This is a genomic window from Catenuloplanes japonicus, from assembly GCF_000717135.1.
Taxonomy (GTDB): domain Bacteria; phylum Actinomycetota; class Actinomycetes; order Mycobacteriales; family Micromonosporaceae; genus Catenuloplanes; species Catenuloplanes japonicus.
Window position 1 is genome coordinate 1 of record NZ_JNXY01000032.1, and the last position, 85,366, is coordinate 85,366.

An 85,366-nucleotide genomic window follows, 5' to 3' on the forward strand; every position below is an offset into this window, starting at 1 on the left:
CCAACCCCGCCACCACCTGACCCCACCCCACACCCCACCCGGCTCCGCCGGGCGCTGTCGCCTGCCCACTCACCTTTCGATTTTCGGGTCGGTTCCGCGATCCCCACGAACAACCCCGCGTCGGCTCACCACTCGGCGCTGGCCCGCGGACCGGGCGGTCCGCGGTGGGTCGGGGAGCGGGTGCTGTGCGTCGGCCCGCGGAACGGGCGCTGTGCGGTGGGGCGGGGAAGCGGGCGCTGTGCGGTGGGCTGGGGGAGCGGGCGCTGTGCGGTGGGCTGGGGGAGCGGGCGCTCCGCGCCCGAAATTTCGGCTTATCACGGTATATCGGCGCCGGATACAGGCTGTCAGGGCTTCCAATCGCCCACGGTGAGCACGTCGGCCTGCATGGGGAAGATCTTCTCGGTCAGCACGCGGTGGACCTCGGGGTCGCTGTCGAGGCAGGCGTCGGCGAGGACGGTCAGCGTGTAGTCGAGGTCGGCGGCCTGGCGGAGCGTGGACAGGACCACGCCGCTGGTGGCGATGCCGGTCAGGACCAGCTGCCGGATCCCCTGCGCGCGCAGCACCATGTCGAGGTCGCTGCCGGCGAACGCGGACACCCGCCGCTTCGTCACCACGATGTCGCCGTCGGCCGGCGTCACGTCCGCGTGGATCTCGGTGGCGTCGGACGCGGGCAGCGTGAGGCCGGCCAGGCGGCCGAACATCCTGTTGCCCGGGTCCACCTCCGGCGCGCCGGGACGGAAGCCGACGGACGGGTAGATGACGCGCACGCCGGCCGCGCGGGCCGCGTCGACGGCGGTCCGGAGGCGGGGCAGGTAGCCCGGGTCGGGGTAGCGGGCGACGACGGAGTTCTGCACGTCCATGACGAGCAGCGCGGTGGTGGTCATGGCGTCCAGTCTCCGCGTCTCGAGGCGCTGCGGGCAGAGACCGGTTGATGCTGGTACAGGTCGTACCACCCACCGGATGGCAGACTTGCCGGGTGACTCAGCGGGCGGATCTGGCCGCGTTCCTGCGGGCGCGGCGCGCGCGGCTGGAGCCCGGCGACGTGGGGCTGCCGGACGGCGCGCGGCGGCGCACGCCGGGGCTGCGGCGGCAGGAGGTCGCGCAGCTCGCCGGGATCTCCATCGACTACTACATCCGGCTGGAGCAGGGGCGCGGTTCGGCGCCGTCCCGGCAGATCCTGGCCGCGCTGGCCCGCGCACTGGTGCTGACCCGGGACGAACGCGACTACCTCTTCCGTACCGCCGGCATCAATCCGCCGAAGGCGGCCGCACCGTCGCGGGAGCTGGCCCCGGCGATCCGCTACCTGCTCGACGGGATGCCGCACGTGCCGGCCTACGTGGTCGACGCCCGCTACGACATCCTCGCCTGGAACCGGCTCGCCGGCCACCTGCTGGACTCGCTGCTGCGCGGCGACGAGCGCAACATGCTGCGCTGGCTGTTCGGCAACGTGATCGTCGACGGCGAGTGGAGCTCCGGGACCGCGGCCGCGTTCACCCGCGACACCGTGGCCGACCTGCGTGCCTCGTACGCGCAGAACCCCGGCGACCCCGGCCTGGCCGCGCTGGTCACCGAGCTGCTCGGCACGTCTCCCGCGTTCGCCGCGCTCTGGGCCGACCATGACGTGGCGGTCCGCCGCAGCGCCACGAAACGCGTGAGCCTGCCCGGTCTCGGCCCGCTGGAGTACGAGTACCAGGTCCTGCACGTCCCCGAGACCGGCCAGCGCCTGATCACCTGCTGCGCCGCCCCCGGCTCCCCGACCCACGAGGTCTTCCGCCGCCTCGCCACCGCCGACCTGCCCTAGCCGCGGCCGTCCCCCTACGGGTCGGGTCGGCCGAAAGTCGGAGCGGGAGCCTCCCGGGATCCGGTCCTTTGCCGGAGGCCGTGGCCGGTCCGTTCGTTGCACGCTGGAACAGGCGACGACGAGGAGGCGGTCATGACGGTGACGACGACGATCGGCGCGGTGGTGAAGGCACTGTCCGGCCTGGTGGACGCTTCGGCGAACCCGCCCGCGGACGCCCGCACGGTCCGGCGCCTGCTGGAGGCGCTGCGCGTGAACACCGGCGACGGCTCCCCGCCCGCGCTGTCCCGCGCGGTGACCCGCTTCCAGACCGCGACCGGCCTCCCCGCCGACGGCATAGCGGGCCCGCGCACCATCCACATGATGGTCACGACGCTCCGCCGCACCCGTCCCGCGACCTGACGCGATCGCACACACCGCTATTTCGTGAAATTTCGGGCACGGAGTGCACGTGGTTCTCGGGTGACCACCCACGGATCCGAGGCCGCGGGAGCTCGCGGACGGTGACCCTGCTGGAAGCGGGACATCACGACCTGGATCTTGGTTTTGGGTCTGGAAATGGTCCGGTCCTCCGGCACGGGACGGCGTGCGGGAGGACCGGGGCGGAGCGGGAGGCTAGGCGCGGGCGCGCCGCAGGCAGCACTTCTTGTACTTGTCGCCGGAGCCGCACCAGCAGGGGGCGTTGCGCTCCGGGGGCCAGGTGATCTGGCCGGCGCGGGTGGCGAGCTGGCGGGCGTAGCCGGCGCGGGTCTTGGCGTCGGTCGGGTCGCCGTCGGTGCCGGCGAAACCGGTCAGACCGGACACCGTGCCGGACGGGACGAACGCGGGGGAGACGCCCTCGCGGGTCAGCTCGCGCTCGAGGCGGGCGCGGTGCTCGTCCCAGGTCTTGCCGTAGGACTCGGACAGCGCGGGCCACTGCGCGATCAGCTTGTCGAACTGGGCCTGCGGCCAGAACAGCAGCTCGGCCGCGGTGGTGGTGGACGCGCCGGCGTTGGCCAGCTTCGTCTCCAGCCGGTCGGCGAGGTTGTCGTGGCCGTCGTGCGGCAGACCGAGCAGGTGGCGGATGCGGTGCCGCTGCTGGAGCAGGAAGAACAGCAGGCCGGCGTCCTCGGCGGAGGACGGCTCGGACGCGCGCTCGGCGAGCGCGGTCTGCACCGCCTCGGTCAGCCACTGCTCCGCGGTCTTGGCGTGGCCGCCGACGGCGAGGGCGGCGCTGATGTACGCGGCCGCGTCCGTGTGTTGCAGCAGCAGCGGGCGCAGCGGCTCGATCTCGGCGAGCGCCTCGTCCGCGTGGCCGGTCCGGAACAGGATGCGGGCGCGCAGGGCCCGTGCGGCGGCGACCGGGGAGTCGTCCCGCGTTCCGAACTCGTCGAGTGCCCGGTCCACGTAGCGCTGGGCCGCGTCGAGCTTGGAACGGCTCTCGGCGATCTCGGCGGCGAGGGTGAGGGCGACCCCGGCATCGGCCTTGTCGGCCAGGAGGCCGTTGTCCACGGCGCCGGCCAGCTCGGCGGCGACGCCGAGCGGATCGGGCGCGCCGAGGGCGGACTGCCGGAGGTCTTGAAGGTCTGCGCTGGTCAGGTTGGCTTTCATCGGCACCTTGCCACGGTACTGCCTGTCAGGCACCGACAGCCGTAGATCTAAGTCTCATTCCGGGGTACGTACGTCCGCCGCCACCCGATCGGGTGGCGGCGGACGCCCCCGTTACCTACTCCAGGCGCTGGGATCATTCAGCTGGTCGGAGATCTGGAGACCGCCGATGATCTGCAGCACCTCGTCCTGGGTGACCGCCGCGTTCTTCCGCAGGCTGATCGCGGTGAACATCATCTGTCGGTGCTTCATGTTCCAGGTGTCGCCGGACGGGTCCGGTACGACCTGGTAGGGGCCGGCGGTGAGCGTCCCGGGGTAGTCGCCGGCGGGGCCGGTCTGCACCTGGACCCGGAGCCGGCGCTGGCCCTCGTAGAGCGTGAAGCCGCCGCTGTAGAACAGGCCGGCCTCGTTCTCCGCGCGGAGCTCGACCCAGCAGTCCCGGACGACCATTCCGGCGGTCTCGCCGGTGGTCCGGAACGGCGTCGCGCACCGGCGGGTGTGGTCGAGCCGGACCTCCCCGATGTAGGAGAGGGCTCTGCCCTCGAAGGGCGTGTGCACCTCGGCCTGGGCCCAGAGTCCGTCCACCGGCTGCCATCGGTAGAGGTAGAGATTCTGGCCGGGCACGGCACCGGGCCAGCCGGTGACGGTGCGCAACGTCCCCGGGCGCCCGCCGACCTCGGTCTGGACAGGTTCGGGCAGCTCGGCGCCCTGTGCCATGTCCGACGTACGTGCCCCGGGTTGCTTCAATCGTGGCGTGACATTCGACCCGAACGACCCGCGCGTGCTGCGCGGCGGCCTGCTGACCCAGCGGGCGCAGGTCCATGCCGCCGAGGGCCGTGCGGATCTCGCACTCGAAGCGCACGAGGAGTCGGCGGTGCTGGTGCGCGCGCTGATCGCGGAGGACCCCGGTGAGCCGCGCTTCCGGCAGCAGCTCGCGGCCACGCTGTACGGGCTGGCGTCGTCGTACAGCGCGGTCGGCCGGCCGGGCGACGCGGTCACGGCGCTGAACGAGTGCGAGGAGGCGTACCGAGGGCTCAGCGGGTCGCTCGACGTGGCGCCGCTGCTGGCGGACGTGCAGGCGCGCCGCGGCCTGGCCCAGATGCAGCGCGGTTTCGTGGCCTCGGCCGTGCTCGAGTTGGACGAGGCGGTCTCGGCGTACGTGATCCTGACCGAGCGGGACGACACCCACAAGGCGGACCTGGCCCGGGTGCTGTCGCTGAACGCGCAGGTGCTGTCCGGTGGCGGCGGCGACCCGGACCTCGCGGTCCGGTCGGCGGACATGGCCGTGCGGCACTTCCTGCAGCTGGCCGACCGGATCAACGCCAGGCCGGACGCGCCGGTCTACGCCCGCTACCTGCGCGGGGCCGCGCGGCTGGCCGCCGAGATCCACGGCGGGCAGGGGGACCTGGAGATGGCGACGCAGGCCGCGGACATCGCGGTCACGGTCGCCCGCTCGCTGGCGCCGGCCGGCCTGCACGAGATCCGCGAGCTGATCGACGCGCTGGCCAGGTCCGCCGCGCACCTGCGCGCGGCCGGCCGGATCGGGGAGGCGGACGCGGCGCTGGCCGAAGCCCGGCTCACCGACCCGGACGCCGACGAGGCCTACGACGCGGACTGGACCCGGCTCACGCTCGCGGCCGCGCTGGAGGCGGCCGGGAACGCGCTCGGCCGGGAGCGGGTCGAGAGCCTGTCCGTGCTGGTCACGCCGCCGGAGGGGACGGCCCTGGTGATCCCGACCGGCCGCTGCCCGATGCAGCTCGCACCGGCGTACGCGGAGCAGCTGGCCGCGCTCGCCGTCGCGCTGCTGGACGCCGACCCGGAGACCGGGATCCGGCTGGCGATGGAGGCGCACTACCTGTTCGCGGGCGCGTCCTCGGCGCAGACGGTCCAGATGCGCTACCAGTTCGCGCACCCGGGCACCCAATGGGCGCGGCTGCTGCTGACGTTCTCCCGCTGGCTGGAGGCGGCCGGCGCGAGCCCGCTGGCGCTGGACCTGGCCGGCTGGCTCAGCGGCGTGGCTCAGCGTCTGATGCCGTTCGCGCTGCTCGACGCGGACCTGCGCGCGCTGGTGGCGGACAGCTTCGAGCATCACGGCAACCTGCTGATGGCGTCCGGCGACGCGGAGGCGGGCCTGGCGGCGATCAACGCGGCGGTACGACTGCGCTGAGAGGCTGCCACGACGTACCATCGCGTTCACGATCGTCGATCACGGACGGAGGGCGCGATGCCCGCACGACGAAGCGCGCAGTGGTACGCCGGCGACGTCCGCAACAGCTACATCCACCGCGCGTGGATGCGCCGTGGCCTGCCCGCGGACGCGTTCGACGGCCGTCCGCACATCGCGATCGCCAACACCGCCTCCGACCTCACGCCCTGCAACAGCCATCTGAACGAGGTCGCGCGCAGCGTCTCCGACGGCATCCACGCCGCCGGCGGCATCCCGCTGAACCTGCCGGTCGTCTCGCTCGGCGAGACGCTGGTCCGGCCGACCGCGATGCTGTGGCGCAACATGGCCGCGATGGCGACCGAGGAGATGCTGCGCGCCAACCCGATCGACGGCGTGGTCCTGCTCGGCGGCTGCGACAAGACCATCCCGGCGCTGCTGATGGCCGCCGCGTCGGTCGGGCTGCCGGCCGTGGTGGTGCCGGGCGGGCCGATGCTGACCGGCACGTTCCGCGGCGCCCCGCTGGGCTGCGGCACCGACGTGTTCAAGCTGAGCGAGGAGGTGCGCGCCGGCACGCTGTCCACGGCCGAGTTCCAGCGCTCCGAGTCGTCGATGATCAGAAGCAAGGGCCATTGCAACACGATGGGTACGGCGTCGACGATGGGCCTGCTCGCCGAGGTGCTGGGCATGACGCTGCCCGGCCTGGCGGGCACCCCGGCGCCGGACAGCCGGCTCCTCGAGGGCGCGCACGCGACCGGGCGCCTGATCATCGAGATGGTGGACGCCGGGCGTACCCCCGATGCGATCTTGACCCGGGGCTCCTTCCTCAACGCGATCGTGGCGCTGGCCGCGATCGGTGGATCCACGAACGCGGTCGTGCACCTGCTCGCGATCGCCGGCCGGCTCGGCGTGCACCTGACCCAGGACGATTTCGACACGGTCGGCGCCGGCGTGCCGCTGCTGGTCGACCTGCTGCCGGCCGGCCGGTTCCTGATGGACGACCTCTATCGCGCCGGCGGACTGCACGCGGTGCTGGCCGAGGTGCGTGACCTGCTCGACCCGGCCGCGCTGACCGTGACCGGCCGCCCGCTGGTGGAGTACCTGGACGACGCCCCGGTCTACGACCGCGAGGTGATCCGCCCCCGTGCGGAGCCGTTGCAGCCGCACGCGGGCATCGCCGTGCTGCGCGGCAACCTGGCGCCGGACGGCGCGGTCATCAAGCCGGCCGCGGCCTCCCCGGAGCTGCTGCGGCACCGCGGCCCCGCCGTCGTCTTCGACTCGATCGAGGATCTGCACGCCCGCCTGGACGACCCGGACCTGGACGTCACCGCCGACTCCGTGCTGGTGCTGCGCGGTTGCGGCCCGAAGGGTTACCCCGGCATGCCCGAGGTGTCGAACATGCCGCTGCCCGCGAAGCTGCTGGCCGCCGGCGTGCGCGACATGGTTCGCATCTGCGACGGGCGGATGAGCGGCACCGCGTACGGCACGGTCGTGCTGCACGTGACGCCGGAGGCCGCCGCCGGAGGCCCGCTCGCCAAGGTCCGCACCGGCGACATGATCATCCTCGACGTGGCGGCGCGCCGGCTCGACGTGGACATCCCCGCCGGCGAGCTGGAGGCCCGGGAACCGTCGCCGGAGACGGTCAAGGCGTTCGCGGCGCCGTCGCGCGGCTGGGAGCGGCTCTACGTCGATACGGTCGGCCAGGCGAACACCGGCGCGGACCTGGACTTTCTCCTCGGCGCCAGCGGCGATCGGGTATCACGCGAATCGCACTGAGCCGTTACGGCTCCACTGTGGATCTGGCACTCGGTGCCACCACGTCCCGGCCGGCCGTTGATGCGGCGCGCGGCACCCGACGTTCCGGCAGGCGATGAAGACCTGGTCACAGGGTGGTGAGGAGCTGGAGGCGGTCGGTGGAGGCGGGGGTGGGGCGGTAGACGACGAGGAGCTGACGGGACTCCGGCTGCTGGAACTTCTCGTAGTGCAGCTGGAGCGGCCCGACCAGCGGATGTGCGATCTCGGTGAGCCCGGTCGTGCGGCCACGGACGTCACGGCGGGCCCAGAGGGTACGGAAGCGGTCGCTGGCGACCGTCAGCTCACCGATCAGCTCCAGCAGCCCCGGTTCCGCGTCCCCGCCCAGCGCCAGCGTCGCACGCAGCCCGGACACGGCCTTGGCCGTCGTATCCGCCCAGTTCACATAGAAGCGCCGCATCTCCGGCTCGAGGAACACCGACCGCAGCGGCGTCTGCCCGACCGCGAAGAAGGGGCAGAGCGCGACCGCCGGCCGGTTCGCCGCGGTGACCCGGCCGGCGGCGTCCTGAACGTAGGCGGGCGTGGCGGGCCAGCTGTCCACCAGCGGTTGCAGGGACGGCGCGGGCGCGGACCGGCGGCGTCGTGCGGGCCGCGGCGCGGGGTGGGCGAGCCGATGCAGATACGCGACCGCGTCGTCGTCGAGTTGCAGCGCCGACGCCAGCGCGGTCAGGATCTGGTCGGACGGGTGCAGGTCACGGCCCTGTTCCAGCCGAAGGTAGTACTCGGCACTGATCCCGGCCAGCAGCGCCACCTCCTCGCGGCGCAGGCCGGGCACACGGCGGCGCGCGCCCGCGACCATGCCGACGTCCTCCGGGCGGATCAGCTCCCGCCGCGCCCGCAGGAAGTCCCCGAGTGTGTCCATCATGGACGCCCCCTTCAACGGGCCAGACGGAGCAGCGACTCCGCGGCGGCGATGACCGCCTCCTCGTTCGATCGCGGCGACCAGCCCAGTTCCTCCCGGATCCGGGAGTTGTCGGCGCGGCGGATCACGTTCAACTGTGGCACGACCTCGGTCAGCCGCGGGTTGAACCGGGCCATCGCGCGGATGAGCCAGGCCGGAGCCGCACGGGTGGGCGCCTTCGCGGCGGCCTCGCCGAACCGGGCGTGCAGCGTCCGGCCGATCTCCGCGAACGAGATCGTCCCGCCGGCCAGCGCCAGGTAGCGCCGCCCGGCCGCGGCCGGCGAGACCATGGCGCGCAGGTGCGCGTCCGCCACGTCGCGGACGTCCACGGCCTGCGTCCAGACCGGTGGTGCGACCGGCATGCCGCCGTCGAGCATCGAGGCGATGATCCCGATCGAGGAGGCGTAGTCCGGGCCGAGGACCGGGCCGAAGATGCCGACCGGGTTGATCACGGTCAGTTCCGGGCCGCCGCCCTCCGCCTCGACGAAGTCCCAGGCCGCGCGCTCGGCAAGAGCCTTGGACCTGACGTACGGGGTCACGCCCGGACCGTCCGTCCGAGTCCAGTCGCTCTCGGTGAAGACACGGCCGGTCCGGCCGTGGCCGTAGCCGACGGCGGCGAACGACGACGTCAGCACCACCCGTTTCACGCCGGCGTCCCGGGCCGCGCGCAGCACCCGCAGCGCGCCGTTCCGGGCCGGGACGATCAGGTCGTCCTCGTGGCGGGGCGCCGAGGCCGGGAACGGTGACGCGACGTGCAGCACGAAGTCGGTGCCGGTCACCGCGTCCGCCCAGCCGTCGTCGTGGTGCAGGTCGGCGCGGAAGAAGGAGACGGTGCCCGGCGCGGTGCGGAGCATCGTGTTCACGTCGTCCTGCCGGGACAGGTCGCGGAGCGTGGTGCGGACGGTGTGCCCGGCGTGCAGCAGCGCGGCGATGGTGTGCGCGCCGACGAATCCGGTTCCGCCGGTGACGAGTACGGTGGCCATGCATCGATCCTGCGGGTGCTGACCTGGGCGGAGAAGTTCCCGCTGACACTGGTCCCCGCGGGGACAGGCCGCGAGAGGCGGAGCTCCGGGTCGTCCCGGGTTTGGTGTTCGGGGGTGGCAGGCCGTAGACATGACCGCGCACGCTCAAGATCGGACCGGGGAGACGCGCGGCATGACGGTGGGACTCGTGGATCCGGTGCGGGATCGGGCGGCGGTGACCCTGGCCGGGCGCTGGCGGGCGAGGCTGTGGCGGCCGGTGACCGCGCTGGCCGGCGGGCTCGTCATGGACCTCGGGTTTCCGGGTCTGGGCTGGTGGCCGTTGACGCTGGTCGGCGTGGCCATGGTGCTGGCGGCCGTGGACGGGCTGCGGTTCTGGCGGGCGGCCGGCGTCGGCGCGATCGCGGGCCTGGCGTTCTACCTGGCGATCGCGTCGTGGAGCGGGCTGTATCTCGGGCCGGTGCCGTGGATCGCGCTGTCCGCGTCGCAGGCGATCGCGGTCGGGCTCGGGTGCGGGCTGATCGGGTTCGCGTCGCGGCTGATCCCGGCGCGCGGCGCCTACCTGCTCTATCCGCTGCTCACGGCCGGGCTGTGGGCGGCGCGGGAGGAGGTGGCGGCGCGCTGGCCGTACAACGGGTTCTCGTGGGGGCGGGTGGCGTTCTCGCACAGCGAGGGGGTGCTGGCGCCGCTGCTGTCCTGGGTCGGGGCGTCGGGGCTGACGTTCGTGCTGGTCGCGATCGCGGCGGCCGGCTATCGGATCGTGCGTGCGGTAGCCGACGACCAGGGCGCGCGTGCGTGGCAGGAATCGGCGAAGGCCGACCGCCGGCCCGCGCTGCGGAGTACCCTGACGGCAGCCGCCGCCTGGGCCACCGTCGCCGCCGCCCTCACGCTGGTCCCCGTCTGGCAGCTGCCCTCCGCCGGCACGATCACGGTCGGCGCGGTGCAGGGCAACGGCCCGGCCGGCTACTTCACCGCCCGAGAGCGCGGTGACCTGCTGGCCGCCTCCGAGCGTGCCACCGCCACGATCACCCCGGGCAGCGTCGACGTCGTCGTCTGGCCCGAGGACGGCAGCGACCTCGATCCGACCCGCTCGGCCGAGGCCCTGGACCGGATCATGCGCGTCGCCGACACCGTCGACGCCCCGCTGATCCTCGGTGCGATCACCAAGCGTGACGACCTGTACTACAACACCAGCCTGGCTTTTGAGCCCGGACTCAGCACCCCGACGGACTTCTACGACAAGAAGCGGCCGGTGCCGTTCGGTGAGTACGTGCCGGACCGCGCGTTCTGGTCGATGCTCGCGCCGGACCTGATCGGGCTGGTCGCGCGCGACTACGTGCCCGGCACCCGCGAGGGCGTGCTCGAGGTCGGCGGCCTGCGGCTCGGCTCCTCGATCTGCTTCGACATCACGTCAGACGACGTGATCAGCGACCTTCCGGCGCGCGGCGCGCAGCTGATCCTCGCGCAGTCCAACAACGGCGACTTCGGTACCACGGACGAGAGCGTGCAGCAGCTCGCGATCGCCCGCGTCCGCGCGCTCGAGACCGGCCGGGACGTTGTCAACATCTCCACGGTCGGGACCAGCGCGATCATCGACGGGTCAGGGCGCACGACGGCGGCGCTGCCCACGTTCGAGGCGGGCGTGATGGTGCAGGAGGTGACGTTGCGTGACGGTCTGACGCCGGCCACCCGGATGCGGGGTGTGCTGCCGCTCGCCATCGTGATCGTCTCGCTGCTGACCCTGGCCGGACTGGCGCTTCGAGGCTTGACCTCAACCGCGGTTGAGGCGGCATGATCCGTCCCCATGTCTGCCTTCACCGACGCCGAGATCGAGTATCTCCGCGGTCAGCAGCTCGGCCGGCTCGCCAGCGCGCAGCCCAACGGCACGATCCAGAACAATCCAGTGGGGTACGGGTACAACTCCGCGCTCGACACGATCGACATCGGCGGCCACAACATGTCGGCGAGCCGTAAGTTCCGCAACGTCGAGGCCGGGTCGGTGGTCGCGTTCGTGGTCGACGACATCGTGTCGGTCAGCCCGTGGCGGGTCCGCATGCTGGAGATCCGCGGCACGGCCGAGGCGCTGTCCGCGCCGGCCGACTCCGAGGCCCACATGCCCGGCCCGATCATCCGCATCCACCCGCGCCGCATCATCAGCTACAACATCGTGCCGGACGCCGGCGGCGGCGCCCGGAACGTGTGACGATCTCGATCTTCGGGCACTCCGTGCCCGAAATTTCGAGACATAGTGGCACGGTAGCGTCACCCTGACGCCGAGTCGTCGTACCGGCAGGCTGCCTCGACGAACGCGGTCAGTCCGGGCACGAGAAGCCGGCCCGCCTCCATCACGCGCTCCGGGGATCTCGGCGACGCCCGCGTGTGCCGCTGCGCGAGCGCGAGCAGCGCCGGAACGGGTTCCGGCTCCCCGTCCAGCCCGAAGACCGCCTCCAGCGGCGCGAGACCGCCGCCCAGCAGCCAGAGGTAGTCGCCGAGGTCCCGCGCGATGACGTCGATCCCGCCCTCCGAACTGAAGAACACGACGGGTTGCGACTCGACGGGCATCTCCGGCTCCCGCTCCCAGAACGCGACCAGCCCGCCGGTGCCGTCGCGCGCGAACACCCTGAACGGCGCGGCACCCGCCCCCGGATTGCCGGTCTGCTCGTGCCACCACCGCGTGGTCGTCGCCGCGCTCTCGAACTCGTCGTCCGGCTCGAAGTCGTACCACCGGCCGAACGCCGCCGGCCAGACGTCGTGCGCCTCCGCCAGCACCGCCGGCAGCCCCCGGTCCTCATCGGTCACGGAAGGAGCATAGGCATCCGCCGGACACTCCGGTTCTGTCCGGTGGGGGAGTCCGGCGGAGGGGCGGGGAGCAGGGCGGACGGGGTACGGGGTCCGATGTCGTCCGGGAACGGGGCGTACCGGCGATGGGGTGGGGTTTGCTCTTTCTGTCTGGGTTGTCGTTGCCGGCGGAGGAGAAGGATGATCATGCATGTCCGACCACGGCGGTTGCTCGCCGCGCTCGCTGCGGCGCTGTGCCTGACGGCCTGCGGCGGCGGAGGCGGTGACGGCGAGGGGGCCGGAGCGGCGACGCCGACCGCGTGGCCGACGCTCGCCGACGGGAAGCTGACCGAGGCGATGTGCGACGTGCTGACCGCGGACGACTTCCTGGACGTGGGCGTGGAGGCGCTGCGGTGGGAGGACCGCGGGCCGTCGCCGGACGTCAGCCCGAACGCGATCACCTGTCACGCGCTGGGCAGCCACTTCCTCGGGTTCAACCTGCAGCCGGACCCGGTGTCGGCGGAGCTGTACTTCCGGTACCTGCTGCAGAACAAGCCGCAGAGCAGCGCGGGGAACACGGTCGCGGGCGCGGACGAGGTGTGGATCACCACCGCCGGCGTGGACGACACGCAGCTCTACGCCCGGCAGGGGTCGCTGATCATCAGCCTGGGGCTGGGATTCGCGCACGCCGACCAGGACTACGACCAGGTGGCGGCCGCGACGACGCTGGCCGGCAAGGCGCTGGAGCGGTTGCCCGAGGTCGGCCGGACCACGACCGGGAGGCCGCACGAGATGGTGCTGACCGTGACCGGCACGAATACCCCGAACGCGGTCGTCGGCTACACCGACCCGACGCTCGTCCGGACCGAGCCGGAGACGGTCACGCTGCCCTGGACGAAGACGATCCAGTTCCCGTCCTACGGCATGTCCGTCCCGATCAACGTGAACGCCTCCGCGGCCACCGCGTCCTTCACCTCGCTCCCGACCGTCACATGCCTGGTCACGGTCGACGGCGTCAAGGAGGCGGAAGGCCGCCCCGGTCCCACGACCTTCTGCAGCGGCTCCTACCGCGAGGCCCGTTAGGCCGGCACACCTCCGCCGTCCACGATGGACAGGGTGCCGGTGACGTTGTCAGGTCACCCATGCTCCCGATTGGAACAGGCGCGAATTAGATTGACATATCCCGATCTGGCCGGTGGGGTGGCCGGGTGACGACGATCGAGATGACAGGGCAGCGACCGGCCACGGCACGGGCGGTCGGCGCGCTCGCCGCGATGGCGGCCGGGGCGTTCTGCTTCGTGGCGATGGAGTCGCTGCCGGTCGGGCTGCTGCCGATGATCGCGGCGCACTACCGGGTGTCGCTGCCGGACGCGGGCCTGCTCATCACCGGCTACGGGCTGACCGTGGCCGTGATGACGGTGCCGCTGGCCTGGGTCTTCCGGACCGTACCCCGGCGGCTCCTGCTCTCCGTCCTGCTGGCCGTCTTCGTCGTGGCGACGGTCGCGTCCGCGCTGGCACCGACCTACGGGCTGCTGCTCGGCGCGCGGGTCGTGGTCGCGCTCAGCCAGTCGGTGTTCTGGGCCGTGGTCGGTCCCGCGGCCACCGGGCTGTTCTCCGCCGAGGTCCGCGGCCGGGCCGCCGCGACCGTCTTCGGCGGCTCCGCGCTCGCCCCGATGCTCGGCGTCCCCGCGGGCGTCTGGCTGGGCCAGCAGGCCGGCTGGCAGGCCGCGTTCTACGCGCTCGCCGCGCTCGGCCTGGCCTCGTTCGCACTGGTGGCGGCGCTGATGCCGCCGAGCCCGGCCCGTACCGGCGCCGCCGCCGTCGGCCTGTCCCCGAGCGCGCCCCGCTACCGGACGCTCACCGCGATGACCGTGCTCCTGGTCGGCGGCCTGTTCGTCGCGTTCACGTTCACCACCCCGTTCCTGACCGACGTGGCCGGTTTCAGCGACGCCGCGGTCGGCCCGGTGCTGCTGCTGCGCGGCCTCACCGGCCTGGCCGGCGTGATCGTCTGCGGCGCGCTGGTCGACCGCCGCCCCGACCTGGTCATGATCGGATCCACCGTGCTCCAGGCGTCCGCGCAGCTCGGACTGGCGATACTGGCCTCCTCCCCGGTCGCCGTCATCCTGTGCACGGCGCTGTGCGGCTTCGCGTTCGGCGCACTCGGCCCCGCGCTGACCGCCCGCGTCCTGGAGGTCGCGCCCCGCGACGTCACCATGGCCGCCGCCACCAACTCCGCCGCCTTCAACCTCGGCATCGCCGGCGGCTCCCTCCTCGGCGGCCTCGTCCTGACGCTCGCCGGCCTGCGCGCGACCGCCCTGGTCGGCGGCCTGGTCATCACCGCCGCACTCGTCCTCGCCGTCGCCGACCCCCTCCTCGCCGCCGCCACCCGCACGCGCGCCACCCGCGTCACGGACTGACCGCCGACGGCCGCCGGTCCCTCCCTCGCAAAAGATCAAAATCAGGACCCAGAAGCAGATTTTCCCGCTTCCGGCGTGGTCGCGGTCCGCATGCTCCCGCGGGCAAACCTCGCCGTCCACCAAGACTCCGCTGGCAGTAAGTATTGGTGGTGGGTCCCGTGCCGGTCGGTCTGACTCGTCCGCTGGCTGACTGCGGGTCTTTGAGCGATCTGTCGGCTGTGCCGGCACGGGGCCCGTGGGGTGCACGTGCCGGTGTGGGCGGGTAGTGACTTTATAGGAGCCTGGCTAGAGGTCCCTTTACTGTCTTGTCCTGCCGTGCCCGGCTGGTGCGTGTCTGCCCTGTTTGCCCGGTGTGAGCGGACAGAGGGATGGACGGTTCAACGATGTCACAGTCGGGTGTGGTGGTCACGGGTGTCGAGGTGACGGGTGGTGTGGATACGCATCGTGACACTCATACCGTGGCGGCGGTCGATGGGGCGGGGCGGATGCTCGGGCATGCGCAGTTCGAGGCGTCGGCGGCCGGGTATGTGCTGCTGCTGGGGTGGCTGCGGGCGCGGGGGAGTGTGGTGCTGGTCGGGGTCGAGGGCACGGGTGCGTATGGGGCGGGTCTGGCCCGGTATCTGCGGGCGGAGGGTGTGCGGCTGGTCGAGGTCGACCGGCCGGACCGTAAGACCCGTCGTGGCCTGGGTAAGAGTGATCCGGTCGATGCGGAGGCTGCGGCGCGGGCGGCGTTGGCGCAGCGGCGGACGGGGGTCCCGAAGGAGCGGGACGGGCGGGTCGAGGCGTTACGGAATCTGCGGGTCGCCCGGCGTGGCGCGGTCGTCTGCCGGGCGGATGTGCAGCGGCAGATGAAGGCGCTGATCGTGACCGCGGCCGAGCCGGTCCGGCAGGCCTTGCGCGGGTTACGGGTCCCTGCGCTGGTCAAGGAGTGTGCTGCGGCGGTGCCGGATCGTGACCGGTGTGGTGAGCCGGGGGTGGCGGTGATGATCGCGTTGGGGAGTCTGGCCCGCCGGCATCAGCAGCTGAGTGCGGAGATCGCCGAGCTGGACGAGCTGATCACGCCGCTGGTCACCGCGATCAACCCCCGGCTGATCGCCGCGTTCGGTGTCGGGCCGGATGTCGCCGCGCAGCTGCTGATCACCGCCGGGGACAACCCCGGCCGGCTGCGCAGCGAGGCCGCGTTCGCGATGCTCTGCGGCGTCGCGCCCTTGCCGGCCTCGTCCGGGCGCACCCACCGTCACCGCCTCAACCGCGGTGGTGACCGCGACGCCAACAACGCGTTGTGGTGGATCGCGATCACCCGGATGGGCCGCGACCCGAGAACCCGCGCCTACGTCGAGAAACGCACCAAAGACGGCCTCAGCAAACCCGAAATCCTTCGATGCCTGAAACGCTACATAGCCCGCGACATCTACACCCTCCTCATGCCACCAAAAAATCTTGAAAACACCCCTGGACAAACATAGGAGCATCGCTCCGCTTGCCTCCCGCCGTCGGAGCCGGTCCCGCGCGACACCGGAAAGAGCACGCGAGTCCCGCCGTGCTCAGGTCATCCCGCCGCACGCGGTCGCGTGGGTCGGGAAGGGGCGCTGATCTTCGTTCGCGGGTCAACGGCAACGGTGTTGCGGTCCGCCGGGCCGGCTGGGAAGCGCGGGCGCGCTTCTCAGGCCGGGACCGGGCGCACCAGCAGCGTGACGGTCCGGTTCCGTGCCGTCTCCGGGTGCGGCCCCTGCGACTGGTCGGCCGTCGCCAGCGTGAACGCGGTCAGTGGCAGCCCGGACGCCTCGGACAGCAGGCCGGCCGCGACCTGCGCCCGCGCGTACGCGGTCGTGGTGCCGCCGCTGTTGCGCTCCCCGGCCACCGGCACCGAGTGCCCGACGACCGTGGCCGTCACCCGCAGGTCCGGCAGCCGGCGGCCTACGGCCGTGACCGTGGTGAACGCGCCCTCGGCCAGCCGCGTGTCGCCGGTGAAGAGCCCGAGGTCGAAGACCACCCGGACGTCGTCGTCGCGCGGCTCGGTGACCAGGCCGGGCATGGCCAGCGCGGCCGCGATCTCGGACAGCCGCTGCCGGTGGAGGGCGGCGGACGCGGCCAGTTCGTCCATCTGCTGCCGGACCCGCTGGACCTCCGGGTCGATCGTTGTGGGCGCGGCCGCCGGCACCGGCGCCTCAGGGGGAGCGGCCGCGGGCAGGGGCGCCTCCGCGGGAGCCGGTAGCCACACCACCCCGCCCGCCACCAGCGCGACCAGCACCAGCACCGCGGCCCCCGCCATCGCCGGCCGCCGGTACCGGTGTGCCGCGATCGCGGCCCGCCCTCGCCGCGCCGGTTCGTGCTGCGGGTCCAGCCGCTGCACCTGCGCCCAGCAGGCGTCCGCGCGGGCCAGGTCGCCGCGCTGGGCGTGGATCCGGGCGCGCAGATCCAGCACCGCGATCGTCGGCGCGATCGGGTCGAGCAGGCGGGCGGCCCGCTCCAGGTCGCCGTCCCGGGCCGCGGCCCAGGCACGGTCGAGGGTCAGGGCATAGTGCAGCGCGGTGCTCACGATGACCTCCTGAGGCCGATGACCTGGTCCTGCTGCTCGGCGGGCAGCAGCCGGACCAGGCGCTGGTTGACCGCGTCGAGCGCGCGGGCGTCCTGGTGCGCGATCGCCTGCCGTCCCTCGCGGATCAGCGGCTTCGCCGGGCCGTGGTCGCCGAGCACCTGGATCAGGCCGAAGAACAGCTTCACCGGCCACTCCGGGCTGCGGCGTTCCAGGTCCACGAGCACGCCGGTGACCTGGGTGATCAGGTCGGCGACGGTACGCAGGTCGGCGGCCTCGTCGGCCTGCCGGCGCAGGCGGGCCAGCTCCTGCCGGTCCGCGGCGGTGCCGGCGAGCAGGTCGGCCTCGTCGAGCAGGTCCCGCAGGCGCGCGGTCTCGGCCGGCAGCTTGGTCGCGTCCTCGATGTCGTCCAGGTCCGCCTGCAGGCCGCGCAGCCGTTCCTCCGCGGCCGCGGCCGCACCGGCGTCGATCGCGGCCGCGTCCACCTGGTCGCGGGCGGTGACGATCGCGTTCTCCGCGTCGAGCCGGCCGAGGCGGTCGCGGGCCTCGCCGGCCGGGGCGGTGCCGCGCAGCTCCGCCAGCCGCTGCTGCACCTCCTCCAGCTGTCCGCGGAGCTCGGCCGGCGGCGTGGTCCGCACCTCGTCGAGGTTGATCTCGGCCTCGAACTGGGTCTGCACCAGCGGTACGTCCGCGACCACGGTGACCAGGCTGTCCGCGTCCACCTCGAACGTCACCTCGACCTCGGTGCCGGCCGGCAGGTCGATGCGCACGTCGCGGGGCTGGATCTCCAGCACGCCGACCTGGCGGTTGCGGTCGCCGCGGGCGCGTTCGCCCTGCACGACCGGGATGCGCAGCAGCGCGTCCGTCGAGTCGCGGCGCATCGCGCTGGTGGTGTGGAAGACCTCGCGGGCGCGGGCCGGCAGCGTGGCGCCCTTCCGCAGCAGCGGCGCGAACACCCGGTCCGCGAGCTGGATGCCGAGCGAGTGCGCCAGCCGTACGCCGCCGAACTCCACGTCCCGGTGCGTGATCGAGAACGTGGCCGGGACCAGCGGCTGCGGCGCGCCGCCGGCGTCGGTGAGCGCGATGGTGAACCGGGAGGTGCGGTGCGGGTCGACGTCCACGTCCGTGGCGAAGCCTCCGGTGGCGTTCAGCCCGATCCGGGCGGACCGGAACGGCGGCCTGCCGTCGGGGTTGGCAAGGACGACGCCGTACCCGGTCCAGGCGCCCTGTGCCGTGCCGCCGACCCGCCCGCCGATCGTGGGCGTCGTGGTGGTCACGCTCGGCTCGTACGCCAGGTCGACCGTGAACGCGCCGGCGTCGGCCGCGGAGGCGGTCACCGGCCGCCGGACCGTGGAGGCGAAGATCGCCGCGCCGCGTGCCACCACCGTGCTCGGGTCCAGGCTGGTGTCGAGCGCGATCCCGATGCCGGTCGCCGGGTCGGCGAGGCGTTCGCGCAGGCCGGGCGCGAGCGTGACGCCGCCGACCAGCAGCACCCGGTCGATGTCCGACTCGCTCAGCGAGGCCTCGCGCAGCGACGCGCGGCAGAGGTTGATCGCGCGGGTGTAGTACGGCTCCGCGACCGCGTCCAGCTCGTCGCGGCGCAGCGTGTGCTCGAACCACTCGACCCGGCCCGGCCCGAGGCTCAGCTTGATCGTGACCGGCACCGACTCCCGGCGCGACAGCGCGATCTTCGCCGCCTCGGCCGCGGCCTTGAGCTGCGCGAACGCGGGCCGCCAGAGCAGGTTGTCCCGGCGGAACCCGTCCAGCCCGAGCTCCTTGGCCGCGGCCGGCGCCAGTACCCGCTCGACCACCGCCCAGTCGATGAGCTTGCCGCCCAGGTACGGATCACCGGCGTGGGTGAGCACGCGCAGGTCACCGTCGCGCTTGCTGACCACGGCCGCGTCGAACGTGCCGCCGCCGAAGTCGAACACCATCCAGTAGCCGCGGTCCTCCGCGTCCTGGAACCCGAACGCGAACGCGGCCGCGGTCGGCTCCTGCACCAGCGGGCAGCCCGCGTCGAACCCGGCGAGCTGCGCGGCCTCCACCGTGGCCTTGTTCTGGTTGAGCGTGAACGCGGCCGGCACGGTGATCACGGCGGCCCGCGGCGCCACGCCGAGCCGGTGCGCCGCGTCCCCGCGGATCGACTTGAGCACCTCGGCGGACAGCTGCGGCGGCGTCATCTCGCGCGACGCCCCCGGGAACGTGCGCCGCGCGTCGGCCAGGCCCATCTCCAGCTTGAACTCCGCGGCCGCGTTGTCCGGGTCCGTCTCGAGGCCGGGCCGCGCGCCGGTGCCCACGAACAGGCTGCCCGGCTTCGGCATCCACACCACGGACGGTGTCACGTCCTGGCCCTCGTTGCTCTTCACGATGACCGCCTCGCCGTTCTCGATCACGGCGAGCGCGCTGTTGGTGGTGCCGAGGTCGATGCCGACGTCGATCGTGTCGCTGTCCCACATGGTCACTCCGATCTCTCCGGGCCGGCGACGATGACCTGCCCCGTCTGGATGCGCCGATCGAGCAGGTAGACGGTCGGCCGCACGGTCTCGACGACCACCTCGCCGGTGCGGCCGGCCTCCGGGCGGAACGCGAGCATCTCCAGCGAGCGCCCCGGGTGGTACGCGTCGCCGTCGTGGTCCTGCACGACCAGGCCGGCGTCGGTCAGCGCCTCCCGGCAGACCAGCAGGTAGCGGCCGGTCTGGCGGTCGCGGGGCCCGTCGCCGTGCGCGAGCCGCCGCTGCGCGCGCCACAGGTTCGTGGCGGCGTCGGCCAGGAGTTTCTCGTCGAACGGCGATTCCGGCGGCGCGGGTTTCTCGAGCGCGGCCAGCAGCGCCTCCATCTCGTCGGCCGGCGCCGGCGGCGGCCCGATCCGGAACGCCTTCGGGTGGCGCCACTGGCGCAGCGCCGCACGGATCGGGCTCACATCAGCACCCCCCGACGCCACAGCAGCAGCGTGTCCAGGTGTCGTTCCCGCAGGCGCGGCGACAGGCTGACCGCCTCCTCCAGCAGGTCTGCCGCGATCAACAGCTTTCCGGGGGTACGGGAGAGCGCCTGCGCCTGCCGCAGCAACTCCTCCGCGTGCGCGCTCGGCGCCGGCCACACCGCGGGCCCGGCGGGCTGCTCCTCCCGCAGCCGGAGCGCCGTGGCCAGATCCCCGGCCTTCGCCGTCCGCCGCCACGGATCCACCTGCAGCGTGGCCATGACGATCCCGTCCAGCGCGGCGTCGACCGTCTCGTTGTAGCTGCTCGGCGGCAGCAGCGGACGCCGGAACCGGGCCAGCCGCAGCGGCGCGAACTCCCCGCCGTCGTCGAACGGCAGCCGCCCGGTGAGCATCAGGTACGCGATCACGCCCACCGACCACACGTCGCTGGCGCAGGAGTAGCCCATGTCGCGCAGCACCTCCGGCGCCATGAACGCGTAGGTGCCCTGCGCGCTGGCCAGCCCGGTGAACGGGTCCGCGTGCCTGACCAGCCCGAAGTCGCTGATCCGGATGCGCAGGCCGGCGCCGTCGTACCCGACCAGGATGTTGTCCATGGTCAGATCGCGGTGCAGGATCGGCGGGTCCTGGTCGTGCGCCACCGCGAGACCGGCCGCGATCTGCGCGGTCACCGCCGTGGCCAGCGCGGTCGGCAGCGCGGGCGTGTGCCCGGTGACGAACCGGTGCAGCGTGCCGCCGGGCACGTACTCCATGGTGAAGTAGCCGCGCAGGCCGCGTGCGGTGCGTACCGTGCCGGCGTCGAAGATCCTGATGATGTGCGGGTGGCCCAGCGTGGACAGCAGCCGGGCCTCGCCGAGCAGTGCATGCGTCTCCTCCGCGCTGGTCACCTGCTTGAACAGCTTCATGGCCTGCCGGCCGAGATAGGCATGGTCGACCCGGTACGCCTCCGCGAACGCGCCCTCGCCCAGCAGCCGGTCCACGACCAGCGCCTCCCCGATCCGGTCCCCGGCACTGAGCAGGCTCATCCGAACACCCCCGCCTCCGCGCACCGGTTCAGCACCCAGATGAGCAGGCCGGAGATGACCAGCCAGGCGAACAGCCGCCGGAAGACGCCGCGCTGCTCGCGGGCCACGCCCGGCGGGTGCCGCTTGCTCCAGTGGTCCGGGGCCGTTCTCCGGGACGGCACGACCGGACGGCGGCCCGGGAACGCGTAGGGGAGCGCGACCATCATGTCCAGCGCGGCCCGGTTCTGCGCGATCCGCTCCAGCGTGTCCGGCTCGGAGGCCATCGCGCGCGCGGTGTCCAGCCAGCCGCGCGCGTCCGGGTCCGCGTGCGCGCCCGCGCTGTCGATCAGTCGCACCGCGCAGTTGTTGAACAGCGTCGCCACGTCGTTGCGCAGCCGGACCGTGGACCGGCTGTCCGGGATCAGCACGGCCATCCGGTCGAGCCGCGGCACGACCTCGCCGCCCAGCTCCCGCGCGATGGCGCGCGGATCGGTCAGGCCGTCGGACAGCGTGTTGATCCGGCGGCGGACCTCCTGGTAGATCGGCTCGGCCGTGCGCTCCAGCTGCGTCGCCACCAGGTCGCCGGTGCGCGGCCACTCGCGGGCCTGCCGGATCAGGTCGGCCTGCCGCCCGCCCTCCTGCGTGGCCAGCTGCAGCAGCGGCCGCACCAGCGTGACCGGCAGCTCCGCGCGCAGCGTGTCGATCACGGAGTCGTCGAGCTGCCGGTCGTCGAGCGCCTCGATCCGCCGGCGCACGTGGTTCCAGAACACGGCGCGCCGGATCAGCTGGTCCCACTGCTTGCCGGCCTTCTGCCACAGCAGGTCGAGGTGCCGCCGCTCGTTCGGGCTCGGGAACCTCGACGTCCGCTCGGTGTCGAGCGCCTTCCGGTGCGCGCGGACCGCCCGGTCGTGGTCGTGGTGCAGCGTGTCCGGGCAGCAGGTGGCGTCCGGGTCGTGCCACAGCCAGAACAGCTCGTGGACCAGGCGGCGGCGCGGATCGCCGAGGATCAGGTCGAACGCGGCCGCGACCTCCTGCGGATCGCCCTCCAGGCCGGCGTCCGCGCCCACCTCCAGCATGGTGACGACCTTCTGCCGCCGATGCCGTACGTCCCGCCGGTCCGCATGCACGGACACACCGGCGAGGCGGAAGGCGTTCCGCTGATACAGCGAGAGGCCCGCCACCTCCCGCATCGTCGCCACGGTCGGATCGGTCACCCGTGCAGGGGACCACGCTGCGCTACACGGCCCCTACACAGTCCTGTGTAGATCGTCGCGCAGGCGCGCGACCTCGGCCGCCTGCGCGGTGTCGCCGGCTCGGGTGAACAGCTCGCCGGCCTCGCCCAGCGCCGCCGCGGCCGCGTCGGGGTCCAGCCCGTCCAGCGCGCGGGCCAGCAGCGTCAGCGCCCTGGCCAGGAACAGCAGCCACCCGCGGGAACGCCACATCGCCACCGAGTCGCGCAGGTAGGCGACCGCCTCCGCCCGCTGGCCCTCACGCAACGCGATCTCGCCGAGGATGCCGAGCGAGTCGGCGACGTGGTGCGTCATCCGGTACTCGCGGGCCGTCTCCAGCGCGGCCTCGGCGGTCGGCCGGGCCTGCGCGTCGCCGCGGTCCAGGTGCAGCCGCGCCAGCGTGAGCATGGACAGCACCTCGGTGTACGCGTCGCCGTGCCGCCGCGAGATGTCCAGCGACTCGGCGAGGAACGCGTGGCTGGAGTCGAACAGCCCGGCCCGGCCGTGCGCCATGCCGAGGAACTGCAGCGCGGTCGCCTCCCAGCGCGGATTGCCGAGCTCCCGGGCGCGGTCCAGCGCCTGGTGCAGGTGCCCGACCGCGGCCTCCAGCCGGGACGACTCGCCCAGCGCCACCGCCATCGCCACGTGGGCACGGGCCTGGCCGCCCAGGTGCGCGCCCTCGACGGCCCAGGCCAGCGCGTCCGCGGCCGCGTCGACCGCCTCGTCCGGGCGGCCCATCGCGGTCAGCGACATCGAGCGCATCGCGGCCGCGTCGGCCATCCCGGCGGGCTCGCCGGCGGACCGGAACAGCTCCTGGAGTCGTACCGTCTCGTGGTGTGAGCGGGTCATCGCCTCCGTGGTGTGGTCGTTGGTGATCCAGGTGGTGACGTCGATCAGGCCGCGGCGGATCACGGCCTCGCCGCGCAGGTTGCCCGCGGTCACGCAGGCGGTGAGCGCGCGGCGGCTGTCCGCCTCCCACTCCGCGTACATGCCGCGCACGTCGAAGTACTTCTCCATGTGCTGGACCAGGTCGAACGCGGCCTCGTCCCGGCCGGTGGCGCAGGCCTGGCGGATCGCGGCGCGCAGGCTCACCTGCTCCGCGTCGAACCAGGTCAGCGGCTCCACCCCGGTCAGCGCGTGCCGCACGTCCGGCCGTGGCGCCCGGCCGGCGATCGGCGCGAAGCACGGGCCCGGCAGCCGCGGCTCGAAGTGTTCGGCCACGGCCAGCCATGCGCCGAGACCCTGGTCCAGCACGTCGTCGCGCGCGGCCGGGCTCTCCCGCGCCGCGGCCTGCTCGCGGGCGAACAGGCGCACCAGGTCGTGGAAGCGATAGCGCTGCTGCCCGGCCTGGTCCACGCCGGCCTCGGCCAGCATGTGCGCGTCCACCAGCAGGTCCAGGACGTCGGTCGCGTCCACGGCCAGCACCTCGGCCAGCCACTCCGGGAAGTCCGGCACGTCGAACAGGCTCAGCAGCCGGAACAGCCGCCGCGCGGGCGCGGCCAGGCCCTCGTAGCTCAGCGCCAGCGACGCCCGCACCTGCAGGTCGCCGACGTCGAGCCGGTCCAGCCGCCGCCGCTCGTCGCGCAGCAGCCCGGCCAGGTGCGCGAGCGTCCAGCCGGGCCGCGCGGTGAGGCGCGCGCCGGCCACGCGCACGGCCAGCGGCAGGCCGCCGCACATGCGCACCACGTCCGCCGCCTCCGCGGGCTCGGCCGCGACCCGGTCCTCCCCGGCGATCCGGCCCAGCAGCCGCGTGCCCTCGTCACCGGGCAGCTCGGTCAGCTCCGTCCAGCGCACGGCCTCCAGCCCGGACAGGCGCGCGCGGCTGGTCAGCAGCACCGCGCAGCTGGGCGCGCCCGGCAGCAGCGGCCGGACCTGGCGCTCGCCGGCCGCGTTGTCCAGCACGACCAGCACCCGGCGGCCGGACAGCATCGTGCGGTACAGCTCCGCGCGCTCGTCCGGGTCGACCGGCACGGCCGGGCCGGGTACGCCGAGCGCGCGCAGGAACCGGCCCAGCACGTCCGCGGAGGTGCCGGCCAGGTTCGCGTAGAGCTGACCGTCCGGGTACGCGTCCGCGACCGCGTGCGCCACGTGCACGGCCAGCGCGGTCTTGCCGATGCCGGCCATGCCGGTGATGCCCGCGACCGTGAGCCCGGACGGCGGCGCGTGCGGCGACATCAGCTTGGCCAGCTGCCGCCGCTCCTCCCGCCGCCCGGTGAAGTCCGCGACCGGGGCCGGCAGCATGGCCGGGACCACGGCGGCGCGCTCCGGGACCACCGTGGGCGCGGGCCCGTCGTCCAGGATCTCGCGGCGCAGCTCCCGCAGCTCCGGGCCGGGCTCGACGGCCAGCTCCGCCCGCAGCAGGTCACGCATCTCGTCGTAGGCGCTCAGCGCGCGGGCCCGGCCGCCGCTGCGGTGCAGCGCGCGCAGGTACTGCCCCCAGAGCCGCTCGCGCAGCGGGTGCTCCGCGGTCAGCACGGCCAGCTCCCCGGCCAGCTCCGCGTGGTCGCCGAGCGTGAGCCGCGCCTCCACCTGGTCCTCGACCGCGCGCAGCCGGGCCTCGCCGAGACGGACCACGTACGGCGTGAACCAGGCGACCTCGGCCAGATCCTCCAGCAGCGGGCCGCGCCACAGCCCGAGCGCGCGGGCCAGCCGTTCCGCGGCCTGCCGGGGCCGGTACTCGTCCAGCGCGCGCCGCCCGTCCGCGGCCAGCGCCTCGAACACGTCCAGATCCGTCTCGCCGGCCGCCACGTCCAGCCGGTAGCCGCCCACGGTCTTCTCCGGCCGCGGGCCGACGCCGTCCAGCGCCCGGCGCAGCAGCGAGACGTAGGTGTGCACGTTCGCCCGCACGGACTCGGGCGGGCTCGCCTCCCACAGCGCGTCGACGATCTCGTCGACGCGCACCACGGTGCCGGCGCGCAGCAGCAGCATGCCGAGCAGGGCCCGCTGTTTGCGCCGTCCCAGCGGCACGAGGACACCGCCCTGGCCTCGCACCTCCAGGCCGCCGAGCAGATGGAACACCGGCATCGAAACCTCCCGGATGTCCCGCCTATTCGACCACAGTGGTGCAACGGCCGCGAGTGTCTACAAACGTCTCCGGACCTCGGCCAGGAGATCGACCTGGGTGCGCCAGTCCGGGCCGGACAGGCCGGTGACCAGGTGGGTGGCGCCGTGTGCGGCGTACTCGGCGATCCGGGCCGCGGCCTCGTCCGGGCCGCCGGTGATCGGCAGCCGCGCGGCGTCCGGGGCGGCGTGCCGGTAGCCCGCGATGCCCGCGGCCAGCTCCGCGCGCGTGGGGGTGCCCGGGGCGACGCCCAGCGCGGTGAGCGCGCCGATCGCGATCGCCGGCGCGGGACGGCCGGCGGCCACCAGCCGTTCCCGGCCCGCGGCCAGCGCCTCCGGCGTGATCAGCGACGGGAACCAGCCGTCGCCGAGACGGGCCGCGCGGTCGATCGCCACCGCGGACGCGTTGCCCACCCACAGCGGCGGCACGGTCACCCCCGGGGCGAGCGTCACCTCGCCGCCCGGCAGGGCCACCGGCTCGCCGGCCAGCAGGTGGGGGAGCAGGCGCAGCGCGGTCTCGGTGCGCGGGCCGCGCTCCTCGAACGGGACGCCGGCGGCCGCCCACTGCGCGCGCCCGCCGCCCGAGCCGATGCCGAGCAGCAGGCGGCCGCCGGAGACCAGCTGGAGACTCGCGAGCAGCTTCGCGGCCCAGGCCAGCTGGCGGATGGCCGGGACGAAGACGCTCGCGCCGACCGCGATCCGGGTGGTCGCGGTCGCGGCGACCGCCAGCGCGATCGTGCACTCCACGGTGGGTGTGCCGGTCGCGAGGTGGTCGCCGTGCCACACGCTGTCCAGGCCCGCGTCCTCCGCGTGCCGGGCCGCGGCGGCCAGTCCGAGGCCGTCGCGGTGCTGGACCGCCGGCGACGGCAGGATCACGCCGATCCTCACGCGGGTTCCGCCGTTACCAGCACGACCTTGCCGCGGCCGTGGCCGGTCTCGACCTCGCGGTGCGCGTCCGCGGCCTGCGATATGGGATACGTGCGGCGGACCAGGAAGCGCAGCTCACCGCGGGCGTAGAGGCCGGCGAGCGCGGCCAGGCGGGCGGCGGAGCGCAGGTTCTCCGTGGTGCGGATGCCCAGCTCGGCGGCGCGACCGTGGTCGACCAGCGTGAGGATGCGGGAGCGGTCGGCGCACAGCTCCAGCGACAGGTCGAGGGCCTCGCCGCCGGCGCCGTCCAGGATCACGTCCGCACGGCCGCCGGGCAGCAGCGCCCGGAGCCGGCCGGCCAGGCCGGGGCCGTAGACCACCGGTTCCACGCCCAGGTCGCGCAGGTAGTCCTGGTTGGCGGCGCTCGCCGTACCCACGACGCGGCTCTGTGCTCCGAGAGCGAGCTGGGCGGCGACCGCGCCGACGTTTCCGGCGGCGCCGTGCATGACCACGGTCTCGCCGGGCGCGGGCCGGAGCAGCTCGATCGCGATGTGCGCGGTCTGCGCGGCGCCGCTGAAGCCGCCCGCGACCTCCCACGGCATCCCGGCCGGCTTGATCGTGACCTGTTCCCGCGGGACCACGACGTACTCGGCGGCAGATCGCCCGAAGCCGAAGCCGAGCACGTCCTGACCCGCGAGAACTCCCTGGTCGACGACGCCGGCGAACTCGTTGCCCGGGATGCCCGGCAGCGGCGTCCTCAGCCATGCGGGCGTGAGCCCGCCGCGCACCGCGCAGTCGACCGGCTGCACGCCGGACGCCCGGACCCGCACCCGGACCTCGCCGGGCCCGGCCTGCGGCGTCTCGATCTCGCCCCACTCGAGCACCTCGGGCCCGCCGGTCCGCCGGTACAGCGCTGCTCTCATCCGTCCTCCTTCGCGGTGGACCCGCAGTCTTCTGCCTCAACGTTTGTTGAGGTCAAGCCCGGGTGTGACCGGCGCCACACCCGGGCAACGTGGCCGGTGCGGGGTGTCGTCTCGGGGGTCGACGAGAGGGGACAGATGAGGCGCGGGGATCCACTGTGGGCACGTCTGCTGGTGATCACGGGTGTGCTGCTGACCGTGGTCAGCGCCGGCACGATGGCCGTGGCGCAGACGCTGATCAGCCAGGCGACCGGCTCGATCACCCAGACCGACCTGATCGGCGGCGACTCGGCCGAGGGCAACGACATCGACGGCGCGATCAACCTGCTGCTGGTCGGCATCGACGCGCGGCCGGACGACAAGGACTTCCGCGCCGACACCATCATCATCCTGCACGTGCCGGCCACGCACGATCAGGCCTACATGATCTCGATCCCGCGTGACTGGCTGGTCGACATCCCGGCCAGCAAGAAGCTCGACTTCGACGGCGCGACCGAGAAGATCAACGCGGCGTTCGCGTTCGGCTCGCGGCCGGAGGGCACCGATCTGGAGAAGCGGGCGCGCGGCATGGAGCTGCTGTCCGCCACGCTCAAGCAGGAGACCGGCATCCGGTTCAACGGCGGCGCGATCATCGACTTCAACGGCTTCCACAGCATCATCCACGCGCTCGGCGGCGTGGACATGTGCGTGGAGGCGGAGGCCACGTCGATCCACATCGGGGTCAACGCCGAGGGCCACAAGTACCAGGGCTACTACGACGACGCCAAGCAGCAGTTGGTGGGACTCCCGCCGGGCTACAAGCCGTTCGTGCACAAGGTCGGCTGCCGCCTGATGGACGCGACGGAGGCGCTCGACTACGCGCGCATCCGCAAGGGCAAGAACTTCGACAACGGCGACTACAGCCGGCAGCAGCACCAGCAGCAGCTGATCAAGGCGATGGCGAAGAAGGCCACCTCGTCCGGCACGCTGACCGACTTCGGCAAGCTGAAGAAGCTGATGGACGCGGCCGGCGGCGCGCTCACGCTGGACACGCGCGGCACCGACCTGACCGACTTCATCTTCACGCTCAAGGGCGTGGCGGCGAACGACCTGATGATGATCAAAACGAACGCCGGGGAGCTCAATCCGGTCGTCGGGCCGGGCAACTCCGAGGCCGAGGATCTGACGGACGAGTCGGTGGAGATGATCAAGGCGGCCAACGACGGCACGCTCGGCACGTTCCTGATCGAGCACCCGCAGTTCATCGCGCGCAACGGCTGACCGATGATCATGGGATGACCTCGCGCGCGTACGAGCTGGACCGGGCCCACGTCTTCCACTCCTGGTCCGCCCAGGAGACGCTGGATCCGATGGTGATCGCGGGCGCGCGAGGCTCCCGGGTCGTGGACTCGGCGGGCGCCGCATACCTCGACTTCTCGTCGCAGCTCGTCTTCACGAACCTCGGCCACGGCCACCCGCGGATCGTCCAGGCGATCAAGGACCAGGCCGAGCTCCTGTGCACGGTCGCGCCGCAGCACGCGGTTGCTCCGCGCTCCGAGGCGGCCCACCTCATCGCCTCGCTGGCGCCGGACGGCCTGAACCGCGTCTTCTTCACCAACGGCGGCGCGGACGCGAACGAGCACGCGGTCCGGATGGCCCGGCTGCACACCGGGCGGCCGAAAGTCATGTCAGCCTATCGGTCCTACCACGGCGGCACGTACACCGCGATCAACATGACCGGCGACGCCCGGCGCTGGCCCAGCGACACCGGGACCGCGGGCGTGGTCCGCTTCTTCGGCCCGTTCCTCTACCGCTCGGAGTTCCATGCCTCCGATGAAGCCGAGGAGTGTGTGCGGGCGCTGGCCCACCTCCGCCGCACGATCGAGGCCGAGGGCCCGGCGACCATCGCCGCGATCATCCTGGAGACCGTCCCCGGCACCGCCGGGATCATGCCGCCGCCGGACGGCTACCTGCCCGGCGTCCGCGAGCTGTGCGACCGCTACGGCATCATGCTCGTGCTCGACGAGGTCATGTCCGGATTCGGCCGGGCGGGGGAGTGGCTCGCGCTGGACCGCTACTCCGTGCGCCCGGACCTGATCACGTTCGCGAAGGGCGTCAACTCCGGTTACGTGCCGCTCGGCGGCGTGATCATCAGTGACGCGATCGCGGCGACGTTCGCGCACACGCCGTACCCCGGCGGCCTCACCTACTCCGGGCATCCGCTGGCCACGGCCGCGGCCGTCGCCACCATCAACACCATGAGCGACGAGGGTACGGTGGCGGCCGCGGCCCGCCTCGGCCGTGCCGTCCTGGGCCCGGGTCTGCGTGCGCTCGCTTCCTCGCATGCGGTGATCGGTGACGTGCGCGGAGTCGGCGCGTTCTGGGCCGTGGAGCTGGTCGCGGACCGGGCCACCCGCGAGCCGCTGCCGGTCGCGTCCACACTGGAGATCGTCGCCGAGTGCCGCCGCCTCGGCCTGCTGGTCTTCACCAGCGCGAACCGCATCCACGTCGTGCCCCCGTGCAATCTGTCCGATGAGGACGCGGCAATCGGCCTGTCGGTGCTGGACCGCGCGCTGGCCCGTGTCGGCACTGTTGCCAGCTGATTTCCGGCACGGTAGGTTTCCTGCATCGACAAGCCTCACTCGATCGAGGGGGTTCTGATGTCCGTGCAGATCAGCCGCCGTGCCGTCCTGACCGCAGGCTCAGGAGCGGTCGCCGGCCTCGCGCTTCCCGACGTTGCCGCCGCCTCCGCCGACCGGTCCGTGGGTTTCACCGTCGACGCTGAGGTGCTCGACGGCGGCGAGCAGGTCGTCTCGCTCACGCTCGGCGCCGCCCGCCTCGGCCGCATCGACCCGGCCAGCCTGACCCCGGCCACGTTCGCCGTGCACGTCACCGCGACCAGCCCGGTCGCGGGCGCGGCCGGCTACGACCTCGACCGCACGGTCACCGCGGTCAGCCTCGACCGGCGCGGCAACATCGTGATCGCGCTCGCGCACGGCGAGGGCGTCGCCGGCGCCGGCACGCTCGCCTGGCTGGGCAGCGGCGGCCGCAACGTGCGGCTCAACCTGGCCTACACCATCGTGCAGAACGCGCCGATCGTGGTGCGCGGACGCCCGGTCACGCTCCCCGGCTTCACCCAGGGGCGGCTGGCCAGCCCGGAGGTGGACGCGTTCACCCACCACGAGTCCGCGTCCGGCATGAAGTACCGGCTGTTCACGCCGTCGCGCACGGTCGGCCGGCGCCCGCTGATCGTCTGGCTGCACGGCGGCGGCGAGGGCGCATCCCTGCCGCACGGCTACTACGACAACGAGACCACGCTGCGCGCCAACCGGGGCGCGCTCGGCTTCGCCACCCCCGAGGCCCAGAAGATCTTCTCCGGGGCGTACGTGGTGGCGCCGCAGAGCACGTCGTTCTGGATGGAGGACGGGCCGCGCTTCGCCCCGCTCATCAACGAGATCATCGTCGACGTCGCCCGCCGGCACGCCGTGGACCGCTCCCGGATCTACGTGGCCGGATGCAGCAACGGCGGATACATGAGCCTGAAGATGACCACCACCTATCCCACGCTCTTCGCCGCGTCGATCCCGGTCTGCGGCGTGGTCATGCCGCTCGGCGGCGGCACCGTGCCGCTTGTCCCGGACGCGGACCTGGCCGCCATCACCACCCCCACCTGGCTGGTCACCTCGCTCGACGACACCACCGTCCCACCGCAGCCGAACACGGTCCATGCCGCGGAGCTGATCCCCGGCGCATCGGTCACGCTCTACGATCAGGTGGTCCGCAACGGCTACCGCTTCCCCGGCCACTGGTCCTGGATCTACCTGGCCCGCAACGACAAACCGTTCTGGCAGTGGATGTCCCGCCAGCGCCGCTAGGACGTGGCCCGGCTGCCGCCTGCCACGTCGGGCCGCGGTCGCAGGCCGCGCTCACGCCACGTGATCAGCGCGCACCAGCCACCGTGATCAGTGCAGGGCCGTCACCAGCGCCACCGGCGGCACACGGCCACGCCGCGATTAGCGGGCGCACCCGCGGCCGTGGTCAGGGCAGGGCCGTCACCAGCGCAACCGGTGGCAGGCAGCCACGCCGTGATCAGCGGGCGCACCCGCGGCCGTGGTCAGTGGACGGGCCGTCACCAGCGCAACCGGTGGCACGCGGCCACGCCGTGATCAGCGGGCGCACTGGCGGCCGTGGTCAGGGCAGGGCCGCCACTAGCGCAACCGGTGGCAGGCAGCCACGCCGTGATCTGTGATCGCACCCGCGGCCGTGGTCAGGGCGTCCCTCCTGTGGTGAGAACTGCATGAGGGACGCCCTGATCACCGCTCGGACAGCGGGGCGAGTGCGTCGTGGGCGTCGGCGAGGCCGCGCTCGTTCTCCGCGGGGTCACTGATGCCGGTCATGTCGTGGTGGGCGATGCGGCGCGCGAAGTAGTCCGCCTGCACCGCCCACCGGAACCGGACCATCACCGGCAGCGCGCGGTCCGCCTCGGCCCGGGGGAGCACGCCTTCGGCGAGATATGCGTCGACCAGCGCGCCGGCGTGGTGAGGGCCGCCGACGTACATGACGGCCGACGCCACGTCATACAGCAGCGGCCCGCGCATCGCGGTGCTCCAGTCGATCACGCCGCAGGTCTCCCGCCGCCGGAGCGCTTCCGGCGGCCCCGCCCGGAGCGCTTCCGGGGACTCGGTCCGGAGCGCCTCCCGCGACCCCGCCCGGAACGCTTCCTGCGGCTCCGCCCGGAACGCCTCCGGCGACGGGTCGGTGTGCAGCAGGCCCCACGACAGAGTCTCCGGGCCGAGCCGGTCGTAGGCCGCGACCGCCGCGGCGACGGCCGGGCGCACCCACGGACGGACGTCCAGGTGGCCGGCGTCCGGGTCGACCCAGTGGAACAGCTCCGGATCCGGGACCGGCACGTCGCGCAGGGCCCGGTGCACGCGGGCCAGCGTCGTGCCGATGAGTCTCTGATCGGGCACGGCCTCGCCCGGTACCCAGGTGAGCAGCGCCAGCGGGATGCCGTCGACGTCGGCGACCAGGTCCCCGTGGCGGGTGGCCACCGGCGCCCCGGCCGGGATCCCCGCCGCTTCGAGCGCGGAGGCGACCGCCAGGCCGCCGCTGAAGGAGCGGTGCGACGACGGTGCGACCGCCTTCGCCACCCAGCGCTCACCATGGTCGGTGACGAACCAGGTCGCGGAGTTCATTCCGCCGTTGTGCACCTCGACGGTCGCGGCCGCCAGACCCCACAGATCCGCCAGGCATTGACGAACGCGCAGATCGCCGATCATGGCTGGCAGTAAATCAGCTACCCCGGTCCACTAGGGTGGATTTTATGGGGACGGTCAGGCAGTTTCAGGTCACGTTCGACTGCAGGGAACCGGAGCGGGTCGCGCGCTTCTGGTGCGAGGTGCTGGGTTACGTGGTGCCGCCGGCACCGGAGGGCTTCGCCAGCTGGACCGACTACGACCGGTCGCTGCCGCCGGACCAGCAGGGCGCGGCGTTCGCGGCGAGCGACCCGACCGGTGTGGGCCCGCGGCTGTTCTTCCAGCGCGTCCCCGAGGGCAAGGTCGTCAAGAACCGGCTGCACCTCGACGTGCGGGTCGGTACCGGCATGGTCGGCGCGGAGCGCCTGGCCGCGCTGGAGGCCGAGTGCGCCCGCCTGCTCCCGCTCGGCGCGACCCGCGGACTGCTGCTGATCGCGGACGAGCACAACGAGTCGTGCCTCAACATGCAGGACGTCGAGGGCAACGAGTTCTGCCTGGACTGAGCACGGCCGTGCGGGTCATTCCGCCGTCTGGAGGGCAGGCAGCGTCGCCTGCCGCCGGACGCCGATGATCAGCAGGTAGCCGACCATCCAGATCTCGCCCGCGGACGCGGGATAGGTCAGCGCCTCCGCGACCACGTGCGCGCCCGGCGCGAGGTAGGCGATGAACGCGCTCACCACGTATCCGGCACCGCCGCCGACGAGCAGCCAGCCCAGCGCACGGGGCATCCAGCCGGAACGGAGCACGCACCAGCCCATCGGGACCAGCCACAGACCGAAGAAGAGCGCGCCCACGCCCCACAGGTTGTCGCTGACCAGGTAGAGCAGCTGCACGCTCGCCGCGTCGCCGGACAATCCGGCCGCGGTGGCCAGCAGCGCGGCGCTCATCAGCCCGACGACGGCGCTGACCAGGCCGAACGCGGCGATCCCGCTCGCGGTGACCGCGTCGACGGTGCGGAACAGGCGGTAGAACCAGACCGCGGCGAGCGTCTGCGTGACGACCATGCCCAGCTCCAGCGCGATGGCGACGCGGGCCAGCGACCCGTGCGCGGCCAGATTGGACAGTGTCGCCTGGGCGCTGTCCGGGTCGAAGAGCAGCGGCCGGATGACGATCAGCCCGGGTATGGCGGTGAGGGCGTTACCCAGGTAGAACAGCCCGGTCAGGCGGGCGGTACGACTCAGCGCGTGCATCGTGGCTCCCTGTCTGTGCGTCGTCTATGCGTCCGGGTAGGCGAAAACCTCGTCGAGTGGCACGCGGAACACCCGCGCGATCTGGAACGCGACCTCCAGCGACGGCGAATATCGCCCCTGCTCGATCGCGAGGATGGTCTGGCGGGTGACGCCGATGCGGTCGGCCAGCTCCGCCTGGGTCATCTCGCCGTGGGCGAAGCGGAGCGCCCGGATCGAGTTCGTCACCCGGGTCGGTTTGACCATGAACTACCAGCCTCGCCGGTACGCGACGATCTTCACGACCGACGAGGCCAGCGCGGCCAGCACGAACGCCAGGTAGAGCGCGTGCGCTATCCAGAACTGCTCGACCCGCGCCATCGCCATGACCAGCGGCACGATCGCGGCGATGCTCATGACGTAGAACCCCGCGAACTCCCCACGCCGGTTGATCTCACGGTCTCGCTCGTCGACCCGGTCCGGCTCCTTCGGCAGCACGGCCGCGGTCACGATCGCCAGCACGATGCCCGCGACGACGCCGGCGCCGATCGAGATGAGCATCGGCCACGCGTAGGCGATCGTCGCCACCTCCGCCCCCGATGCGGCGCGCGACATCACGAACGCCAGATAGATGATCGGCACCACGACGCCGACCAGGGCGGAGATCCAGGTGCGCTTCTCCTCGGAGGACATGCCGCGCTCCCATGTCTAGAAAACGTGACATGTCGAAGGTAAAACTTTCCCTACATCAAGTCAAGAATATTTGACACGCGGACTTCGATACCGTTCCGGCATGGTCACTACGTCACGACTGGCCGTCGTCTCCGGCGGCGCGACCGGCATCGGCCGCGAGATCGCCACCGCCTTCGCCGCCCAGGGCGACCGGGTGGTCATCATCGGGCGTCGTGCCGGGCTGCTGCATCAGGCCGGCCGGGACATCAACCGGGCGGCCGGGGCGGAGCTGGTGATCCCGGTCGGCGCCGACCTGACCGATCCGGCCCAGGTGCAGCGCGCCGCGGACCGCATCGCGGAGTTCGGCACGGTCGACGTGCTGGTCAACAACGCCGGTGCGATCATCACGCCACCGGCCGGTGACGGGCTCGACGCCCTGGCCGCGTCCTGGCGCCGGGACCTGGACATCAACCTCATCACCGCGGTGCTGCTCACGCACGCGTTACTGAGTCACCTGACCCGGCCCGGCGGCAGGCTGATCATGATCAGCTCGGCGGCCGCCCAGCGGGGCGGCGCAGGCACACACTCGGCCGGGTCGTACGCGGCGGCGAAGGCCGCGCTGCACGGGTGGGCCCTCGGGCTGGCCCGGCAGCTCGGCAGGGACGGCATCACGGTGAACGTCCTGGCCCCGGGCTACATCCAGGACACCGGCATCTTCCGCGGCCAGGACACGCCCGACTTCGTCGCCACCAAGATCGCCGACACCCTCGTCGGGCGGCCCGGCACACCGGCGGATGTCGCGGCGGCGGTCACCTACATCGCCTCCGCCGGCGCCGGATACCTCACCGGTCAGATCATCGGCCTCAACGGCGGCGCCGTACTCGGCCGGTAGCCGGTAGCGCCCGCGTGGAGATGCTCAGCCCGCCTGGGAGTCCAGGTGCAGCTTGCGTAGCGCCCGGATCGCCTCCAGCGCCCGCGGCCCGTCCAGCGCCTGCACCGCCAGGACCGTGACGATCTCGTTGGTGACCAGGTCGAGCGTGGCCCACGGGGCGCCGTGGCGGTAGCGGACCGCGCGGACGGCGGACCACGGGACGTCGAACTCGCGGACCAGGTTCTGCACGTGCACGCCGGACGCGTCGGCCTGGACGCGGACGCGCAGCGGCAGCAGCAGCGGCAGGGCCAGCAGCGGGCCGAGCGCGATCAGCGCCCAGGAGTCCGACTCGAACGTCTGGCCGCCGTTGGCGGTGACGGTGCCGGTCAGGTTGAGCCCGGAGACGACGATGGCCCAGCAGATCAGGGCCGCGATCACGACCGCGGCCACGCGCATGACGCGGGGGCGGAACGCGCGCAGCACGACGGGCGCGGGCGGGTCGGCGTGGGTCATCGGGGACGTTCCTCTCGTCGGTGCACCGGCTGACGATACTCGCGTCAACTGTTCCTTTACGCGGGCTGGCTACCGTCCGGTCCAACACACCGACGTACTGGAGTCACCGCATGAGCAGTCTGAGCCCTGGCACACACGCGTTCACCGCGCACGGCATCCGGCAGGTGTACCACGTCGCCGGCACCGGCCCGGTCATGATCACGCACTCCGGCGGCCCCGGCGTCGACTCCGCCTACCTGCGCTCGGCGCGCCTGGAGGAACGCTTCACGATGGTCTACCCGGAGCCGGCCGGCACCGGGGACTCCGGGCCGCTGCCCGAGGACGCGACCTATGTGGACACCTACGTCGACCTGCTGCACGCGCTCGCCGACCACCTGAACGTGGAGAAGATCTACATCCTCGGCCACTCGCACGGCGGGTTCGTGGCGCAGCGGTTCGCGATCCGGTTCCCGGAGCGGACGGCCGGGCTCGCGCTCTACAGCACGTCGCCGACCACGGACGAGGAGTTCTGGGCGGTCGAGAAGGCGGCCGCGGCGGCCTACCCGGACCGGCACCCGGACGTGCCGGAGGCCCGTGAGCTGCTCGAATACATCGGGAAGTTCGACGAGGTGACGACGGACGAGGCGAAGACCGCGTCGCTGTCGGCCGCGCTGCCGATCTACTTCGCCGACTTCTGGGGCCGCCGCGCCGAGTTCGAGCCGCTGCGCCAGGGCATCCGCGCCTGGATCGTCCACCTGCGCGACACCACGATCGACTACCGCCCGGACCTCGGGAGGATCACCGCCCGGACCGTGATCATCACCGGCCGGCACGACTTCATCTGCGGCCCGATGTGGTCCGAGCAGCTGCACGCGGGCATCGCCGGCTCCCGGCTGGTGATCGCGGAGAACAGCGGCCACTTCTCGCAGATCGAGGAGCCGGACGTGTTCCTGGAGGCCATGGCCTGGCTGCTGGAGCCGGACTTCGCGACCGAGATCCGGTCCGCGTTCCGCCGCGGCGACGACGACGAGGTGCTGCGGATGGCGCAGGCCGAGGTGGTGCGTGCCCGTGCGGCCGGCGAACCGGAGGGCGAGGTCGAGGCCGTCTACGCGATGTCCCGCCTCGCGCTGCGCGCCGGTGACCTGACCCGGGCCGCCGCGCTGGCGACCACGGCGCTGGAGGTGGCGGTCCGCTCCGGCCTGCGCCGCCTCGAGGAGCGTCCGCGGCACGTGCTGGCCGGGGTGACCCGCATGGCCGGCGACCACGAGAAGGCCCGCGAGCTCTATCGGGCCAGCATCGCGCTCAACGAGGAGCTGGGCAGGACGGACACCGTCACGTCGGAGCTGCACAACCTCGGCTTCGTCGAGCTGCACCTGGGCGATCGCGACCGGGCGCGCGAGCTGTTCGAGACCGTGCGCACCCGGGTGTTCCGGGACGGCTACCGCGCGTTCGTCCCCTATCTCGGCGTCGCCGCGACCGTGCTCGCCGCCACGGAGAAGGACCACGGGCACGCCGCCCGCATGATCGGCTTCACGGACGCCGCGTTCACCGCGCTCGGCCAGGTCCCGGACCCCGACGACGCGGAAGAGCTGGCCTCCGCCCGTACCGCCGCGATCTCCGCCCTCGGTCCGGACACGTTCTCCCGATTCCACGCCGCCGGTGCGTCGCTCGACGCCACCGCCGCCTTCGGCCTCGCCTGGCTCGACTGACAAAGATCAAAATCAGCCATCGAGGGTACGGCCGGAGCTTCCCACCGCCCGGCCGTGCCCTCGCCACGCGCCGTCAGCCCGCCGGCGGTCCCGCGGGTGCGGACGGGTAGCCGGGAGCCGGCGGATATCCGGCTGGTCCCGGCTGATACCCGGCAGGGCTCGGCGGCGCAGGCTGATACCCGGCCGAGCCCGGCGGCGCCGGGGGATAGCCGCCCGCCGAGAAGCCGTCCGCCGGGTAGCCGCCGCTCGCCGGGAAGCCGTCCGCCGCCGGTGGGACCAGGTCCGAGGCCTGCGGCTCCGTCGTGCGGACGGAGAGGCGGTCGAGGTAGAACCACTGCAGCGCGCCCAGGATCAGCGCGCACAGCACCACGGCCGCCACCGGCAGCGGCATCCGGGACGCCTCCTCCGCGAACGGCCGGCCACCGGACAGTTGCAGCGCTGCGGCCGGCGCGGGCAGCTCGCCGGGCTCGTAGACGGCGAGGATCTGCCAGAACGCGTCCTGCGTCTGGACCAGGTAGGTGATGCCGCCGGCCACCACGGCCATCGGCAGCGCGGGCAGCAGCGTCCGCGCCGGGCTGCCGGGGCGGCGCTCGGCCAGCCCGCGGAACAGCAGCGTGAAGACGACCAGCGACGGAATGCTCAGGTACGACGGCGGGAACAGCGCGAACGGCGTGCCGATCACGCCGAGGTCCTGCATCGTCGTGAACGTCACCACGCTGAACGGCCCGCTGCCGACGAACAGCCACGGCGCGAAGACGAACAGCAGCCATTCGCTGTGCCGGCCGAGCGGGCGCAGCGCGCCGATGCCGAACCCGGCCAGCGCGGCCAGCCCGACCCCGATCACGGTGGTGACCAGCGGCGGCGCCAGCGCGTTGAACGCGCTGCCCACGCCCGGAACCTCGCCGCCCAGGCCGGACAGCCAGGGCCAGATCCCGTAGCCGGCCGCGCCGAGCACGATCACCAGCAGCGCCAGCGCGCCGATCAGCGCGGGCACGCCGACCGGCCTCGCCCCGGCCTGCGGCGCGACCACGTCGGCCCGCACCCGGCCCAGCACCAGCACCGCGACCGCGGCCAGGCCGAGCACGCCGAGCAGTAGCGCCAGCACGGTGCCGGCGGCCGCGCCCGCGCCGAGGTCCGCGTACCGGAACGACAGGTTGTAGAGCGACATCATCGGCGTGCCGGTGGAGCCGCGCGGGCCGCCCTGGGTGAGCGCGAACGGGTAGGTCCAGGTCTGCATCGTGTACGCCACGACGGCCAGCCCGGCCGCCAGCCCGAGCGCGACCACGGCACCGACCGGCCGGCGCCCGTCCCCGCTGCGGCGCAGCGCGGCCAGGTAGACGGTCACGCCGGCGCCGACCAGCAGCCCGATGAGCGTCAGCCAGAAGACCTCGCCCACGTACAGCTGGGCCTGCAGCGGCTCGCCGGTGAGGTCGCGGCGCGCGCCGTGCCAGGCCAGCGCCAGGCCGACCGGCGTCACCGCGACCATCGGCAGCACCAGCGCCAGCCGGACGATCCGCCGGGCCGGCGTGCCGCCGCGGTGGGTCAGCCAGGCGAGCACCGGCGCGAGCACGCACGCGGCCAGCACCGGCAGTACCGCGATCAGCAGCACGTACCCGAGATCGCCGAAGAACTCCTGATCGGCGACCCGGGAGTAGTTGTCGAACCCGACGAACTCGTTCTCCGCCCTGTCGATCAGCCCGATGCGCTGGAAGCTGTTCCACAGCGTCCGCACGGCCGGCACGACATATGAGGTCAGCAGCGCCAGCAGCGCGGGCGCCACCAGCAGCAGACCGACCGGGTTGGCGGTCCGCGTGGGCGGCGGGCTGTAGGACATCCGGACACCTCGATCACGTTCGGTGACGACGGCCGCGATGATAGCCACCGGACGCAACCTGCCTCGTCGTACCCGAAATGCGACGACGCACCATGCCGGCCGCGTTCGACTTCATCGCGCCGGCGCTTTAGATCCGCGCGGACGCTGCCGATGGGAATCCCATGAGGTCCCTGTGGGCGAGCCGTCTCAGCATCGGGTTCGCCGTGCTGCTCAGCGCGGCACTGGTCTCCGGCGCCGGGCTGTACCTGTCCCGGACCACCTCCGACGCGCGGGCCCGCGTATTCGCGGACGCGGACGCACGCGCCGGCGTCTCCGCCGACCTGATCGGCGGCCTGCTGGTGGCCAGCGACGCGAAGACCCGCGCGGTCAGCGTCGCCCAGTTCTCCGGCACGGTCGCTCAGCTCGAGGCGCAGCGCGGCACCACGTCGATGGACGCGGCCTGGTACGCGATCCTGGGCGCGGACGGCGGCCTCCTCGCCGCGGACCCGGCCTCGGCGAGCGCGACCGCCCGTACCCTCGCCGCAGATCCTGGTTTCGGCATTGCCGCCCGGACCGGAAAACTCGCGTTCGGTGACGTGCTCGTCGACAGCGGCGTGGTCTACGTGCTGGCCTTCCAGCCCTTCGACGCCCCCGACGGCCCGCGGACGCTGGCGCTGCCGATCGCGGTCGACGGCGTGGCCGACCTCCTGGCCGGCTCCCTGCGCGTGCCGTCCGCCAGCTCCTACGTGCTCGACGGCGCCGGCCGCGTCATCGTCGCGACCGACAGGTCCGTGGCCGGCTCCCCGCTGCCCCGCCGCGACCTGGCCGCCGCCCTGCGCGCCGGCCCGCACGGCGTCGCCGGCGACGAGTACTTCATCGCCCGGACCATCCCCGGCAGCGACTGGCGCGTGGTGATGACCACGCCGCAGCGCACGCTGCTCGCCCCCGTGCAGGCCACCGGCCGCGTCGCCTGGCAGCTGTTCGCCGCGTTCGCCGTCGCCATGACCGTCATCCTGCTCATCGGCCTGTCCGCGCTGATGAGCTCCGCCCGCCTGGCCCGCGCCCGCCTCCACGACGCCCTCACCGGCCTGCCCAACCGCGCCCTGTTCATGGAACGCGCCGACGCCGTCAGCGCCGAGTGGCGCCGGCGCCGGCAGACGCGCACCGAGGGCACCGTCGCCGCGCTCTTCCTCGACCTCGACGGCTTCAAACCGGTCAACGACACCTACGGCCACGCCACCGGCGACGCGCTGCTCAAGCAGGTCGCCGCGCGCCTCATCGCCGCCACCCGCCCCGAGGACTTCGTGAGCCGCTTCGGCGGCGACGAGTTCCTGGTCCTGTGCCGCGGCCTGCGCAACGAGGGCGACGCGTTCGCCGTCGCCGACCGCATCCGCGCCTACCTCACCGAACCCTTCGACCTGAACGGCCGCACCGTCGAGGTCGGCGTCTCCATCGGCATCGCCACCCTCGGCGAGGCCGCCCAGGAACCGGGCGACCTCATCCACAACGCCGACCTGGCCCTCTACCGCGCCAAGGAGAACGGACGCGGCCGCGTCGAGTTCTTCACCGCCGCCACCCCCTGACCGCCGCCCGCATCTCGGGCATCGGGTGCCTCGGTTGATCGATCGCGGTGGCCTGCCTGGCATCCGTCGACGCCTCCCGGGCGTCGCGTGAGCCCTCGGTGTCCGGGCGAGGCCGTCGCGAAAGCGCGGGCAGTTATTTCCCGAAATTTCGGGTGCGGCGGCGCCCGGAAGGCCGCGCCCAACCCGGCCGCGCGGGCGTTCGCTACCACCCGCGCCGAACTTTCGCTCGCTCCGAGAAAACTTTTGGAAGAATAAATCGAAAGATGTAGACGTGCTGACGGAAGTAGCCCAGGATGTTCACAGCCGTGAATCATGCTGGTAACCGGGAGCGCAGATGAGACGTCTGTTGGCCGCTACTTTGCTCACCGTCACCGTGGTATCCGCCGCGCCGTCGCCGGCCCACGCCATCGATCCGCCCGCGCAGGAGCCGGGGGTGACGCTCCGGACCTTCGACATCGGCGCGCCCCTCAGCAAGGTCTGCGAACTCAAGCCGGGCCAGACCCCCAACGTCGACAAGCTCATGCCGACCATCGACTGGTCGACGGCGGACGACTTCGGCCTGGAGACGAACTTCGTCACCCACGCGCTGGCCACCCTGGTCACGCCGGTCGCCGGCACCTACGCCTTCCGCCTGATCAGCGACGACGGTGCGAAGCTCTTCCTCGACGACAAGCTGATCATCGACCACGACGGCCTGCACGGCGCCGACCCGAAGGACGGCACCGCCGACCTGGCCGCCGGCACCCACGCGCTGCGCATCGAGCACTTCGAGCGCGACGGTGGCCAGCAGCTGACCCTGGCCTGGCAGCCGCCCGGCACCAGCGGGTTCGTGACGGTCCCGACCAGCGCGCTCACCACCGACGCCGGCGTGGTCCGGGTGACCGCGCCCGGCACGAAGGAGTGCGTCGCGGGCACGGACACCCCGGGGGACGGCCTGCCGCTCACCGCCGTGAACCCCGGCTACACGCTCACCGACCTCCGCCCGCCGGGCTTCGAGCCGCAGGTCAGCGGCATCGCCTGGCGTCCGGACAAGAAGATGGTGCTCACCACCTGGGGTGGCTCCGACACGCTCGACGGCGAGGTCTACCTGGTCAGCAACGTCAACGGGCAGACCGGTCCGGGCAGCGTCACCTACAAGAAGATCGCCGGTGGGCTCAAGGAGCCGATGGGTGTGGCCTTCGTCGACGGCAACGTCTACGTCTCGCAGAAGCACGAGCTGACCGAGCTGAAGGACACCAACGGCGACGACGTGCTCGACACCCGTCGCACGGTCGCGACCTGGCCGTTCGGCGGGAACTTCCACGAGTTCGCGTTCGGCCTGCTCTACAAGGACGGGAACTTCTATCTCAACCTGTCCGTCTCGATCAACCTGGGCGGCGCGACCACGGACCCGCAGCCGGTCGGCGGCCGCGGCACGAGCATCGTGGTGAACAAGCGCACCGGCAAGGTGACCACGGTCGCGGGCGGCCTGCGCACGCCGAACGGGATCGGCTGGGGGCCTGACGACAAGCTCTACGTCACGGACAACCAGGGTGGCTGGCTGCCGTCGTCGAAGCTCGTCAAGATCGAGGACGGCGCGTTCTTCAACCACTACACGAACCCGGACGGCCCGTTCGACAACAAGCCGGTGACCCGGCCGGTGCTGTGGATGCCGCAGAACCAGATCGCGAACTCGCCGAGCACGCCCGTGCTGCTGAAGTCCGGGACGTACCGTGGCCAGCTCTTGATCGGTGATGTCACCTACGGTGGCCTGCAGCGGGCCGCGCTGGAGACGGTCAACGGCGTGGAGCAGGGCGCGCTCTTCCGGCACACGCAGGGTCTGGAGGCCGGCATCAACGAGGTGTCGATCGGGCCGGACGGCGCCATCTACGTGGGCGGCCTCGGCGCGGACGGCAACTGGGGCCAGGAGGGCAAGCTCCGGTTCGGCCTGCAGAAGCTGACGCCGAACGGCACGGACGTCTTCGACATGAAGACCGTCAAGGCCACGCAGGGCGGTTTCGCGATCGAGTACACGAAGCCGCTCTCCGACGAGACCGTGACGGATCTGGCGAAGAAGTTCCAGATCGAGCAGTGGCGGTACGTCCCGACCGCGCAGTACGGCGGCCCCGAGGTCGACACCGAGACGCTCACGGTCAGCGCGGCCACCGTGTCCAAGGATCGCAAGACCGTCCGCCTGACCGTGCCCGGCCTGCGCCGCGACCGCGTGGTGCACCTCCGCTCGCCGCGCCCGTTCGCGGCCCGCGACGGCGAGAAGCTGTGGAGCACCGAGGCCTGGTACACGATGAACGAGCTGCCCGGCGACACGTCGCAGCAGGTCTTCTACGAGGCCGAGGAGGGCAACCGCGAGGGCGGCGCGTCGCTGGCGACGGACCACCGCGGCTTCTCCGGCATCGGCTTCACCGCGGCGTTCGGCAAGCTCAACGCGTCCACCACCATGCACGTCAAGGTCGACAAGAACGCGGACTACGCGGTCGGGCTGCGCTACTCCAACGGCCCCGACCCGTTCAGCGGACCCAAGACCGTCAGCGTGTACGTCAACGGCCGCAAGATCCGCCAGGTCACGCTGCCGACCACGGTCACCTGGGACGACTGGGCGACCGCGACGGAGAAGCTGCCGCTGAAGAAGGGCGTGAACGCGGTCCAGTACCGCGTCGACGCCACCGACACCGGCCACGTCAACCTGGACCTGATCAGCGTGCGTGAGTGGAACGCCAAGCGGATCACGCTCTTCGACGGCAAGAACCTGGACAACTGGGCGCACACCGACGGCCGACGTCCACAGTGGCCGCTGGTCGCCGGCAACGCGACCGAGGTGGCCGGTGGTGACCTGCGCACGAAGGAGGCGTTCGGCGACTACAAGCTGCACGTCGAGTTCAAGGTGCCGCTGCTCCCGCCGGAGGTCACCGGCCAGAACCGCGGTAACAGCGGCGTCTACCAGCAGGAACGGTACGAGCTGCAGATCCTCGACTCGTTCGGCGACACCACACTGGACAACAACGAGGCCGGGGCGATCTACACGGTGGCGCCGCCGCTGGTGAACGCCGCGACCGCGCCGGAGACGTGGCAGACGTACGACATCACGTACCGGGCGGCCCGCTACGACGAGGCCGGCGTCAAGACCGAGAACGCCCGGATCACCGTGATCTGGAACGGCCGCAAGGTGCAGGACAACCTGGAGATCCCGCACGGCACCGGCGGCAACATCGCGGAGGGCCCGTCCACCGGTGCCATCCGCCTCCAGGACCACGGCAACAAGGTCCAGTTCCGCAACGTCTGGATCGAACCGGCACGCTGATGTGTCCACGCGAGGCCCCGGCGACACCGCCGGGGCCTCGCGCTGGCAGACGGAGAACGCGCCGGCGGCGGAGACGTGGCTGCCGTAGCCGGGCTTGCGGTTACAACACTGCGCAGCGGCCGCCGTGCGACATCAGAGCGGCAGCCGGCCGGCCCGCTTGATGATCCGCATGACCGGCGCGGTCTGGACCGCGTGCACGGCCGGGAGCGCGCCCAGCCGCTCGGTCAGATAGCGGAACAGGCTCTGGTTGTCGCGGCAGGTCACGGACACGAACAGGTTCGTCGGGCCGGTCGTGGCCGCGACGAAGAACGCCTCCGGGTGGGCGGCGACGGCCGCCCCGGTCGCGGCCAGGTCCGCCGGGGCCACCGAGGCCCACAGCCGCGCGCCGGCCCGGTGGCCGAGGCGCGCGATGTCGATGTCCACGTCCAGGTGCAGCAGGCCGGCGGCGCGCAGCGTGTGCAACCGCCGGGCGACCGTGGACTCGGACCAGCCGGTCGCGGCCGCCAGCACCGGGTACGGCGCGCGCCCGTCCACGGCCAGCGCGTCGAACAGCGGCCGGTCCGTCTCCGCGAGCGTCACCGGCTCGCCGTCGCCGGGCTCCGGGGCCAGCGACGCGATCTGCTCCGGCGTGAGCGGGCCCGGCACCTCGAACGCGTGCCCGTCCTGCGCGAACTCGTGCAGCACGCTGTGCGCGCTCACCGAGACCACGGACGCGGTGCGGTGCAGGCGTTGCAGGATCAGCTCGTCGCGCTCCCGCACGGACCAGGACTGCAGGCTGGCGCCGATCTCGGTGCCGCCGGACAGCAGCGTGACCCACCGGGTGTCGTCGCGGCGGGACAGCGCGTCCGCGACCTGCAGCGCGGTGCCGGGCCGGCACTGCATGCGCACCACCCACCGGTCGCCGTCCAGCGCGGTCGGCTCGACCAGCCCGACCACGTGCAGCACGCGCGCCTCGCGCAGCCGGGCGAAGCGGCGCGCGACGGTCCGGTCCGAGGCGCCGAGCACCTCGCCGATCCGGGCGAACGAGGCCCGTCCGTCCGCCTGCAACGCCTGCACGAGTCCGCGGTCCAGCTCGTCCAGAGTGACGATATCCATCACCAGAGACTAGATGATGTCGGATTCCACCAGATGAGCCGATGGGAGACGCCAGAAGCCCGCGAGACCCGAAATCATGATCCGCATGCAGACACCCCTGGTGGACGAGATCCGCACCCCGCCGAAACCCAAGAGCGTCGTCATCCCGGCCGTCGTCGGACTCGTGATCGGCTCCATCTTCATCCTGATCTTCCTGGCCGCGTTCCACGCACCGCGCCCGCACGCCATGCCGATCGGCGTCGTCGGCTCCGCCGCACAGCTCCAGCAGCAGCTGCCGCCCGGCCTGATCGAGCTGGTCCCGTACGACTCGCCCACCGCCGCCCGCGACGCCGTCACCCACCGTGAGGTCTACGGCGCCTACCTCGCGGGCGAGCGCGAGCTGCTCTACGCCGGCGCGAACGGGCCCGGCGTCACCGGCACGCTGGAGGGACTGTTCCCGGCCGCGGCCACCCGCACGGACGTGCTGCCCACCTCGGCCGGCGACACCCGTGGACTGTCGATCTTCTACGCCGGGTTCGGGCTGGTGCTCGGCGGATTCCTGTTCGGGCTCGTGTCGTACCAGATGGCGCCGCGGTTGCCGGTGCGCCTGCGGGCGCTGAGCCTGGCCGGGTTCGCGGTCACCGCCGGCGTCGCGGCCGCGCTGATCGCGGGCCGCACCGGCTTCAACGCGCTGCCCGGCAACCCGGCCGTGATCGCGTCCGTGACCGTGCTGCTCGCGATGGCGGTCGGATCGGCCACGTTGTTCCTGATGCGGATCGCCGGACCGGCGGGCACGATGCTCGCCTCGCTGGTGCTGCTGATCCTCGGCAACGCCACCGGCGGCGGCACGCTGCCCTCGCCGTACCTGCCCGGCTGGCTGGCGCCGCTCTCGCACGTGCTCCCGGCCGGTCTCGGCATCCGCGCGCTGCAGGGCGTCTCCTACTTCCACCACGACGGATACGTCCTCGGCGTCGTGCTGCTGGCGGTGTGGAGCGCGGCCGGTCTCGGACTGGTCCGGCTGATCGATCTCCGGGCGGACGCCCAGCGCGCATTGATTTGATCATGAGGTTCGGGCTTCGCTACCATCCGCGCCCGTGACCACGATTCGCCTGATCTCGTCCGCGATCGTCGCGGCCTCCATGTTCGCCCTGTCCGCCTGTGGCGGCGAGGACGCGACCGACGCCGCGGCCACCCCGTCGTCCGCGCCCGCCTCGGTCGCCACCACGGCCGCGCCGGCCGAGTCCTCCGCCCCGGCCGCGACCGCGGCGAGCGACAAGGAGATCTGCGAGGCCGCCGGTAAGGCCGGCACCGCGCTCAAGGACACGATGATGGCCGCGTTCACCAGCGGCCAGGAGATCAGCGACAAGGACCTGATCGACACGCTGACCGGCGCGATCTCCGCGCTGGAGCCGCTGGCCGCGAACGGCACCAGCGACGTGGCCAAGGCCGCGCAGGGTGTCGCGGCCGAGGCGAAGAAGGCCGCGGCCGCGCCCGACCCGATCGAGGCCGCGTCCGGCGCGAGCTGGGAGCAGGCCGCCACCGGCCTCGACACCGCCTGCAAGGCCGTCGGCATCGACGTCAACTTCGCCTGATCCGACCGTTCTGTGACGCCGCCCGACTCGCACGGTCGGGCGGCGTCGCCGTACCCCGAGATCAAGAGCTTTCAAGATCTTGATCTTCCCGCTTCCGGAGTGGTCCAGTTCCGCATGCTCCCGCGGGCACCGGTCGTCGCCGGCGCTCCTCCCTGCCGGATCCGTGGCCGGCAAGATCAGAACCCGCCCGGTGGCTCGGCCCGTCCCGGCTGCTCGTGCCTCCGCGCCGGCCACCGGCGCGCGACCGACGACGGCGAGCCGCCGTGACCGGTCGAGCCCGCACGGATCAGGGCGTCTGCCGGACCGCGCCCAGCTCGTCGAGGATGAGCGGCAACACGTCGCGGTGCGCGTCGCGGCCCAGGAACGGGTCGAGGTGGCTGTAGCCGGGCAGGATGTGCAGCGCGTGACGGCCGGGCGCGTGCCGCTCCAGGAACTCGAACGTGCGGCGCTGGCTGTCCGGCAGGAAGCACCGGTTGTGCTCGCCGGCCAGCAGCACGATCCGCGCGTCCGTCCGCGGCGCCTCCGCGGCATGATCGCGGGGGAGTCCGGGCAGCTCGGACACGAGACGACCGGCCCGCACGCTCCTGCCGATGTGCCGGAAGAAGCTCAGCGGCACCGCGCCGAACTCGCGCACGATGAACTCGTCGTGCATCTCCGCCGACAGGTTCTCGTGCCGCCAGAGCGCGGGGCCGCCGCTGCCGTAGGTGAAGCTGACCAGCCGGCACACCGTGTTGTCGCACTCCCGGTGCGCGGCCCGGGTCAGCGCCGTGAGCACCCGCGGCGTCAGCGCACGCGGCGGCACCCGGCCCCACTGCGGGTCCAGATAGGTCAGCAGCCGTGACACCACCGGCACCGCGAACCGCAGCTTGAACTCGGACCAGGACGGCACCACCGGATGCAGTGACACCGCGTTGCTGACCACGGTGTCCACCTCCGGCAGCAGGCCCGCGGCCAGCGCCATCATGAACGACGTCGAGCCCTGGCAGTGCACCACGGCGCCGAGCCGGGTCGCGCCGGTCTCGGCCAGCACCGTGCGTACCGCCGCGGGGTGGTCGTAGCGCGCGACCTGATCGAGCGTCCACTCGTTCGGCGCGACCGCGGTGCTGCCGCGCCAGTCGAGCAGCCAGACGTCCCAGCCCGCGTCCGCCAGCGGGCCGGTGAACCGGTGGAAGATCGCGCTGCTCACGCCGGAACCGTGCGTGAGCAGCACCGGACCACGCGTCGGCTCACGATCGCCGCGCACGTTGGTCAATATCAGCTCAGTGCCGTCATCGGCACAGAAAGTGATGAGCCGTGCCATAAATCGGGAGCGTAGCGACGGCATGCAACGATCGGCGCCGATTAGACGTGTAGCAGACGTATCGGCGAGTGCATCAGCCTGTCGGCGACACTTGTGGTGGTGACACGCATTCGGGGGAGGCGTGGAAATGCAGGAGCATGTCGACGTTCTGGTGGTCGGCTCCGGGTTCGGGGGATCGGTCGCGGCCTACCGTTTCGCCGAGGCCGGGCTCGGCGTCGTCCTGATGGAACGCGGAAAGGCCTACGCGCCCGGCGACTTCCCGCGCGCGCCCGCGGAGATGGCCCGCAACCTGTGGGACCCGAGCGCGGGCCTGCACGGCCTGTTCGACGTGTGGTCGTTCCGCGGCATCGACGCGATCGTGTCCAGCGGGCTCGGCGGCGGCTCGCTGATCTACGCGAACGTGCTGCTGCGCAAGGACGAGCGGTGGTTCGTCCGCGACGAGCCGCTGCCCGGCGGCGGCGTCGAGCACTGGCCGGTCACCCGCGCGGACCTGGACCCGCACTACGACCGCGTCGAGGCGATGATCGCGCCGGTGCCGTACCCGTTCGACCGCAAGCCCTACGACCGCACGCCGAAGACGCGCGCGATGGCGGACGCGGCGGACACGCTCGGCCTGGACCTGCGCCTGCCGCCGCTCGCGGTCAGCTTCGCATCCCGGCCCGGCGCCGTGCCCGCACCGGGACAGGCGATCGAGACGCCGGCCTACGGGAACCTGCACGGCGTGCCGCGGCTGACCTGCCGCCTCTGCGGCGAGTGCGACATCGGCTGCAACGACGGCGCGAAGAACTCGCTCGACCACACCTACCTGTCCGCGGCCCGGGAGCGCGGCGCGGACCTGCGCGCCCGGCACGAGGTCCGCACGATCGAGGCGCGTCCGCAGGGCGGTTACGAGGTCCGGTACGTGATCCACGACGACCGCACGGTCGCCCGGCGGCGCACCCGCGTGATCACCTGCGACCGGCTGGTGCTAGCGGCCGGCACGCTCGGCACGTCCTGGCTGCTGCTGCGCAACCGCGCCCGGCTCCCCGGCCTCAGTACCGCGCTCGGCAACCGGTTCAGCGGCAACGGCGACCTGCTCGGCTTCCTGCTGCGTGCGGTCATGCCGGACGGCAGCCCCCGGCCGCTGCGCGGCTCGCACGGCCCGGTGATCACCAGCGCGGTCCGCGTGCCGGACGGCACCGACGGCGGCACCGGGCGCGGCCACTACGTCGAGGACGCCGGCTACCCCGGCTTCCTGGACTGGCTGATCGAGGCCACGCAGTGGCAGGGCATGACCCGGCGCGCGCTGATGTTCGCGCTGGCCCGCGCACAGAACCGGCTGGTCGGCGGCAGCAAGACCGCGATCGCGGCGGAGCTGGGCGCGCTGCTCGGCGCCGGTGAGCTCTCCGAGACGTCGCTGCCGCTGCTCGGCATGGGCCGGGACGTGCCGGACGGCACGCTCGGCCTGCGCCGCGGCCGGCTCGTCGCGGACTGGACCACGGACTCGTCCGCGCGCTACTTCGACGAGGTCCAGGACACCATGCGCGCGATCTCGGACGCGCTCGGCGGCGAGTTCTCCGGCAACCCGCTCGGCGGCCTCGACAAGGTGATCACCGTGCACCCGCTCGGCGGCGCGCCGATGGGCCGGCACCCGGGCGAGGGCGTGGTCGACGCGTACGGCGAGGTCTTCGGCCTGCCCGGCCTCTACGTGGCGGACGGTGCCGCGCTGCCCGGCCCGGTCGGCGCGAACCCGGCGCTCACCATCGCCGCGCTCGCGGACCGGCTCGCCGACCGCGCGCTGAGCACGCCGCTGGGCCGGCCCGCCCACACCCGGGCCGCCGCGCCGACCCGGCTGGAGTTCACCGAGGAGATGACCGGGTTCTGCACGGTCCGGCTCACCATCGCGATCGACGACGTGGACCGGTTCATCGCGGACCCGGACCACGAGGCGCGCGCCACCGGCTGGGTCGACCATCCGGTCCTCGGCCGGCACCCGGTCACGGACGGCGTGTTCCTGCTGTTCCCGGACGAGGGCGGGCCGGTGCGGCACATGCGCTACCGGCTGCCGTTCGGCGAGTGGTGCCTGGTCGGGCGCAAGGACGTGCGCGACGACCCCGGGCCGGACATGTGGGCGGACACCACCACGCTGCACACGCGCATCCTGGCCGCGCCGGGCGGGGAACCGGTCGACGCCGGGCAGATCACGATCGGGCGGGCCGCGTTCCTGCGGCAGCTGACCACGTTCCGGACCAGCGGGCCGCGCCGGGCCGCCGCGCTCACCACGTTCGGGCGGCTGTTCGCGGGCGAGCTGTGGGAGGAGTACGGCAGGGTGTGAACCGGGCGCGAGGCGGGAGATCGGGCTCGGCCGCCCCACGCCCGGAGAATGTGCGGTGCCGATCCGGCACGTCAGCCGTATCGGCAGGGTGAACGCGGGGATGAGGCTTTCGTCGTACCCTCGATGGCCGTTGGGGGTGTTGTCCTTGTGGCTCCGGGGCCGTCTCCGCCGGCCACAGCGCGGCCGGTCACGGGGTGGCGTCCGTGAACGCGGACGGGATCTCGGCCGCGGACAGGCCTGCGGACAGCAGCAGGTGCAGCAGCACGCGGGCCTTCAGCGGGTCCAGCAGCCCGGCCGGGATCAGGCCCGCGGCCAGCAGCTCCACCTCGCCGCCCGGATAGCCGTAGGACGAGGTCAGCACCGGCCCCGCGCCGGTCCGGGACGCCAGCACCACCGGCATCCGGGCCGCCAGCCGCCGCAGCACCGGCACCACCCCGGCCGGCACGTGCCCGCCGCCGAAACCCGCGATCACGGCACCGTGCCAGGCGTCGTCGCGCAGCAGCGACTCGATCAGCGTGCCGTCGTCGCCGAGCGCCATGGTCAGCAGCGCGACCCGCACCCGCGGCCGGCGCGGATCGAGCGCGGGCAGGACGACGAAAGGCCTGGTCAGCGGCGTGCTGGCGAACCGCACGCGACCCTCGGCGATCTGGCCGACCGGCCCGCCGTCCGGCGACCGGAACGCGGCCACGCCGGTGGTGTGCGTCTTGCGGACCCGGGACGCCGCGTGGATCTCGTCCGCCATCACCACCAGCACACCGCGCCCGCGCGCGTCCGGTGCGATCGCGGTCCGGACCGCGGCCAGCAGGTTCGCCGGACCGTCCGCGCCGGCCAGGCTCGCCGCACGCATCGCACCGGTCATGACTACGGGTGTGTCGCCGCGGTAGACCAGGTCCAGCAGGTAGGCGGTCTCCTCCATGCTGTCGGTACCCTGCGTGACCACGATCCCGTCGACGCCGTCCAGCGCGCCCAGCACCGCGGCCAGCCCGAGCAGGTCGTCGAAGCCGAGCGACGCGCTGGCGGTCTGCCGGAAGTCCAGCACCTCCACGTCCGCCTGCGTGGCGGCCAATCCCGGCACGGCCGTGAGCAGCTGCGCCGTGCCGAGCGAGGGCACGACGGCCCCGGCGGACGAGGCCATCGCGATGGTCCCGCCCAGACCGATCAGCATCACCCGGGGTCGTGGCACCGCAAGATCATAAGCGCCGTCAGCGCCGCAGATCAGCCAGGATGCGGGCGACCTCGTGCGGGTGGGCGAGATGCGGGAAATGACCACCCGGGATCACGGTGATGCCGGCGCCCGGGACACGCTCACGCAGCCACGCCGCGTAGGCGGCCGGCGGCTCGCTCCCGGTGATCCAGTGATAGCCGGTGCCGCGTCGGGTGATGGCCGTCAGCTCCGCCGTCCGCTGCGCCGCGATCTCCGCGTCCGTGTGGCGCAGGATGTCGCTCCAGTAGCCGAGCAGCAGGTCAGCGCGCGGCGTCGTCGCGGTCTCGACCAGCACCCTGGCGTCGTCCGGCAGCGCGTCGATGCCCATGCCGGCCAGCATGCGATCCCAGAACTGCCGCCAGTCCGGGCTCCGCAGGATCGGCTCGGCCGCGCGCACGAGATCGCCGAACGGGCCGAGCAGCAGCGGCTGGTCGATGTTGAGGACCGCGGTGGCCGGGTGCGCGCCCGCATACGCGGTGGCGACCACCGCGCCGAGCGAGTGGCCGACGACGACCGGTTCCGCGAGGCCGGCCGTCACCACCTGGTCGTGGATGATCCCGACAATCTCCTCGATGGTGTACGAATCGCGGCGCGTCCCGTCCGCGCCGTGACCGGGCAGGTCGGGGGCGAGCACGCGGCAGTCCCCGCGGAGGGCGTCACGCAGCGGTCCCCAGGTGCGGTGGTCGTAGGTGAGGCCGTGCAGCAGCAGAACGTCAGTCATACCCCGATGGCGTAACCCTCGACGGAACGATCCGTTCGTCGCCCGGCTCACACCCGCGGCGCGCGGATTATTGACCGATACGAAAGGTAGATCAACAGCGCTTGTGGATCTACCTTTCGTATCGGTCAATGATCCTTGGAGCGATCGGCAACCGGCTGCCGAGGCGGATCTGTCGCGAGCGAGTGTGGTTGACTCTGCACCTTCGTCATCGAGGTCCACTGGGGGGCGACTCAGTCCACCCGCCAGCGTGCGGGTCCGCCCGGTTCCGGCGCGTAGCGGAACCGGGCGCCGGTCCGCACCGACGCGCGCAGATGCGCCGCGGCCAGGGGTGCGACGGCGTCCAGGCGCTTCAGGACGACGCCGAGCGCGCGGGTCGCGTTGACCCTGGCGCGTTCCGCCTCCGTGCTCTGCCGCCGCGGGCGCCCGCCCACGCCGGTGGCCTGCCGCAACGCGGCGACCACGGCGGACCGCTCACGCACGGCGGCCTCCGCCCGGACGATGTCGCCGGTGCGGTCGGCCGCGTCAAGCCGGGCCTCCAGCTCGTCCAGCCGCCGCCGGTAGTTCCGGCGCCCGGCCTCGTCCAGCAGCGGCTCCGCCACCGAGGCCGCCAGCCCGGCCCCGCCCGCGACCAGATCCAGCGCGGCCACCTCCCGGCCCGGCGCCGCCACCAGCGTGCGCAGGAAGTGCAGGCCGCGCACGTCCCTCAGCCGTGCCACCTCGGCCCCGGCCTCGATGATCCAGTCGTCGCCGTCCCGCCGCATCCGCCATTCGGCACCGGTCGTCTCCAGATCACGATCCGGCGTGGGTACGCCGAGAGCCGCCTCCGTCCGGCCACTCCACGAGATCACGATTCCCAGCCGGGCCGCGATGTCATGGGCTCTCTCCCGGTCGCCGGGCTGCCACCGGGCGTCGAGAGCGGTCGCCAGCCACGGCAGCGCGCCGAGCCGTTCCGCCTGCCGCACCGCCCGATCGAGGTGAGCCCGCGCCTCCGCCGGCCGGGCGAGCCGGTCCGCGAGCCGCCCGAGCAGTTCGTCGACCGTGCCCGTGATCATGTTGGCACCACCCCACACGACCAGCCGCCCCTGGTAGGGGCGCAACGCGTCATACAGCCTCCGCGCGGCTTCCGTCCCCGGAGCGGGCGCCGCTTCCGGGGCGGGAATCGTCCGCGGGCCGTGTGTCGCTCCCGGGGTGGCGCCGCTGACCGACGCCACGAAGGCGAGGTCGGCGACCGCGCCGAGCCAGCGGGGGCCGGTGCCGGACAGGACCGCGGGGAGGAGGCGGTCGAGTTCCAGCAGTGCCTCGTCGTGCTGGCCGGACTCGGCGAGGATGCGGGCGGCGGTGGCCTCGAAGAAGTGGCCGGGCAGGCGCAGGGCCAGGTCGCGCAGCGGCGCCACCTGCGCGGCCACCTCGCCCCGGGATCGTGCGACGAAGCCGCGCAGCATCGTGGCCAGCCGGTCCGTGTCGGGCAGGCCGGCGCGACGACCGTCTGCCGCGACCTTTTCCGCCAGCGTGCCGGCCAGCGCGAAACGGCCCCTGATCAGGGCGAACACGGCCTGACGGGACATCGCGACCACGGCGGCGGCCGGGTCGCCGATCAGCTCGCCGGTACGGGCGTAGGTGACCAGCGCGGCCTCGGCAGCGGGCAGATCGCCCAGCTCGGCCAGCGCGGTGAACCGCCAGAACAGTCCGCGTAGCTCCATCGGGGCGTCGCCGGCCCGCCGCGCCAGGCCGACGATCTCGGCCGCGGTGTCCAGCCGATCCTGGGCGGTGGCCGGATCCCAGACCGCGTGCAGCCGGCCGTCCAGCACCTCGGCGAGCGTGCCGGGGTCGCCGTCCGCGCGGGCCAGCCGGACGGCTTCGGCGCACAGCGACTGGCGGCGGTCCGCGGCCGAGGGGTCGCCGAGCAGCTCCCGGGCCAGGCGGATCAGCACGCCGGCCCGGACCCGGCCGGTCAGCGGCCGGCCGGCCGCGGTTTCCAGCAGCCGGATCAGCGCGACGTCGGGCGACAGGAAGTCGGTCCGGGGCGGCAGACGGAGCGCCAGCGCGGCCACCGCGTCGGCTGCTACCGCGTCGACCGCCCCGCGGGTGCGCCAGCCCGGGTCGTGGTCCAGAACCGCGGCCAGGTCCAGGGCCGCGCCGAGCTGCCCGCCGGTCGCCAGCCAGATCGCATGCACCTCGTCCGCGGGCCGGACCGGCAGCTCGCGGCCGAGTTCGGCTTCCGTCAGCGGCCCGCTCCGGACCTGCGGCGGCGCGGAGTGTCGTCCGGGCTGGACCATCGCGCGAGCATATGACAGCCACCACCACGGCCGACTGCCACCTCGGCAGGGCCAGGCGAGGCCGGCCCGTGCCCCTCATCCGGCCGGCGAGGCCGGCCCCCACCTCCTGCCCGGCCGACGAAACCGGCCCCCGCCTGTGGCGAGGGCCGGCCGATGTGACAGGGAACGGTCAGGACGCTGCGTTCAAGAATGTGAGGAGCATGTCGGTGGTCTCGGTGGGGTGCTCCTCGTAGATCCAGTGGCCGGAGTCGGGGACGACCATCGGGGTGACGTCGGTGGCGTACTGCGTGACCTGGTCGCCGACGAGGGTGCCCATGGCCGCGGAGGCGCCGACGGCGAGGACCGGCATCGGGAGCTTCGTCTTCTGGTACTCGGCGTCGTTCGCCACGTCCTCGGCGAGCGTGCGGAACCAGGCGAAGCTGGCCGCGAGGTGGCCGGGCCGGCGCAGGTTGCCGGCGTAGACCGCGATGTCGTCCGCGGTGAGCGCGCCCTTCTTCACCATGAGGTGGTCGGAGAACCTGTCGATCCACACGTCCTCGCGGCCCTGGATCATCTGCTCGGGCAGGCCGTTGCCGACGGTGAAGAAGCCGAAGTTCCACAGGCCGGGGCCGTTCGCGGTCAGCGCGGGGAAGGTGTAGACGCTCGGGTCCGGGATCGGGGCCTCGCTCAGCACCAGCTTCGTCACGTCGGCGGGGTGGGCGGCGGCGTAGGAGTAGGCGACCATGGTGCCGATGTCGTGCCCGACGATGCGCAGATCCTTGTCCAGTTTGAGCTGGGTGAGCAGTCCGTGCAGGTCCGCGGCCATCGTCTTCTTGTCGTAGCCGGTGGGCGGGGCGTCGCTGTCACCGGCGCCGCGCAGGTCCGGGGCGACGACCGTGTAGTGCGCGGCGAGCGCCGGCATGATGTGCCGCCACTCGTACCAGCTCTGCGGGTAGCCGTGGATCAGCAGCAGCGTCGGGCCCCGCCCGCCGATGACGTAGTGGATGCCGACGTCGCCGACCTGCGCCTTCTGCGACGTGAACCCGGCCGGAATCGACTCGGTGACGGCGGAGGTGCCGGCGGAGTCAGCGGGAGCGGCGGCGGGGGCGGTGGTGCAGCCGGCGAGCGTGGTCGCGGCGGCCAGGGCGAGACCGAGGACGAACGAGCGGGTGGCGAACCGTGAGTAGCGCATGGTGAGAGCTCCAGTGCGAAGAGGGCGAGAGGCCCGAAGAGTCGAGAGGCCCGAAGGGACGGCCGGGAGCACCGCTGAGGCGGAGAGAGCAGAAGGGGCCGGAAAGGCCGGGAGAATCCGAGAAGGCGAGAAGGCCAGGAGGAACAGGGAGGCCAGGAGGAGCCGGTAAGGCAGGGAAAGTCCGAGAGAGCCAGGAGAAGCAGAGAGCCGAGGAAGCAGAGAGCAGGGGAGGAGCGCTGCGATCAGAGCGTGGTGATCAGCCCGCCGTCGATGGCGAAGTCGGCCCCGGTGATGTTCGCCGCCCGCTCGCCGGCCAGGAACGTGACCAGGTCGGCGACCTCCTCCGGCCGCGTGAACCGCCCCGTGACCGCATCGCCCGCCGCCTGCGCGGCCACCGCCGCCGGATCGCGCCCGGTAGCGCCCGCCACCGTCGCCGCGACCCCGCCCGCTCCCAGCCACAGTTCGGTGGCGACCGGCCCGGGACTGACCGTGTTCACCCGCACCCCGCCGCGCCGACCTCTTTGGACAGCGATTTGGAGAAGTTCGCCAGCGCGGCCTTCGCCGCGCTGTAGTCGATCACGAGCGGGTCGGGCAGCGAGGCGTTGACGGAGCTGACCGTCACGATGTTCCCCGCGCCGCCCTCCAGCAGGGCCGGAAGCGCGGCGCGCACCATCCGTACCGCCGAGAAGAAGTTGATCTGGAAGGTCGTCTCCCAGTCGTCGTCGGTCACGGAGGCGAACCCGTGGACCCGCGGATGTGCCGCGCCGACGTTGTTGACCAGGACGTCCAGGCGGCCGAACGTGCTCAGCGCCGCCCGGACGATCGCGGCCGGAGCCTGCGGATCGGTCAGGTCCGCCGTGACCGTGTGCACGCCGAGCGCGGTCAGCTCGGCCGACTCGCTCCTCGACACCGCCACCACGGACGCGCCTTCGTCGGCGAGCGCCCGGGTGATGGCCAGTCCGATCCCCCGGCTCGCGCCGGTAACAATCACGATTTTTCCGGACAAATTGAGGTTCATGAGCAGACTCCTTCGCGGGTAGGAAAATCCAGAGGGGGGTCAGAGGCCCTGGCGGCGCAGCCAGGTCAGCGCGGTGTCGGCCACCTCGGTCCAGCCGCTGTCGATCGTCAGCGAGTGGCCGCGCCCGGGGAACTCCGTGAGGTCCGTGATCGCGTCCGAGTGCCGGTACTGCTTGAGCGTGGCCCGGACGACTGCCTCCGGCACCGTGTTGTCCCGGCCGCCGGTCATCAGCAGCAGCGGCCCGCGGGAGGCGTTCGCGGTGTCGACCGCGGCGGGGGAGTGCGGGCTGAAGTTCGAGGCCGCGGCCTCGAACAGCGGCTTGCCCGGCGCGGGAATGGTCCACTGCGCGAACAGCGCGTCCGACTCCTCCTGCGGGATCGCGTTGCCGAACGCGAACCGGAACTGCTCCGCGGTCAGCGACACCGCGCGGTGCCGGTTCGCCGGGTTCTTGAAGACCGGGAGCGTGGCTCGCAGCGCGGACAGCGGCAGCGGCAGCACGCCCTTGATCTGCGCGGCGTCGATCGCGACCGCGGCGCGGCCCAGGTTCTGGCCGAGCAGCTTCTGCGCGATCATCCCGCCGAACGAGTGTCCGATCAGGATCGGCGCCTCCGGCAGCGCCCGGATGATCCCGGCGTAGTGCGCCACCACGTCGTCGATGCCGTGGTCCGCGATGCTCTCCGGGTTCTCCCGCGCCTCGGCGACGGTGTCCGGGTCGCCGGGCCAGCCGGGCGCGATCGGGGCGTACCCCTCGGTGGTGAACGTGTCGATCCAGGTGTTCCAGGAGGTGGCGTGGAGCCAGAGGCCGTGGATGAAGATGACCGGGGTCTGCGTCGCTGTGTTCATGCCGATAAGAAAACCACCGGGCGGGGTACCCCCGAATCAGGGAAACCCCACAGTCCCTTCGGGGGTACGACTGGGGTGTTGTCTACTTGTCGCGTGCCGATCCCGTTCATCGGGCGCCGTGACGAGCGCCGTCTGCTGGAAGAGTTGCTGGACGGCGTCCGGGACGGGCGCAGCGGCACGCTGGTGCTCGCGGGCGAGCCCGGGACCGGCAAGACCAGCCTGCTCGACCGCGCGGCCGCGAGCGGCCCGGACGTGCGCGTGGTCCGGATCGCCGGCGTCGAGTCGGAGACCGTGCTCGGCTTCGCGGCGCTGCACCGCCTGCTGCGCCCCTGGCTGGACCGGGTCGACGCGCTGCCGGCACCGCAGCGGGACGCGTTGCACACCGCGTTCGGCCGCGTGGCCGGCGTGCCCGCGGACCGCTATCTGGCCGGCATGGCCGTGCTGACGCTGCTCGCCGAGGCCGCCGCCGCACAGCCGCTGCTGTGCATAGTGGACGACGCGCACTGGCTGGACCGGGCGTCGGCCGAGGTGCTGGCGTTCGTGGCGCGCCGCCTGCACGCGGAGGGCGTCGGGCTGCTGTTCGCCACCCGTCCGCCGGTGCCGGGTGTGCTGGACGGCCTGCCCGTGCTGACCGTGGCGGGCATGCCCAGCGACGACGCCGGCAGCCTGCTGGCGGCCGGCATCACCGGGCGGATCGACGGCGCGGTGGCCGCGCGGATCGTGGACGGCACCGGCGGCAACCCGCTCGCACTGGTCGAGCTGGCCCGCGCGCTCACCGCCGAACAGCTCAGCGGCGCCGCGCCGCTGCCCCGGCCGCTGCCGGTCGGGACGCTGCTGGAGACGCACTACCAGCGGCAGATCGCGGCGCTGCCGGACGACACGCGCGCGTTGCTGCTGCTGGTCTCCGCCACGCCCCCGGAGGAGCCGGCGCTGCTCTGGCGCGCGGCCGCGCATCTCGGCATCGCGGCGGACCACGTCGATCCCGCGCTGTCCGCCGGCATCCTGACCGACACGCTGGACTTCCGGCACCCGCTGATCCGCTCGGCCACCTACCGGGGCGGGAGCGCGGCCGGGCGACGGCGCGTGCACGCGGCGCTGGCCGCGGTGTCCGATCCGGTGCACGACGCGGACCGCCGCGCCTGGCACCGCGCGGAGGCGACGATCGGGCTGGACGAGGACGTGGCCGCGGACCTGGAGCGGGCGTCCGAGCGCGCGCGGGCCCGCGGTGGCATCGCGGAGCAGGCCGCGTTCCTGTCCCGCGCGGCGGACCTGACGCCCGCGCCACGGGACCAGGCCGCGCGGATGGTCGCGGCCGCCCGTGCGCTCCTGGCGCTCGGCGATCCCGCCGCCGCGGGCGCGATGCTGGACCGGGCCGAGCGGGACCTGGACGGCGTGCTTCCGCGCGCGCTCGCGCTGCAGGCTCGGGCCACGGCCCAGATGCAGACCGGCAGGTTCACCGACGTGCCCGGGATCCTGCTGGAGGCGGCCGCGTCGATCGCGGACCGGGACGCCGCGCTGGCCCGGCGGATGATGTTCGAGGCGCTGCAGGCCGTGCTGATCTCCGACGACCGGGTCACGGCGGCCACGCTGCACGAGTTGTCCCGCGCGGTGCTGGCCTCACCCGCGATCGGGGCGCCGGCGCCGTCGTACGCGGACCTGTTCCTGACCGGCTACGCGACCAGGGCCGCGGTCGGCTACCGCGAGGCCGTGCCGTTGATGCGCGACGCGCTGGCCGCGCTGGAGGCGGCCACCGACCTTGCGGAGGAGCGCCTGCCGCTGGCGGTGATCTGCGCGTTCGCGGCCGAGGACGTGTGGGACGACGCGGCGGGCCGCCGGGCCTGGCAGCGGATCGAGGCCCACGACCGGGACGGCGTCGCGCTGTGGACGCTGCGGACCACGCTCATGGTCGGCGCCACCTGGGAGATGCGCGCGGGCCGGTTCGCCGCCGCCTACGCCCGGCACGACGAGCTGGCCGCGCTCGCCGACGTGGTCGGCCGCCGGCACCCGGTGATCCAGCGCGTCGAGCTGCTGGCCTGGAGCGGCCGGGACGCGGAGGCGCGCGCGGCGGCAACGGCCGACCTGGGCTTCGACGACGTGATCCGCAACTGCCTGGCCGTGCTGGACATCGGCCTCGGCCGGTACGCGGAGGCGCTGGCCGCGCTGCTGCCGTCGTTCGCGCGGGACATGCCGGGCGTGGCCAACCGGGCGCTGCACGACATCGTCGAGGCCGGTGTCCGCGGCGGTAACCGTGCGGCCGCCGCGGCCGCGCTGGCCAGGATGGAGGAGCGCGTCCCGGTCGCCGGCACGCCGTGGGGCCTGGGCCTGCTGGCCCGCTGCCGTGCGCTGCTGGCCGGCGACGACACGGCGGAGGCGCTCTACCAGGAGTCGGCGGCGCAGCTGGCCCGCACCGAGATGGCGGTCGAGCTGGCCCGCACGTACCTGCTGCACGGCGAGTGGCTGCGCCGCGTCCGCCGTCGCGCGGACGCCCGGGTCGCGCTGCGCACGGCGCTCGACATGTTCACCGGGATGGGCGCGGCCGCGTTCGCCGAGCGGGCGCGCGCGGAGCTGACCGCGACCGGCGAGCGGCCGCAGAGCCGTGAGGTGCACAGCAGCGCCACGGACGTGCTGACCCCGCAGGAACGTCAGGTGGCGACGCTGGCCGCATCCGGTGCCACGAACACGGAGATCGCGGCCCGGCTGTTCCTGAGCAACTCGACCGTCGAGTACCACCTCACCAAGATCTTCCGGAAGCTCGACATCACCTCGCGGCGCCGGCTGGCCGCCGTGCTCTGACCTGCTCGGCGATCGCCCGGCCCAGCTCCACCGTGGTGCCGGTGCCGTGCAGGTCGGGCGTGAGCGGCGCGTCCTCCGGACCGTGCGCCAGCACGTCCTCGATCGCGCCGAGCAGGTGCGCGCCGGCCTCGGGGTACCCCAGGTGCTCCAGCATCATCGCGCCGCACCAGATCTGGCCGACCGGGTTGGCGATGCCCTGACCGGCGATGTCCGGCGCGCTGCCGTGCACCGGCTCGAACAGGCTCGGGGACGTGCGGTCCGGGTTGATGTTCGCGCTCGGTGCGATGCCGAGCGTGCCGGTGCAGGCCGGGCCGAGGTCGGAGAGGATGTCGCCGAACAGGTTGCTGGCCACGACCACGTCGAACCGGTCCGGGTGCAGCACGAACTGCGCGGCCAGCGAGTCGATGTGGTACTTGTCCAGGCGCACGTCCGGGTACCGTTCGCCCATCGCGGCCACCCGCTCGTCCCAGTACGGCATGGAGATCGAGATGCCGTTGCTCTTCGTGGCCGAGGTCAGGTGCCGGGCCGGGCGGCGCTGCGCGTAGTCGAACGCGAACCGCAGCACGCGGTCCACGCCCACCCGAGTCATGATCGTCTCCTGGAGCACGGTCTCGCGGCCGGTGCCCTCGAAGATCCGGCCGCCGACGCTGGAGTACTCACCCTCGGTGTTCTCCCGGACCACGACGAAGTCGATGTCGCCGGGTACGCGGCCGGCGAGCGGGCCGCGGACGCCGGGCATCAGCCGGCAGGGGCGCAGGTTGACGTACTGGTCGAAGACGCGGCGGAACTGCAGCAGGCTGCCCCACAGCGACACGTGGTCCGGCACCACGTCCGGCCGGCCGACCGCGCCGAAGTAGATCGCGTCGTAGCCGCGCAGCGTCTCCTCCCAGCCGGGCGGCAGCATGGTGCCGTGCCGCTGCCAGTATTCGGCGCTGGCGAAGCCGAACGTGTCGCACTCCAGCCGGATGCCGAACCGGTCCGCGGTCGCGTGCAACGCCTCCAGCCCGGCGGGGACGACCTCCGTGCCGATCCCGTCACCGGGGATGACGGCGATGCGGTGCGTGGTCATGATGCCTCCCGGAGCTCGGTCAGGCCGGCCTGGGCGTCCTGGAGCGCGAGCCGTTCCGCCTCCGCGGAGTCGCCGGCGCGCAGCGCCCGGACCAGCGCGCGGTGGCTGGTGTAGCGCCGCATGCCGAACGTGTCGTCCTCGGCCACCTTGCGTAACAGCAGCTGGCGGCGCCGGGGGCGGGTGAACACCCGGCTCTGCTCCAGCATGCGGACCAGCACCGGGTTGTGCGCGCACGCGTTGACGGTGTCGTTGAACTCGACCATGGTGTCGAGCAGCTCGGTGAGGTGCCGGTCGACCGGCTGCTCCCGGCGGTGCCGCTCCTTGAGCAGGATCAGCAGGTCGTCGGCCCGGTCGAGGATCGTGTCGAGCGCGTCGAGCTGGCCCGCGGTGGCGTGCCGGGCGGCGAACCGGGCGACCAGGCCGCGCAGTCCGACCTCGACCTCGGCCAGGTCGTCGATGGCGGCGCCGCGTATCTCGGCGACCAGCACCGTGCGCGGGCCGATCCGTTCGATGAGCCCGTCCAGCTCCAGCCGGCGCAGCGCCTCGCGGACCGGGGTGGGGCTGAAACCGAGGCGCTCGGCAACGCCGCGCTCGGTCACCTTCTCGCCGGTGGGCAGGTCGCCGGTGGCTATGGCGGCGCGGAGGTGGTCGTACGCCTGATCGGCCAGCGTCTCCATGGGAAGAACTCTAACCCATGCAATCTCTTCGCGGATAAGAAGTCGTTGCGACTTTTGCTATAGCAAACTACCGTGTGACGCCGGACACATGGAGGCAACATGCCTGGCACAGAGACACGTACGGAGGCGGCATCTCGCCGGAGGATCACGTTCTTCATCGCTCTCGCGCTCTTCGCGCAGGAGTCGACCTGGAACTTCTACGACAACCAGGTGCCGGTGCTGCTGCGCGAGCACCTGACCAGCGCGGCGCTGGTCGGCGCGCTGATGGGCATGGACAACCTGCTCGGCATCGTCATCCAGCCCTGGATCGGTAACCGATCCGACAACACCCGCACCCGGTGGGGCCGCCGCATGCCGTACCTGGCGGTGGGCATGCCGATCGCGGCCCTGCTCTTCGTGTTCCTGCCCTGGACCACGTCCGCGACCACGCTGATCGCGGTGATGTTCTGCTACGCGCTGATCGCCAACACCATGCGCCCGCTGGCCGAGAGCCTGGTGCCGGACTTCATCCCGCCGGAGCGGCGCAGCCGGGCCAACGCCGTCGTGAAGATCGCGACCTCGCTGACCGTCATCGTGGCCGCGCTGATCAGCCTGCTGCTGGTGGACGACCACCCCCGCGCCGCGTTCGCCGTGCCCGCGCTGATCCTGGCGACCGTCACGATCGTGCTGATCGGCACGCTGCGTGACAGCCGGTCCGCGGCGTACCAGGCGGCGCTGGCCGAGGACGCCGCGGCCGGCCCGGACCACGCGCGGGTGCCGTTCCACCGGGTCGTCCTCGACCTGCTCGTCGACCGCGACCGCCGGCGCCTCCTGCTGCTGGTGACCGTGCTGCTCTTCGGCGCGGCGTGGTTCGCCTCCCGGTCGCTGATCACGCCGTACGGCATGGAGGTCCTCGGCCTGAGCCGCGGCGAGGCGGGCGGGCTCACGCTGCCCAGCGGCGTCGCCTACCTGCTGGCCGCGTACCCGGCCGCGCTGCTGGCCGAGCGCCTCGGACGGCTGCGGGTGATCGGCGCGGGCATGGTCCTGTTCGCGGTCGCACTCGCCGTGGGCGCGGTGGTGCGCACGCCCACCGGGACGATCGTCGCGTTCTGCGTGGCCGCGGCCGGTGCGGCCGCCTTCTCGATCAACGCGGCCGTCGTGCTGTGGAACCTGGCGCCGTCCAGCCGCGTGCTCGGCGCCTACACCGGCCTGTACGCGGTCAGCTGGTACCTCGGCGGCTTCCTGGGTCCCGCGCTGATCGGCGCGATCGTCGACCTCACCGGCTGGACCGGGATGCTGCTCGACATCGCGGTCCTGGCCACGCTGGCCGTCCTGGTCCTGCTCGTGCTCGGCCGTCTGCATCGACGCGCCGCCAGCCCGATCTTCGTCAAAGCCTGAGGAGCGCGATGCCGGTCATCCTGATCACCACCGACTACCTGACCCCCGGTGACGAGGTCGACGAGTACCTCACCGGGCAGGGGTTCACCACCCGCCACGACCCGATGCGCGGGCCCCGTACCGCCGAGGCGCTGATCGCCGCGCTCGACGGCGCGGAGGGCGCGCTGATCGCCAACGAGCCGATGACGGCGGAGGTGTTCCGCCGGTCGCCGGGCCTGCGCGCGGTCGTGCGTACCGGCGTGGGCTACGACTCCGTCGACGTGGACGCGGCGGCCCGGCACGGCGTCACCGTGAGCAACCTGCCCGGCATCAACGCCAACGCGGTGGCCGAGTACACGATCGCGCTGATCCTGGCCCAGCTGCGCAACCTGGTGCCGATGGCGACCGGCGTCGCCGCCGGTGGCTGGCCACGAAGGGACGGCTTCGAGCTGCGCGGCCGGACGCTCGGCCTGATCGGGCGCGGCGCGGTGGCCCAGCGGGTGACGCCGCTCGCCGCCGCGTTCGGCCTGCGCGTGCTGCGCAGCGACGAGGTCCCGCTGGACGAACTGCTGCGCGAGTCCGACATCGTGTCGATCCACACCGCGCTGACGGAGCGGACACGGCACCTCATCGACGCGGCCGCGCTCGCCCGGATGAAGCCGACCGCCCACCTGATCAACACCGCGCGCGGCCCGATCGTCGACGAGGCGGCGCTGGCCGAGGCGGTACGCACCGGACGGATCGCCGGCGCCGCGCTCGACGTGGTGGACACCGAACCGCTGCCGGCCGGCAGTGTGCTGCGCGGCGTCGACGGCATCACCGTCTACTCGCACATGGCGGGGCAGACCGCGGAGGCCCGCCGTGACGCCGGCATCGAGGGCGCGCAGGAGCTGATCGCCGCGCTGGGGGGAAAGCCCAGGTTTCTCGCGGGAAAGCCCGGACACAAGGTAGGAGACCGATGAACGAAGTACGCGTCCTGACCCCGGTCGGCATGCTCGGCGGTGGCTTCCCGCCCGAGACGATCACCCGTGGCCTGGCGCTCGGCGCCGACGTCATCGCCGTGGACGGGGGTTCCACCGACTCCGGGCCGTACTATCTCGGCTCCGGCACCGCCAAGACCGCGGCCGCCGCCGTCGCCCGGGACCTGCGCCTGCTGCTGCGCGCCGCGGCCACGGCCGGCATCCCGCTGATCGTCGGCTCGTGCGGCACCAGCGGCACCGACTCCGGCGTGGACTGGGTCGCCGGCATCACCCGCGACATCCTGGCCGAGGAGGGCCTCGACCTGCGCGTGGCCACCATCTACAGCGAGCAGCAGGCCACCGCGCTCAAGGACTACCTGGACCGCGACCGGGTACGCCCGCTGCCGCCCGCCGGCGCGCTCGACCCGGAGACGCTGGAGAGCTGCACGCACATCGTCGGCATGATGGGCCACGAGCCGATCGTGGCCGCGCTGCGGGCCGGCGCGCAGGTGGTGCTGGCCGGGCGTGCCACCGACACCGCGATCGCGGCCGCGGTCCCGCTGATGGCCGGGCTGCCGGCCGGCCCGGTCTGGCACGCCGCCAAGATTGTCGAGTGCGGCGGGCAGTGCACCACGAACCCGCGTGCCGGCGGGGTGCTGGCCACCATCGACGCGACCGGGTTCACGATCGAGCCGCTCGACCCGGACGCGGCCTGCACGCCCGAGTCCGTGGCCGCGCACATGCTCTACGAGACGGTCAACCCGTACACGATGCGCGAGCCGGCCGGCACCATCGAGGTGTCGCAGGCCCGGTACCGCGCGCTCGACGACCGGCGGGTCCGGGTGGAGGGCTCCCGCTTCGAGACGGCCGCGCAGCACACCATCAAGCTGGAGGGCGCGCGGATCACCGGGTACGAGACCATGTCGTTCACCGCCATCCGCGACCCGCACATCCTGGGCCAGATCACGGTCTGGGCCGCGCTGCTGCGTCGCATGATCACCGAGTGGGTCGGCGGTACGCTCGGCCTCGGCCCGGAGGACTACGCGTGCGACATCCGCCTCTACGGCTACGACGCCGTCCTGGAGGAGATCGACCCGGCCACCGGGCCGCCACGCGAGGTGGGCGTGATGCTGCTGGTCAACGCGCCGGACCAGGCGACGGCCACCGCGGTCGCGAAGGTCGCCAACCCGCTCATGCTGCACCTGCCGACGCCGGACATGGACTACCTGCCCAGCCTCGCGTTCGCCACCTCGCCCGCGGAGGTCGAGCGCGGCGCGGCCTACGAGTTCGTCCTGCAGCACGCGGTCGACGTGGACTCGCCGACCGAGCTGTTCCGCATCCACCTGCCGGAGGCCGAGCATGCCTGAGACCATCGCGGACCTGGCCCGGGAGGTCCGGTCGAAGAACGCCGGCCCGTTCTGGATCACCATGGAGATCTTCCTGCGCGACGACGCCGGCTACGCGCTGGTCGCCGACCCCGCGTTCCTGGACACGGCGGACATCGCGCGCCTCTACCGCATCGACGCGGACACGATCGCGATGTTCCGGATCCCGGAGCTGCGGGTCGTGAAGATCTCCTTCCCCCGGCCGGTGTCCCAGGGCAGCCTGCGCGACCGGGACATCCACGCCGGTCAGCACCACGTGCCGCTGGCCGCGTTCCCGCTCCCGTCTTACTGAGCGGTGAGGATGCCGTAGCTCCCCAGGACCACTATTTCATGAAAACTCGGGCACGAAGTGCCCGCTTGATCGCGGCGGGTCCGGACCTCGAGGCCGAAAGCTCAGTAGCGTCGCGCTGAGCCGTCCCGATCACGCGGGGTGGTGACCAGCCACGGATCCGAGGCCCGCGGGAGCACGCGGAACCGGACCACGCTGGAAGCGGGAAGATGAAGATCTTGATCTAGTCGAGCGTCCCGCTGCGGTGGTGGCGGCGGCAGAGGACCTGGTAGCGGACCTCTGCCGCCGCCCCGGTGTCGCCGATGACGACCTGTTCCCCCTCGCGGGCGACCTTGCCGTCCACGACCCGGGCGTTCAGGCTGCCGCGGCGGCCGCACCAGCAGAGCACCTCGACCTGGAGGCGGTGCACCTCGTCCGCGAGCTCGAACAGGCGTTGCGCGGCCGGGAACAGCCGCGAGCGGAAGTCGCTGGCCAGGCCGAACGCGAAGACGTCCACGCCGGCCCGGTCGACGAGGTCGGCGAGCTGCTCGATGTGCTCGACCGTGTAGAAGCAGGCCTCGTCGCAGATCAGGTAGTCGACCTTGCCGTAGGCGAGGTCCCACAGGTTCAGCTCGTCGGTGACCTCGATCGCGTCCTGGGCCAGGCCGATGCGCGTGGTGACCTTCGGGCCGAGCGAGCGGTCGTTGCGGGTCAGCACCAGGCCGCGGCGTCCCTGCCGGCCGTGGTTGTGGTGCATCTGCAGCGCGAGCGTCGACTTCCCGCAGTCCATCGGGCCCCAGTAGAACGTGAGCCGGGAGCTGTGCCCACCGTCGCCGAGCCCGGGGAGGGGCGAGTGGGTGGTCGAGAGCGCGGAGTCGTTCTTCACGGCCGGTGAGCATAGTCGGTAACACCCAGGCCCCCTGCCGACACATAGACGGGTGAGACCCTGTCCGCTCTGCTGCCGGAGGATGTTGCATGGAACCACCCGACCTTGATCCACGGAACGAGGCCTGGTTCAGCACCATTTATGCGGACTTTTACCCGCATATCATGCGGTACGGGATGCGGCGCCTGCCGGACGCGGAAGCGGCCGGAGAGCTCGCCCAGGACGTGTTCGTGATCACGTGGCGCCGCCGCGCCGAGGTGCCGGCCGCGCCGCTGCCGTGGCTCTACGGCGTCGCCCGGCGCGTGCTCGCGAACCGCCGCCGCGCGGACACGCACGTGCCGGTCCCGGTCGCCCACGTACCGGACCGCGGCTTCCAGAACGAGCCCGCGGCCGTGCTCGACCTGCGTGCCGCACTCGCCACGCTGCCCGAACCCGACCAGGAGATCCTGCGCCTGATCGGCTGGGAGGAACTGAGCGTGGGCGAGGCCGCGACCGTGCTCGGGTGCTCCCGCACCGCGGCCGGTGTCCGCCTGCACCGCGCCCGCCGGCGTCTCACCGCCGCCCTCGCCACCCCACAACCGACATCACGGGGGTACGCCGTTGCCGCCCCAGAAACGGGAGGAAGCCGATGAAATCGTCCGTTGAGCGCACCCGTGACCTGCTCGGCCCCGCCGACCCGGCCCGCGGCTTCGACCCCGTGCCGCCACATCCGGTGCACGCGCTGATCACCCGGGCGGACAGCGCGCCGGAGGTGATCGTGCCGGTCCGGCCCGGTTCCCCCGCGGAGACCGGCCCGCCCCGGACCCGCCCGCGGCTCGCCCGCCGCACCGTGCTGCTCGGGGCCGCGGCCGGAGTGGCCGGCGTCGCGGCCGGCAGCGTGGCGCTCGGCCGCGTGTTCCGGGCGGACGACCTGCCGGGCCCGGTGCTGGGAGCCTGGGGTGACGACGACGTGGTGCGGCCGCTGGCCTACGAGTTCGGCGACGGCGCGGCACCGGCGGCGGACCGGCTGCGGGACCTGGCCGATCGGATCACGCCGTCCGCCTCCGACGGTGGCGAAGGGCGGTACACGGCGGTCCGGGGGCGGCGCTGGGAGCGGACGATCCTGCGTGACGTGCCGCTGGCGCAGGGCCCGCGACCGGACGTGACGGGCACGGCGATGCCGCCGAGCACGCCACGCCCGCCGGGCACGTCCGACCCGGCCGGCACGGCCTCTCCGACGGACACCGGCCTCCCGCCCGGCACGGCCTATCCGACCGCGGCGTGGCCGACGAACACGGTGAACACCCCGGTGCCGCCGAGGACCGGTGTACCGACGCACACGTCCTTGCCGACGAACACCGCCGTGCCGCCGAGGACCGGCCTGCCGGTGCCCACTCGCACGCCGATCGGCCCCTTGGTCCTGGACTGGGGTCAGGGCGCGGGCATGGTCAGCGAGACCTGGTCCTGGTACGGCCCCGGCTGGCTGGCCGAGACGGACATCCGGGTGCGCCTGGAGTTCGTCTCCGCCGATGCCCGCCAGTCCTGGTACGCGGCGCACCCCGACCCGATCGAGCCCGGCCGCTCCGATCGTGGCTACAAGGCGACGTACCCGGAGCTGCCGGCCGCGCTCGCCCGCACCACGGACGAGGTCGTCGCGAGCCTGCGGGAGGCGAATCCGCGGGAGACCGTGGACATCGCGGTGCTGGTCCGGCAGCGCGGCACAGATCCGGCGGGCCGCGCCGGTTTCCTGCGCACGCTGGCGGACGTGCAGCCGCACTGGGTGTGGCGGGGCGAGGTCGTCGACCGGGTGGGCCGGACCGGCGTCGCGATCAGCCGGCCGTCGCCGGAGCTCGGCCCGGACGAGCCGTACTGGCATGCCGGTGACGTGGTGTTGATCTTCGACCCGGCGAGCGGGGAGCTGATCGGCGTGGAGCGGATGCGGCAGGCGGACGGTGCGCTGGACGAGTACCGGGTCTTCACCGAGACCCGGCGCCTGGCGGAGTCCGGCCGGACCTGGTGAACGCGCGCGGGTTCCCCTTGCGGAAGGGGAACCCGCGGCCCGGTCAGGCCAGCTCGGCCCGGTGGTTGCGGATGATCTCCGCGTACCGGTGGCCGCTGTTCTTGATCGTGCGGACCTGAGTGTCGTAGTCGACGTGGACCAGGCCGAACCGCTTGTCGTACCCGTAGGCCCACTCGAAGTTGTCCAGCAGCGACCAGGCGAAATAGCCGGCCAGCGGCGCGCCCTTGGCGACCGCGGACGCGCACGCGGCCAGGTGGTCCTCCAGGTAGCGGGTGCGCTCCTTGTCCTCGTACGCGCCGTCCGCGCCCGGCGTGTCCGCCCAGGCCGATCCGTTCTCGGTCACGTAGATCTTCGGCACGTGATATTCGTTCGTCACGCGCAGCAGCAGCTGCTCAAGGCCGTCCGCGAAGACCTCCCAGCCCATCGCGGTCTCCACCGCGCCGTCGACCGGCACCTGGCGGCCGTGCGGGGCCGGGGCGTCCGGGGCGTCCGCGATCAGCTGCCGGAAGTAGTAGTTCAGCCCGAAGAACTCGGTCGGCGCGGCGATCGCCTCGAGGTCGCCGTCCCGTACCGGCGGATTGATCTTGTAGGTCTCGACCATGTCGGTGGGGTAGCCGCGGCCGAAGACCGGGTCGAGCCACCAGCGGTTCGTGTGCCCGTCCGCGCGGTGTGCGGCGGCCACGTCCTCGGGGGAGTCGCTGGCCGGCTCGATCGGGCTGAGGTTGAGCACGATGCCGACCTCGGCCGGCGTCGCCGCGTGCGCGCGGATCGCGGCCATGCCCAGGCCGTGCCCGAGCAGCAGGTGATGGCTGGCGGGGATGGCGCGTTCCAGCGAGCGCTCGCCCGGTGCCATGTTGCCGTCCAGGTGCCCGATCCAGGCGCTGCACAGCGGCTCGTTCATGGTCATCCAGTCGGTGACCCGGTCGCCGAGCCGCGCCGCGACCACGGCCGCGTAGTCCGCGAACGCGTAGGCGGTGTCCCGCTCCGGCCAGCCGCCGAGATCCTGCAGCGCCTGCGGCAGGTCCCAGTGGTAGAGCGTGGCGAACGGCTTCACGCCGGCCGCGAGCAGCTGGTCCACCAGCCGGTCGTAGAAGTCCAGGCCCGCGGCGTTGACCTGGCCCCGGCCGTCCGGCATGACGCGTGGCCAGGCGATCGAGAAGCGATACGCGTCCAGCCCGAGGCGCTTCATCAGCGCCACGTCCTCCGGCACGCGGTGGTAGTGGTCGGCGGCCACGTCGCCGGTGTCGCCGTTGTCGATCGCGCCGGGCACGCGGCAGAACGTGTCCCAGATCGAAGGCTTGCGGCCGTCGGCGTCGACGGCACCCTCGATCTGGTACGCCGACGTGGCGGCACCCCAGACGAAGCCCTGGGGAAGGGCGGCGAACTCGCGCACTGAGGTCCTCCGATTGATCTTTCAACACTTAATTTACGACGTCATTAAACCAGGCATCCCGCCATACTCAAGAGGGCTCGGGGCCGGGGAACCCGCACATGCGGCATGCTGGTGCCGATAACGAACGCTGGTGGAAGCGGGGAAGCACGACCATGGATCCGAAGCGGACGACGGTGCGCGACGTACGCCGTGCCAACCGTTCCGTACTGCTGGGCCACCTGTACCGCAGCGGCCCGATCTCCCGGCACGAGCTGGCCCAGGCCACCGCGCTCAGCCAGGCCAGCGTCAGCAACCTGATCGGCGAGATGGTCGCGGAGGGCCTGGTCGAGGAGGCCGGCTCCGTCGACTCCGACGGCGGCCGCCCGCGCATCCTGCTGCGCGTCGCCCCCGGCTTCGGCTTCGTGATCGGCGCCGACGTCGGCGAGACCCGGGTGCAGGTCGAGCTGTTCGACCTGGCCATGACGCCGCTGGCCAAGGCCGAGTTCCCGATCCCGTCGTCCCGCCCGGCCCCGGAGGACGTGCTCGCCCACCTCCGCGACGGTCTCACCTCCGTGATCGACCGCTCCGGCGCGGACCCGGCGAAGGTGCTCGGCTTCGGCGTCGCGGTCTCCGGCGTCGTCGACTCCGACGCCGTCGTGCACGCGCAGACGCTCGGCTGGGAGGGCGTCCCGCTCGGCGCCATGCTCCGCGACCTCACCGACATTCCCGTGCTGGTCGACAACGGCGCGAAGACGCTCGGCGCGGCCGAGATGTGGTTCGGCGCCGGCCGGGGCGCGCGGCACGCCGTGGTCGCCATGGTCGGCACCGGCGTCGGCGCCGCCGTCATCGCGGACGGCGCCTCCTACCGCGGCGCACACTCCAGCGCCGGCGAGTGGGGTCACACCCCGATCGTGTACGGCGGACGCGCCTGCCGCTGCGGTTCCCACGGATGCCTGGAGGCGTACGTCGGTGCCGAGAGCGTCCTCGACCGCTACCGCCAGGCCAACCGCGGCCGCCCCGCCCCCGGCACCGACGAGGAGTCCGCGCTCGCCGCCGTCATCGCCGCCTCCGGGACGAAGGCCGGCGCCCAGGTCCTGGCCGACACCGCCGGCTACCTCGGTGCGGGCCTGGCTACGCTGGTCAACCTGTTCAACCCCGAGCGCATCGTCCTCGGCGGCTGGGCCGGCCTCGCCCTCGGCCAGCACCTGATGCCCCAGATCCGCGAGGCCACCGCCGCCCACTCCCTCCACCGTCCCTTCGAGCAGGTCTCCATCGAACTCTGCCAACTCGGCCCGGACGCGGTCGCGATGGGCGCGGCCACGCTCCCGGTCGCCCGCCTGCTGAACGAGGGCGGCAGGCGCTAGTTTCATCAAGGCTTGACTTAAGTCGTGATGGCGGACACAGTCTTCACATCCATCGATGTAAGGACGTGCCATGAACCCACCATCAGCACGCGTCCGTGCCCTGGCCGCCGTCTGTGTCGCGGCGAGTGTGGCGGCGGCGCTGGGGGCGACCGCTACCCCGGCGCTGGCCGCGGGGGAGACCGTGAACATCAGCTTGACCACCACCTCGGACGGGGGTGGGCGGACCGTGACCCGTGGATTGCAGGCGCAGGCGCCGGTCGCGTTCGCGGCGTCCTCCGCGAACGCGACGCACACGATCACGGTCAATGAGAACACGCAGTACCAGGTGTTCGAGGGCGGCGGTGCCTCGATCACGGACACGACGGCGTATCTGCTGCGTGGCGGCGCGATCAGCGCGGCCACCCGGGACGACGTGATGCGGAAGCTGTTCAGCCCGACGGACGGGATCGGGCTGTCGTTCGTGCGGAACCCGATCGGCGCGTCGGATCTGTCGCGGCCGGGGAACGTCTCGCTGGACGACACCTGCTGCGACCTCAACGACTTCGGCGCGAACGGCTACGACGCGAATGTGCGGCTGCTGACCGTACAGGCGAAGGGGTTGAATTCCGCTCTGCGCGTGAAGGGGGTGCCGTGGAGCGCGCCGGGGTGGATGAAGGACAACGGCCGGATGGACCAGATGGGCTGGCTCAAGTGGGAGAATTACCCCACATATGCCCAATATCTCGTTAAATACGTGCAGAGTTACCAGGCGGCGGGCGTCCCGGTCGACTACATCTCCGTGCAGAACGAGCCCAACTGCTGCCAGGCGGGCAACCCGACCGCGATGAACTACCCGGGCATGAGCTGGAACCCGTCCGGCCTGGTGGAGTTCACCAAGAACTTCGTCTACCCGGCGTTCCGCGCGGCCGGCCTCACCACGAAGATCCTGATCCACGACTGGAACTACGGCGATTATGCGAACTTCGGCGCCGCGATCCTGGCCGACGCGGGCGTGCGCAACGATCCGCTGTTCGGCGGCATCGCCTGGCACGGCTACTTCGGCGACCCGGTGGTCGGCTCGCAGGTGCACGACGCGTTCCCGGCCGTGAAGCAGTTCAGCACGGAGCACTCCGGCGGCACCTGGATCGGCAACCAGCACAACGAGGACCTGGCCGACATCGTCAACTACACGCGGAACTGGTCGTCGAGCGTGGTCAAGTGGAGTCTCGCGCTGAACCAGGACATGGGCCCGCACAACGGCGGCTGCGGCACCTGCACCGGCCTGATCACGGTCCAGGAGGGCGGCCCGCGCGCCGGGCAGGTCGACTACACGATCGAGTACTACACGACCGGCCACCTGACGAAGTTCGTCAAGCCGGGCGCCCGGCGCATCGACTCGACCGCGAACGGCACCGTCCAGAACGTGGCCTGGCGCAACCCGGACGGCTCCAAGGCCCTCATAGCCCACAACGGGGGTACGTCCGCGCAGTCCGTCAAGGTCGTCTGGGGCGGCCAGTCGTTCACCTACACGCTGCCCGCACGCACCACGGCCACGTTCACCTGGTCCGGCACCCAGTCCGGCGGCACCACCCCGGCCGGCACGATCGCCGGCCTCGGCGGGCGCTGCCTGGACGTGGCGGACAACAGCTCGGCCGACGGCACGCCGATCCAGATGTGGACCTGCTTCGGCGCGGCCAACCAGCAGTGGCAGCGCCCGTCCGACGGCACGATCCGTGCGCTCGGCAAGTGCCTGGACGTGACCGGCGGCGCCACCGCGAACGGCACCCGCGTCCAGCTCTACACCTGCAACGGCTCGGCCGCGCAGCGCTGGACCTACACGAGCGGCAATGACCTGGTGAACGCCGGCTCGAACACCTGCCTGGACGTGGTCGACAACGCGGCGGTCGACGGGGCGCGCCTGCAGATCTGGGCGTGCGGAGGGACGGCCAACCAGAAGTGGACGCTTTCCTGACGCCCACGCAACGAGACCGCATGGCCGGGACCCGCAACGGGATGCCCGGCCATGCGTTTCTGCGGCTTGCGAAGCGCGCCGCACCATGTGATCGACCTCGTCCGGAAGGCCGCCGGCTGACGCGCCAAGCGTGCCCGGTAACAAGCCATCACGCCCTCCGCGCCGACCGAAAGTACTGAGAGATCCGGGCTGCTGACGCGGTACCCGAACCGTCAGTGGCGAAGTCGTCCCATCGGCCATACCCGCCACGTGCTGTCTTGTCGGGATGTCCGGCCGTGCCACATCATTTCGCAACGCGTCGCCGGATGTCGACGAACCCGGTGCGGCGATGGTGTTCTCAGCGAAGAGGGCCGGTTTTCGGACGCCCTTGAAAGGCAATGCATGATGGGAAAGCGTCATACCCTTGCGAAGGTCGCCGGTGCGCTGGCGTTGAGCGCCGGAATCGTCGCCACTTCTGGCGGGCCGGCCTGGGCTGCGCCGTCCGACGACGCGTTCACCCGGCTACTGCTCCTGAATCCGGGAGTGAGTTCCGTGGACCTGAGGAACAGCATGCGCGAGGCCGCTGCGGCGACCGGTCTGAGCTACGACAAGGCTGTTGCCACGGCGCTGGCCGAGGCGGAGCGTCACGCCGCGGCGAATGTCGCGAGTGTGAAGCAGTCCGGCGGCCCCATCGGCGCCGCAGGTTCGGGTAGTAACTCGTGTAGGAGCATGGCGATTGGCTATGCCCGCTACAAAGGCGACGTATTCTATGCTCCGTCGATTACCGCCACCATTAACCACGGTCATGCCGGGATTTTCGCGGACAAGGGCTGGATCGTGGAGGCTCCCGGTGGCGACCACAAGAGCGGCCGTTTTGCCGCGGGTGGGCGTTTGTATTGTCAGTACATCGAGAAGATGGAGATCAAGACCAGCATCGGGTCTCAGAACAAGGCTGCCGACTACGCGGTCGCGAATCTGATCGGCAAGCCGTACAACAGCAACTTCGCCTGGAACAAGGGCAGCAATATCGACGTGCTTAACTGCTCGGAGTTCGTGTGGAAGGCGTACAAGCGTGCAGTCAACATCGACCTGGACAATGACGGAGGGCTGGGTGTCTACCCGCTCGACATCAGGAACTCGCCGCTGACGCTGACGTACGAGATCGTCAAGTGACCGTCGTGGGGCCGGAACGAGCCGGCCCCACGCCCCCGTCGGTGCAGAGGAGGCAAGGGGGAGGCGGAAGGCTTGCGGGGTGGCCGCCGCATTGGCGCTGGCGGTGACGGCGGGGTGCGGGGGAGTCTTCGACTCGGAGGCCCGGCAGTTTTTTGACGGGGCCGCGGTCAAGGACGGCGACGCCCGGCTGGGAAGCGCCGTCATGGCCTTCTTCGTCGGGCCGCAGAACTCCGAGATGTATTCGGTCGTTGGGGAGAAGCGCGAGCCGGGGTTCGTGATCCTTGTCGATGCTGACGGCGCCTTCCGGGCGGTCAGAACGGCGCGAATGGACATGATGCGGCCGGTGTGGTCCCGCGACGGGCTCGCCTTCGCCGACGAGAACACTGATTTCCGCCTTACGGACGCAGGGCTGACGAAGACGGTCAGCCACAAGGGCACCGCGCAGAACCTGATGTTCGCGGTGCCTGGCGGAGGGACCGTCGGCGTCTACAACGGCGGGGACTCGACCGGTGGCGGATATGACAACAAGGTCGTCATCACCACGGAGGCGGGCGCCAGGTCGTACGACGTGCAAGGGAACTATTTCACCGGCGCGCTCTGCGACGAGCAGGTCTTCGGGCTGACCAACATCCCCGGTACCCACGCGAAGGAGTCGTCGCTGGGGGCGAACGCGCAGATGCTGGCGCAGCTCACTCCCACGGACGGCGGCGAGAAGGTCATCGGCTGGCGGGCGCACCTGGGCAGCGGCATCCCGAGCGGACAGGTCCCGTGCCACGACGGGACCGTCACCTTCCTGTCTTGGGATACCGACCCCGACGGCACCGAGCAGCCTCGGATCGTCTCGTGGGACACCCGTACCGGCGACCACCAGCAGCAGGCGCTGACCTTCGGCGACGGGGTCAGGCCGAGCCTGGATGACTTTGCCTATGCCGTGCAGGACTGGCGGGACGGTCGGCTCCAGTGGTACTGCGCCGACGGGCGGGTCTTGTTCACCGACCCGGAGACGGGCAGCACCACGACCGTGTTCGACAGCGGTCGCCCGACCGGTTTCGGGCGTGACGTATACACCCTTGCCGCGTTCTCCGGTACTGAACTTCACACCCTGAGCACCAACCGGAGCGATGAGGGTACCCTCAGTTACACGGTCTTCGACCGGGACAGCGGGGACGTCCTGCGCACGATCTCCGTTCCGATTCCCAACGCCAACGTCAATATCTCCAATCTGAACCTGTCGTACATGGCCGTCCGTCCGGCCTGATGCGCCGGTTATGAAAGACTGATCGCCGGCTTCCTGATCAGCAGTTTGGCCGCCTGGCTGACCACCAGGTGGCGTACCCCGTGATTGAAGGGGTTGGACGGCACGAAACCCTCGCCCTTCACGTGCGCGATCAGCTGGTGCGCGCGGATCGTGGGCCGCATCCGCCGCTCCCAGTCGCGCAGCGCCGCGGTCAGGTCCAGCGGCTGCGCGGTCAGCGCGTCGCCGAGCGCGGCCGCGCCCATCATGCCGGTGCTGGCGCCCATGCCGGAGTAGAGCGTGAGGCACCACGCCGCGTCCCCGAGCAGGAGCACGCGCCCGCGGTGCCAGCGGCGCATGCGCACCTGCTGCACGGAGTCGAACAGGCATTCCGGCGCGTCGCGCAGCGCGGCCAGCGCGTACGGCACCGGCCCGCCCATGCCCCCGTAGCGGGCCGCGAGCGCGTCCGCCGGCTTCTTGCGCAGCTCAAGGCCCACGTCGTCCACCCGGTAGGCGAACAGCGCGGTCGGCGGCCGGTCGCGGTACGGGAAGACCCACAGCGCGCGGCCCGGTTCGACCAGCGCGATCTGGTCCGAGCCGGAGAACCCGGGCACCTGCCCGGTCAGCGCATACGTGCAGATGACGGAGTTGGTCGGCCGCAGGTAGCGCTCGTCCGGCCCGAACGCGAGCCGTCGCACGGTGGACCGCAGCCCGTCCGCGCCGATGACCAGGTCGAACGATTCGGCGCCGCCGTCGGAGAACGCGACGTGCGCGCCGGTCTCGTCCTGCGCGATCGCGGTCGGGCTGACGCCGAACCGGACCTCCGCGTGCGAGGCGAGCCCGTTCCACAGTGCGGCCTCCACGTCGCCGCGCATGGTGCCCTCGGGGTGGCCGGGCTGGTCGAGGAAGCCGATGCTGCGCCGCCGGTCGCCGCTGGCGTCGACGGCCCAGGTGCGGTGGTCCGGGGGTGTGCGCAGGTGCATGCGCTCGAGCACGCCGAGCCGGGCCGCGGCCTTCTTGCCGGGTGGGAAGAGGCCGACGAAGTATCCGCCGGTGCGGCGCTGCGGGGCGCGCTCCACGATCACGGGCTTCCAGCCGGCGCCGGACAGGGCGATCGCCGCGGCCATGCCGGCGACACCGAGACCCACCACGAGTGCTCTCACGATCGTCAGTCTTCAAGACCGGACCGCCAGATCCAAATCATAACGTTTCGATCGCGGGCGGCCGGGACCAGGGGCGATGAGTGCCGGAACGTCCCGATTCCCAGAGAGCGTTCTCTCAGACTTCGTACACGGCTTGAAATTAGTCGTGGTTCGTTACGCCACCGTTATTGACGTGGTCCGCGTCACTGGAGTTGACTCCTGCCCACGGAACCGCTTCCGCAACCGGTTCCGAACGTGCCGTTAATCGCGAAGACACAGATGGGAGGGCAGTGGATTGACGATCACCATCGCGGACGTGGCCGCACGGGCGGGCGTCAGCAAGACCACCGTCTCCCGCGTGCTGAACGGCAAGGACGACCTCGACGCGCAGACCGCGGACCGGGTCCGGCGGGTGATCGCCGAGCTGGGCTACGTGCCCAGCGCGCGGGCGGTCGGCCTGGCCAGAGGCCGCACGCGGATCGTCGGCATGCTCGTACCGTCGCTGACCTGGCCCTGGATGGGCGAGGTGCTGCAGGGCGCGGTCGACGCGATGGAGGCGGCCGGCTACGGACTGCTGCTGTTCACGGTCAACCGGGGCGAGGACTCGATGCGCCAGTTCGCGCAACAGGTTTCCGCCCGCGCGTTCGACGGCCTGCTGGTCGTCGAGCCGGACGGTCAGACGGAGTACATCGCGGAGCTCTACGCGGGCGGGCTGCCGGTCGTGCTCATCGACGACCGGGCCGCGCGCCGCCCGATGTTCCCGTCCATCGGCACCACGAACCGGCTGGGCGCCCGCTCGGCCGGCGAGCACCTGATCGCGCTCGGGCGGCTCCGGCCGCTCGTGATCACCGGCAAGCACAAGTTCGGCTGCACGCACGAGCGGGTGGCCGGGTTCGCCGAGGCCTACGCGGACGCCGGGATCCAGATCGACCCGGGCCTGGTCTTCGAGGGCGACTTCAGTTACGCGTGCGGCCGGGAGGCCGTGCTGACCCGCGAGGACCGCGATTTCGACGCGATCTTCGCGCACAACGACCTGTCCGCCACCGGTGCGATGCAGGCCGTTCTCGAATCAGGCCGGACCGTACCCGGTGATGTGGCGGTGGTCGGTTTCGACGACCTGCCGCTCGCCGCGAACGCGCAGCCGCCGCTGAGCTCCGTGCACCAGCCGCTGCGGGAGATGGGCGACGCCGCCGCCCGCCTGCTGCTGGCGCACTTCGCGGGCGAACCGTTGCCCGCGAGCCCCGTCACGATCCCGACCACCTTCGTCACCCGCGAGTCCACCACCGGCAGATAACCCCATTTTTCACCAAAAAAGCCGCGGCGGTACGTCGTCGCGGCGCGATACCGCACGCCCCGGCACCGGGCATTACCTCCAGAGAAGACAGGGAGCCGTACTCCGCATGAGTCTCACCAGAAGGTCCATAGTCGTCGCGCTGACCGGCGTGCTGGCAGCCGGCGCGCTCGCCGCGTGCGGCGAGAGCCCGAACGCGAACCGCAACAACGGCGGCTCCGCCGAGGTTCTCAACATCGGCATGCCGAACGGCCCGCAGACCGAGAACCACAACCCGTTCCTGGAGTCGTCCTCCGCCTCGATCCTCGGCTACCGCTGGCAGATCTGGGAGCCGCTGGCGCTGGCGAACGTGATCCGCCCGTCGGACAAGCCCAAGCCGTGGCTGGCCCAGGACTACACCTGGAGCGCGGACCTCAAGACGCTGACCGTGACCGCGCGTGAGGGCGCGAAGTGGTCGGACGGCCAGGCGTTCACGGCCGAGGACATCGCGTTCACCTACGACCTGATCGGCAAGACGGACGCGATCAACCGGTTCGCGCTGCCGATCGTCTCCGCCACCGCGAACGGCAACCAGGCCGTGATCGTGTTCGAGCGGCCGCAGTTCGTCAACGAGGCGCGCATCCTGCGGGACATCGCGATCGTGCCGAAGCACATCTGGTCCACGATCCCGGACCCGTCCACGGACATCATCAAGAACCCGGTCGGCACCGGGCCGTACACGCTGAAGACGTTCACGCCGCAGACCACCACGCTCTCCGTGCGCACCGAGGGCTACTGGCAGACGCTGCCGCAGGTCAAGGAGCTGCGCTACACGTCGTACAACGACAACAACGCGCAGACCACGGCGCTGGCCAACGGCGAGTCGGAGTGGAGCTTCGTCTTCATCCCGAACTACGAGACGGTCTTCATCTCGAAGGACCCGAAGAACAACAAGATGTTCCCGGCGCCGGTCATCGGCATCCACGGGCTCTACATCAACACCACGGTCGCGCCGTTCAACGACGCCACGCTGCGCCGCGCCATGGGCATGGTGATCAACCGTAACGACATCTTCGTGCAGGCCTCGGCCGGCTACTTCCACCCGGAGGTCACGTCCGTCACCGGCATCCCGACGCCGGCCGGCGACTCGTACATCGCGCCGGAGTACAAGGGCCAGGTGCACAAGGTCGACGTCGAGGGCGCGAAGGCACTGCTCACCGGCGCGGGCTACACGTACGAGGGCACCACGCTGAAGGACAAGTCCGGCAAACCGGTCAAGATCAAGCTGACCGACCCGGCGCCGTGGTCCGACTACATCACCAGCCTGGAGATCGTGAAGGACAACCTGTCCCAGATCGGCATCGAGGCCACGCTGGACAAGGCCACCCAGGACGCCTGGCAGAAGTCGGTCGAGGAGGGCACGTTCGAGGCCACGTTCCGCTGGACCAACGGCGGCGCGACCCCGTACGACATGTACCAGACGATCATGGACGGCAAGCTGCTCAAGCCGATCGGCGAGGTCTCCCAGAACGGCAACTTCGGGCGCTTCGACAGCCCGGAGGCCACGGCGGCGCTCGAGGCGTACGCCAACGCGCTGGACGACGCGGCCCGCACCACGGCCATGAACACGCTGCAGAAGATCTTCGTCGAGCAGGCGCCGATGCTCCCGGTCGGCGCGGACAACGCCGGCGGCGCCTACAACGTGAAGAACTGGATCGGCTGGCCGTCCGCCGAGGACCCGTACGCCCCGGCCCAGCCCACGCAGCCCAACGCGGTCGACGTCATCCTGCACCTCAAGCCGGCCAACTCCTAGTTGAACCGCTGTCCTCCCTGGGCGCGCCACCGCCGCCCAGGGAGGACAGCACCATATGTGCGTAAGGAGTTCGGCATGACGCCGAGTGACGACACGGCGGTCCTCTCCGCCGACGGACTGACCAAACATTTCCCGGTGCGACGCGGCCTCGCCGACCTGATCGCCCGCCGGTCACGCGCGGTGCACGCGGTGGACGACGTGACGCTCACGCTGCGCCGCGGCCGGGTGACCGCGCTCGTCGGCGAATCCGGCTCCGGCAAGTCGACCGTGGCCCGCCTGCTGTCCCAGCTCTACCCGCGTACCGGCGGCGACATCCGGCTGCACGGCGCGGTCAGCACGGTCAAGGGCGGAAGAGCGTTCCGCGCGTACGCCCGGAAGGTCCAAATGATCTTCCAGGACCCGTTCGCGTCGCTGAACCCGGTCCACACGATCCGTTACCACCTCACCCGCGCGCTGCGCATCCACGGCAACGGCGGCTCCTCGAAGAAGGAGCTGGAGGAAGCGCTGTACGCGCTGCTCACCCGGGTCAGCCTCACGCCGCCCGAGCGCTACCTGGACAAGTTCCCGCACGAGCTCTCCGGCGGCCAGCGGCAGCGCGTCGCGATCGCCCGCGCGCTCGGCGCGAACCCGGAGGTGCTGCTCGCGGACGAGCCGGTCTCCATGCTGGACGTCTCGATCCGGCTGGGCGTGCTCAACCTGCTGCGCGACCTCAAGGAGCGCCTGCACCTGGCGATCCTCTACATCACGCACGACATCGCGTCGGCCCGCTACTTCGCGGACGAGACGCTGGTCATGTACGCCGGCCGGATGGTGGAGGGCGGCGACAGCGAGACCGTCACGCAGCGGCCGGCCCACCCGTACACCCGGCTGCTCATCGACTCCGCACCGGACCCGGACACGATCCAGGGCTCCGCGCACTCGCTGGCCGAGGCCACCCCGGAGGACAAGGCCGGGGGCGAGCCGCCCAGCCTGATCGCGCCGCCGAGCGGCTGCCGGTTCCACCCGCGCTGCCCGGCCGCGATGCCGCGCTGCTCCGTCGAGCTGCCACCGCGGCTGACCGTGGGCGACGCCGACGGCCACTGGGCGGCCTGCTGGCTCTACGCCGATTCCGAGGTGAAGGCGTCATGAAACACCTCCTGCGCCGCGTCGCGTTCTACCTGTTCACGGCCTGGGCCGCGATCACGCTCAACTTCTTCATCCCGCGCCTGATCCCGGGCGACCCGGTGCGGTCGATGATCTCCCGCTACCAGGGCCAGCTGAACGCGGACGCGATCCAGTCGCTCTACATCCTGTTCGGCCTGGACGAGAAGAAATCGCTCTGGCAGCAGTACGTCGAGTACTGGTCCCAGCTGCTGCACGGCGACCTCGGCCTGTCCTTCACGTTCTTCCCGGCCCCGGTCTCCCAGGTGATCGGCGACAGCATCGGCTGGACCGTCACGCTGGTCGGCATCACCACCGTGGTCAGCTTCGCGATCGGCACGCTGCTCGGCGTGCTGGCCGGCTGGCGGCGCGGCTCCTGGGTCGACGGACTGCTGCCCGCGACCACGTTCCTCTCCTCGATCCCGTACTTCTGGCTCGGCCTGATCGCGATCACGCTGCTGGCCGGTCCGGGCAGCTTCTTCCCGTCGTCCGGCGGGTACGAGCCCGGCCTGGTCCCGGCCTGGGACCAGTGGTTCATCGGCAGTGCGGTGCAGCACAGCATCCTGCCCGCGTTCACGATCCTGATCTCGTCCGTCTCCGGCTGGATCCTGTCGATGCGCAACATGATGGTCACGGTCGCGGCCGAGGACTACATCACGGTCGCGCACGCGAAGGGCCTGCCGGAACGCCGGGTGGCGCTGGCCTACGCGGCCCGCAACGCGCTGCTGCCGAACGTGTCCGGCTTCGCGCTGTCGCTCGGCTTCATCGTCGGCGGCACGCTGCTCGTGGAGATCGTCTTCTCGTACCCCGGCCTGGGTTTCCAGCTCTTCCAGGCGGTCGGCGCGAAGGACTATCCGCTCATGCAGGGCGTCTTCCTGGTCATCACGCTCTCGGTGCTGGCCGCGAACCTGCTCGCCGACCTGGCCTACCTGGCCCTCGACCCGCGTACCCGAAAGGAGGGCTGAGATGTCCACCCCCTCCGCGGTAGAGGTCGTGCCGGTCGCGGCCAAGCGTCAGCCGTTCCGGTTCATCGCCAACAAGAAGGCCGCCACCGGCGTCGCCATCGTCGGATTCTTCGTGCTGCTGGCGATCATCGGGCCGTGGATCGCGCCCTACGACGCGTCCGCCCGCTCGTCCGACCTGCTCCAGCCGCCGTCCGGCGCGCACTGGTTCGGCACCACGCACCTCGGGCAGGACGTGTTCAGCCAGATCCTGGTCGGCACGCGCGGCGTCGTCTTCGTCGGCTTCCTGGCCGGCGTCATCGCCACCGTGCTGTCCGTCATCGTCGGCGTCACCGCCGGCTACCTCGGCGGCGCCGCGGACGACTCGCTCTCCGCGCTGTCCAACGTCTTCCTGGTCATCCCCGCGCTGCCGCTGATCATCATCATCACGTCGCTGCTGGAACGCAGCACCGACCTGATGATCGCGCTGGTCATCGGCCTGACGTCGTGGGCCTGGAACGCGCGCGTGCTGCGCGCGCAGACGCTCTCGCTGCGCCGCCGGGACTACGTCGAGGCCGCGCGCGCCACCGGCGAGTCCACCTGGCGCGTCATCTTCTTCGAGATCCTGCCGAACCTCACCGCGATCATCGCGTCCGGCTTCGTCGGCACGGTCATCTTCGCGGTCATGTCCGAGATCACGCTCGCGTTCATCGGCATCACCACCGTCTCCGAGTGGAACTGGGGCACGATCCTGTTCTGGGCGCAGGGCCAGCAGGCGCTCGCGTCCGGCGCGTGGTGGTGGTTCGTCCCCGCGGGCCTGGCGATCGCGATCCTCGGCACCGCGCTGTCGCTGGTCAACTTCGGCATCGACGAGTTCGTCAGCCCGCGCCTGCGCTCCGCGGGAAAGACGACGATCAAAACCGCTTCCGGCCACACGGTACGCATGCGCGTCGGCTTCACGCCCGTGCTCAGGACGACGCCGCTCGGTACCCGGCCGGTGTCTCCGCACGCGCCGGCCGTACCGCTGGATGCCGTTGATCTTGGTGTTGATGTTGATCGTGAAGAGAAGGAACTGGCATGAGCGAGCTTGCGAGCGAATCATCGGCGCGGTCGCGGCCACTCGGGGAACCGGCAGGTTCCACGGCAACGCGCGCCCCTGACGTGGAAGCCGCGCCGGTTCCGCTCCCGACGCCGCGCCGCCGGGAGCCGGTGCTGGAGATCCGCAACCTGAACGTGGACTACGGGCTCGGCGAGAACGCCGTGCACGCGGTCCGCGAGGTCCACCTCACGCTGCACCGTGGGGAGGTCCTCGGGCTCGCGGGGGAGAGCGGCAGCGGCAAGTCCACGCTCGCCTACGGCGCCACCCGCCTGCTCCCGCCGCCCGGCGTGATCTCCGGCGGGCAGGTCGTCTACCACCCGCGCGACGGCGAGCCGTACGACGTGCTCGCGCTGTCGCCGCGCGAGCTGCGCGCGTTCCGCTGGGCGGAGACGTCGATCGTGTTCCAGGGCGCGATGAACTCGCTCAACCCGGTCCACAAGATCTCGCAGCAGCTCACCGACGTGATCCGCGCCCACACGCCCGGCCTGTCCCGGCAGGCGCTGCGCGACCGGGCCCGCGAACTGCTCGGCCTGGTCGGCATCGCCGCGGACCGGCTCGACGCCTACCCGCACCAGCTCTCCGGCGGCATGCGGCAACGCGTCATGATCGGCATGGCGCTGGCGCTCGAACCGCAGGTCGTCATCATGGACGAGCCGACCACCGCGCTCGACGTGGTCATGCAGCGGCAGATCCTCCGCCAGCTCGTCGGCCTGCGCGAACGGCTCGGCTTCTCCGTCCTGTTCATCACGCACGACCTGTCGCTGCTGGTCGAGTTCGCCGACCGGATCGCCATCATGTACGGCGGCCGGATCGTCGAGGAGGCCCCGTCGGCCGCGCTCTACCGGGACTCGCTCCACCCGTACAGCCACGGCCTGCTCAACTCGTTCCCCGCGCTGCGCGGTGAGAAGCGCGACCTGACCGGCATCCCCGGCTCACCGCCGGACCTGCGCTCGATGCCGACCGGCTGCTCCTTCAACCCGCGCTGCCCCAAGGCCTTCGACCCCTGCGACAAACACCTGCCGCCGCTCGGCCCCCCGTCCGCTTCCCCCGCAGGCTCCGTTCGCACGGTCGCCTGCTGGCTCCACCCGACGACCGCCCCGGTCGGGTGAGGCCGTGCCGGGCCCGCGCGCTCCCGCACGGTGCGCGGGCCCGGCCTACGTCTATATCATCCATCGACAAGCGTCAGCGACGTTACCCACCGGTTCATCCCATGTTTCCCCTCGGCTCGAGCCCTGCGTCCCCGCTCCCCGCGTCTTCGGCCCGCGCCACCGGCCCCGCGTCCTCGTTCCTCGCGTCCTCTCCGGGCCTCGCGTCTGCGGTCCCGGGGTGCTCGGGTCCCGGAGCCGGGCGCCTCGCTGCCCCGGCGCCCGCATCGCTCCACCGGCTTTCCGGTATCAGTGTCCGGTCGCACGTGGGAGCCGGGCGCTCCGCGCCCGAAATTTCGCCCTATTGTGTGATACGTGAGCCGGCCGCCTCGACCTGGTGTCTTTCAAGGGCGAGATCAAGATCTAATTCATTTTCCCGCTTCCGGCGTGGTCCGGCAGCGTTGCTCCCGCGGGCAAACCTCGCGCCGGGCTCCGCTGGCGCTCCGCACGGCGCGAGGAGCCGGTTTCGTCGTGGTCCGGCACACCACACGAACTCCCACGGCCCGGCGCGCTGCGAACCTTTCCGGGCGTCGGTCTGGCCGGAGGTGAGTGTCGGGTGCGCTGTTGGCCCACCGGCAGCACGGTGCGGCCGGAAGCGGGTGCCGGAGGCTCCGCGTCCGGCATTTCGGTATACAGGAGCCCGTGGGTTCCGTCCCGCCTTCTCCTGTCGCGGGAAGCTCGGTGAGTCCGCGTGTCGCCGGCCGCTCTGTGCCGGCTGCGGTACGGCGGCTCTCGCCGCCGGGGATTCCGCCCCCGCGAACCTGCTTGGTCCGGCCGCTGCATCCGTATGGATGGCTGCCACTTTCTGTCGCCGTGCCCGACGCGCCGAAACGATCATCGAATGTCGCCGAGAGGGCCTCAGGCGGCGGTTCTGAGGCCCTCTCGGCGACACTCGATGATCCACTGGCTGGCTTCGGCGTGGAGCGGCTGTGCGGTGCGCGGCTGGCTTTCCGTGGCAGCGGCTGCCGGGGCTTCTTTATGCTGAAATTTCGGGCGAGGGGCGAGGGGCGAGGGG

Annotated in this window: 69 protein-coding genes and 1 pseudogene; 37 read left to right on the forward strand and 33 right to left on the reverse strand. The window is 72.3% G+C overall.

From position 1 onward, the window contains the following. Positions 1–344 precede the first annotated feature (344 nt). On the reverse strand, positions 345–884 hold the full coding sequence (locus OP04_RS36970; protein WP_033344621.1) for a cysteine hydrolase family protein: 540 nt from the start codon (positions 882–884) through the stop codon (positions 345–347). Between the two features lie 92 nt (positions 885–976). Here OP04_RS36970 and OP04_RS36975 point away from each other — a divergent pair, with 92 nt between their 5' ends. After that, positions 977–1,801: a helix-turn-helix transcriptional regulator gene (locus tag OP04_RS36975; protein ID WP_033344622.1), complete on the forward strand. Its 825-nt coding sequence runs from the start codon at positions 977–979 to the stop codon at positions 1,799–1,801. 132 nt (positions 1,802–1,933) lie between these two features. Next, positions 1,934–2,200 (forward strand): peptidoglycan-binding protein, encoded by a 267-nt coding sequence (locus tag OP04_RS36980; protein ID WP_051799662.1) that lies wholly within the window; start codon positions 1,934–1,936, stop codon positions 2,198–2,200. A gap of 213 nt (positions 2,201–2,413) precedes the next feature. Here OP04_RS36980 and OP04_RS36985 read toward each other — a convergent pair whose 3' ends face one another. After that, positions 2,414–3,388, reverse strand: a complete 975-nt coding sequence (locus OP04_RS36985) for an SEC-C domain-containing protein (protein WP_033344670.1) — start codon at positions 3,386–3,388, stop codon at positions 2,414–2,416. A gap of 111 nt (positions 3,389–3,499) precedes the next feature. Next, positions 3,500–4,102, reverse strand: coding sequence for a hypothetical protein (locus OP04_RS36990; RefSeq protein WP_033344623.1), 603 nt, complete (start codon positions 4,100–4,102; stop codon positions 3,500–3,502). 37 nt (positions 4,103–4,139) lie between these two features. Here OP04_RS36990 and OP04_RS36995 point away from each other — a divergent pair, with 37 nt between their 5' ends. Together OP04_RS36995 and OP04_RS37000 are read left to right on the forward strand one after the other, a co-directional pair. Beyond that, positions 4,140–5,552 (forward strand): tetratricopeptide repeat protein, encoded by a 1,413-nt coding sequence (locus OP04_RS36995; RefSeq protein WP_051799663.1) that lies wholly within the window; start codon positions 4,140–4,142, stop codon positions 5,550–5,552. Between the two features lie 57 nt (positions 5,553–5,609). After that, positions 5,610–7,325 (forward strand): IlvD/Edd family dehydratase, encoded by a 1,716-nt coding sequence (locus tag OP04_RS37000; RefSeq protein ID WP_033344624.1) that lies wholly within the window; start codon positions 5,610–5,612, stop codon positions 7,323–7,325. 106 nt (positions 7,326–7,431) lie between these two features. On the opposite strand, the gene OP04_RS37005 is transcribed toward OP04_RS37000, so the two are convergent. Then, on the reverse strand, positions 7,432–8,226 hold the full coding sequence (locus tag OP04_RS37005) for a helix-turn-helix transcriptional regulator (protein WP_051799664.1): 795 nt from the start codon (positions 8,224–8,226) through the stop codon (positions 7,432–7,434). An 11-nt stretch (positions 8,227–8,237) separates the two neighbouring features. Continuing rightward, complete coding sequence (locus OP04_RS37010; protein ID WP_033344625.1) at positions 8,238–9,245, reverse strand: SDR family oxidoreductase; 1,008 nt, start codon at positions 9,243–9,245, stop codon at positions 8,238–8,240. A gap of 172 nt (positions 9,246–9,417) precedes the next feature. On the opposite strand from OP04_RS37010, the gene lnt reads away from it, so the two are divergent. Both lnt and OP04_RS37020 read left to right on the forward strand, forming a co-directional pair. After that, complete coding sequence (gene lnt, locus OP04_RS37015; RefSeq protein ID WP_051799665.1) at positions 9,418–11,037, forward strand: apolipoprotein N-acyltransferase; 1,620 nt, start codon at positions 9,418–9,420, stop codon at positions 11,035–11,037. Between the two features lie 9 nt (positions 11,038–11,046). Continuing rightward, entirely contained in the window at positions 11,047–11,445 is a 399-nt protein-coding gene (locus OP04_RS37020) for a PPOX class F420-dependent oxidoreductase (RefSeq protein WP_033344626.1), read from the forward strand. A gap of 59 nt (positions 11,446–11,504) precedes the next feature. On the opposite strand, the gene OP04_RS37025 is transcribed toward OP04_RS37020, so the two are convergent. Continuing rightward, positions 11,505–12,041 carry a hypothetical protein gene (locus tag OP04_RS37025; protein WP_063746786.1) on the reverse strand — a complete coding sequence of 179 codons (537 nt, stop codon included), beginning with the start codon at positions 12,039–12,041 and terminating at the stop codon, positions 11,505–11,507. A gap of 186 nt (positions 12,042–12,227) precedes the next feature. On the opposite strand from OP04_RS37025, the gene OP04_RS37030 reads away from it, so the two are divergent. From OP04_RS37030 to OP04_RS37040, 3 genes are all read left to right on the forward strand, one after another. Continuing rightward, positions 12,228–13,103 carry a hypothetical protein gene (locus OP04_RS37030; RefSeq protein ID WP_157240873.1) on the forward strand — a complete coding sequence of 292 codons (876 nt, stop codon included), beginning with the start codon at positions 12,228–12,230 and terminating at the stop codon, positions 13,101–13,103. A gap of 125 nt (positions 13,104–13,228) precedes the next feature. Further along, positions 13,229–14,437 (forward strand): MFS transporter, encoded by a 1,209-nt coding sequence (locus OP04_RS37035; protein WP_051799666.1) that lies wholly within the window; start codon positions 13,229–13,231, stop codon positions 14,435–14,437. A gap of 383 nt (positions 14,438–14,820) precedes the next feature. Next, positions 14,821–15,903 (forward strand): IS110 family RNA-guided transposase, encoded by a 1,083-nt coding sequence (locus OP04_RS37040; protein ID WP_033344628.1) that lies wholly within the window; start codon positions 14,821–14,823, stop codon positions 15,901–15,903. A gap of 197 nt (positions 15,904–16,100) precedes the next feature. Here the strand turns inward: OP04_RS37040 and OP04_RS37045 are convergent, their stop codons facing one another. The 8 genes from OP04_RS37045 to OP04_RS37080 are packed head-to-tail and all read right to left on the reverse strand — an operon-like array spanning position 16,101 to position 26,991. After that, complete coding sequence (locus tag OP04_RS37045) at positions 16,101–16,976, reverse strand: hypothetical protein (RefSeq protein ID WP_033344629.1); 876 nt, start codon at positions 16,974–16,976, stop codon at positions 16,101–16,103. Beyond that, on the reverse strand, positions 16,973–19,429 hold the full coding sequence (locus OP04_RS37050; protein ID WP_033344630.1) for an Hsp70 family protein: 2,457 nt from the start codon (positions 19,427–19,429) through the stop codon (positions 16,973–16,975). The genes OP04_RS37045 and OP04_RS37050 overlap by 4 nt, the downstream gene beginning before the upstream one ends. A 2-nt stretch (positions 19,430–19,431) precedes the next feature. Next, positions 19,432–19,893 carry a hypothetical protein gene (locus OP04_RS37055; RefSeq protein ID WP_051799667.1) on the reverse strand — a complete coding sequence of 154 codons (462 nt, stop codon included), beginning with the start codon at positions 19,891–19,893 and terminating at the stop codon, positions 19,432–19,434. After that, positions 19,890–20,933: a serine/threonine-protein kinase gene (locus OP04_RS37060; protein ID WP_033344632.1), complete on the reverse strand. Its 1,044-nt coding sequence runs from the start codon at positions 20,931–20,933 to the stop codon at positions 19,890–19,892. Before OP04_RS37060 ends, OP04_RS37055 begins: the two co-directional genes overlap by 4 nt. Then, positions 20,930–22,126 carry a hypothetical protein gene (locus tag OP04_RS37065; protein ID WP_157240875.1) on the reverse strand — a complete coding sequence of 399 codons (1,197 nt, stop codon included), beginning with the start codon at positions 22,124–22,126 and terminating at the stop codon, positions 20,930–20,932. Before OP04_RS37065 ends, OP04_RS37060 begins: the two co-directional genes overlap by 4 nt. Before the next feature lie 33 nt (positions 22,127–22,159). Then, complete coding sequence (locus OP04_RS37070; RefSeq protein WP_051799668.1) at positions 22,160–25,165, reverse strand: AfsR/SARP family transcriptional regulator; 3,006 nt, start codon at positions 25,163–25,165, stop codon at positions 22,160–22,162. 57 nt (positions 25,166–25,222) lie between these two features. Further along, positions 25,223–26,089, reverse strand: coding sequence for an LLM class flavin-dependent oxidoreductase (locus OP04_RS37075; RefSeq protein ID WP_033344634.1), 867 nt, complete (start codon positions 26,087–26,089; stop codon positions 25,223–25,225). After that, positions 26,086–26,991 carry an NADP-dependent oxidoreductase gene (locus tag OP04_RS37080; RefSeq protein WP_033344635.1) on the reverse strand — a complete coding sequence of 302 codons (906 nt, stop codon included), beginning with the start codon at positions 26,989–26,991 and terminating at the stop codon, positions 26,086–26,088. The genes OP04_RS37075 and OP04_RS37080 overlap by 4 nt, the downstream gene beginning before the upstream one ends. Before the next feature lie 135 nt (positions 26,992–27,126). Between OP04_RS37080 and OP04_RS37085 the strand changes: the two genes are divergently transcribed. Genes OP04_RS37085 through OP04_RS37095 form a run of 3 tightly spaced genes read left to right on the forward strand, consistent with a single transcriptional unit; the run spans position 27,127 to position 30,842 of the window. Then, positions 27,127–28,248: an LCP family protein gene (locus OP04_RS37085; protein ID WP_063746788.1), complete on the forward strand. Its 1,122-nt coding sequence runs from the start codon at positions 27,127–27,129 to the stop codon at positions 28,246–28,248. Then, positions 28,245–29,570: an aspartate aminotransferase family protein gene (locus OP04_RS37090; RefSeq protein ID WP_269746729.1), complete on the forward strand. Its 1,326-nt coding sequence runs from the start codon at positions 28,245–28,247 to the stop codon at positions 29,568–29,570. The genes OP04_RS37085 and OP04_RS37090 overlap by 4 nt, the downstream gene beginning before the upstream one ends. A 57-nt stretch (positions 29,571–29,627) precedes the next feature. Next, positions 29,628–30,842, forward strand: coding sequence for a prolyl oligopeptidase family serine peptidase (locus OP04_RS37095; protein ID WP_033344637.1), 1,215 nt, complete (start codon positions 29,628–29,630; stop codon positions 30,840–30,842). Positions 30,843–31,280: 438 nt separating this feature from the next. Here the strand turns inward: OP04_RS37095 and OP04_RS50510 are convergent, their stop codons facing one another. Beyond that, positions 31,281–32,246 (reverse strand): phosphotransferase enzyme family protein, encoded by a 966-nt coding sequence (locus OP04_RS50510; RefSeq protein WP_051799670.1) that lies wholly within the window; start codon positions 32,244–32,246, stop codon positions 31,281–31,283. Between the two features lie 44 nt (positions 32,247–32,290). Here OP04_RS50510 and OP04_RS37105 point away from each other — a divergent pair, with 44 nt between their 5' ends. After that, on the forward strand, positions 32,291–32,725 hold the full coding sequence (locus tag OP04_RS37105; protein ID WP_033344638.1) for a VOC family protein: 435 nt from the start codon (positions 32,291–32,293) through the stop codon (positions 32,723–32,725). Between the two features lie 15 nt (positions 32,726–32,740). Here OP04_RS37105 and OP04_RS37110 read toward each other — a convergent pair whose 3' ends face one another. Genes OP04_RS37110 through OP04_RS37120 form a run of 3 tightly spaced genes read right to left on the reverse strand, consistent with a single transcriptional unit; the run spans position 32,741 to position 34,081 of the window. Next, on the reverse strand, positions 32,741–33,412 hold the full coding sequence (locus OP04_RS37110) for a DUF4386 domain-containing protein (RefSeq protein WP_033344639.1): 672 nt from the start codon (positions 33,410–33,412) through the stop codon (positions 32,741–32,743). 24 nt (positions 33,413–33,436) lie between these two features. Next, on the reverse strand, positions 33,437–33,655 hold the full coding sequence (locus OP04_RS37115; RefSeq protein ID WP_033344640.1) for a helix-turn-helix transcriptional regulator: 219 nt from the start codon (positions 33,653–33,655) through the stop codon (positions 33,437–33,439). Positions 33,656–33,658: 3 nt separating this feature from the next. Beyond that, the gene (locus OP04_RS37120) at positions 33,659–34,081 is read right to left on the reverse strand and encodes a hypothetical protein (RefSeq protein ID WP_033344641.1); all 423 of its coding nucleotides are present in this window, start codon (positions 34,079–34,081) and stop codon (positions 33,659–33,661) included. Positions 34,082–34,181: 100 nt separating this feature from the next. Here OP04_RS37120 and OP04_RS37125 point away from each other — a divergent pair, with 100 nt between their 5' ends. Then, positions 34,182–34,952: an SDR family NAD(P)-dependent oxidoreductase gene (locus OP04_RS37125; RefSeq protein WP_033344642.1), complete on the forward strand. Its 771-nt coding sequence runs from the start codon at positions 34,182–34,184 to the stop codon at positions 34,950–34,952. 24 nt (positions 34,953–34,976) lie between these two features. Here OP04_RS37125 and OP04_RS37130 read toward each other — a convergent pair whose 3' ends face one another. Beyond that, entirely contained in the window at positions 34,977–35,444 is a 468-nt protein-coding gene (locus tag OP04_RS37130) for a PH domain-containing protein (RefSeq protein ID WP_051799671.1), read from the reverse strand. A 110-nt stretch (positions 35,445–35,554) separates the two neighbouring features. On the opposite strand from OP04_RS37130, the gene OP04_RS56035 reads away from it, so the two are divergent. Continuing rightward, positions 35,555–37,132 (forward strand): alpha/beta fold hydrolase, encoded by a 1,578-nt coding sequence (locus OP04_RS56035; RefSeq protein ID WP_232323878.1) that lies wholly within the window; start codon positions 35,555–35,557, stop codon positions 37,130–37,132. 73 nt (positions 37,133–37,205) lie between these two features. Here OP04_RS56035 and OP04_RS37145 read toward each other — a convergent pair whose 3' ends face one another. Further along, positions 37,206–39,014 (reverse strand): carbohydrate ABC transporter permease, encoded by a 1,809-nt coding sequence (locus OP04_RS37145; RefSeq protein ID WP_157240877.1) that lies wholly within the window; start codon positions 39,012–39,014, stop codon positions 37,206–37,208. A 113-nt stretch (positions 39,015–39,127) separates the two neighbouring features. On the opposite strand from OP04_RS37145, the gene OP04_RS50515 reads away from it, so the two are divergent. Continuing rightward, entirely contained in the window at positions 39,128–40,528 is a 1,401-nt protein-coding gene (locus OP04_RS50515; protein ID WP_051799672.1) for a diguanylate cyclase, read from the forward strand. A 334-nt stretch (positions 40,529–40,862) separates the two neighbouring features. Beyond that, on the forward strand, positions 40,863–43,823 hold the full coding sequence (locus tag OP04_RS37155) for a family 16 glycoside hydrolase (protein WP_033344644.1): 2,961 nt from the start codon (positions 40,863–40,865) through the stop codon (positions 43,821–43,823). Positions 43,824–43,955: 132 nt separating this feature from the next. Here OP04_RS37155 and OP04_RS37160 read toward each other — a convergent pair whose 3' ends face one another. Continuing rightward, positions 43,956–44,918: an Lrp/AsnC family transcriptional regulator gene (locus OP04_RS37160; protein WP_033344645.1), complete on the reverse strand. Its 963-nt coding sequence runs from the start codon at positions 44,916–44,918 to the stop codon at positions 43,956–43,958. Between the two features lie 85 nt (positions 44,919–45,003). Here OP04_RS37160 and OP04_RS37165 point away from each other — a divergent pair, with 85 nt between their 5' ends. Together OP04_RS37165 and OP04_RS37170 are read left to right on the forward strand one after the other, a co-directional pair. Next, complete coding sequence (locus OP04_RS37165) at positions 45,004–45,957, forward strand: hypothetical protein (RefSeq protein WP_063746795.1); 954 nt, start codon at positions 45,004–45,006, stop codon at positions 45,955–45,957. 34 nt (positions 45,958–45,991) lie between these two features. Next, positions 45,992–46,489: a hypothetical protein gene (locus OP04_RS37170; protein ID WP_033344646.1), complete on the forward strand. Its 498-nt coding sequence runs from the start codon at positions 45,992–45,994 to the stop codon at positions 46,487–46,489. A gap of 286 nt (positions 46,490–46,775) precedes the next feature. Here the strand turns inward: OP04_RS37170 and OP04_RS37175 are convergent, their stop codons facing one another. Continuing rightward, positions 46,776–47,732, reverse strand: a complete 957-nt coding sequence (locus tag OP04_RS37175) for an alpha/beta fold hydrolase (RefSeq protein ID WP_198154114.1) — start codon at positions 47,730–47,732, stop codon at positions 46,776–46,778. Between the two features lie 184 nt (positions 47,733–47,916). Between OP04_RS37175 and OP04_RS37180 the strand changes: the two genes are divergently transcribed. Continuing rightward, on the forward strand, positions 47,917–50,103 hold the full coding sequence (locus tag OP04_RS37180; RefSeq protein WP_063746790.1) for a GMC oxidoreductase: 2,187 nt from the start codon (positions 47,917–47,919) through the stop codon (positions 50,101–50,103). A gap of 187 nt (positions 50,104–50,290) precedes the next feature. Here OP04_RS37180 and OP04_RS37185 read toward each other — a convergent pair whose 3' ends face one another. From OP04_RS37185 to OP04_RS37210, 6 genes and pseudogenes are all read right to left on the reverse strand, one after another. Further along, complete coding sequence (locus OP04_RS37185) at positions 50,291–51,286, reverse strand: asparaginase (RefSeq protein ID WP_232323879.1); 996 nt, start codon at positions 51,284–51,286, stop codon at positions 50,291–50,293. Between the two features lie 19 nt (positions 51,287–51,305). Then, positions 51,306–52,028: an alpha/beta fold hydrolase gene (locus tag OP04_RS37190; RefSeq protein WP_051799675.1), complete on the reverse strand. Its 723-nt coding sequence runs from the start codon at positions 52,026–52,028 to the stop codon at positions 51,306–51,308. Positions 52,029–52,258: 230 nt separating this feature from the next. Next, entirely contained in the window at positions 52,259–54,304 is a 2,046-nt protein-coding gene (locus tag OP04_RS53955) for a hypothetical protein (RefSeq protein ID WP_033344651.1), read from the reverse strand. 169 nt (positions 54,305–54,473) lie between these two features. After that, positions 54,474–55,475, reverse strand: a complete 1,002-nt coding sequence (locus tag OP04_RS37200; RefSeq protein WP_051799676.1) for an alpha/beta fold hydrolase — start codon at positions 55,473–55,475, stop codon at positions 54,474–54,476. A 242-nt stretch (positions 55,476–55,717) separates the two neighbouring features. Then, positions 55,718–56,493 (reverse strand): annotated as a pseudogene (locus OP04_RS48750) (SDR family NAD(P)-dependent oxidoreductase). 39 nt (positions 56,494–56,532) lie between these two features. Further along, positions 56,533–57,336: an alpha/beta hydrolase gene (locus OP04_RS37210; protein ID WP_033344652.1), complete on the reverse strand. Its 804-nt coding sequence runs from the start codon at positions 57,334–57,336 to the stop codon at positions 56,533–56,535. Between the two features lie 93 nt (positions 57,337–57,429). Between OP04_RS37210 and OP04_RS37215 the strand changes: the two genes are divergently transcribed. Then, positions 57,430–60,129: a helix-turn-helix transcriptional regulator gene (locus OP04_RS37215; protein WP_051799677.1), complete on the forward strand. Its 2,700-nt coding sequence runs from the start codon at positions 57,430–57,432 to the stop codon at positions 60,127–60,129. On the opposite strand, the gene OP04_RS37220 is transcribed toward OP04_RS37215, so the two are convergent. Further along, positions 60,095–61,198, reverse strand: coding sequence for a tartrate dehydrogenase (locus tag OP04_RS37220; protein WP_033344653.1), 1,104 nt, complete (start codon positions 61,196–61,198; stop codon positions 60,095–60,097). The two genes, OP04_RS37215 and OP04_RS37220, sit on opposite strands and share 35 nt — an antisense overlap. Continuing rightward, on the reverse strand, positions 61,195–61,875 hold the full coding sequence (locus tag OP04_RS37225; RefSeq protein ID WP_033344654.1) for a GntR family transcriptional regulator: 681 nt from the start codon (positions 61,873–61,875) through the stop codon (positions 61,195–61,197). The genes OP04_RS37220 and OP04_RS37225 overlap by 4 nt, the downstream gene beginning before the upstream one ends. Positions 61,876–61,974: 99 nt before the next feature. On the opposite strand from OP04_RS37225, the gene OP04_RS37230 reads away from it, so the two are divergent. From OP04_RS37230 to OP04_RS37245, 4 genes are read left to right on the forward strand one after another with little or no spacing between them, the layout of a single operon-like run. Next, complete coding sequence (locus tag OP04_RS37230) at positions 61,975–63,252, forward strand: MFS transporter (protein WP_033344655.1); 1,278 nt, start codon at positions 61,975–61,977, stop codon at positions 63,250–63,252. 8 nt (positions 63,253–63,260) lie between these two features. Next, positions 63,261–64,193 carry an NAD(P)-dependent oxidoreductase gene (locus OP04_RS37235; protein ID WP_033344656.1) on the forward strand — a complete coding sequence of 311 codons (933 nt, stop codon included), beginning with the start codon at positions 63,261–63,263 and terminating at the stop codon, positions 64,191–64,193. Further along, positions 64,190–65,557, forward strand: a complete 1,368-nt coding sequence (locus OP04_RS37240; RefSeq protein ID WP_033344657.1) for an acyclic terpene utilization AtuA family protein — start codon at positions 64,190–64,192, stop codon at positions 65,555–65,557. The genes OP04_RS37235 and OP04_RS37240 overlap by 4 nt, the downstream gene beginning before the upstream one ends. Continuing rightward, positions 65,550–65,867 carry a DUF4387 domain-containing protein gene (locus OP04_RS37245; protein WP_033344658.1) on the forward strand — a complete coding sequence of 106 codons (318 nt, stop codon included), beginning with the start codon at positions 65,550–65,552 and terminating at the stop codon, positions 65,865–65,867. Before OP04_RS37240 ends, OP04_RS37245 begins: the two co-directional genes overlap by 8 nt. Before the next feature lie 220 nt (positions 65,868–66,087). Here the strand turns inward: OP04_RS37245 and OP04_RS37250 are convergent, their stop codons facing one another. Next, the gene (locus OP04_RS37250) at positions 66,088–66,729 is read right to left on the reverse strand and encodes a thymidine kinase (RefSeq protein WP_051799678.1); all 642 of its coding nucleotides are present in this window, start codon (positions 66,727–66,729) and stop codon (positions 66,088–66,090) included. A gap of 176 nt (positions 66,730–66,905) precedes the next feature. On the opposite strand from OP04_RS37250, the gene OP04_RS37255 reads away from it, so the two are divergent. Both OP04_RS37255 and OP04_RS37260 read left to right on the forward strand, forming a co-directional pair. Further along, entirely contained in the window at positions 66,906–67,361 is a 456-nt protein-coding gene (locus OP04_RS37255; RefSeq protein WP_232323882.1) for an RNA polymerase sigma factor, read from the forward strand. Next, the gene (locus tag OP04_RS37260) at positions 67,358–68,728 is read left to right on the forward strand and encodes a hypothetical protein (RefSeq protein ID WP_033344660.1); all 1,371 of its coding nucleotides are present in this window, start codon (positions 67,358–67,360) and stop codon (positions 68,726–68,728) included. Before OP04_RS37255 ends, OP04_RS37260 begins: the two co-directional genes overlap by 4 nt. A 43-nt stretch (positions 68,729–68,771) precedes the next feature. On the opposite strand, the gene OP04_RS37265 is transcribed toward OP04_RS37260, so the two are convergent. Next, entirely contained in the window at positions 68,772–70,121 is a 1,350-nt protein-coding gene (locus tag OP04_RS37265) for a GH1 family beta-glucosidase (RefSeq protein ID WP_033344661.1), read from the reverse strand. A gap of 152 nt (positions 70,122–70,273) precedes the next feature. Between OP04_RS37265 and OP04_RS37270 the strand changes: the two genes are divergently transcribed. The 4 genes from OP04_RS37270 to OP04_RS37285 all read left to right on the forward strand — a co-directional run bounded on the left by OP04_RS37270 (position 70,274) and on the right by OP04_RS37285 (position 75,825). Then, positions 70,274–71,464, forward strand: coding sequence for an ROK family transcriptional regulator (locus OP04_RS37270; RefSeq protein WP_033344662.1), 1,191 nt, complete (start codon positions 70,274–70,276; stop codon positions 71,462–71,464). Between the two features lie 70 nt (positions 71,465–71,534). Beyond that, on the forward strand, positions 71,535–73,415 hold the full coding sequence (locus OP04_RS37275; RefSeq protein ID WP_033344663.1) for a ricin-type beta-trefoil lectin domain protein: 1,881 nt from the start codon (positions 71,535–71,537) through the stop codon (positions 73,413–73,415). A 381-nt stretch (positions 73,416–73,796) separates the two neighbouring features. Beyond that, positions 73,797–74,567: a YiiX/YebB-like N1pC/P60 family cysteine hydrolase gene (locus OP04_RS53960; protein ID WP_157240879.1), complete on the forward strand. Its 771-nt coding sequence runs from the start codon at positions 73,797–73,799 to the stop codon at positions 74,565–74,567. 79 nt (positions 74,568–74,646) lie between these two features. After that, complete coding sequence (locus OP04_RS37285) at positions 74,647–75,825, forward strand: hypothetical protein (RefSeq protein WP_033344664.1); 1,179 nt, start codon at positions 74,647–74,649, stop codon at positions 75,823–75,825. Positions 75,826–75,833: 8 nt separating this feature from the next. Here OP04_RS37285 and OP04_RS37290 read toward each other — a convergent pair whose 3' ends face one another. After that, entirely contained in the window at positions 75,834–76,964 is a 1,131-nt protein-coding gene (locus OP04_RS37290) for an FAD-dependent monooxygenase (RefSeq protein WP_157240880.1), read from the reverse strand. 274 nt (positions 76,965–77,238) lie between these two features. On the opposite strand from OP04_RS37290, the gene OP04_RS37295 reads away from it, so the two are divergent. The 6 genes from OP04_RS37295 to OP04_RS37320 all read left to right on the forward strand — a co-directional run bounded on the left by OP04_RS37295 (position 77,239) and on the right by OP04_RS37320 (position 84,315). Beyond that, positions 77,239–78,237 carry a LacI family DNA-binding transcriptional regulator gene (locus OP04_RS37295; protein WP_033344665.1) on the forward strand — a complete coding sequence of 333 codons (999 nt, stop codon included), beginning with the start codon at positions 77,239–77,241 and terminating at the stop codon, positions 78,235–78,237. A 106-nt stretch (positions 78,238–78,343) separates the two neighbouring features. Then, positions 78,344–80,026: an ABC transporter substrate-binding protein gene (locus OP04_RS37300; RefSeq protein WP_033344666.1), complete on the forward strand. Its 1,683-nt coding sequence runs from the start codon at positions 78,344–78,346 to the stop codon at positions 80,024–80,026. Between the two features lie 75 nt (positions 80,027–80,101). Next, positions 80,102–81,154, forward strand: a complete 1,053-nt coding sequence (locus OP04_RS37305; protein WP_033344667.1) for an ABC transporter ATP-binding protein — start codon at positions 80,102–80,104, stop codon at positions 81,152–81,154. Further along, entirely contained in the window at positions 81,151–82,131 is a 981-nt protein-coding gene (locus tag OP04_RS37310) for an ABC transporter permease (RefSeq protein WP_033344668.1), read from the forward strand. Before OP04_RS37305 ends, OP04_RS37310 begins: the two co-directional genes overlap by 4 nt. A gap of 1 nt (position 82,132) precedes the next feature. Continuing rightward, complete coding sequence (locus OP04_RS37315) at positions 82,133–83,188, forward strand: ABC transporter permease (RefSeq protein WP_051799680.1); 1,056 nt, start codon at positions 82,133–82,135, stop codon at positions 83,186–83,188. 128 nt (positions 83,189–83,316) lie between these two features. Next, positions 83,317–84,315 carry an ABC transporter ATP-binding protein gene (locus OP04_RS37320; protein WP_033344690.1) on the forward strand — a complete coding sequence of 333 codons (999 nt, stop codon included), beginning with the start codon at positions 83,317–83,319 and terminating at the stop codon, positions 84,313–84,315. Positions 84,316–85,366: the final 1,051 nt, after the last annotated feature.

What these genes read in the sequence shown, in the direction of transcription:
- OP04_RS36970 (WP_033344621.1), bottom strand. Translation starts at nt 884, where the DNA reads ATGACCACCACCGCGCTGCTCGTCATGGACGTGCAGAACTCCGTCGTC.
- OP04_RS36980 (WP_051799662.1), top strand. Translation starts at nt 1,934, where the DNA reads ATGACGGTGACGACGACGATCGGCGCGGTGGTGAAGGCACTGTCCGGC.
- OP04_RS36985 (WP_033344670.1), bottom strand. Translation starts at nt 3,388, where the DNA reads ATGAAAGCCAACCTGACCAGCGCAGACCTTCAAGACCTCCGGCAGTCC.
- OP04_RS36990 (WP_033344623.1), bottom strand. Translation starts at nt 4,102, where the DNA reads ATGGCACAGGGCGCCGAGCTGCCCGAACCTGTCCAGACCGAGGTCGGC.
- OP04_RS37000 (WP_033344624.1), top strand. Translation starts at nt 5,610, where the DNA reads ATGCCCGCACGACGAAGCGCGCAGTGGTACGCCGGCGACGTCCGCAAC.
- OP04_RS37005 (WP_051799664.1), bottom strand. Translation starts at nt 8,226, where the DNA reads ATGATGGACACACTCGGGGACTTCCTGCGGGCGCGGCGGGAGCTGATC.
- OP04_RS37010 (WP_033344625.1), bottom strand. Translation starts at nt 9,245, where the DNA reads ATGGCCACCGTACTCGTCACCGGCGGAACCGGATTCGTCGGCGCGCAC.
- lnt (WP_051799665.1), top strand. Translation starts at nt 9,418, where the DNA reads ATGACGGTGGGACTCGTGGATCCGGTGCGGGATCGGGCGGCGGTGACC.
- OP04_RS37020 (WP_033344626.1), top strand. Translation starts at nt 11,047, where the DNA reads ATGTCTGCCTTCACCGACGCCGAGATCGAGTATCTCCGCGGTCAGCAG.
- OP04_RS37030 (WP_157240873.1), top strand. Translation starts at nt 12,228, where the DNA reads ATGCATGTCCGACCACGGCGGTTGCTCGCCGCGCTCGCTGCGGCGCTG.
- OP04_RS37040 (WP_033344628.1), top strand. Translation starts at nt 14,821, where the DNA reads ATGTCACAGTCGGGTGTGGTGGTCACGGGTGTCGAGGTGACGGGTGGT.
- OP04_RS37050 (WP_033344630.1), bottom strand. Translation starts at nt 19,429, where the DNA reads ATGTGGGACAGCGACACGATCGACGTCGGCATCGACCTCGGCACCACC.
- OP04_RS37060 (WP_033344632.1), bottom strand. Translation starts at nt 20,933, where the DNA reads ATGAGCCTGCTCAGTGCCGGGGACCGGATCGGGGAGGCGCTGGTCGTG.
- OP04_RS37070 (WP_051799668.1), bottom strand. Translation starts at nt 25,165, where the DNA reads ATGCCGGTGTTCCATCTGCTCGGCGGCCTGGAGGTGCGAGGCCAGGGC.
- OP04_RS37080 (WP_033344635.1), bottom strand. Translation starts at nt 26,991, where the DNA reads ATGAGAGCAGCGCTGTACCGGCGGACCGGCGGGCCCGAGGTGCTCGAG.
- OP04_RS37085 (WP_063746788.1), top strand. Translation starts at nt 27,127, where the DNA reads ATGAGGCGCGGGGATCCACTGTGGGCACGTCTGCTGGTGATCACGGGT.
- OP04_RS37095 (WP_033344637.1), top strand. Translation starts at nt 29,628, where the DNA reads ATGTCCGTGCAGATCAGCCGCCGTGCCGTCCTGACCGCAGGCTCAGGA.
- OP04_RS50510 (WP_051799670.1), bottom strand. Translation starts at nt 32,246, where the DNA reads ATGATCGGCGATCTGCGCGTTCGTCAATGCCTGGCGGATCTGTGGGGT.
- OP04_RS37105 (WP_033344638.1), top strand. Translation starts at nt 32,291, where the DNA reads ATGGGGACGGTCAGGCAGTTTCAGGTCACGTTCGACTGCAGGGAACCG.
- OP04_RS37110 (WP_033344639.1), bottom strand. Translation starts at nt 33,412, where the DNA reads ATGCACGCGCTGAGTCGTACCGCCCGCCTGACCGGGCTGTTCTACCTG.
- OP04_RS37115 (WP_033344640.1), bottom strand. Translation starts at nt 33,655, where the DNA reads ATGGTCAAACCGACCCGGGTGACGAACTCGATCCGGGCGCTCCGCTTC.
- OP04_RS37120 (WP_033344641.1), bottom strand. Translation starts at nt 34,081, where the DNA reads ATGTCCTCCGAGGAGAAGCGCACCTGGATCTCCGCCCTGGTCGGCGTC.
- OP04_RS37125 (WP_033344642.1), top strand. Translation starts at nt 34,182, where the DNA reads ATGGTCACTACGTCACGACTGGCCGTCGTCTCCGGCGGCGCGACCGGC.
- OP04_RS37130 (WP_051799671.1), bottom strand. Translation starts at nt 35,444, where the DNA reads ATGACCCACGCCGACCCGCCCGCGCCCGTCGTGCTGCGCGCGTTCCGC.
- OP04_RS56035 (WP_232323878.1), top strand. Translation starts at nt 35,555, where the DNA reads ATGAGCAGTCTGAGCCCTGGCACACACGCGTTCACCGCGCACGGCATC.
- OP04_RS50515 (WP_051799672.1), top strand. Translation starts at nt 39,128, where the DNA reads ATGAGGTCCCTGTGGGCGAGCCGTCTCAGCATCGGGTTCGCCGTGCTG.
- OP04_RS37155 (WP_033344644.1), top strand. Translation starts at nt 40,863, where the DNA reads ATGAGACGTCTGTTGGCCGCTACTTTGCTCACCGTCACCGTGGTATCC.
- OP04_RS37160 (WP_033344645.1), bottom strand. Translation starts at nt 44,918, where the DNA reads ATGGATATCGTCACTCTGGACGAGCTGGACCGCGGACTCGTGCAGGCG.
- OP04_RS37165 (WP_063746795.1), top strand. Translation starts at nt 45,004, where the DNA reads ATGCAGACACCCCTGGTGGACGAGATCCGCACCCCGCCGAAACCCAAG.
- OP04_RS37180 (WP_063746790.1), top strand. Translation starts at nt 47,917, where the DNA reads ATGCAGGAGCATGTCGACGTTCTGGTGGTCGGCTCCGGGTTCGGGGGA.
- OP04_RS37190 (WP_051799675.1), bottom strand. Translation starts at nt 52,028, where the DNA reads ATGACTGACGTTCTGCTGCTGCACGGCCTCACCTACGACCACCGCACC.
- OP04_RS53955 (WP_033344651.1), bottom strand. Translation starts at nt 54,304, where the DNA reads ATGGTCCAGCCCGGACGACACTCCGCGCCGCCGCAGGTCCGGAGCGGG.
- OP04_RS37200 (WP_051799676.1), bottom strand. Translation starts at nt 55,475, where the DNA reads ATGCGCTACTCACGGTTCGCCACCCGCTCGTTCGTCCTCGGTCTCGCC.
- OP04_RS37210 (WP_033344652.1), bottom strand. Translation starts at nt 57,336, where the DNA reads ATGAACACAGCGACGCAGACCCCGGTCATCTTCATCCACGGCCTCTGG.
- OP04_RS37220 (WP_033344653.1), bottom strand. Translation starts at nt 61,198, where the DNA reads ATGACCACGCACCGCATCGCCGTCATCCCCGGTGACGGGATCGGCACG.
- OP04_RS37225 (WP_033344654.1), bottom strand. Translation starts at nt 61,875, where the DNA reads ATGGAGACGCTGGCCGATCAGGCGTACGACCACCTCCGCGCCGCCATA.
- OP04_RS37230 (WP_033344655.1), top strand. Translation starts at nt 61,975, where the DNA reads ATGCCTGGCACAGAGACACGTACGGAGGCGGCATCTCGCCGGAGGATC.
- OP04_RS37235 (WP_033344656.1), top strand. Translation starts at nt 63,261, where the DNA reads ATGCCGGTCATCCTGATCACCACCGACTACCTGACCCCCGGTGACGAG.
- OP04_RS37240 (WP_033344657.1), top strand. Translation starts at nt 64,190, where the DNA reads ATGAACGAAGTACGCGTCCTGACCCCGGTCGGCATGCTCGGCGGTGGC.
- OP04_RS37245 (WP_033344658.1), top strand. Translation starts at nt 65,550, where the DNA reads ATGCCTGAGACCATCGCGGACCTGGCCCGGGAGGTCCGGTCGAAGAAC.
- OP04_RS37255 (WP_232323882.1), top strand. Translation starts at nt 66,906, where the DNA reads ATGCGGCGCCTGCCGGACGCGGAAGCGGCCGGAGAGCTCGCCCAGGAC.
- OP04_RS37260 (WP_033344660.1), top strand. Translation starts at nt 67,358, where the DNA reads ATGAAATCGTCCGTTGAGCGCACCCGTGACCTGCTCGGCCCCGCCGAC.
- OP04_RS37270 (WP_033344662.1), top strand. Translation starts at nt 70,274, where the DNA reads ATGGATCCGAAGCGGACGACGGTGCGCGACGTACGCCGTGCCAACCGT.
- OP04_RS37275 (WP_033344663.1), top strand. Translation starts at nt 71,535, where the DNA reads ATGAACCCACCATCAGCACGCGTCCGTGCCCTGGCCGCCGTCTGTGTC.
- OP04_RS53960 (WP_157240879.1), top strand. Translation starts at nt 73,797, where the DNA reads ATGATGGGAAAGCGTCATACCCTTGCGAAGGTCGCCGGTGCGCTGGCG.
- OP04_RS37300 (WP_033344666.1), top strand. Translation starts at nt 78,344, where the DNA reads ATGAGTCTCACCAGAAGGTCCATAGTCGTCGCGCTGACCGGCGTGCTG.
- OP04_RS37305 (WP_033344667.1), top strand. Translation starts at nt 80,102, where the DNA reads ATGACGCCGAGTGACGACACGGCGGTCCTCTCCGCCGACGGACTGACC.
- OP04_RS37310 (WP_033344668.1), top strand. Translation starts at nt 81,151, where the DNA reads ATGAAACACCTCCTGCGCCGCGTCGCGTTCTACCTGTTCACGGCCTGG.
- OP04_RS37315 (WP_051799680.1), top strand. Translation starts at nt 82,133, where the DNA reads ATGTCCACCCCCTCCGCGGTAGAGGTCGTGCCGGTCGCGGCCAAGCGT.